The sequence below is a fragment of the Streptomyces sp. NPDC007157 genome (assembly GCF_040634235.1).
Lineage (GTDB): Bacteria > Actinomycetota > Actinomycetes > Streptomycetales > Streptomycetaceae > Streptomyces.
In genome coordinates, this window is sequence record NZ_JBEYFE010000027.1 from 1 (window position 1) to 115,343 (window position 115,343).

A 115,343-nucleotide genomic window follows, 5' to 3' on the forward strand; every position below is an offset into this window, starting at 1 on the left:
CCGGCCCGTCTTCCAGCCGCGGCCGGCGGCCGCGCGGCGGCGCGCCCCCGCCCCCCGGCCCCGGGGGGGGGGCGGGGCCGCCGCCCGCCCCCCCCCCCCCCACCGCTGTGTCCTCGTCCACCGCTGTGTCCTCGTCCGCTCGGAGACTCTTGGCCGAGCAGCGGGGCGGGGACAGCGTCTCACCGGTCGAAGTAGCTGAAATCACCCACGGTCCATGCGCTGACGTCCTTGATCGCGACTCGGTACATGCCGCCCGTCTCCGGGATACCGAGGGTGCCCTGCAGGATCCGCGCGAGATGGAAGTGCAGATGCGTGGGATCTCCGCCGCGGCCGGGCCGTTCCCCTCGCGGGCCGCCGGTGAAGACGTCGGAGAACGGGCCGAGACGGTCCGATTCCTTCAGGACCTCCGCCACCCGCTCCCTCCACACGGCCTCGGGAGCCAGCCGGCCGGTGATGACGGCGCCGCCGACGACCACGGTCAGCGACATCTGATTGCTTCGCTCGGACTCCACCGCGGCGGAGAGAGCGACAAGCAGTTCATCAGGGTTCGACATGAGAGCAGATCCTATTCAGCTGCCTGTCTCGGGGCCGCCCCGCGTACGGCGGAAGGCGGTTTTTGACCGAGCGGCGAGGGGCCCCGACCTTCGTGGCGCCGCGCGCGGCGACCTAGGGGGAGGGCATCGTCGCAGGTGGCAGGATTCCTCCTCTGCCATGGGGGTGAAATCTACTCTTGCCAGAGTAGACATTGCCTCTCGGCGTGGTTATGCTTCCTGACGTAGAACACGGTCGAACGAGACCCGGCAGAAACGAACTGGCGGGTAGCTGTACACGAAGTTTGCAGGTCAGTGCGGCTCTCGAGCCTCGAAGCCAAGGTTTCCCAGAACGGCGACGGCGCTGGGAGCCGCACTGGGCGGCTCGCATGTCGAGGAGCTGCCGCAGTACCGCAGTGCCGATTCATCCAGAGATTGGTTCAGAGAGGAACGGAGGAGCAGACGCCATCAGGATCGCCCGGCCCGAGAAGCACTCGGCCCGGGTACCCGCAAGACCCCGGAATGGATGGTGGTCCCCGGTCAAGCAGCTGCGATCCCCCGCTACCCCGCCCTCTGCCGGGCCGGGTAGCGGAAACAGAAGGTCGGCACAGCAGTAGGGCCGACAGATGGTGTTGAATTTCCTTCGGGGCCTTGGTGCCGTACGGCACCAAGGCCCCTCGACGCGTTGCTGCACAGCGAGGTGACATGACAGCGGACAACCCTCTTAGTGATTTTCTGGACGATGACGACTACCCCGCCTACACGATGGGCCGGGCAGCCGAGATGCTCGGCACCACCCCGGGCTTCCTCCGAGCCATCGGCGAGGCTCGTCTGATCACTCCGCTCCGCTCGGAGGGTGGACATCGCCGGTACTCCCGCTACCAACTGCGGATCGCCGCTCGCGCCCGTGAGCTCGTCGACAGGGGCACCCCGATCGAGGCCGCCTGCCGCATCGTCATCCTCGAGGACCAGCTCGAGGAAGCTCAGCGCATCAACGCCGAGTACCGTCGTGCCGCGGACGAGGCGGCCGGCAGCTCCGGTTCCAGCTGATCGCGTGGGCGCGGGCCACCCGGAGCGCCTTGTGGTGGCCGCACGAGAGTACGGGCCGGAAGCCCCGCGGTCGGGGTGACGACAGCGTCGGCTGTCGTCGCTCCCGATGCTCGACCCACTGCTCAAGCGGCCTGCTCGAAGCCGCGGATCAGTTCCGACGGCGTGCCCCAGCCGTGCCCATGAGAGCGGGCAACAGCGGTCAATCACGGTGCGATCCCGCACTCCGCCGTTCCATCTCATCGCCATGACACCGCGGGAAGCCGACGAGTCGACTTCATCAGGCGTATCGGGGCGGTGCGCCTGGTGTGAGCCCAGCGACCGGTCAGGCCGGTTCGCCGATCTGCGCAGTCGACCACTGACCTGTGCGGCCGCTCCTCGGCCCGGGATCACCCTGCTCCGGTGGCCCAACCCGTTGTGTATCGCCTGGAGCCGCTCCCGGTCCGCGTCCACCGATCGGTGGACGCGAAGTTCAACCGGGTGCCTCTGTCGGCCAACTACCCGGGGCAGCAAGGCTTTTAGGCATGAAATCACTCACTGTTCGCATGGCGCGTTGGAGCGCCCGGCACCCCTGGCGGGCCATCGTCGGCTGGCTCGTGTTCGTGGTGTTGTGCCTGGCGGTCGGCAGTGCCGTCGGCACGCACAGCGCTACTACGGCCGACTACCGGGTCGGCGAGGCCGGCCGGGCGGAGGCGATGGCCGCCCAGGGCCATCTGGAACGCAGGTCCACCGAGCAGGTGCTGATCTCCTCCAGGTCGGGCCCCCTCGACCAGGCCGCGGCCCAGGCTGCCGCGAAGGACCTGACCGCCCGGATGAAGCGGCTGCCCGAGGTGGCGGGCGTGGCCGACCCGCTGCTGTCCGGGGACCGCCGGATCCTCATGGTCGAGGTGGCCCTCAAGGGCGAGGAACGGGACGCGAAGGACAAGGTCGACGCGCTGCTCGCGCAGACCGAGGCCGTGGGGAAGGCGCGTCCCGGGCTGCTGCTGCAGGAAACCGGGAGTCCCTCCATCAGCAAGGGGGTCGACCAGCAGCGCGGCGACGACCTGGCGCTGTCGGAGGAGATCACGCTGCCCATCACCCTGGTCACCCTGTTGGTCGTCTTCGGGTCCGTGACCATGGCGGGGGTGCCGCTGCTGCTGGCCCTGTCGTCGATCGCGGCGGCCGTCGGGCTGTCGATGGTGGCCTCGCACCTGTCCCCGGACGCCGGGGTCGGCACGAACGTCATCCTGATGATCGGCCTCGCCGTCGGCGTCGACTACACGCTCTTCTACCTCAAGCGGGAACGTGAGGAGCGGGCCCGCGCGGGCGGCCGGCTGAGCGCCGAGGCACTGGTGGAGCTGGCCGCGGCGACCTCGGGGCGGGCGGTCGTGATCTCCGGGCTCGCGGTCGTGGCCTCCACCGCGACGCTGTATCTCGCCTCCGACGTCATCTTCTCCTCGCTGGCCACCGGCACCATCGTGGTCGTCCTGGTCGCGGTGGCCAGTTCCCTGACCGCGCTGCCGGCGCTGCTGGTCAAGCTCGGACAGCGGGCCGAGCGCCGGGCCCGGCGCCGGGCCGAACGCGGCAAGCCGGCGCGCCGGACCCGGAACGACGACGGCGGCCGGGTGTGGGCCGCGCTGCTGCGGCCGGCGAGCAGGCACCCCCTGGCCACCCTGTGTGTCTCGGTGTTCGCCCTGCTCGCGCTCGTGACCCCGTTGGCAGGCCTGAAGATCACGGAGATGAGCCGGGACACGCACTCCCGGGACATCCCCGCCATGCGGGTGTACGACCGGCTCAACGAGGCGTTCCCGGAGCAGCGGGTCACGCACCAGGTCGTCGTACGCGCCGACGCCGCGCGCGCCGCCGAGGTCACCGGCGCGCTGCGCGAGCTGGTCCGGCGCGCCGACGCGGACCCGCTGTTCACCGGCGCCTCGGGCATCCGGACGTCGACCGACCACCGGATCAGTGTGCTCGAACTGAAGGTGCCGTACCTGGGTAATTCCGAGCAGGCGTACGACTCCCTCGACCACCTGCGGAAGGACTATCTGCCCGCGACTGTCGGCCGGATCGACGGGGCGGAGTACGGAGTGAGCGGGGATGTCGCCCGGTACGCGGACTATCCCGCTCACCAGAACAGCAAACTCCCCCTGGTCCTCGGGGCGTTGCTGCTGGTCACCTTCGCGATGACCGCGTACGCGTTCCGCTCCGTGGTACTGGGTCTGATCGGTGTCGTACTGAATCTGCTGTCCGCGGCGGCGGCGCTCGGACTGCTGGTCCTGGTCTTCCAGGGGACCTGGGCCGAAGGGCTGCTGGACTTCCACTCCACCGGTTCCATCGGCTCGCGCGTACCGCTGTTCCTCTTCGTGATCCTCTTCGGGCTCTCGATGGACTACCAGGTGTTCGTGGTGAGCCGGATCAGGGAGGCCGTGCTCGCGGGCGTGTCCACCCGGCAGGCCGTGCTGGAGGGAATCCGCAGGTCGGCGAGTGTGGTGACCAGTGCCGCGGTGGTGATGACGACGGTGTTCTCGAGTTTCGTCTTCCTGCACATCATCGAGATGAAGCAGATCGGTTTCGTCCTCGCGGCGGCCGTGCTGCTCGACGCCTTCGTCGTCCGGATCATGGTTCTGCCGTCGGTGATGCTGCTGCTCGGCGAGGCGAGCTGGTGGCCCTCGCGGGCGGCAGGGCGTAAGGGGGCGGCGGCTCAAATCGCCGACGGGGAAGTGGTGGGCGACGTACGTTGATCGGTATGACTGCTCTCGCCGACCCCCTGGCCGACGCCTTCTGGGCCACGTCGCTGCGCCGGTGGAACACGGTGTGCTGGGCGCTCTTCGGCGCGATGGCCGTCGGGCTGGTGACGACGGCTCCGTCCGGCGGGAGCAAGTACAAGGCGCTCGCGCTGCTCGGCTGCGTGGTGCTGTGCTACGCGGTTCTCGACCGCTTCCCGGGGAACCCCGTCGTACGTCCGCAGGTCTATCTCTCGGTGCTGGTGCTCGCACTCGGCGGGCTGGCGTATCTGGGCAGTAGCTATGCGGCGCTGTTCATGGTGACGCTGCCGCACTACTGGATGTTCGGGCGTACTCCGAGGAATTCCATGGGGTTCCTCGGAGCGGCCACCGGTGTCACGCTGACCGGGGCCCTGGTCCGGCAGGGCTGGTCGGCGGAGTTCTTCGGCGAGACGCTGGTGTCCACCCTGATCGTGGTCGCGGTGGGTGTGCTGATCGGCCTGTGGGCGCACTCGGTCGTCGCGCAGAGCAGCGAACGGGCGCGGCTGATCGAGGAGTTGGAGCGGACGGAGGTGCAGCTGTCCGAGGCTCACCAGCGGCAGGGCGCGGCGGACGAACGGGAACGCATCGCACGGGACATTCACGACACGCTCGCGCAGGGCTTCGCTTCGATCGTCGTCCTCGCGGAGGCGGCACGGGCGGGCATCTCCGACGACCCGGCGCGCAGTGCCCGGCAACTGTGGTCGATCGAATCCACCGCTCGTGAAAACCTCGCCGAGGCCCGGGAGTTGGTGGGCTCGGCGAGGCAGCCGGGTCCGGGCCGGGCGGCGGCCGGTACGGTCGCGCAGACGCTGCGCCGTACCCTGGACCGCTTCGCGGAGGACACCGGACTCGCCGTGGCCGCCGACCTGGCGGACCTGGAGTGCGACCAGCAGACCCGGATCGCGCTGCTGCGCTGCACCCAGGAGTCCCTGGCCAACGTGCGCAAACACGCGCGCGCGTCCACGGTCGGCGTGGTCCTGGTCCGGCGTCCGTACGGAGTGGAGCTGGAGATCACCGACGACGGCAGCGGGTTCGTGGCGGGGGAGTCGACGGGCTTCGGGCTCGACGGCATGCGCAAGCGACTGGCGGAGCTGGGCGGGAGGCTCACGGTGACGAGTTCGGTGGGCGACGGTACCCGGATCCTGGCGATGATCCCGCCGGAGAGCGAGGTGGAGGCATGAGGGAACGAGGTCTGCGCATCGTCGTGGTGGACGATCACACCGTGATGCGGGCCGGAGTGGTCGCCCTGCTCGCGGCCGACGACAGCATAGAGATCGTCGGTGAGGCGGGCGACGGACGCGCGGCGCTCGAACTCGTCGAGCGGTACGACCCCGATGTCGCCCTGGTCGATCTGCGGATGCCCGTGCTCGACGGGGTGGCCACGACGACCGAGATCGTCGCCCGGTATCCACGTACCCGGGTGCTGATCCTGACGACGTACGACACCGATACGGAGATCGAGCGCGGTGTGGAGGCCGGGGCCATCGGTTATCTGCTCAAGGACACCACTCGGGAGCAGCTCGTCGACGCCATCCACGCGGCGGCACGTGGCGAGACGGTGCTCGCTCCCCGGGTCGCCGAGAAGCTCGTGGCGCGGATGCGGCGTCCCGTCCAGGACCCGCTGACCGACCGTGAGACCGACGTCCTCGACGCGGTGGCCGACGGCCTCACCAACGCCGAGATCGGCAGACGCCTCGTGATCGCCGAGGCCACGGTGAAGACGCATCTGCTGCGCCTGTTCGCCAAGCTCGACGTGAACGACCGGACGAGGGCGGTGGTGGTGGCCATGGAGAGGGGGCTCCTGCGACGGCCTTAGAGGCGCCTCGGCCCGCAGCGAAAGAAAAGGCCGGGGCGGGCGGTCGTCGGCGCCGGTCGGACAGCAGGTGACGGCCCGCCGGGCGGACCGGGGGCCGTCAGGGTGTTTCGGGTCATGAGCCGGAGTTCGGAGTCAGGAGTTCCTGCCTCCGTGGCCGTGCGAGTCGGTCTTGATACGGATGCTGAGGGACTTCGCGCTCTCATGGTTCTGGGCGTGGTCGACGGAGTGGAACAGCAGTAGGTGCTTGCCGTCGCCGCGCACCTTGATCCGTGAGGTGTACTGCTTCCAGCCCCTGCCGTCGAGGTTGTACTCGGTCCTGGCCACACCGGACACGTGGTCCGTGGCGGTGAGAGTGACGGTGACGTTCGAGTGGTGAACGCCGTGCCCGTCGGGGGGCGGGGCCGTCGTGGCCTTGGTGACCGGGGGCGTGGTGTCCAGTGGTTCGTTCATCGCCTCGTCGGCCGGGGTCATCTCGTTCTCCGCGGTCGGCGCCGGCATGCTGCCCGAGGCGCTGGTACCGCCGATGGTGCCGACGCGCAGCAGGAGGTTGCCCCAGTCGTCCCAGCCGGTGAGCTGAGTGCGCTGTCCGTCGCCGTTGGCGTCGTAGCTGACCCGGCTCTCGCTGATCAGGCCGTCACAGTTCCAGTCGACCTGCTTGTCCGCCGCGGGAACGGTGACGAAGGCGCCGCCCCCTCCCGGGTTCGCGCAGTAGTGCTTGAGGTCGTAGTTGCCGCTGCTGGTCGGATAGGACCTCTCGTCGAGACTGTTCTCGTCGAGTGCGGTGTTCTGACCGGAGAGAGCCATGTTCCCGGTGGTGGACCCGGAGGTGAGGCCCACCTGGTACGCGTAGTTCAGCACGCTGAAGTACTGCGGCTTGTGGTTGACGTTGTTGCTTCCGCCATGCTCCAGGTTGAGATTGTGGCCCAACTCGTGCATGAACGTACCGGCCTGCTCGGAGACGGTGCCCACCTGATTGGTGAAGCTGCCCAGGCTGACGATGAGGTCGCTGCCCGGGGTGGGGGCGATGCCGCTGGAGTTGCTGCCGGGTTCCAGGTTGTGTGCCGAGATGGCGTAGTGGAAGATCGGTGCCCGGCCGGTGTCCTTGAAGCCCCCGGTCTCCGTCTTGATCGTGTTGAACGCGTTCCACTGGTAGAGACCGTTGACCGAGGTTCCCAGGTTCTTCGTCTCCGGGAGTTGTCGGGCCGTGCTCAGGTCTCCCCACTTCTTGTCGGCCGCGAAGTCGAGGATGCTGTCCGGTCCGGCGTCCACGTGCAGGTTGATGCCGGTACTGGGCGAGTGGCGGCGGTACGGCGAGTTCGCGAAGGCGGTGACCACCCGTTTGATCGCCTCGGCCGAGAGGGCGTGGCTGTGGGTCTGGTTCGCCATCCAGTCGACCTGGACGAAGATGTCCGGCTTGTTGACGCTCGCCCCCATTGCCGGCAGGTTGATGAACTTCAGGCCGGTCCCGGGCTGGGTGTGGGCGCTGCCGTCGGCCGGGTTGATGTAGATGCCGTTCCTCTTCCAGCTGTCCGGGATCCCGTCGCAGGTCGTGGAGTTGCAGTCGAAGGTGAAGTCGACGGTCGGGTCGAGGCCCTGACCGCCGCTGTGACTGATCACGTACCCGGACGGTGCCGAGGCGGTGTAGCCGGCCGAACCGAGCAAGGGGGCGTCCCAGCCGATGTTCACCCGCCCGGACTCCCGGTAGATGTTGAGAGCCACGGTCCCCACGTTGCCGCGAGGATCGTTGCACGCGTTGAGGGTCCAGCTGGCGGTGGTGCCCGCGTTGATGCGGTCCGGCAGGGTGGCGGGGCACCCGTTGTAACTGTACGGGCCCAGGGTCAGGTCGCGGTCGCTGTTGTTGGTGAACCGCACGGTCAACTGGGTACCCGAGCGCGACGCGGCGGCCGCCGGCGTGCCGGCCGCCGCCAGAGTGACCAGTACCAGGGTCAGCATGCCCAGGAGCGTGAGCCTGCCGGAAGACGGGCCGGTGCCTCCGGCTCGTCTCCCGGCAGTACCGCCATGACGCTGTGTGTTCATGACGGCACGGTAGGGTGACGCTCCGTGTCTGCCTCGTGTGACGCGACCTGGTGTCACTCCGCTGGCCGTCCGTGCGTCGCCGGTCCCGGCCCCCGACGGGGTGTGCCGGTGTCAATCCTGACGTTTCCTCCTCTCACTTGACCCGCTATTGCACGGCTGTGACGGCGAGCGCACAGCTCTGTCACTCCCTCTGGGAAGACTTCTCTCATCGCGAAGGGCGGCAAGCCGACGGACCGGTTCAGGTCCCGGGGACGGCAGGCGGTTCCCGTGAAACTCTCATCGCAGTGTCATTCACATCCCTGGGGGAACCTCGATGTCCGCTCGTAACCGTCGGAACACCGCAGCTGTCACCACCGCGGGCGCCGCCGCACTGCTCACCCTGTGCGGCGCGGCCGCCACCGCGACGGCCGTCCCGTCCTCCGGCGGCGACGCCAAGGGCAGCGCCGCGATGGTCGCCGCGGCCGCGTCCGCCCACACGGTCACCGTGCCCAGGGGACTCACCATCAGCGACGGCACCCGTCACGTCCTGGTCAACGGCAAGTCGATCGACTTCGGTACCACCGTCCGTGACCTGGCCTGGAACCCCAGCGGCAGCAAGGCCGCCTTCGTCGACGGGCACGGCGACCTCATCGTCTCCAACCCGGACGGCAGCCACCGCGTCACCGTCGCCGCCAACCCGGGCGGACAGACCTGGTCCCACCCCACCTGGCAGGTGACCGCCGCCGACCGGGCGAACCACATCCCCGCGAAGAACAACCTCATCTTCTCGGCCAAGATCCACGGCAGCACCGTCCTGGAGGGCGTCAAGGCCACCAGCAACCACGGCAAGCCGACCAAGATCAGCCTGAACGGTGACCCGGGAGACGGCAACGTCCCCCAGACCGAGAACACCTGGCCGAATGTCGGCGGCAACTACGGCTCGGCCGTCTACGAGAACACCCACACCGGCGAGGTCTACATCCGTGACGACTACCTGCGGCAGCAGGGCGGCGCGCTGACCAAGGGTTCCGAGCCCGCTCTCTCCCCCGACAACGAGGAGGTCGTCTTCGTCCGCTCCGTCCACGGGCACGATCACCTCTTCGTCGAGGACTTCGGCGGCTCCACCCACGTCGTCAAGGACGTCACCCCCAGCGCCACCGCCGACTACACCGAGCCCACCTGGTCGCCCAACGGCAAGACCATCGCTTTCCGCGCCCCGACCGGTACGTACACCATCACGAAGACCGCCCACGGCTTCGGCAAGCCCGTCAAGGTCTCCAGCCACACCGGCCTGCCCGCCTACCGCGGCTGACCGCCCCCCAACCGGCCGCCGGAGCGGGCGAGTTCGGCCTGGAGCTCGGGCAGGTGCTGGTCGGCGGTGTCGTGCGGCAGGTACTCGACCACGTCGAGAAAACGGAACAGAACCCGGGTCTCGGTGACGGCGAACTCGTAGTCGCCGTACCCCACCACGGCACCCATGTCCCCACGGACAGCGCCCCGGACGACATGCGCGGTCATGTCGTCCGGGCTCTGTGCCGTCAGCCCCCGCCGCGCGTTGGGCCGTGCCAGATAGGGGCAGACCATCGAGGCGTAGAGCATGCACGCGCGGTGCCCCGGCGCCTCCAGGGTCGCCGCCATGTTGCGGTACGGCCGCCCGGCGGCGAGCGCCTCGCGGATCGCGGCACTCTCCGCGGCGCCGACCACCCGCCACACCGGCCCCTTGGGGATCAGGGTGTTGCAGACGGAACACAGACGCTGTCGTGCGCACTCGGCGCTGCGTCCGTAGTCGGTGAGCGCGAACTGGGGCTCGTCGCCCTCCCACGGGGTGATGGCGGGTACGGGATACCCACGGCTGTCACGAGGTCTGGCCTCGACGGCCGCCGGCATGGGCACGGAATCGAATCGCACACCCCATGGTGAACCAGATGGCCCCGCCACCGCGACGGTCGGCAGGCAGGTACCGGCCCGGTGTCCACCTCGGAAGCGGGTGGGGCCGGCCGGACGAAGGGGCTGCCGACAGGGGCGTCAGTGCGACGAGCGGTTCGGTCAGTTGACTCCCGAGGCGGCGTGACCGGCCGGCTCATGGGCCCGGTGTCCGCCCTCGGAGTCCCAGACGGCCTCCACGGCTCGGTCGGCCTCGGACACCGTCCGCAGGCGCGCCGCCTCCTCCATCAACCGGCTCGCGGTCGACGTACCCAGTGGGTCGCTCGCGGCGGCCATCAGCCAGGCGGCCGACACCTGGTCCGTCCCCGGCGGTACCACCAGCAGGTTCCACCGGCCCACGCGGTAGGAGAGCAGCAGCAGTTCGTGCGGGTCCTGCTCGGCCAGGAACCAGCCGACGTTGACCACATGCCCGGCGACGGGCACCTTGCGTGGAACGACCGGCCAGTGGGTGGGATTCACCGTGACCCGGGTGATCCGCCCCCACAGCGGATCCAGCACGGCGGTCAGGGCGGGGAGTTCCGCCGCGAGATCACGGGAGCGGGGCCACCAGGCGCCGTCCAGGAGAGCCGGTTGGGGACCGACGGGAGCCAGCGACAGGCGGAGCGCGGACGAGGAGGAAGACGAAGAAGGGAACGAAGAAGAGGGAGACGGAGGTGGTGCGGACGGCGACAACCGGTCTTCGAGTGTCGGCGAGAAGGAAATGGCCGCAGTCATGACGCGAACCTTGCCCCGGGCCGACCGCGATCGGCCCGGCCTATTCGATCGCCGAAAACGACACGAGCGTGGTAGCCGGTGCGCGGAATATCCTCGGTGATTTCAGCCTACTCCTCGGACAAGCCGAGGGGACCGTCGCGCCGGCGGCCGGCGTATCGCCGGGGAAGGGAAGGACCTGGTCGCACGTCCCACTCCCAGCGCCGGGCGGAGCACGAAACCCCTGATGCCCGAAATGCGCACCAGGCATAGAGTGAAAGCAGGTCGGCACACTCTCACGTGCGACCGGCCTGGAAGGGCGACCCCGGTGTGTAGACGCCGGGGTCGTTGGGGGACGGCCCACGCGCCACCGGAAGCAGGGCGCGCAGCGCGGGGCGCGGGTTTCGGTTCGCTGGGAGCGATTCCGGACCCGGGAGACCGGTCCGGTCGAACCGGGCCGACCGTCCTCCAGCGTCTTGTGGTGACGGGCAGTTGGGGGCCGACATGCCGCCCATGGCGTAATCGGCTCGTCGGACCGGTGGGCGGTGCAAGCCTGGGCCGGTCGACAGCGTCGTGCCGCGCCGATCGCCGCTGACTGCCGGATGGATCCGAGAGGGGCGGGGTGTGCGTTGCGTCTGGGCACCGTGAGTCGGGACAGCTGGTCGGGTGCTGAAGCGCCGACGCCGTTCCGGCGGTCACCGACCCGCATCCACCGCGGTTCGAGGAGGCCGGGGCACCGGGCCGCCCGGCGAAGACCGCGTGGACGCGGCCGTCCCATGAGTTCCCCGGCCGGATCGCGCCCCGGGGTGAAGGGAAGCAAGCAGCGATGACGGACGGTGGGCACAAGCCCGGCGGGATCGGGGTGGACCGGTCGGAGGGGTTCGGCGAACGACTGCTGGGTGTGCTGCTGGACCGGGCCCATGAGATGCCGCCGGAGCTGATCGCCCCACTCGTCGCGGAAGAGGTGGCCAGGGTCGGGGGGCGCGATGTCTCCATCCTCCTCCAGGACTACGAACAGGTGCTGCTGGTGCCGCTGCCGGGCCGGAGGCTGAGGGTCGGCGGCCCCGAGTCGGTCGACGACTCGCCCGCCGGCGAGGCGTTCCTGAGCCGCAGAACCGTGGAGGTGCCACAGCACGGCAGTGTGCGGATGTACCTGCCGCTGCTGGACGGCAGCGACCAGATCGGGGCGATGGCCGTCACCCTGGACAGGGTCGACGACGACGACCGTCGACTGCTCCGCAGACTCGCGGGCCTGGTGGCGGACATGATCGTCACCAAGGACGCCTACACCGACCTGTTCTTCCAGGCCCGCCGCAGCGCCCCGATGAGCGTGGCCGCGGAGATCCAGTGGTCGTTGCTTCCCCCGCTGTCGATGACCGTTCCCCAGGTCGAGGTGGCCGGAATCCTGGAGCCCGCCTACGACGTGGCCGGAGACAGCTTCGACTACGCCCTCAACGGCGACACCCTTCACGTGGCCATGATCGACGCGATGGGCCACGGGCTGGATGCCGCGACGATGGCGACGGTGGCCATCGGCGCCTATCGCCACACGCGACGGGCCGACACGGAGCTGTCCCAGGTGTACGCGTTCATGGACAGGGCCATCAACGAGCAGTTCGGCCCCGACCACTTCGTCACCGCGCAGATGATGGTTCTCGACATCGCCACCGGCCGGCTGCGGTGGGTCAACGCCGGCCACCCCGCGCCGTTCCTGATCCGGGACCGCGCCGTGGTGGACCGGCTGGAGAGCCCGACCACGTTGCCGGTCGGCTTCGGCGGCGAGGAGCCGGTGGTCACCGAGCGGATGCTGTGTCCCGGGGATCGGCTGCTGTGCTTCACCGACGGCCTGATCGAGGAGCACCAGGCCGGCGGGGAACAGTTCGGTGAGGAGCAGCTCGTCGAGTGGACCAACCGGATCCTCCGCGACCGCACCGAGGTACGGGCGGTGGTGCGGGCCCTCTCCCACGCCCTGAAAGAGGAACGTGGCGGCACCACGACCGACGACGCGACCATCTTCCTCATCGAGTGGCGAGGCGGCGACGCCGACCATCTGGCCGCCCTCGACTGAGCCCGCGACGAAGGCGCGCCGTGTCCGAGCTCGGACGCCGTGTCCGCTTCCTTCGCCGCAACGCCGCAACACTGTGCGAGCCCGACGCCGGCACCGGAACTCTGCGGTCAGACGCTGAACGGTGACTCGATCGTTTCCCCTCCCATGCCCCTCCGATACCCCTCCGTTTCCCGTCCGATACCCCTCCGGGAAAATCACCGATACCTCCATCGGTGGCGGAATTTCGTGTATCTTCACGACCGTCACACAAATCGCATCATCGCGTATTCGTGCATTTGTGCGCCCTTTCGAATCCGGTAGGGCGTCATTCGTTCGATTTATGTGAGGGCAGGGCAATCCGCGTACCGCGGTCCGTCCTTCCCTGGGGGGCACGTGAGAGCGCAGCCAGACAACGGGGTGTTTGACCGTGACGACATCCTGACAGCCGCCGCCCGTGTGGTGCACGCACTGGGCGCACCGGGGGTGGCCACGGCCGAACCGGATTCCGAGCAGGTGTTTGAGCAGATCGAACAAGCGGTCAGGGATCGTCTGCCCGAGGTCGCCCGCCACTCGTCCGAGCGATGGCGGGCGGCGCTGCGGAAAATCCGCGAACAGGAGCGGCGGCACCTCTTTCCGGCGGGACGGGGGTGGCTCGCCACCGCACTCGCCGGCGGGGAAATGGCCGAGGCGACTTTCGTGGAATGCGGCTGCGAGAGAATCCGGATCAGCCGGGTCACGGGTGACACGGGTGACGCCTTTCCGGGCAGTGAAGTTCTTTTCGAAGCGGAATGGAACACCCTCCCCGCCGGCGAGGGAGATCGCTCCGCCGGCCGAATACGACGACTCTTCGAGCTGGCATCCGGAAAGCCCACGGCCGAGGAATTCGACCGGTCCCTGGGCCAGGCGCTGGAACGGGCCCTGCGCCGGCTGCCCGAGCGCCTCGCCGGGGACATACCGCTCGTCGTCGCCGTGCGCGCGGCCGGCTGGACCTGCCTGGAGCAGGCTGTCGAACGGCTCGCTCCGCCCACGGCCCTGCTGTGGCTGCGTCTCCCGGCCGGGTGGCCGGACGGCCCCGACGACCTGCTCGCCCCGACCCCACTGCGCCGGACCCTGTGGTTCGCCGCCGCGCGCGTCCAGCCGTCCACCGGAGCGGTGCAGGTGGTGCGGCAGCCGCTGTTCTGGGCTGGCAGCACGGCATCCGTGCCGGGACGGGGGCCCGCAGAGCAGCTCGCCGAGGTACAGGTGGAGGCCCACTCCGACGGCGAGGAGGAGCCGCATGCCGGTGCCGTCGTCGTCACGGGACCGGTCGAGGACGCCCCCGCCGACTGGCACGCTGTCCGGGCCGACCGGCTGGTGCTCCCGGCAACGGGACAGGCGACGCTGCGCTACCGGCTCGACGGGCCCGGGCGGGTCCGGCTCCTGTACGAGGGCGGTCACCGGCCCGAGTCCACCGCCTGGACCACGCTCGTCGACAGACTGCCGCGCAGACTCGCGCCCCCGCGCCCCCTCGACCTGGTGGTGGCCGTGGAAACCGCGGTCCGGCGTCGGCAGGGCGCGGCCCAGCTGGCCGCCCGCGTCCGCCGGGCGAAGGCTGTCGTCGAGGCCGTGCGGGACGGCACCCGCCACCCGGAGTCGCTGCGGGTCGCGCTCATCGGCTACCGGGACCACATGCCGCTGGCCGGCCCCGGCGACACCAGCCCCCTCCACTACCGGACCGGATTCTGCCCCGTCACCTCGGCGCTGCGGATCCTGGAGGAGTGGGAGCCCAGCCCGCTGCACCACGACTTCGCCACCGGCCTCGAACACGTCCCGCACGAACTGCACTCCTGGCAGGGCCGGTGGCGCCCCGGCAGCCTGCGCGGCCTGATCGTCGTCGGGTCGCGCCCGCCGCATCCGCACAGCCGGCAACCGCAGGCGGTGCGCCGACGGGCCCCCGTGCGGGTCTGCCCCGACCGGCTGGACTGGGTGACCGCGCTGGCCCGGCTGCGCCACGAGCAGCAGCTCAGTTGTCTTGCCCTGGTGGACGAGCCGGACTGGATGGACGACGACGGCGAACCGCTCGTGGCCCGCTGGGCCCGCCAGGCCTGGGCCCACATCGGTGCCCAGGGCTGTTTCGACGCGCACGAGGACCCGGAGCGGGTGGTGACGGGCCTGTTGCTCGACACCCGCGCCGGGACGGGTGACGGCGGGCTTCCGGGGCTCGCCCTGGCGGCGGGCCGACCGGAGCGCTGGCTGCCGTACGTGCCGCCCCAGGCGCCCTGACACGACGTCGGGCACCGCACATCGGCTTCCGCGCAGTGCGGAGGCCGCCGACACAGGGGGGAACATGAAAGACCGAGACGACACCACCGGATCCGAACCGCAGCAGGCGGGGCGCAGCCGCGCCGACAGCGGCCGCAAGAACCCCTACGCCGCCTTCGAACAGCACCTCGCGCTGCCCGGCCCCGCACCCTCGCCCACCCCGCCGATGACGTTCCCCGTGCAGGAGGACGCCCGGGTCGCGGAGGGCGTGGAACCACGGACACCACCGCTGCCCCGCACCCGGCCGGGGCCGGGCAAGGAGCCGCCGGCGAAGTGGCCCGAGACCACCGAGGAGTCCGTCGCCCCGGCCCCGCCCGCCGACGGGACCGACACGGTCGCGTCCACCATCACGCTCTGGGGCGGCATGGGCAGCGGCAAGTCGACCCTGCTGGCCGCGCTCACCCGGGCGCTGATGGATCCCGAGTACGGCTCGTGGAACGTGTTTCCCGAGGACCACGCCTCCAAGCAGTACCTCAGCGATCTCGCCCACACCTTCTACCGCGAACGCGTCTTTCCCAGCGCCACACAGGACGAGCAACTGCCCGTCCGGCTGACGCTGGTCGGGGACGTCGGCGGAACTCCCTACTCCAGCAGGTCCGCCGGCAGGCGGCGGTGGCGCCGCGGCGGGCAGCCCGCGTCGGACGTGCTCGAATTCCGGGTCTCCTTGCGGGACATGCCCGGGGAGGCCTTCGACCTGCGCTCGGAGATGGGTGCGCTGATGGGGCCGCGGCTGGTCACCGACCTGGCCGACTCGCGGGCCATGGTGTACGTCCTGGACGCGGCCCGCGAGTGGCGGGTCAACGGCGAGAACGGGCCCGTGGACGAGGACGAGCGGCAGAGCGCCGACTTCTTCACCGAGGTCCTGGACGGGGTGGCGACCGAGATCGCCATCCGCGGGCACCGCGACGGGCACCGGCTGCCGCACAGCATCGCCGTCTGCCTGGCGAAGTTCGACGACGACGACGTGTTCCGGTTCGCCTGCGAGCACGGCAACGTACGGCTCAACCCGCGCACCGGCCAGCCCGAGGCCGTCGACGCCAAACGGCTCTTCGACGACCTGTGCGACCGCTTCCCGCACGGCAGCCTCGGCGAGATCAGGAACCAGATCGGCCGCTACTTCGTGCCCGAGCGCGTCGGCTACTTCGTGTGCAGCGCCGTCGGCTTCTGGGTCGATCCGGACCGGGGCTTCGACTTCGACAACCCCTCGCTGGTCAACGCCGTCGACGACAAGGTCCGGTTCGTGGCCCCGCCCCGGCCGGTCAACGTCATGGAGCCCTTCCTGTTCCTGCGCGGCCTGTCCCGGCAGCGATGACGTCCCGGGCCGGAGAGGGAGGTGCGCCCATGTCGTCCGACGGCGCCGGGCTGAGCGCGGGCTGGGCGGTCTGGGGCAAGCGCCCGCACAGCCCGCAGGGTTTCCATGTGATGGCGGCCTGGCCGCCGCAGTGGAGCAGCTACTACACCAAGGTGATCCAGCACTGGTCTCCGGGCACACCCTCGCCCGCCGACCGGCTGCCGTGGGTGACGGTCGGCCCGGGCACCGACCCGGACAACCGGATGTCCCTCGGGGTCTTCGTCCTCGACCGGACCGAGACGGCCGACGTCCACAGCCGGCCGATCAACCACGTCACCCACTTCTGGGTCCCCTACGAGGAGGCGGCCGACCGCGGTCTCGGCTGGAGCTCCCTGGCCCGCGCCGCCCTGGCCGGCCGGACCGGGCTCTCCAGGATCGCCGCGGGGGGTGAGTCCGGTGCGCTCCACGGCCCCGTACGCCTGCCGCTGTCCACCGACGAACACCTGATGAACGGCTTCGACGAGGAGTTCGTCTCGGCCAGCGACTCGCTGCTGCGCTGGCACGCGGCGGTCGCCGCCCTGCTGCTGGACGGGCCGGTGGTGGTGACCGGAGCACCGGAGGACGACCCGCTGGAAAGGCTGCGACTGCTGGACAACATCGCCGCCATGCTGCCGTACGGCCTGCGCGCGTATCTGTCGGCCGCCACCGCCACCTCCTCCGGCGCCAACCACCGCATCGGCCTGTCCTGGGGGCGCTCCGCCCCCGGACGGGCCTGTGTGCCCTGGGGCGGCGCGGTGGGCATCGAGCGGCTTTCCTCCGTGGCGCGCCACTACCACGACCTGCTGATCCACGCCTGGGAGTCCCGGGGCGGCCACACGGTCCTGGACCATCTGGCCCGCTGCACGGCCCTGTCCGACAGCGCGCACGCCGGCCTGCCGACGGCACAGCAGGCGCATCGGTCGCTGTGCGCCATGGACCACGAACTCCAGGTCGAGGCGGAGGTGTTGCGCGGCGGGCCGGTGGCCGACGACGTGGTCGACGGCTTCCTGCGCGATCCGCGGACCAACCGCAGGACCGCCAGCATGATGGCCCGGGCGAAGCTCTCCGGGACCTCCACCGACCTGTCGTTGCTGCCTCCGTACCTGAACGATCCCCAGGTGGCGGCCTCGCTCCTGAAGCGGCTGCGCGAGGACCTGCACGCCCGACGCCTCGCGTCCGTGCAGGAGAAGGTCAGCAGCCTTCTGCGGGCCACCCGCGTGGAGGGCACCAACCTCGAAGTCGTCGACCAGGCCCTCGCCTACCTCGTGGACCCGGCCGACGGACCCGACGAGGACATCGACATCACGGCCACCCTGAACCTGCTGCCGTCGCTGGAGCCGTTCGCTCCCGGCACCATGCCCCTCGCGCGTGGCGCGGTGGCCGCCCGGCCCGAGCTGACCTGGATCCTGCTGGACGGCGCGGCCGGCACCCCGGAGCCCGCCGGGTCGGTCCGCCGCTGGCTGGAGTGGCTCGACAGCGGCGCCCGTGACGAACTGGCTCTGCTGTACGACCTGTTGCGGCCGGAGACCGTCGTCTGGCAGCCGCAGTCCGCATGGCGGGCCGCCAAGCATCCCGACGAGGCCGCGCGGCTGCTGAGCCTGGCCGTCGCCTGCGGACGCGGCGACACCCTGCTGGCCTCGTCCTTCTTCGACGATCTGAGCGACGCGCTGGGGTCGAGCGGGCCGGCCCGCGTCCTGCGCCTGCGCGGTGCGCGCACCGAACAGGAGGGGTTGCGGGCCATCCTGGCCGCCGGACCGCGCGCCGCCCTCGGCCTGGCCTCGCGAGCCCGCTGGGACCTGCTGTGCGCGCTGGCCGGTGAGGCCCCGAACGCGCTGCCGCGCGACGCCGAGGCGCCGTCCAGACAGGAGATGAACCCCTATGCCGACACGCTGAAACGCCACCTGGACGCACTGTCCCAGCATCGGCGCAAGACCGCCGCGAAGACCCTGCTGCGCTGTCTGCTGCGCTTCGACCCCGCCACCGGGCGGCGCCCGGGAGTGGCGGCCCGGGCCGTGACCGAACGCCTGGTGCAGGAGCCGACGGACCCCGCACTGCGCCGTATCACCGCCGAGTCCGTCTCCGACCTGCTGACGGCGCCCGGCTGGCACGCGCAGGGCGAGGAGGCCGCATGGCTGGAGCGGCTGGCGCAGTCCGTACCGCAGATCGGCGGCACGCTGCGCCTGTACGCACTGGGTGAAGTGGCCCGCGACGGCGCTTTGAGCGCCGAGGAGTTCGGCAGGAGGCTGCGCTCGGCGCAGCGTGCCGGCGCGACCCGGGCCCAGCTCTGCGGTCCTCTGGCCGCCTGGGCGGAAGGCAGGGCGCGCCCCGGGACCGCGGTGCTGGAGCTGCTGGACGCCTACCGGGAGGCCTACCGGGAACAGGGCGACCCGGCCGGACCGGAGCAACGGGCCTTGTTGGAACAGGAGTTGTGGGAGCGGCTCGGCGAGCGGCTGTGGAGCGCGTACTTCGAGGCGGCCGAGGCCCACCTGCTGGACCAGGAGGAGCGGGCCACGGACACCATCCACCGCAACGAGCAGCTGCGCGAGGAGGTCCGGCGGCGCCGGCAGGCGCTCAGAACGCTGCACTTCACCCGCCGCTGAGCGACCCGACCACCGACCCCATCCGTACCCGAACCACCCTCCGCGCCGGGGGCGTTCACCACCCGCGCGTCTCGACCGGGCCATGCCCAGGAAGAGTTGGCACGTCATGATCACATCCGCTCCGTCCGCGCTGCGCGTACGCGCGAGTGCCACGGCCCTGCTCCTCACCGCCGCGATGTTCCTCGGCGCCTCGGCGCCCCGGGCCGACGACCTGCCCGCGGCGCCGTCACCCGCCGACATCTGCCGTTCCCTGCACATCGACGACGTGCCCGCCTCGTACGTCGTCCTGGTCGACACCTCCTCCTCGATGGAGGACCGCGGCCCCGACGGCGCCACCCAGTACGACACCGTGCGCAAACGGCTGCGGACGTTCCTCGCGGGACTCGCGCCCTCGGACCAGGTGGCGCTGGTTTCCTTCGGGCGCTCCGTCGGCGTCGTCCACCCGCTGGGCCCGGCGGCCGGCGCGCGGGACGCGGTCGACGACCTGCCCGCGCGGGCCACGGAGACCGCGAGCGACCCCGGCAGCGCCCTGGAGACCGCCGCCGACCAATTGCGCGACAGCCGTACGCCGGTGGCGGCGGTGCTGCTGCTCACCGACGGCGCGATCAACGCCCCCGACAGCGCATACGCCAAGCTGGGCTCGCCGAGCTGGCGCAAGCTCGGCGAGCGCTACCGCGCGCTGGGCGAGGACCGCACGGTGGTCGGCTACGGACTGCCGCTCGCCGACGACACGCACGTCTCCGACATCCTGGGCGCGGTCGTCGCGACGCCGCGCATCCTCCCTGTCGGGGCCACCGCCCTGGGAACACAGCTGAACAGCGCCAAGGACCGGGTGCGGACCGACAAGGCGGTCCGCACCCTGCGCGACGACGCCGGCGCGGGGGTGCGGCTGTCCCTGACCGACGGCGCCTCCGGCACCGGCACCGGCACCGGCTCCGACGCGCTCGACCTCGGCACCGGCGACCGCGAAGGCGCACGGCGGCAGACGGTACGGCTCACCGTCACCTCCACCGCCCACCACGTGCCGCTCCGGGTCCGGCTGCACGCCCGAACCGACGGGGACGGCCCGTCCGTGACCTCCGTCGGACTGCCGGAGGAGGCCGTCACCCTCGAACCGGGCGCGCGGCGGACCTACCACCTCACCCTGCTCTGGCGTCAGGACCCCCGGCCCGCCCTCGCCCCTTCCACCAAGCCCTTCGAGACGGGACTGGCCGTCTCCGCCGAGGTGACGTCGTCGTGGACGCCCACGGTCCACGGGGCACTGGGCTACCCCGGGTTCCGGCTCGCCGCCCCCGCCACGGCGCGGGTGCGGCTGCACGGCGAGGTGCCCGGCGAACCGCCCGTGTGGCTGTACCCGGTGCTGCTCGTGCTGGTGCTCGGCGGGGTGCTGGCGGGGTGGACGGCGTACCGACGGCGCAACCACCCGCTGTCCGGGACGCTCGTCATCACGGACCTGCGCTCGGGCGACCGGGTCCACCATCCGCTGGACGGGCGGCTGTTCGCGAAGGACGTCGAGGTCGCACAGGTACGCGCCCGGGTCAGGGTCCGCGGCCGGGGCCCGGCCGGGCGCACGGTGCTGGCCGTGGAGTGTGTGCGGGAACCCGTACGCGCCAACGCCCCCCGCCTCGTCGACAGCGGGGAGTGCGAACTCGGCAAGTCGACCGTCCTGTGCGGGATCGGCTTCTCCCACACGTCCGACCGGTGACGGGAGCGCAGGTGAACCCCTCCGCGCCCGCGGTCCCGTATCCGGGCCCCGCTCCGATCGTCGCCCTGGAGCGGTCCGACCCCGCCGAGGCCGCGGGGTTCCGGCTGCTGGGCCGGCTGGCCACCGGCGGCTTCGGCCACATCTACCTGGGCAGACGGGCGGTCGACCATGCCGTGGACCCGGGCGGCGACCCGTACACGCTGGCGGCCGTGAAACTGCTCAAGCACGAGTACTCCGGCAACGCCCTGCACGTGCAGCGCTTCCGTCAGGAGAGCAAGGCGCTCCTGCTGGGGGCCGGCGCCCGTATCCCCGAACTGCTGTCCTTCGAGTTCGACGCGGGCAGGCCGCCCGCCATCGCCACGCGGTTCATCCCCGGGCCCTCCCTGTACCGGGTGATGGCGGTGCACGGCGGGGCGCTGCCGGCCGAGACCGGTCACGCGGTGGGTGCCGACCTGGTCGACACCTTGATCGCGGCGCACGACCAGGGGGCGTGGCATCGCGACCTGCACCCGGGGAACGTCCTGCTGACGGCGGACGGGCCGTGGATCATCGACTTCGGTCTGACCCGGATCCGCGGCCAGCAGCTGACCCGGCCCCTCGACCAGGCCTTCGGCAATCCTCATTACTGCGCGCCGGAGCAACTGGAGGGCCTGGCCGAGACGGACGCGGCCACCGACGTCTTCGGGATCGCGGCGGTCCTGCTGTACGTGCTGACCGGACACGCGCCCTACCCGGGACCGCGCACCGCCGCCGGGCGGGCGGCGGATCTGTCCGGGCTTGGGCGGGACCAGGCGGCGCTGACGGTCGCCGCCTGTCTCGCCGAACGCGCCGGCGACCGGCCCTCGCTCGGCGAACTGCGCTCGGCGCTCGGCGAGCCCGGCGCTTTCACGCTGCCGGCCGGTGTTCGGCAGGCCCTGGACACCCACCGCGCCCTGCTGACGGAGTTCCTGCGTGGCGCGGACAACGAGGCCGACCTCACCGTGCCGTTCCGGCCGGGCCGCCGCAGCTGGAGCAGACGGGTGGGGGAGTGGGCGCACGCCCTCGCGGCCGTCGGGGACGACACCGTGGCCACCGCCGACGGAGCGGGCCGGCTGCACTGGCTGCACCCGGGGACGGGCGCGGTGGAGCGCACCGACGTCGGATTCCGACCGCCGTTGCGGCTGTGCGCGGGAGAGCGGGCGATCCTCGTCCAGGACGCCGCCGGACGGCTGGAGGCCTGGGACACCGTGTCCCGGACGCGTCGCTGGTCGGTGCCCGAGCCGGGTGGCCGGGGCCCGGCTCAGGCGCTGCTGCACGGACGCAGTGTTCTGCTCGGCGACGCCGCGGGAAGGGTTCACCACTTCGACGCCGACACCCGCCTCGTGTGGTGGCAGGGCGAGCCGCTGCCGGGCGCCACCGCGCTGGCCGTCGGCCGGCAACGGGTGTACGCGCTCATCGATCACGGACGGCAGTTGCACGCCCTCGACGACGAGGACGGCAGGGTGGCCTGGGCGGCGCCGGTCGCTCTGCGGGCGCCGGTGCGGGCGATGCCGCTGCCGGAGAAGGACGCGGTGTACCTCGCCGACACGCGGGGCGCGCTGTACTGCGTTGCGGCGACCGACGGCGCGCTGCGCTGGCGGGTACGGCTGGGGGCGCCGGTCGTCGCCGCGCCGGTGCGGGTGGGTGACGCGGTCGTCGTCGGCGACACGGCCGGAGTGGTGCATGCCCGTGACCTCGCCACGGGAGCGGAGAGGTGGCGGAGCGCCGGCCCGGGAGGAGACGAGGTCTTCGCGTTGTGTGCCACCGGAACCGTCGTGGTGTGGGGTGGGTGGCAGGGGCGTCTGCATGTCGTCGACGGGCTCGAAGGCACCTCGCTGCAGAGCTTCGACATGCACGGCCAGGTGCTCGCCGTGGTCGGTGCCCCCTCGCGGGAGACCGTGTACGCGGCGACCGCCAGCGGCGAGGTGCACGGCGTACCGCTGTGACCGAGGGCGGACGCGCCCCGCGACCGCCGCACAGAGCCATGACCGGGCCGGCTCCTCGACGAACCGGCGGACCGCACGGGGCTCCCGCCCCAAAAGCGTGGTCAGGACGAGGGCGTCGCCGCCGTGGAAGCCGTGCCGGCCGCAGTGCTCGTTCAGATCGCCGCACAGCCCGTCGCATAGGCGGGTGGGCCGGGGGTAATCGCATCGCGTGTCGCAGGCTCACGTGAATGGAGACCTCTGGTGCTGATGGCTCACCCCGCGGTGTTGAAGGACCTGGTCGTGCAGTACGAGACGCTGCGCGTGCTGCACGCCGAGAACGGCAGCCCGGCCGCACAGCGGCGGATGGACGACATCGCCTACACACTGTGCGTCTCGACCGGCACCCGGGACGTCGACATCGCCCTCGTCGCCGCCCGCCACCAGCTCCCCGGCGCCCGTCCCCAGGACGACTCCGTACTCAGCGCCGGCTGACCTCGCGCCTTCGCTGCCTCCGGTCACTCCTGGTCGGCGAAGACGCCGGTGTCGAGGTGTCCGAGGAGGTCGGCGGGATCTCGGTACACGGCGTGGGCGCCGGCCGCCTCCAGGTCCGCGCGCGGGATCCCGCCGGACAGCACCGCCACCGGGACCACTCCGTCCCGCAGGGCGGCCTTCATGTCCCAGACGGTGTCGCCGACGAACACGGCTCGTTCGCCCGGTACGCCGGCGAGTTCCCTGGCCTGCCGGACGGGGTCGGCGGCGGGTTTGCCGTCGGCGACGTCGTCCGCGCTGGTCGCCCCGAGGATGACGTCGTCCGCGTCGATGGCACGTCGTAGCGCGGCCAGTTCCGCGCCGGTCGCCGAGGTCGCCAGGACGATCTTCCAGCCCCGCCCGGCCAGTGCGCGCAGCAGGTCGCCCGCCGCGTCCAGCGCCGGGAGCCGCTCGAAGTACGTGGCGTAGAGGGCGTGGTGGGCCGCGGTGAGCTGCTCGTCCTCGTCGGGGTCGCGCTCGTCGCCATCGCCGAGCAGGCGGTCCAGCAGGTCGCCGCCGCTGAGGCCCACGGCCCGGTGGATCTCCCGCATGGGGACATGGCGTCCCGCCTGCCGGAACGCCTCCCACCAGGTGACGACGTGCAGGTGATTGGTGTCGACGAGGGTTCCGTCGACATCGAAGATCGCGGCGCGTTTCGTGGTCATCCCGAGTGCCTTCGCTTTCTCACAGTTCGCGGAGGGCGGGCAACAGCTTCTGTTCGGCCCATTCCAGGTACGGCTCCTGGTGGTCGCCGCCGATCTGGACGAGCGCGACCTCGGTGAACCCCGCGTCGACGTAGGGGCGTACGGCCTCGACGACCGCCTGCACGTGGTCGCCGCAGGGAATGCTCTCGGCCACGTCCTCGGGCCGGACGAACCGGGTGGCGGTTTCGAAGGCGGCGGGTCCGGGGAGTTCGGAGTTGACCGGCCAGCCGCCGCCGAACCAGCGGAACTGGTCGTGGGCGCGGGCGATCGCCGCGTCGCGATCGGTGTCGTAGCAGATCGGCAGCTGGCCGACCTTGGGCTTGCCCGTGCCGCCGTGCCGGTCGAACGCGGAGATCAGTTCCGGCCTGGGCTCGGTGGCGATCACCAAGTCCGCCAGATGGCCCGCGAGTTCGCACGAACGGTCGCCGGAAACGGCGACCCCGATCGGCGGGGGCGCGTCGGGCAGATCCCACAACCTGGCGTTCTCCACGTCGAAGTGGGCGCCGTGGTGGTTGACGTTCTCGCCCGCGAGGAGTGCGCGGATGATCTCGACGGCCTCTTCCAGCCTCTCCAGCCGGACGTGGGCGGCGGGCCAGCCGCCACCCACCACATGCTCGTTGAGGTTCTCCCCGGAGCCGAGTCCGAGGCGGAAGCGTCCCTGGGAGAGGAGTTGGGTGGTGGCGGCCTTCTGGGCGACGACGGCCGGGTGGTAGCGGGTTGTCGGGCACGTCACGTACGTCATCAGGGGGATGCGTTCGGTGGCCTGCGCGGCGGCACCGAGCACGCTCCACGCGTAGGAGGCGTGGCCCTGGGACTCCAGCCAGGGGGAGTAGTGGTCGGATATGACAGAGAAGTCGAAGCCGGCTCGCTCGGCGCCCACCACATGGCCGACCAACTCTCGCGGGCCCGCCTGCTCGGTCATCATCGTGTACCCGATCTGCACCATGGCGCTCGTCTCCTCGTGGGTCGGGGGCGTACGAGGACGGTCTTCCGCCCCGTCACTGCTTCGTCGTGAGCCGCAGGCCGACCTCCTGCTGCTGGTCGCCCGACCCGCTGCCCCGCTCGTCCACGGCGAACGCGACACCCAGGGCTGCACGGAGCTGATCGACAGCGACGTGGCCGCGGCTGTTCCTTGGGCAGGTCGTCACTCCCTTCCGTGGCCGACGCCATACCTCGGGGCGCTCCTGCGGGGAGGTGGTCCGCCGCATGCCTGGCGGGGAGGGGAAAGGCCATCCGGGGCGGGCCGTGATCATGGCTGGTCGGGCGGCACGAGGCGCGGGGGTCAGCGGCGCAGCATCATGACGACAACGACGATGACAATGATGATGACGATGGTACCCAGACCTATGTACACGAGGTTCTCCTTCCTTCGCGGGGCGGCACTCCTCGGTGCCGCAGAAAACCGAGTGCCCCCGTCAACGCTTTTCAGCCTTCGGTCTTCTTCGGCATGTCCGGCGGTACGGCCCGGGCCGGCGGAAGAACGCGACACACGTTGCGCCACCGCCCCATCCGTGTCCGCCACGAAACACCGAACCCAGGGGGAGCACGCGTCGACGCTCTGCCATCACGCGCAGTGGGTGGGCGAAGCCTCTGGGGATGACGGTCAGAGCGACGGATATCAAGCGCGAGATATCCGACCCATGGTGCTCTCTGGAAAACGCACGGGATCACACCCCCGGTACGTAAATTCCGTTGATCGATGGGACGGTGGCTCGATCTGTACCGTCAGCGCCGCCCTACGTCGTCGGGCGAGAAGTGGTCACCGTGATGCCGGCAGCACGCCTCCGCGGGCCGAAGAGGGGGAGGTCGGCAGGTGCGGCGGAGGCTGACGCACTGCGCCCGCACAGGAGGTGACTTCGGCTGACGCGACCCCCGGGGGGCATATTTCCGCCATCCCGGCCCTCTTTTGGATTTCCTGCCGTGCCGGTGTGTGGGATTTCGGATCATGGGCACCCGCTGTTTCGACAGAGCGTATCCGAATATCAAAGACTCGCTGATCTGCTGCGCGGTTCCGGCTGTTCAGTATGAAATCTCTGTCGTGAAATGTCTGTCGTGAAATCTCTATGAGGGAGTAGTTTTATGAGTGACAACATCTGGGGCTACCAGCCGACTTCCGGCCACACCACCGGAATCGACCTGATCGGGTACAAGGTCGAAGCCACGGACGGTGCCATCGGCAAGGTCGACAAGCACTCGGACGACGTCAACTCCTCGTATCTGGTGGTCGACACCGGCGTCTGGATCTTCGGCAAGCACGTTCTGCTGCCGGCCGGCACCGTGCGCACCGTCGACCAGGCCGAACGGAAGATCTTCGTCGACCTCACCAAGGACGAGATCAAGAACTCGCCGGAGTTCGACAAGGACAAGCACGTGGGCGACGCGGGCTACCACGAGCAGGTGGGCAGCTACTACACGGACCAGCGCCGCATCTGACTCCTCAGCCCGAACCCCGCCCAGCGGGGGTCGGCCGCGGAACACCGCGGTCGGCCCCCGCATTTGCGTGCCGCCGCCGTGTCGCCGCCGTGTCGTCGACGTCGCCGGCGAGGCGGACCGGCGGCGGGCGCCAGGGCGGCTACCAGGCGAGGGCGTCGCTCGCGTTGTCCTGCCAGTAGGTGACGGTGGCGGCGCTGTTGAAGAAGACACCGGCCTTCGGCAGCTTCAGGGTCTTCTCCTTGCTGGTCGCGTTGCCCTGCCGGTCGGCGAAGAACACGCCCAGGGTCTTCTCCTTGGCTCCGCCTTCGCCCTCGGGGGAGGACGTCGTGATGCCCGCGTACGCGGACCGGCCGGGCTCGAGCGTCACCACGGCCTGCGGCGTGGTCTCCTCGGCCCACGACAGCGGGGCCTGGGCGTCGGCGCCGGCCCTCAGGTAGGGGGCGATGTAGGCGTAGCAGGGCTTGGTGCCGGTGTTGGTGGCCTTGAGCAGCAGGTGGTTGATCGGGCGGGACACCTCGGTGACGGTCAGCTCGGTGTTCGCCGTGGTGCAGGTGACGACCGACGCGGCCTTCTTGGTGGCGGCGGAGGCGGTCTGCTCGGCGGCCTGGAAGCCGACGAGGGCGAGGGCGGCGGCGACGACCATGGAGGAGGCGGCGGCGCGGGAGACGAAACGAGTGGCGATACGCATGAGTGAGCTGCTTTCTCCGAATATCCGGAAGGCGATCTTCCGTTGTGGGCTGTGCCGGACGGTCCTGTCTGGGTGTGCTGCGTGTGATGTGCGTGGGCGCGCCGGAAGTGCGGGCCGTGAACGCGGGGTCGAGCGAGGACGATCGCCCTGTCCGGTGTGGCGTCGTTCTCGATGACCGAAGCCTGTGCCATGCGGCGTTCCGTCCGCCATTCCCCTCGGGAGTTTCGGGATGCTGGAATGCTCGTACCGGCCCTGAGCTGCAGAAACGTGGTCTTCCTGGGATGCCTGATGGAATGGAGGACCGTGCGGGCGGCTGACGAGACCGCCGGCTTCGACGCCGGCCCGGGCGCGGCTCCGCTTCCGGGACGGCAGGCCCTACTCTGATCCCCGTGAGGCAGGCAGGCGCTGGGAAGGATGATCGGCGATGACGCCCCTGAGCACCGGGGACCCGGAGTCCATAGGCGGGTACACCCTCCTCGGACGGCTCGGGACGGGCGGCATGGGAGTCGTCTATCTGGGAGTCTCCGCCTCGGGACGGCAGGTCGCGGTCAAGCTCGTACACGGGCCGTACGCCCAGGAGGAGGAGTTCCGGACGCGCTTCCGGCAGGAGATCGCGGCCGCGCGCAGAGTGAGCGGCGCCTTCACCGCGCCGGTCGTGGACGCCGACCCGGACGCCGACCGGCCGTGGATGGCGACGCTCTACGTGCCGGGGCTCAACCTCGCCGAAGTCGTGGAGAAGGACGGCCCGCTGAGCGGGCGGGAACTGCGCGCGCTGGGGCTGGGGCTCACCGAGGCGCTGCGCGACATCCACCGGGCGGGCCTGGTGCACCGGGACCTCAAACCGCGCAACGTCCTGATGACCGAGGACGGACCGCGCGTCATCGACTTCGGCATATCGCGCGCCTCTGACAACCAGAACCTCACCACGACCGGGCGGATGATCGGCACCCCGCCCTTCATGTCGCCGGAACAACTGGCCTCGCCCCGGGACGTCACCCCGGCCTCGGACGTGTTCTCGCTGGGGTCGCTGCTGGTGTTCGCGGCCGTCGGCACGGGACCGTTCGACGCCGACAGCCCGTACATCACCGGCTATCAGGTGGTGCACGGGACCCCGGACCTCGCCGGGGTGCCCGAAGTGTTCCTGGGCATCGTCGAGCGCTGCCTGGACAAGGACCCGGCCGCACGGCCCGAACTGACGGACATCCACCGCATGCTCCAGGCGCTGCCGGAATCCGACACCACCGGGTCCCCGGGGACCAGGTCCGCGGAACTCTGGGTCCGCCCCACTTCCCAGAGCGCCGCCACCGCCTCCACGGGCGCCACGACCGGCACCGGCACCGGAAAGCGACGTCGAGCCCGGATCCTGCTCACCGGCCTCGGCGCGGCGCTGGCCGTCGCGGGGCTGGCTGTCGGGGTGGGCGTCTTCGTCTCCGGTCCGGACACCACCACCTCCCGGACCTCCGCCCCGGACGCCACCGCCCGTCCCGCGTCACTGCCCGCCGGCTGGCGGCCGTGGCAGAAGGAACTGCGGTACGACGTGAAGGGTGTTCCCCTCGACTACGACAGCCCCGGATGCGTGGCGGAGGCAAGCGCCCTGTTCTGCGGCGGTACGGGCTTCACGGCCGCCAGGATCGACGCGGCCTCCGGCCGCACCCTGTGGCGGACCGGTACCCGCCCTCAGGGGGCGCAGCCGATCGGCGTCCGCGACGGGCTGGTCTACGTGTACGAGGATCCGGACGACAGGACCAGGCGCGTGGTGGCGCTCGACGCCACTACCGGGCACCGGCGGTGGCAACGCGACATCAACAAGTCCGAGGCCGCGGTCCTGTACGACGGCGGGTTGCTGACCCTGTCCCCCGACTACTCGTCGTTCGTGGCCTACGGGCCTTCCGGCAAGGAGCTGTGGCAGGCGCCCTCGCTGGACGAGTACTGCACCCCGTCGGCGCTGGGAGGCGTCCCCTACGCCCTGTGCTCGGCGGGCACCGAGCCCGGCAAGGCCCCGGTCGAGCTGATGAAGCTCGGACCCGGCAGTCTGACCGAGACCGCCACACTGCCCAAGAAGGCGGAAGCGCTCGGCGCTGTCGGCGGGCAGCCCCTCTTCCTCGCCCCCCAGACCGCGAAGGACGTGTACGAAGCCGGGTACGAACGGCCGTACAACGCACTGCTGCGGGTGGCTCGGGAGACCGGTCAGGTCAGACGGATACCGCTGGCGCGTCCGCTGACCGGCGCGGCCACCCTGGTGGACGGCGTCGTCTACTTCGTCCGGTCCGACGGGTCGGTCACCGCGGTGTCGGCGGACAGCGGCAGACAACTCTGGCACAGGGTGACGGACGTGGAGAGCCTGTCCGCGCCCGCGGTGTCGGCGACGTACCGGCGGGTCTACTTCGCCAACCGCTTCGGCCGGCTGCTGGCACTGGACAGCCGTACCGGAGCGGAGGTCTGGCGCACCTCCGCGCTGGACGACCCCGGGGACAAGGCGCAGGGCTACCCGCCGCGCGTCATGTTCGTCAAGGACGCGATCGTGGCGATGGCCGGCGACACGGCCTTCTCCCGGAGCCCGGACGGACCCAGCTGACGGACGTCCCTCCCGGCCGGTGTCCGCGACCGCGTACATCCCCGGAGGACGGGTACTCGGTGGGCCGCGAAGATTACCCACTGGAGGAGTCATGATCGCTCTCGGTGTCATTCTGCTCATCGTCGGATTCCTCACGGGAATCGGCATCCTCTGGACGATAGGGATCATCCTGCTGGTCATCGGTCTCATCCTGTGGGTGCTGGGGTCCGTGGGCCACGCGGTGGGCGGTCGCCGCCACTATTGGTGACGCGCACCGCACCTCCGGTGCGCTTCTCGGGTGTGGCGCCCTCGTGCTGCTTCGCGGGGGCGCCTCATGAACAGGGCGACCGCGGGTAAACGAACCGGAACGACGGCGAGAGCCTGTGACGAAAGAAGAGGACGACCCACAGGAAGAGTTCCATGGTCACTCCGCTGAGGAACCGGGCATCGGATCAACGGGAACCCGCGGCGCCGCTGCGCTACAGCGCCGCCTGGGACACGACGGACACATCGATCGCCGACGCGAGAGCGGCCGTACGCGCGCTGCTGGCCCGGGTCGGACACCACCCCCACCACCGGCCGAGCCAGGACGCCCAACTCGTCGTCAGTGAACTGGTCACCAATGCGCTGCGCCACGCACCCGGCCCGGTCGGCCTCGCGTTGGAGGTGTCACCCGACGCGGCCCTGTTGCGCATCACCGTGAGCGACAGTTCCCCCCGCCCGCCCGAACCGCGCGCACCCGACGCCGGCCGCGTCGGCGGACATGGCCTGCACCTGGTCACCCGCCTCTGCGGCCGGCTGCACACCGTCGCACGGGGCACCGGCAAACAGGTCGTCGCTCATCTCCGCCTGCGCAAGCCCGCCATCCCCTAGGTACTACCCGCCTCACGTACTAGGTGAGCATGCCTTCGCGCAGGCGGGCGAGGGTGCGGGACAGGAGCCGGGAGACGTGCATCTGGGAGACGCCGAGGCGTTCGCCGATCTGGGCCTGGGTGAGCTCCTCCACGAACCGCATGTGGATGATCTGCCGGTCGCGCTCGCCGAGTTCGGCGATCAGCGGGGCCAGGGTGTGGAAGTCCTCCACCAGTTCCAGCGTGGAGTCCTCGGCGCCGATGAAGTCCTGCAGGGCGCTTTCGCCGTCCTCGCCGGCGTTGATCGTGGCGTCCAGGGAGGAGGAGTTGTAGCCGTTGGCGGCCAGGCGGGCTTCGCGCACCTCGTCCTCGGGCAGGCTCATCAGGTCCGAGAGTTCCCTGACCGTGGGGGTACGGCCGAGGCGGCTGCGGAGTTCCTCGGTGGCGCGGGCGAGTTGGACACGGGCTTCCTGGAGCCGGCGCGGGACGTGCACGGCCCAGGAGGTGTCGCGGAAGAAGCGCTTGATCTCGCCGACGATGTAGGGGATCGCGAAGGAGGTGAACTCGGCCTCCCGGGAGAGGTCGAAGCGGTCGATCGCCTTGATCAGGCCGATCATGCCGACCTGGACGATGTCCTCCATCTCCTCCGGCCCGCGGCTGCGGAACCGGCCGGCCGCGAAGCGGACCAGGGACATGTTCATCTCGATCAGCGTGTTGCGGGCGTACTGGTGCTCGGGAGTGCCCTCCTCCACCACCGCCAGCTGGTCGAAGAACAGCTTCGACAACTCCCGCGCGTCCTTCGGCGCGACCTTGGAAGGGTCCGCTATCTCCGGAACTTCCACCGTCCGCCCGGCGGTCTGCAAGGTCGTCGTCGGCATGATGCGTCCTCCCGGTCGGTCGCCCTCGTCCTCGCCGGTCCGTCGCCCGGCAAGCACGCGCCTACCCCGGTCGCCGACCGGCATTCCTCGATCCGCCGTCAGTTTCCGGGCACACGGCGAAAACAGGCCCCACGGCGGAACAGGTCGGGATGGTCTCGTCCCTCGGGGGCACCCGGTAGGACATGGCTACTGGATCGGCAACGGCAGGCGGGCGCGGGCAGGTTCGGCGTGCGGCGAACAGCAAAGCGGTCGAGGTGGCGGCGCGGGCGGGCTTCGTCGCCCGTGGGGTCATCTACGCACTGATCGGTCTCCTCTCCCTGCGGATCGCCTTCTCCGGCGGGGGCCGGCAGGCCGACCGGGGCGGCGCGATCGCCGAGATCGCCCAGAAGCCCTTCGGTGCCGTACTGCTGTGGCTGCTCGGCATCGCCCTGGCCGGGATGGCCCTGTGGCGGCTGTCCGAGGCCGCCTTCGGGCAGGCGGGTCCCGACGGCGGCAAGCCGAGCAGGCGGGCGGCGGCCGCGGGCCGTTTCGTCTTCTACGGATTCGTCGCCTACTCCGTGCTCTCCTACGCCGCCGGGGACAAGGGCAGCGGCAGCGGCAGTTCCGACAAGAACTCCCAGGACGTCACGGCGAAGGCGCTGGACTGGCCAGGCGGGCAGTGGATCGTCGCCGTCGCGGGCGCCGCGGTGACCGCCGCCGGCCTCTGGATCGCCGTCCGGGCCGTGCTGCGCAAGTTCGAGAAGCACCTCAAGATGTCGGAGATGTCGCAGAAGACGCGTAAAGTCGTCTCGTTCTTCGGCGTGTTCGGCGGTACGGCCCGGGGCGTCGTCTTCGCCACCGCGGGCGGGTTCGCCATCGCCGCGGCCGTCCAGCACGAGCCCGGCAAGGCCAAGGGCATGGACGACACCCTGCGGACGTTCGCCGACACCCCCGTGGGCCCCTGGCTGCTGGCGCTGATAGCGGTCGGCCTCATGGCCTTCGGGGTCTTCTCCTGGGCCGGCGCGCGCTGGCGCAAGGTCTGACGGGCGGTCGTAATCGGCGCCCCGCCCCCTCGCCTCGCCTCGCCGGAGGGTGGTGTCGCGGGTCAGAACGGGGGCTCGGGCTCCCGACGCGGTCACGATGAACGTCCTGCAACTCCGAGGCGCGCGGGCTGTACCGGTAGTCCAGCGTGCCGGCGAACCGGTGCGTCGCCTCGTGGATGATGTACCAGGCGTTCTGGCCCTCGTCGGGGCCCCGGGAGCCATGCCCGGCACGCACGTCGGCCGTCGTGGGGCCGGGCTCTCACTCGGTGGTGTGAACTTCGTCCCGTATACCCGCGGCGGTTGCCGAAGCCGAGGTTTTTGGGGTGTTGTGTCCGGCCTAGACTCCGCGCACATGTCGCTCTGGCTGCTCAACCACTTCAGCACCCTCACGCTGGCCGTCGTCACCGTCGGCGGGACCGTTCTGCTGGCCGTTTCCGGCAGTGTGCTGATGCGCCGCAGGTACCCGTCGCTGACCCGCGGAGAGCACAACGACATGGTCGGTGTGACGCTGGGGATGTTCGGCGCGATCTACGGCATCATCCTCGCGTTCGTGATCGTCACCCTGTGGACGCAGCTGGAGGACACCCAGACCATCGTCGCCTCCGAGGCCACCGACGCGGCGCTCATCACGCGCGACGCCGCTTCGTTCCCGACCGCGGTGCGGGCCCGTCTCGACGCCGCCCTGAGCGGTTACGTCCACGCGGTCGTCGAGGACCAGTGGCCCCGGATGCGCGCGGGGCACCCCAGCTACGGGGCCACGGAAAGCCATCTCCAGGACGCCTTCGGGGTGCTCCAGACCTACGACCCGAAGAGCGAGCGGGAGCAGGTCTTCTACGAGCAGGCCGTCGGCCATCTCGACGACGTGGCCTCCCAGCGCCGCGCCCGCATCACCATGGCCCGCCAGGAACTCCCGCCGCTGCTCCAGGCCCTGGCCGTCGGCGGCGCGCTGGTCCTGGTCCCGCTCACGTTCCTCTACGGCATGCGCAAACTGAGGGTCCAGATGCTGTTCGTCGCCTCGGTCGCCGGGCTCGTCGGCTTCAGCCTGCTCCTGGTCTTCGTCCTGGACCGCCCCTTCGCCGGCGACCTCAGCGTCAGCCCCGCCCCGTATCGGGAAGGGGCTCTCGCCCGGTACTGGACCCGGTGAGCCGAGGCCAGGGCGGACGCCGGCCCTCAGCCGGTGAAGGTGAAGTACTTCCAGGCGCCGTACGTCGTCGTGTTCACGCTGTCGCCCGAGCCGCTGACGTACGAGTCGCGGACCCGGAACCGGTAGCCCTTGGGCGGGGTGCCGGTGAGCTTGACGGCGGACCTGCCCGCGGAGTCGAGCTTGAAGTACTCCTTGGCCGTGGTCTGCCAGACGCCCTCGGCGTAGATCTGGATCTGCAGCAGCTGCTTGCGGCCCGGGTACGGCGTCATCGTGGTCGTGACGAGCGGGTCCTTGGACTGGTGGAAGTAGTAGTACGTGTGCTTCCACGTGTACTTGGTCCTGTAGTGGCCGCTGAGTGCCGTGGAGACCTTGACCCGCGCGCCGGCCGTGCTCGTCGCCGTCTTCGGCGCGTAGCGGGCGTCGCCCGTGAACTTCGCCGTGAGCTTGGTCTTCCGCTTCAGGGTGAGGGTCATCGAGAGGTTGCCGCTGGAGTTGACCTTGCCGGACTTCACCAGGGTGTCGGGCTTGTCGGAGCCGTAGGGGTTGGCCCAGATCTCGACCGTGCGGTTCTTGTAGGTCGTGCCGAGGTGCGCCGTGAACGTGACGGACTTGGCGTAGTCGTACACCTTGCCGTTGTTGTCCAGCGTCAGCGTGGGCGTGGCGCGCGAGACGTCGACGGTGTCCGAGGCGGTCGCGGCGGTGTGCGTGGTGTCACCGGCGTACGTCACCTTGTACGTCACCTTGCCACCGGCCGGCGGGGTGTCCGTGAAGGAGTACGAGCCGCCCGTGCCGAGGTACTTGGTGCCGAGGGACTTGCCGTTCGGCGAGTCGAGGTCGGTGCGGGTGACCTGGAGCGGGGTGCCCGCGGGCAGCGCCAGGTTCGAGGTGAGCCTGCCCTTGACGGTGAGCGGCTTGGCGCGGGTGGCCTTCGCCGGGGCGGCCGCCGTCAGGGTGGGGGCGTACATCCGGGGCGCGTCGACGGTCTGGAACCGCATGGTCTTGTCGGACCCGGTCATCACGAACAGCCGCGAGCCGTCGGCCGACCAGACGGCGGAGTGGCCGCCCGGCATCCAGTCGCGCGACAGGTTGCGGACGCTGGCCGGCTGGGCCGGGTCGGTGCCGAAGACATACGTGTCGCCGACGTCGTCGGTGTCGAGGACGGTGGCCGCGACCGTGCCGTCCGGGGCGATGCTGACCGTCTCCGGTACCGAGACGGTCGGGAAGGTGCGCACCTCGGACAGGTCGGAGAGACGGTACTCGGTGAGCGCCCGTGTCCCGGGTCCTGCGACGACCACGTTCTGGCCGTCCGGGGTGAGGGCCGCGTCGTTGAAGAAACCATTCTTCTCGGCGGAGACGCGGATCACCGGGGTGCCGGAGGAGATGTCGTAGACGATCATCGGGCCGGAGCTGATGCCCGCGTCCAGCGCGAGCAGCGTGCCCGGGTTGTCGGGGTCGGCGCAGAGCACGGGCGGGCTGGCGAAGTCGTGACCGGCCGCCAGGTCCAGGGTCACCGTGGGCGTCTCGGCGCTCAGGTCGACCTCGCCGAGCCCGGAGTCCCACTGGTCGCCGTAGCCGAACCACAGCCGGCCGTCGGCGTAGGCGAGCTGGGAGGGGACCGTCTTGTCGCCCGTCGGGTACTCGGCGGTCTGCGTGAGCTGCGCGGTGTCGATGGCGACGATCTCGTCGGCGCCGTAGACCGCGGCCCACAGCGTGCCGGAGTCCGGGCTCAGCTCCAGGTCGAGGACCTGGGACAGGCCGGTGAGCTTGGTGACGACCCGGCCGGTGAAGTCGGTGACGACGATCTGGTTGTCGTAGGCGTCGCTGAGGAACACCCGCTGGTGCACGCCGTCCACGACGGTGTCGTTCACGCCCCAGACCGGCAGGGACGTGCTGGAGTCGGCGGCCGCCGGTGCGGCGAGCACCACCGAGCTGAACAGGGACGCCAGAGCCACGGTGGCCGCAGCGGCCGGAAGAGTGCGCAGACGCACGGTGTCGAACCCCCCGGAACGAAAGTGGGCAGGTGCCACCCCTGCGTCCGACGTGTACGAACCGTGGACCGCGCGTGGCAAGTAAGCGAAGGGTAAGTGATGGTGCGGGGTGGCCCGGTACAGGGGTCGCGGAACCCCGAGGAGCGGGGACCCGCTGTCGTACGGCCGATGCGACCGGTGTCCGTCCGGGCCTTGCCTGCGACGGGGTGGGGGCCCTTGGATGATCTGTTCCGGGCGACGCTGCCGCACCCGGACGACGGAACGGATGAGGAGTTGCCGGTGACCAGCGACCAGCGCACAGGACCGCCCGCCTTCGGAAGCGAACGCGACATGCTGCGGGCCTTTCTCGACTACCACCGGGCCACCCTCGCCATGAAGTGCGATGGACTCACCGACGAGGAGCTGCGGCGGCAGTCGATGCCGCCGTCCACGCTCTCGCTGCTCGGTCTGGTGCGCCACCTGGCCGAGGTGGAACGGGCCTGGTTCCGGCGGGTGTTCGAGGACCACGACGCGCCCATGGTCTGGTCCGACGAGATCGACTTCCAGGCGGCCTACGACGCGAGCGGGTCGACCCGGGACGAGGCGTTCACGGCCTGGGAGGCGGAGGTGGAGACCTCGCGCCGCATCGAGCGCGAGGCCGGCTCCCTGGACCAGGCCGGTTACCAGCCGAGGTGGGAGGAGGAGGTGTCGCTCCGGATGGTGATGACCCACGTCCTCCTGGAGTACGGCCGTCACAACGGACACGCCGACTTCCTGCGGGAGGGCATCGACGGGAGCGTGGGCGCCTGACCGTCCGGGCGCTCCGCGCCCGGCGGGACGGGTGCCGCCGTCGGACCGGCGGCCCGACCCGTCCGGGCGGTGTCACTCCTCGATGACCAGGCCCTTCGCTTCGAGGACCGCGGAGAGGTCGCTGACCTCGATGACGCTCTTTCCGGATCGGTAGGCGGCGATGTACGCGGCCTCGGCGTCGACGCGTTCCTGGGAGCGGCGGACCGCCTCGGCGAGGTCCTCGCGGCGGACGACCACGACACCGTCGGCGTCACCGCGCACCACGTCGCCCGGGCGGATCACCTCGCCGCCGACCAGGACGGGCTCCGCCATGGGGCCGACGGTCTCCTTGACCGTGCCCTTGATGGAGACGCCGAGGGAGAACACCGGGAAGCCGAGGTCGCGCAGTTCCCTGGTGTCGCGGACACCGGTGTCGGTGATCAGGCCGCCGAGGCCCTTGGCCACACAGGCGTTGGCCAGTACGTCGCCGAAGGAGCCCGCCTCCGCGTACTCGCCGGCGGACACGACGACGACGTCGCCGGGCCGGGCATGGGCGATGGCCACCTGGAGCATGATGTTGTCCCGGGGCGCGCAGCGCACGGTGAAGGCGGGGCCGCACAGGGACATGGTGTCCGACACCGGCTTGATCTTCGAGCTCAGGGCGCCGAGCCGGCCCTGCGCCTCGTGGATGGTGGCCGAGGAGTAGGCGCCGAGTCGCCCGACCAGGTCGGGGTCGGGGCGGTCGAACTTCGTGTTCACACGCAGCATGGGTCTCCCTCCGAGGAGCGGAACAAGGGGTGCAGTAAGGGGCGGAACAAGGGACAGGGGTCAGGTCAGGGCGGCGCAGGCGGTGGCGAGGCGTTCGCAGGCCTGTGTGAGGACCGCGCTCGACGTCGCGAAGGAGATCCGGAAGTACCCGGGGGCTCCGTAGGCCGCTCCGTGGATCACCGCCACCTGCTGCGACTCCAGGAGGTAGGCGGCGAACTCCTCGTCCGTGGAGATGCGTTCGCCGCCGGGGGTGTGCCGGCCGAGCACTTCCGTGCAGTTCACCAGGACGTAGAAGCCGCCGCTGGGTGGTGTGCAGGTCAGGCCCGGAACGCCGGTCAGCAACTTCACCGTCTCGTCCCGGCGGGCCCGGTAGACGGCGACACAGTCGTCGATGAAGCTCTGGTCGCCGGTGAGCGCGGCCGTGGCGGCCGCCTGGCTGATCGACGAGGGGCAGGAGGAGATCTGGGACTGGAGCTTGTTGACCGCTCCGACCAGGTCGGCCGGGCCGGCGCCGTAGCCGATCCGCCAGCCCGTCATGGCGTACGTCTTGGAGACACCGTTGGTGAGGAACACGCGGTCGGCGAGGCGGGGTTCGACCGCGGCGAGCGTGGTGGGGAGTTCGTCGGGGCCCCCGTCGCCGTACCAGATCTCGTCGTAGATCTCGTCGGTGAGCACCAGGACGTGCGGGTGGGCGAGCAGCACGTCGGCCAGGGCGCGGAGTTCGGCCGTCGTGTACGCGGCGCCCGTCGGGTTGTTCGGGGCGTTGAGGATCAGCCAGCGGGTGGCGTCCGTGATCGCGGACTCCAGGCGCGCCGGCGTCAGCTTGAAGCCGTCGGTCTCCGGGCAGGGCACGACGACCGGGGTGCCGTCGTTGGCGAGGACCATGTCGGGGTACGACACCCAGTACGGGGCGGGGACGACGACCTCGTCGCCCGTGTTCAGGGTGGCCATCAGGGTCAGGAAGATGATCTGCTTCGCGCCGCCGCCGACGGTGATCCGGTCCGGGGCGTATGCCAGTCGGTGGCGGTGCGTGAGCTTGTCGGCTATGGCGGCCCTGAGCTGAGGGGTGCCGTTGACCGGGGTGTACTTCGTCTCGCCGCGGCCGATGGCGTCGACCGCCGCCGCCTTGACGTGGTCGGGGGTGTCGAAGTCCGGTTCACCGACCGTGAGGTCGAGGATCCGGTGGCCCTGCGCCTTGAGCTCGCGGACGCGTTGGGCGGCGGCCGTGCTGGGGGAGGGCTTGATGCGGTCGACCCGCTGGGCCAGGGCCGTGACTGCGGTGTCGGCCATGTCAGTCGGCCCGCCGCTCGAAGTTGAGGCCGCCCGGGACCTGGAAGGTCGGCAGGATCTCCAGGTGGCCGATGTTCACATGGCGTGGTGAGCCGACGGCGAAGTCGATCGCGTCGGCGATGTCCTCCGGCTTCAGGGACTCGTAGCCGTCGTAGTAGAGGCGCTGGGCCTCCTCCATGTCGCCGAGCAGCCGGCCGAAGATCTCCGTCTCCACCCGGCCGGGGCAGATCTCGGTGACGCGGACGCGGTGGCCGTAGCCGTCGACGCGGAGCTGCCGGGAGAGGGTGTGCACGGCCGCCTTGGTCGCGTGGTAGATCGTGTTGCCGCCGAAGTTGTAGACGGCCGCGATCGAGCTGATGTTGACGATGTGCCCGAGGTCGCGTTCGACCATCCCCGGCATCATCAGACGGACGAGGTGCAGCACCGCCCGGATGTTGACCGCCACCTGCTCGTCGACGGCGAACTCGTCGGCGGTGAGGATGTTCCCGGAGCGGGAGACGCCCGCGTTGTTGACGAGGACGTCGACCTCGAGGCCGCGCAGGGTCTCGGTCAGCGCGGCGGTGTCGGTGATGTCGACGGCGTGCGGTACGCAGCCGGTGCGCCGGGCCAGGTCGGCCAGGCGGTCGGCGTTGCGGGCCACGGCGTGGACTTCGAGCCCCTGCTTCACCAGGCGCTCGACGACCACGGCACCGATCCCGGTGGAGGCACCGGTCACGAGAGCGGTCTTGTAGTCGGAGAAGGGCATGTGAACTGCTCCCAGCTGTACGGGTGTCGGGGGTGGGGGTGGGGGGTTGGGGGGGGGCGTCCCGGTGGTGCGACCCGGTGGCGCGTCCTACGCGTCGCGCAGTGGCTGGTGGGCCCGGTCCTGGACCCTCGACACGGCGACGAGCGTGCCCAGCGCCGTGACGACGGCGTAGAAGGCGGGCATGTTGACGTTCCCGGTCTCGGCGATGAGCCACGTCATCAGCAGGGGCGCGGTGCCGCCGAAGAGAGCGGAGGAGATGTTGTAGCCGAGGCCGTAGGCGGAGTAGCGCACCCGGGTCGGGAAGAGCTCGACGAGCAGGATGTGGATGACGCCGGTGTGGCCCGCGAAGACGACGGCCATGACACACGCGCCGAGGACGGCGAGCGGGACGCTGCCGGTGCCTATGAGCAGGTAACAGGGGATCGCGACGACCGCCATCGCGATCGCGGCGCCCGCGAGGACCTTCTTGCGGCCGAGCCGGTCGGAGAGCCGGCCCATGTAGGGGATGGCGATCGAGATGGCCACCAGGCTGCTCGCGGTGACGAGCAGGCCCTGCACCTTGCCGAAGTGGAGTTCGCTGCTCATGAAGGTCGGCATGTAGCTGAACAGCACGTAGTAGCCGGAGCCGTTCATCAGCGGGATGAACAGGGCGAGCAGCATCGCGCGGCGGTGCTCGGCGGAGGAGAACGCCTCCTTCAGCGGGTTCCTCGCCAGGCCGCCGCTCTCCTGGAGGCGGGTGAAGTTCGGGGTGTCGCTGATCCGCCTGCGGATGTGGATGCCGGTGACGCCGAGCGGGACGGCCAGCAGGAACGGGATCCGCCAGCCCCAGGACTCCATCCGGTCCGCGCCGAGGCCGCTGGTCAGCGCGGCGGCGATGAGCGTGCCGGTGAGCAGGGAGAGGAAGGAGGCGATCTGGGCGTAGCTGGTGTACAGGCCGCGCCTGCCCTCGGGTGCGTGCTCGGCGAGGAAGCTCATCGCGCCGGACGCCTCGCCGCCGACCGAGAAGCCCTGCGCGACCCGGAGCAGGATGAGCAGGGCCGGTGCCGCGATGCCGATGGCCGCGTAGGTCGGCAGCAGACCGATGGCCGCCGTCGCCGCGCTGATCAGCATGATCACGAAGACGAGCATCCGCTGCCGGCCGATGCGGTCGCCGAGGTGGCCGCAGATGACGCCGCCGAGCGGGCGGAAGAAGAAGGAGACGGCGTAGCCGAGGAAGACCAGCTGGACGGCGTCGGCCGAGTCGGGGAAGAAGACGGCGCCGAGGGTGCCCGCCATGAAGCCGAAGATGCCGTTGTCGTAGAGCTCGGCGAAGATGCCGACGCAGCCGGCGAGGGTGACTTTGCGGGCGGTTCTCGGGTCGACCGTGTTGGGAGTCGGTTGTGCGGCCACGGTGGCCATGGCGGTCTCCTTCAATGACGTTCGTGCGCTTTCGGGGACGGGGTGTCACTGACGTGCGGGGACTGGGGAACTACCGGACGCGGTGGGCGTCGAACACCGTGCGGACGCGGGTCTTCAGGGCCTCGATGCCGGCGCGCTGTAAGCGGTACGCGGCGACGGCCTCGGCGACCGTCCGGCGCCGGAAGCGGATAGGGCGCCCCGGGCGGGCCTGGCCGAGCGTGTCCAGGCCGGTCGAGGTGACGACCGCGAGGACGGGATAGCCGGCGGTGACGCCGCGGCCCCGGTGCAGGACGAGCAGTTCGTCGCCGGCGGGCACCTCGATCGCGCCGACCGGGACGCCACGGGAGAGCACCTCGCCGGTCGCGGTCCTGCGGGGCACGTCACCGGACATCCGCAGGCCGATGTGGTTGCTCCGCGGGGTGACGGTGAACTCCGAGCGGAACAGCCGCTCCGCCGAGTCGCCGAACTCGGCCAGGTCGGGGCCGTCGGTGACGTCGATGGTCCATGCCGTCGTCTCGGCGAGAGGCGGTACGGACGTGCGCATACGGAAGAGCGGGATGCCGTAGACGGGATGGGCGACCGGCGCGCGAAGGGGCGTACGGACGGCGACCCGGTCGCCGTCGCGCAGGGTGCGGGCGAAGCCGAGGATGGTGTCGGGGGCGCAACTGCCCAGCAGGTACGGCGACTCCACCGAACCGTGCACGGCGAGGTAGACGCGGACGCCGACCCTGATGCCGGTGACGCGGATCGTCTCGCCGGCCCGGACGACGACGGGTTCCCAGCGGGGGCGGGGGGTGTCGTCGACGGTGAGGTCGGCGGGGGCGCCGGTCACGGCGACCAGTACGTCGGCGGAGGGGGTGCAGCTGAAGTCCAGGGCGGTGATCTCCAGCAGCGGCGCGTTCTCGGCGTTGCCGGCCAGGACGTTGGCGACGCGGGCGGCGTACTGGTCGGGGGCGCCGTTGACGGGGAGTCCGTAGCGGGAGCGGCCGGGGCGGCCGAGGTCCTGGACGGTCGTGAGTCCGGCGCGGTGGACGGTGAGGGTGTCAGCCATGGTCCACCGCCAGCGGAACGCCCGCGTGGGCGTCCCATTCGTCCGCGGTGATCGGTACGAACCGGAAGGTGTCGCCCGGCCGGTACGGCGTCAGTGGCTCGGCGTCGAGGTCGAGGACGCGCAGCGGGGTACGGCCGAGGAGGGGCCAGCCGCCGGGGGACCGCATCGGGCAGATCACGGCCTGCCGGCCGGCCACCGCGACCGAGCCGGGCGGCACGCTGGTCCGCGGCGAGGCCAGCCTCGGCACCGGTGCCGGGAACGCGGGACCGTCCGTCATGGGCGCCCCCACCGGTGCGCCCAGACAGCGCACCGTCAGGTCGCGGGCGGTGTGCAGCTCCACCACCTCCCGCTCGGTCAGGCCGAGTTGGGCGGCGACGACGGGGAGGTCGGGGCCGTGCTCACCGCCGTAGACCACCGGGACGGTGAAGCGCCGGGGCGACGGTGGCGGCGCTTCACCGTGGGTGAGGCGGGCTGTCGCCCGGTGCAGGGCCCGGCGCACCGTGGCGTGGTCCGTGGTGGCGCAGTCGAACTCGACGAGGAGGGAGTCGTAGGCCGGGACGATGCCGTACACGCCGGCCGGCCTCGCCGCCTCGACCGCGTCGGCGAGGGCGTGCACGAACCGCCAGGCGCCCGCGCCCGCGGCCTTCACGACGACGGCCGAGTCGCCGCAGTCCGCGACGAGCAGGTCGCCGCTCATCGGGCGGCCTTGCCGTCGAGTACGGCGGTCAGCGGGGCGATCGCGACACCCGCCGCCTGGAGCTCCCCGCGTATGAGGCGGGCCAGCGAGATGGCTCCGGGTGTGTCGCCGTGGAGCAGGACGGTGTCGCAGTCGACGGGGATGTCACGGCCGCCGGCGCCGCGGACGACCCCCTCGGTCACCATGCGGACCGTCCGTTCGGCGATCTCCCGTTCGTCGTGGATGACCGCGCCGGGTTCGCCCCTCGGTACGAGGGTGCCGTCGTCCCGGTAGGCGCGGTCGGCGATACCGACGACGGCGACGCGCAGGTCTCGGGCGCGGGCGGCGTCGGCGAGTGCGCCGTCCTGCGCCAGGACGATCAGCGTGGGGTCGAGGGAGGCGATCGCGTCGGTCACGGCGAGCGCGTAGTCCTGCCGGACGGCGACGAGGTTGCCGAGCCGGCCGTGCGGGGCCACGTGCCGTACCCGGGTGCCGTGCGCGGCGGCGAACGCCTGGAGCGCGCCGACCTGGTACAGCACGTCGGTGCGGACCTCGTCCGGGGTCAGGTCCATCGCGCGGCGGCCGAAGCCGACGCGGTCGGGGAAGCTGGGGTGCGCGCCGACGGCGACCCCGCGGTCGACGCAGTGGCGGACGGTGGCGTCCATGATCCGCGGGTCGCCGGCGTGGAAGCCGCAGGCGATGTTCGCCGAGGTGAGGACGGAGAGGAGGGCCTCGTCGTCCCCCATGGTCCAGGGGCCGAACCCCTCGCCGAGGTCGGCCACGAGATCGACCGTGTGCGTCATGTCGTCCTCCGCCAGGAATGGAAAAACGGGAGAAAGGGGAGCCGGGGAAATGAATCCGAAACGCGATTAACGTGTCCGTTGCAATTTCTTCGGCGGGCCGCCGGCGGCCGGGAATTTCGCGTTTCGGTGACCGTAGTACCGCGGGATCGGCGCATCAAATACCCGTTGCGTGTGACGTGATAAGGGCGGGATATGACACCGCCCACGCTCCGGCCGCCCGGACCGCCCGTACGATGAGCCCTCCTGTCAGGCTGGAGGTCGCCGATGGACACCAGGCGTCTGTACTCGTTCGTGAAGATCGTCGACGCCGGGAGCATCACGCGCGCCGCCGACATCCTGCACATCGCGCAGCCCGCGCTGAGCCAGCAGGTCTCGATGCTGGAGACCCAGTTCAAGCAGCAGTTGCTGATCCGGAGCAAGCGCGGGGTGGCCCCGACCGAGGCCGGACGCGCCCTGTACCGGCACGCCCAGCTGATCCTGCGCCAGCTCGAACACGCCCAGGCGGCGGTCGACGTGTCCGGGCGGGCGCCCGCCGGGAGCGTCTCGGTGGGCCTGGCCCCCTACAGCACCGGCGCCGCGCTGGCCCTGCCGCTGCTGCGGGCCGTGCGCGAGCGCTACCCGGACATCCTGCTGCACATCAACGAGAACTTCGGCGGTGTCATCAGCGAGGCGATCATGACCGGCCGGATGGACATGGCGTTCATCTACGACGCCGGGCCCGTACGCGGTGTCCAGTTCGAGCCGATGCGGACCGAGGACCTGTACCTGGTCGCCGCGCCGGGCACCGGTCCGGCGACCGACCGGGGCGAGGTCTCCATCGCGGAGCTGGCCGATGTCGGCCTGCTGCTGCCCAGCCGTATCCACACCATCCGCCAGGTCGTGGACGCCGCCTTCCGCCATGTCTCGCTCGAACCGCGGGTCGTCGGCGAGATCGAGTCGGTGCTGACCCTGAGCAGTGCCGTCGGCGCCGGTCTCGGCGCCACCGTGCTGCCCCGGTCGGCGGCCCAGGCCATCCTCGACGTACCGAGTCCGGTGGTACGGCGGATCGTCGACCCCACGATCGAGGTCAAGCTCTCCCTCTGTACCTCCGATCACCAGCCGCTCTCGGAACCCGCCCTCGCCGTGCACGATCTCTTTCACGAGCTGATCAACGAATTCGGCGGGAATCCCGACGTCCGATGACGTCACACGAATCCGGTATTGGTCGCGGCGGCTGAGCGCTGACTAATGTTTTCACCGTCGTAACGCAAAAGCAGCGTGGGAGTGGTGGATGAAAAAGCGCGTGCTCAGTACTCGTGGCGCCCTGCCCGGCGAGGGGCTGTCCCGGCTGGCGTCCCGTCCGGACACGGACGTCGTGCACTGGACGGGCACGGGCAGGCCGGAACCGGCCGAACTGGCCTCGCTCGCCGCGGGCGCGGGCGGCGTGAGCGCCGTCCTGGCCCTGGGCAACGACCGCGTCGACGCCGAACTGCTGGACGCGGCCGGCCCCTCCCTGAAGGTGGTCGGCCTGGCCAGCATGGGGTTCGACGGCGTGGACCGGCGGGCCGCGGCCGAGCGCGGGGTCGTGGTGACCCACACCCCGGGGGTGCTGGCGGAGACGACCGCCGACCTCACGTTCGCGCTGATCCTGGCCGCCCGCCGGCGGCTCGGGGCCGCCCGTGACGCGCTGCACTCCGGGGCGTGGGACCTGTTCCGGATGGCGGACCACCTCGGCCTGGACGTGCACGGTGCCACCCTGGGCCTGGTCGGCTACGGGCAGATCGGCCGGGCGGTGGCCCGGCGCGCCGCCGGCTTCGGCATGCGCGTGCTGCACCACGACCCGTTCGGCCCGGCCGCCGACGGCCTCTCCACCCCGGTCTCGCTGCCGCGGCTCCTCGCCGAGTCCGACGTGGTCTCGCTGCACGTCCCGCTCACCGACGCCACCCGCCATCTGATCGGCGCCGCGGAACTACGGGTCATGAAGCCGACCGCCACGCTGGTCAACACCTCCCGGGGCGGGGTGGTGGACGAGGCCGCGCTGCTGCACGCCCTCGACGAGGGCCGCCTGCACTCGGCCGGGCTCGACGTGTACGAACGCGAGCCGCGCGGCGCGGACGTGGCCGACCTGACCGCCCGGCCGAACCTGTTCGCCCTGCCGCACATCGGCTCCGCCACCGAGCCGACCCGCGCCGCGATGGTGGACCTCGCCGTGGACAACGTCCTGGACGTCCTCGACGGGCGCCCGGCCCGCACACCGCTGCCGGGTACCAGGGCGGAACCCGGCGCGACATCGGACCCGGTGCCCGGCACGACGGCCGGTCCCCGGCCCGGCACGAAGGCGGAACCGGCATGACGGGCAGCCCGCTGTTCGACGTCGCCGGGCGCATCGCCCTGGTCACCGGTTCCAGCCGGGGCATCGGGCGGGCGCTGGCCGAGGGACTGCTGGAGGCCGGCTGCACGGTCGTCCTCAACGGCCGGGACGAGACGGCCCTCGCCCGCACCCGCGACGAACTCGCCGGAAACTCCCCGGTGTTCGCCTACGCCTTCGACGTGACCGACTCCGCCGCCGTGGCCGCGAACGTCGCCGCGATCGAGGACCAGGTAGGCCCGATCGACATCCTGGTCAACAACACCGGCGCCCAACACCGCGCGCCGCTGGTCGACTTCACCGACGACGACTGGCAGCGCCTGCTCGGCACCAACCTCACCAGCGCCTTCCTCATGGGCCGGGAGGTCGCCCGCCGGATGGTCCCGCGCGGGCACGGGAAGATCGTCAACATCCTGTCGGTGCAGAGCGAGACGGTACGGCCCGGCATCGCCCCCTACTCCGCCACCAAGGGCGGGCTGAAGCTGCTGACCAAGGGCATGTGCGCGGACCTCGGCCCCTCGGGCATCCAGGTCAACGGCCTGGGGCCGGGCTACTTCGAGACCGAACTCACCGCGGCACTGGTCGCGGACGAGGAGTTCAGCGCGTGGGTACGGGGACGCACCCCGGCCGGACGCTGGGGCAGGGTCTCCGACCTGATCGGTGCCCTGATCTTCCTGGCGTCACCCGCGTCCGACTTCGTCAACGGCCAGGTGCTGTACGTCGACGGCGGCATGCTGTCGGTCCTGTGACCCGAGGGAAGGAGCATCACATGCACGCGTGCGTGGTCCACAAGGCGGGCGATCTCCGGGTCGAGGAGTGGGACCCCGGCCTGCCCGGCCCCGGGCAGGTGCTGGTGGCCGCGTCCCTGGGCGGCATCTGCGGTTCGGACCTGCACTACTACCACCGCGGCTCGGTCGGCGACTTCCACGTCCGCGAACCTCTGGTGCTGGGCCACGAGGTCGTCGGCCGGATCGCCGCGCTCGGCCCCGGTACCGAGGACGGCCCCGCGGTCGGCACCCCGGTGGCGATCCACCCGGCCACCCCGTGCGGGACCTGCCCGGAGTGCGTGCGCGACCGGCGCAACGTGTGCGGTCATGCCCGCTATCTCGGCAGCGCCGCCCGGATGCCGCACGTCCAGGGCGGTTTCGCCGAGCGGTTCGTCGTGCCGGCCGACCAGGTACGGGCGCTGCCGGCCGGGCTCGACCCGCGTCGTGCCGTACTCGCCGAGCCGCTGTCGGTCGCCCTGCACGCGGTGCGCCGCGCCGGGGAAGTGGCCGGCAAGCGGGTGCTGGTCACCGGCGCCGGCCCGATCGGTGCCCTGGTGGTCGCCGCACTGCGGCACGCGGGAGCCGCCGAAGTGATCGTCAGTGACCTGCTGGACGCTCCGTTGGCCGTCGCCGCGAGCGTCGGCGCCACGGCCACCGTCCGGGCGGACCGCCCCGACGACCCGGCCTGGCCGGACGACGTCGACGTCGCGGTGGAGGCGTCCGGCTCCGGGGCGGGCCTGGGTACCTGTGTCCGGCGGGTCCGCCGGGGCGGCACGGTCGTCCTCCTCGGACTGCTGCCGCCCGGCGAGACCGGCTTCCTCGGCAACGTCGTCGTCACCCGCGAGATCACCCTCCGGGGCGCCTTCCGTTTCGACCACGAATTCGACGACGCGCTCGCGCTCCTGGCCTCGGGCCTGGACGTCGGCCCGGTCGTCAGCCACACCCTGCCCCTGGCTCGTGCGGTCGAGGCGTTCGACCTGGCCGGCGACCGTACGAGGGCGTCCAAGGTCCTCCTGGACCTGGGCGGCGAATGAGGAACTCAGAAGTGCGATCCCCCTGCCACCCGACTGCGGGTGGAGGGGTCTCCGTTTGACCGTCGTCGATACCGGACTAGGCTGATTTGTCTCCCTGCTGCCGACCCTCCGGCCCTCCCGTTCCGCTGTGCACGTCGAGCTTTTCGCGTCGAGGAAGTGGAAGCACATGACCGCCTCTGGGATGTTGAAATCAGGCAAGGGCAGGCTGGCGCTCGGAGTGACGGTGCTCGCCGCCCTGACCGTGGTGCCGGCGCACGCGGCGGACGGCGTCGGCGCGGCTCCGGGGGGCCAGAAGCCGACCGTGGTGCTCGTGCACGGAGCGTTCGCCGACGGGTCCAGCTGGAACGCGGTGGTGCGGCGCCTGCAGGCGGACGGCTACCAGGTCATCGCGCCGCCCAACACGCTACGCGGGATACCCCAGGACTCCACGTACCTGAACAGCCTCCTGAAGACCATCAAGGGACCGATCGTCCTCGTCGGACACTCCTACGGCGGCGAGGTGATCTCGCAGGCGGCCGACGGGCTGGACAACGTCAAGGCGCTGGTCTACATCAACGCGATCATGCCGGACAAGGGCGAGTCGTTCTCCAGTCTCTCCAGCAAGTTCCCGGCCGTCCCGCTCACCGAGGCGTTCCAGCAGGTTCCGTTCCGTAACGGCGACGGCACCACCGGCACGGACGTGTACATCCAGCCCGGCAAGCTGCACGCGACCTTCGCCCAGGACCTCCCGCAGCAGCAGGCGTCCGTCCTGGCGGCGACACAACGCCCGATCGCGCAGTCCGCGTTCACCGACAAGCTCACCGCGGCGGCCTGGCGGGACAAGCCGGTCTACGTACTCGTCGGCAACCAGGACCGGGCGATCAACCCGAGCCTCGAGAAGTACGAGGCCAAGCGCGCCCACGCACGCAAGACCGTGGCGATCGACTCCTCGCACGTGTCCCTGATCTCGCACCCCCAGGAGGTCACCGACCTCATCGTGAGTGCGGCCCGGAACTCCGGACAGCATTGACTCCGGTCGGCGGAGCGAGCATTGCGGCAGCCCGGGCGGCAGTCCCCGCGCGGGATCCAGGTAATTCAGGTCCGTGGGCCGAGCAGGCGGATCGCGTCGGCGGCCACCGTCGCGTCCGCGTCGTTGGTCAGCTCGACCGACGTGCCGAGACCGGCCGGCAGGTGGTACTCGCCGAGGGAGACCCAGGTGCCGCCGCGCGGGTCGGCGGCTCCCGCCGTCCGCTGGTCGATTCGGACCGTGGCGGTCGTGCCGTCCGCCTGCACGACGGTGTACGGGGCGTTGCTCGCGCGGGTGGCCGCCGGGGGATACGACGCCTGGATCTCGTACTCGCCGTCCTGCGGTACGACCGGCCGCCAGCGCACCTTCCTCGTGCCCGAACCGGCGGGAGCCGTACGGTAGTTGCCCGACCAGAAGCCGGGGTCCGCGGTCGCCGTCGGCCAGCTGCCTGAGACCACCTCGAAGCCCAGCCGGTCGTTGTCCACGACCACCTCCGCACGGACGTCGGCCGAGCCCGGCGCCTCGATCAGGCTGAGCGAGTCGAGGCCGAGCAGGGTTCCGCCGCCCCTGCCGGGCCCCGTCACCGCGCACCGCACGGTGTGCCGTCCGGCGCGCAGCCGGGCGGTGCCGAGGTGAGCCAGGTCGAAGCCGGCCGCCGTCTGCGCCGTGGTGTCGATCGCGTGAGCGGGCAGCCCGCTGCCGTCGTCCACCGTGACGGTGACGAGGCCGCCGTCCGCCGAGCGGTAGTGGCGCAGCAGCAGCTCGTACTCGCCGGTGCGCGGCACCCGGATCGTGAACCGGACCGTGTCGCCGACCTGTGCGGGCGTGAGGACCAGTCGTTCGCCCCCGCCGCGCGCCAGCGGGTCGCCGACGGTCGTCACGACGCCGCCGCCCGTGACCTCGCGGTCCGTGGCGGCCAGGGCGACGACGGTCTCCCGGTAGCGGGGGCCGTGGCGCAGGCTGTCGCGGCCGCGGGTCAGCCAGTCGAGCGAGAAACGGCAGACGTTGACCCGGAGCGGGACGCTCGCCGAGTCGCCGTCGCAGCCGTAGAGCAGGATCACGGTGCCGTCGGAGAGGTGGGCGAGGTCGGAGTAGAAGGCACGGTTCTCGTTGACGACCCGCGAGTAGCGGTACGAGTAGCCCTCGTCGTAGCTGACCGACACCGTCATGTTGCGTCTGACGGGGGAGTCGGGGCGGCTGAACAGGAGCCGGTCGGTGCCGTGGCCGCCGGGGCCGCCGGTGTGGCGCAACAGGCTGGCGTCCACCGCGTTGAGCGAGCCGGTGCCCCCGTCGAGCGCCGGCTGCGACCAGGTCAGACCGTCGTCCTCGCTGACGGAGACGATCCGCTGCCCCTCACCGCCCGCCGCGGCCCGGCCGTTCACCAGCACGCTGCCGTCGGCGCGCTGCACCATCCGCGCCTCGTTGATGGGGTAGGCGACCTGGACGGGCACTTCGCCGGTCGCCTGCCAGGTGGCGCCGTGGTCGTCGCTGTGGATCGGCGCCACACCGTAGTACCGCTCGGCCACCGTGTTGCCGACGATCACCCTGCGGTGCAGGCAGTTGAGCAGCAGCCGGCCGGATCTCAGCTGGAGTCCGTGGCCCGGTCCGGGGCCGTGCAGCGCCCAGTCGTAGGGAAACCCGTCGAACAGGCCCGCCAGGTGCCGTGCTTCGCCCCAGGTCCGGCCGCCGTCCCGGCTGGAGATCAGGTAGAGGTCGCCCGAGTCGCCCGAGCAGGAGGTGTTCTCCGGCAGCCGGAGCGAGAGCATGTAGAAGAGGAAGACCTCCCGGGTCCGCCGGTCCACGACCAGCGCCGGGTTGCCCCAGGACTCGCCGTCGACGGAGGCGACCAGGGTGCGGCTCTCCTCCCAGGTCCGGCCGCCATCGGTACTGCGGCGCAGCAGCAGATCGCGCGGCCCGGCGTCGCACACCTCGTGCCGGCCCTCGGTGACGGCGAGGACGGTGTCGTCGGGCAGCACGGCCAGCGCGTGCACGTGGTAGCTCACGAGCGGGCCCTCGACGGAGTCCCAGAGGGTCTGCTCCTCGAAGAAGGCGCCGGGCCGGTCGGACCCGGAGGACCGGTCGGCGGCGTGCGCCGGGGAGCCGAGGGCCGCGGGGCCGAACGCGGCGGCCGCGGAGACGCCGGCCACGCCCAGGGCGAAGGATCTGCGGTTCATGGCGGTGCGCTGCGGTCCGTTGTCGGACATGGTGGGCCACCCCTTTCGGGCGGTACGGAGGGAGCGGTACGGCGGAACGGGAGCCGGCGGGTACCGGTAGCGAGCGGGGGGCGTGCGGGATCAGGCGCGTATGAGATGTGCGTCGACCGGCGCGAGCAGGTCGAGCAGGGCGTGTCGTTCCTCGTCGGAGCACGGCGCGAAGGGGGCCGCGACATGCGGCGGGCACAGCCCTCGTGCGGCCAGGACGGCCTTCACCGCCGGCACACCGGGTCGTACGGTGTGCAGCGCCAGCACCCGGTCGAGCAGCTGCTGCGCGCGGCGCGCGTCATCGTCCCGGCCGTCGCGGTGGGCCCGGAACAGTTCCACGGCCGCGCCCGGCGCCAGGTTGGCCACCCCGGGGACCACCCCGTCGGCCCCGAGGCGCAACGCGTCCAGCGCCTGCCGTTCCGCGCCCTGGCTGACCCCGAAGTCGTCGCGCCGGCGGGCCGCGGTGAGGGCGTGGCCGAACAGCGCGAGGTCGCCCGAGCTGTCCTTGATGCCCACGAGGTGGGCGAGTCCGGTCAGTTCGTCGAGCAGGGCGGGGGTCAGCGGATTGCTGTAGCGGGGGGCGTTGTAGGCGACGACGGGAACGCCGAGGCCGGCCAGGGCCGCGTAGTGGGCGACGATCTCGTCGTGCCGGTGGTGGAAGTAGACCGGCGGACTGAGCACCAGCGCGTCCGGCGCGGCGGGCAGCACGGCCTCCGCCCGGGCCAGCGCACCGGCGGTGCCGGGAGCGGTGACATTCACCAACACGGGTCCGCCGTCGACCAGTTGGCGCCAGCGTTCGGCCACCCCCGTGGCGAACTCGGCCAGTTCCGCCGTGGGCAGCAGCGGGCCCTCGCCGTTGCTGCCGAAGAGCATGAGGCCGCGGGCGCCTGCCGCCGCCAGCGCGCCGAGCAGGGCGTCGGCGGCCGGGACCGACGGTCGTCCCGGGCGGTCCATCGGCGTGACCAACGGGACCGTCACACCGGCCAGCAGGGCTCGTCCGCCGGTCTTCCTGTTCTCGTCGCCGCCCAGCCGCTCCGCCGCGAGCGCGGTGACGGGCCGGCGTCCGGCTGCTGCGCCGTCGTGCCTGTTCCGGCCGCTCATCAGTACCCCCTGACCTCGGGCCAGGCCAGTTCGACTCCGGCGCGGGTGAGTTCGGTCTGGAAGCGGCTCAGCAACTCGGCGTCCTCGTAGACCTGGTCGGCCTCCAGGCGGTTGTCGAGGCAGTGCGCCGCCAGTGATCCGGCCGCCTCGCCGATGTTCCACTCGACGGGGTGCAGCCGGTAACAGCCGTTGGTGATGTGGGTGGTGCCGATGTTCTTGCACACCGGCAGGAGATTGCGAAGCCGTACCGGGAGCAGGGCGCCCAGCGGGATCTGGAAGGGGCTGCTGGCGACGTCGATGTAGGTGTCGCCGCCGGTGGAGGGGTGCAGGTCGATCCGGTACATCCCGATGCCGACGGAGTCCGGACAGCGCACCGCGCCGTGCTCGCCCCGGACGGCCAGGGACAGGTCCTGTTCGACGATCCGGCGCCGGGCCACGATCCGCCGCGACTCCCGGATGTACGGTGCCTTCGCCAGTCCGTCGGCCGTGCCGAACACGTCGCCGCGCAGCCGTAGCCCCGGCCAGCCGGTGCCGCCGTCGGGGCGGGGCGCCTCGGTCTGGAGCCAGTAGAGCATGCTCATGCTCAGCTCACGGGCCCCCGCCAGATGCCGGACGCGCTCCTTGTCGTCCACCCCGATCAGCGGTCCGGGCAGATAGTCGATCATGGGCCAGTTGACGATGGTCACATCGCTCGCGGCGAAGCCCGGCCGGTACAGCTTCCGGGAGACCACCCGGCGGAACTCCCACAGCTCCTTGTCCCCCGCGTCCTTGCCCTGGTCGGCGACCACCGGCCCCGCCGCATCGGCGTTCGGGGTGAAGCCGCGCTCCACGGTCTCCAGCGTCCTCGGGTCGGGCGCGCTCAGGCTCAGCAGCCGGTTCGGCCACTGCGGGGGGTGGTAGGCGGCCCAGGCGTCGTAACCGGCCGGGCGGTCGACGGTGTGGTCCTCGCCGGCCAGATGGTCGACGGCGAACACCCAGGAGAACGCCTGCATGTTGGCCGGCTGCGCCTCCGCCGGCGCGCTCGGCTCCCCGGTGTCCCGACGCGACTCGAACCCCGTCACGTGCTCGGCGCCGGTCAGCGGCAGCAGGTCGCCGAGTTCCGTCGCGTCCAGGACGTACGGCGCCGACACCTCGACCTGGCTGCCGTCCCGGCTCTCCACCAGCACGGACCGCACCCGGTCGCCGGCCACGGACGCGGCCACCGGCCGGTGCCCGTACAGGATCCGCAGCCGGCCGGCCGCCACGTACGGCGCGACCATGGCCTCCAGCACGGCGACGGCCACCCTCGGCTCGTGACAGAGCGCGCTGACCCGCCCCTCGCCCGGGTTGAGATACCGGCGCCGCCTGGCCTCCTCGGTGAGCGGGTACCACCTCCGGTAGTGGTCGCGGATCGCCTCGCGCAGCGCCCGGTAGGTGCGGGTGGCGCCGAACTGCTCGATCCAGGTGTGCTCGTCGGGCGGTACGCCCTGACTGGTGAGCTGACCGCCGATCCACTCGGTCTCCTCGGTGAGCAGGACCGTCCGCCCCCGGTCGAGGGCGGCCAGCGCGGCGGCCACGCCCCCGAGGCCCCCGCCCACCACGAGGATGTCCGTGGCCGCCGACGTCTCCGCGCTCATGTCCCGCTCCCGTCCTGTGCGGCACGCCCGCGATCCGGGCCGAACACGAAGCTCCGGGGTGCGCCCTTCACGTCCACCGGCACGGGCGGGCCACCGCCCGGCGGGGTGACCAGGACGTCACCGACGCCCTCCGCGGTCCCGCTCACCCGGTCGCCGGTCAGCCGGTAGCCGCGTACGACGACTCCGGGCGCCATGTCCAGCAGCACCCGTCCGTCGAGGCCGACGGTGAGCCGGTCGGCCGCCCGGACGTCCAGGCGCCCTTCGCCGAGCGGCAGGTTGCACAACTCGGCGGGCTCGCCCGGGTGCGCGAACCGCCAGCCTTCGGTCCGCGCGTCGGCCAGCTCCCCGAAGGCGAGATACGCCAGCAGCCCGCCCCAGGCCATCAGCCCGTCCGACCGCTTCTGGAGACCCGTCAGGTTCTCGCCCGCCACGGCCGGATAGTTCTCCCTGACATGGCCGTGCTCCCGCCACTCGTCGAGGAACAGCCGCAGCAGGGCCCCGACCACCGGCCGGCTCAACTCGGTGAGTTCGTAACGCCGTAGCCCGCGTACGGCGAGATAGGCCATCGGCGCCCAGATCCGGCCGCGCCAGTAGGTGGCGGCGAAACCGGGGTCGTTGCGCGCCACGCTGGGCAACGGACGGGTGCCGCCCAGTACTTCGGGCCGGAGCAGGTCGGTGGCCATCGCCGCCGCACGGCCGGCGTCCGGCAACCCGCCGAGCAGCGCGTACAGCATCGTCGGCGAGACATGCGGATCGTGCGCGCCCGCCGAGGTGAGATTGCGGTAGCCGCGGTGCTCCTCGTCCCACAGCAGCCGGTCGGCGGCCGCCCTGGCCGTGGCCGCCTCGGCGCGCAGCCGGTCGGCCGTCGCACCCTGTCCCAGGACTTCGGCGATCTCCGCCAGGGCCTCGGCGTCGGCGATGTGCAGGGCGTTCAGGCCGACGTCGGCGAGGTCCATGGTGTGGGTCGCCGGGTCGTAGCGGGCCTCGTCGTACATCGGCGAGTCGTCCAGTCCCGACTCCCGTCTGGCCCGGTCCAGGGTCGCCGAGGCGGGGTCGTCCGGAACCGGGTCGGAACCCCAGGCGAGCAGCCCGTGCGGTCCGCGCCGGGCCCGGGGCCACCAGTCGTGCCAGGCCAGCAGTGCCGGGAAGGTGTCGGCGAGGAGTGTCGTGTCGCGGGTCTCGGGCGACAGGCCGCCCGCCAGATACGCCTGGTGGACCGTGAGTGCGCCCACCGGCGGCTGCGAACGGTCGTCGGTGCGGCCCCGCTCGTCCGAGATCCGGTTCGGGATCATCCCGGCCGCGTCCGCGTACGGGAGGATCTGCCCGAAGATGCCGCGCGCGTAGTCCCGGTCGACCGCGGAGGCGGCGAGGCCGGTGAAGAAGGTGTCCCAGGCGTGCAGGGCCCAGGTGCCGTAGAAGCCCTTGCGCTCGGCGCAGACGAAGTCCCGCGAGGTGGGGGTGAGGACGCGGCCGAGGTCCGGGGCGTAGACGGTGTTCCAGGTGACGGCCCTGGTCAGGGCGGATGCGGCTGCGCCCAGCCAGCCGGTGGAGCGGAGTTGGGTGTGCGCCGCTGCGAGGGCCGCTTCGTGTCGTCTTTCGGGTGCGGCGCCACGGGGGCTGGTCGCGCGGTTCCCCGCGCCCCTTCGGGGCGCTGATGTGGCCGACGTGATCCGTAGGTCTACGGCGTTGTCGCTCGGCTCGGCGTCGAAGGCCAGCAGCAGTGCGTCTGCCGGGCCCTCGATCCTACGGGCCGGTGTCGAGGTGGTGACCGTCCAGCGGAGCCCACCGGCACGGACGACGGCCGTCCGGCCCGTCGGCTCCTCGATGGCGTGCAGGCCCTCCACCGATGCCACGATCACGCCCGTACTCTCGGCGCGCACGTCCAGCACATCGCCCGGGCCGCCCGCGAAGACCAGCCGCAGCCGGTGGCCGGCCGCGCGTACCGTCACCTCGGCGTAGCTGCCGTCCACGGTGTGCGGGCCCAGGCGGTCGAGACCGTCGCGCCAGGTGAAGCCGTCGAGGACGGGGTCGTCGGGGCCCAGTACGCCGAACCGCACCCGTGGGCCGGACGGCAGCCTGCTCATACCCGTGTGGGTGCGGACGTCCCAGGTGTTCCAGCCGGTCGGCGCCGGAGTCACCGCGGCGCGCCTCTCGCTCATACGCCCGCCTTGTCGTCGGCGGTGCCGTCACCGGGCACCGAGTCGTCCAGGTCCAGGGCCGCGTCCAGCAGGGCCCGGGTGTACGCGTGCTGCGGGGCGGTCAGCACCTCGGCGGTCCGGCCCTCCTCCACGAGCACGCCCCGGCGCATCACCGCCACCCGGTCGGCGATCTGGTGCACCACCCCCAGGTCGTGGGAGATGAACAGCATCGCGAGCCGGTGCCTGCCCCGCAGGTCCACCAGCAGCCGCAGGATCTGGGCCTGCACCGACACGTCGAGCGCCGACACCGCCTCGTCGCAGACCAGCAGCCGGGGCCGTACCGCCAGCGCTCTGGCGATGCTGACCCGCTGGCACTGGCCGCCCGACAGCTCCCCCGCGCGCCGTGACGCCACCTCGGGGTCGAGCCCCATGTCGGCGAGGAGTCGGTGCAGGGCTTCGGTGCGGTCGCCCTCGGGCGCGGTGACCGGGTGGGTGTTCCACACCTCGGCGATGATCGAGGCGACCGTCATCCGCGGGTTCAGCGAGGAACGCGGGTCCTGGAAGACCATCTGGACCGCGCGCCGCAACTCGGGGGGCCTGCGTCCCGCGCGGGCGAGCGGCCGGCCGTCGAAGGTGAGCGTTCCGGCGCCGGGCCGCAGCAGTCCGGCCACGCACCGGGCCACGGTCGTCTTGCCGGAGCCGGACTCGCCGACCAGGCCGAGTGTCTCCTCGGGTGCGACCGACAGGCTCACCCCGTCGACGGCGACCAGACCGCCCCGGCGGCCCGGTCCCCGCCCGCCGTAACTGACGCGCAGATCCCGCACATCGAGGAGTGGGTCCTCGCTCGTGCTCACGAACCCAGCACCTCCTCCGCGAAGTGGCAGGCGCTCCGGCGGCCCGGCGCCACCTCCCGCACCTCCGGTACTTCGGCGCGGCAGCGGGCGCGGGCGAGCGGGCAGCGTGGATGGAAGGCGCAGCCGGCCGGCCGGTTCGCCGGGGTCGCGGGGGCGCCCGGCAGCGGGTCGGCGAGTGCGGTGCGGGTTCTGACGGCGGGCACGCTGCGTACCAGGGCGGCGGTGTAGGGGTGGGCGGGGCGGCGCAGTGCGGCGCGGGCGGGGCCGTGCTCGCAGACCCGCCCCGCGTACATGACCACGACCTGCTCGGCCACCTGCGACACGACCCGCAGGTCATGGCTGACCAGCAGCATCGACAGGCCGTCCGCCGTCTGGATGTCGGCGAGCAGCCGCAGGATCCGGGACTGCACGGTGACGTCGAGCGCGGTGGTGGGCTCGTCGGCGAGCAGCAGGGTGGGCCGGCCGGCCAACGCCATGGCGATCATGGCGCGTTGACGCAGGCCGCCGGAGAGTTCGTGCGGGTAGGCGCGCATCCGCCGCTCCGGCTCCGGCACGCCGGCCCGGTCCAGGAGCTCGACGACCCGCCGGGTCACCTCGGCGCGCGGCAGCCGGTCACGGCGGGGGATCTCGCCGACCTGGCGGCCGATCCGCTGGGTCGGGTTGAGCGCGGCGAGCGGGTCCTGGAAGATCATCGCGATCTCCCGGCCGCGTACCGCACGGCGCCGGGCCGGGTCGGCGGCGATCAGGTCCTCGCCGTGCCACAGCAGCCGGCCCGCCAGGGTGGCGCCCTCGGGCGGCAGGCCCAGGACCGCGAGGGCGGTCATGGTCTTTCCGCTGCCCGACTCGCCGATCAGCCCGACGGTGGTGGCGCGTGGCACGTCGAAGGAGACGCCGTCCACCGCGCGTACCCGGGTGCCGTGCGGGCCGGGCAGTTCCACCACCAGGCCGTCGACGCGCAGCGGCGGCCCGTCGGTCGCGGGCGGGGCCGGTGCGGCGGCCCCGCGTTCGGGTGCGGTTCCGGCGGGGGTCACGAGCCGTCGGTCCGTACGCCGGCGAAGTCCGGCAGGCCGCTGGCGTCGGGGACGAAGCCCTTCAGGTCGCTGTTCCAGGCGTAGGCGATGCTCACCGACATCGGGTACATCCCGACGGCGTCCCGCCAGATGATCCGGCTCGCCCGGCCGTATAGGTCGGTGCGCTGCTGTTTGTCGGCCGTCGCGCCCGCCGACGCCAGCAGTCCGTCCAGCTGCTTGTCGCAGTAGCCCATCCGGTTGGCGGCGCAGGTGTAGAGGCGGCCGAGGTTGCTGGCCGCGTCGTAGCTGGGGGTGGCCAGCTGCTGGAAGTTGATGTCCCACTTGAGGGCGATCAGGTCCGCGGTGAAGGTGGCCTGCTCCTTCTCCAGCGGGTCCGCCCGCACGCCGACCTTCTGCAGGTCGGAGACGACGGCCTGGATGAAGGGCCGGAACTCGTCGTTGGCGAACTGGAGCCGCAGTTTCTTGGAGAAGTCGAAGCCGGCGGCGGTGAGCGCGGCCTTGGCGGCGGCCGGGTCGTAGGCCACCGGCGGCTGCGGTACGTGGCCGAGGACGACGCCGGTCACGGGCGCGTCGGCCGGCTTGCCGGTCTCGGGGTAGAGCTTGGCGATGATGGTCCTGAAGTCGACCGCCTGCCAGATCGCCCTGCGTACCTTCGCGTCCTTGAGGGCGGGGGTCGAGGAGTTGAACCACATGGTGAACTCGGCGCTGCTCGGCACCGTCCGCACGGTCAGGTCCTTGTCGCCCTTCAGCGAGGCCAGTTGGTCGTCGGGGATGCCCCAGACGACGTCCACCTCGCCGGTGCGCAGCGCGGTCAGGCGCGCCGACAGGTCGGGGACGTTGCGCACGGTGACCTGGTGGAGCGCGGGCTTCGTGCCGCCGTACTTCTTGTTGGGCACCAGGACCAGCGACTGGCCCGGGGTGAACCCGTCGACGGTGAACGGGCCGGAGCCCACGGGGTGGTTGAAGAAGGCGGTGTCCTCCTTGCCGACGCCGGAGGGGAGGACGTAGAAGGTGCCGAGCTTGCCCGGGACGGACGCGTCGGGCGCGGGGCTCTTGAGCACCACCTCGGTGGGGGAGACCTTGGTCATGGTGTAGCCGGGGAAGTTGCCGGCGTTGGGGCCGTTCAGGGTGATCATCCGCTGGAAGGACGCCACCACGTCGTCGGCGTCGAGCGGGGAGCCGTCGGAGAAGGTCACGCCGGAGCGCAGCGTGAACGTCCACCGCGTGACGTCCTTGTCGGGCTTCCAGGAGGTGGCGAGGTCGCCCTTGAGGGTGCCGTCCGCGGTGGGTTTCACCAGCCTGCTGAAGATCTCCTGGGCGGCCAACTGTGTTCCGGTGGAGGCTCCTTGGGCGCCGTGCGGGTCCAGGCTCTCGATCGGGTAGGTGCCCGCGACCGTCACGTCGCCCGAGGCGCCGCCCCCGCCGCCGTCGCCGCCGGAGGTCGTCGAGCAGGCGGCGAGGAGGGCCGCGCCCGCCGTGCAGGTGGTGGCGAGCCGGATCAGCCGGCTCCGCCCGTACGCACGCGTCTTGGTCATGGAGGTGCTCCTGTCTGTGAACGAGAGCGGTGCGCGAAGTCCGGGAGGTTCAGTCGGAGCGGCCCCGCCCGTAGCGGGCGGTGAGCTGGTCTCCGAGGATGCCGACGTTGATGATCAGGAAGGACAGGGCGATGCCGGGCAGGGTGGAGATCCACCACTGCGTCTCCAGGTACTCCTTGCCGTTGGCGATGGTCTGCCCCCAGGACACGGTCGACAGGGGCAGCCCGATGCCGAGGAAGCTGAGCCCGGCCTCCGCCAGCACCACCAGCGCGAACTCGAGGGTGGCGAGGGCCACGATCGGCCCCGCCGTGAACGGGAGGACGTGCCGGGCGAGGATCTTGCGGCCCGGCACCCCCAGCACCCGGGCCGCGTCGACCCAGGGCCGCTCCCTGAGGGAGAGCGCGACACCGCGGGTGACCCGGGCGAAGGTGATCCAGCCGGTCGCCGAGAGCGCGAGGACGACCAGCAGGACACTGCGCTCGAAGGCGCCCGCGATCACGATCGCCAGCAGGATCGCGGGAAACGCCAGCAGGATGTCGAAGACCCGGGCGAGTACGGCGTCCACGGCACCGCGGAAGTAACCGGCGACGGCACCGAGGAGGACCCCTACGAGACCGGAGAGGGCGACCGTGGACACGCCGATGAGCACCGACGTCCTGGCCCCGTAGACGATCTGGGCCAGCAGGTCACGGCCGAGCCCGTCGGTGCCCAGCCAGGCCGTGCCCCCGGTGGAGGTCCGGGAGCCGGGGGAGAGCAGCCGGTCGTCCAGGGACGTGTGCACCGGGTCGTAGTGGATCAGCGGCGGCCCCACGACGGCGACCAGCAGGTAGCAGCCCACGACCACGGCGGGGACCCGGGAGAGCGGCCCGCGGCGCCGCGCCCGCGACGGGGCCGCCATCAGCGTCTCGGGGGCGGTGGCGAGGTCGGCCATCAGACGGCTCCCGTCCGGATCCGCGGGTCCAGCTGGGCGATGAGCAGGTCGGCGACCAGGTTGAGGACGACGACGATGCCGGCGACCAGGAGGGTGGCGCCCTGGACGACGGCGTAGTCGCGGTTGGCCACCGCGTCCACCACCAGCGAGCCGAGGCCGGGCCAGGCGAAGACGTTCTCGACGATCACGGCGCCGCCGACCAGCGCCCCGACCTGGACGCCCACCACGGTCACCACCGGGATCAGCGAGTTGCGCAGGGCGTGCCCGAGCAGCACCTGACGCCCGGTCAGTCCCTTGGCGAGCGCGGTCTGGATGTAGCCCTCGCGCATCGTCTCCGCGAGGCTGGTCCGGGTCAGCCGGGCGATGATCGCGACGAACGGGAACGAGAGGGTGACGGCCGGCAGCACCAGATGCTGGGGCGTGCCGGACCCGGAACTGGGCAGCAGGCGCAGGCCCAGGGCGAAGACCAGCACCAGCATGATGCCGATCCAGAACGTGGGGAAGGACTGGAGGGCGATCGTGCAGGCCGACACCACCCGGTCCACCACCCCGCCCGGCCGTCCGCCGGCCAGCATGCCGAGCGTCAGTCCCACGAGCACCGCGATCACGGTGGCGGTGAGCGTGAGGTCGATGGTGGCGGGCAGCCGGTCGAGGACCGCGTCCATGGCGGGCCTGCCGAGCCGGTGCGACTCGCCGAAGTCAAGGCGGGAGACGTCACCGAGATAACTCAGGTACTGCGCGCCCAGCGGCCGGTCCAGTCCGAGCGAGGCGCGCAGGCTGTCGATCTGGCTCCGGTCGGCGTCCGGTCCGAGCAGCACGGTCGCGGGGTCGCCGGGCGCGGCCCGGACGATGAGGAAGATCAGCGAGGCGGCGCCCCACATCACGAAGACGCCGACGAGCAGCCGGTGCGCGATCATCCGGATCATGCGCCGGGCCTCCCGCCCGTGCGGGCCGGTCCGATCGAGTCGCCGGGTATGAACGCGCAGGGCACCGTCAGCTGTCGTGGCTCGCAGGTCTCCTGGTCGAGGAGTTCGATCAGCAGCCGTACGGCCTCACCCGCCATCCGGGCGCGGGGCAGGGAGAACCGGGTCCAGTTCCGCAACTCCGGTGTCCAGGACGGCGGATCGCCCAGCAGGGCCAGTGAGCAGTCCGCCGGGAACCGGACGCGCTCCGTGCCAGCCATGGTCGCCAGCGCCTCGGTGAGCCGGTTGTCCTCGGTCGGTTCGACCAGCAGCGCGGTGATCCCGAGGTCGCGGATCCAGTCCTCGAGATGGTCGACCGTCAGGTCCGCCGGGTCGGTCAGGCTCCGGATCAGCGCCTCGTCCAGGGCGATGCCTGCCTCGGCGAGCCCGCGCCGGTATCCCTCCTCGCGGTCCCGGGTGGGTTCGCTGTCCTCCAGGGCCCGCAGATACAGGATCCGCCGGTGGCCGAGGAGCGCCAGCTCGGCGACGAGTGCCGCGGTCGCGGAGACGTAGTCGGCGGCCACGTAGGAGAGTTCACCGTCGTCCACCTCGCGGCGGCCGACGAAGACGAAGGGGAAGTCCTCCCGGACCAGGGCGGAGAGTTCCTCGCGGCGGACGTTCCGGCCGAGCAGCACACAACCGTCTGCGATCTTCAGCCGGTTGGCCCCGCCGACGTAGATCGACCGCTCGGCCGCCGAAGGACCGGATCCGCCGCCGGAACAGAACAGCAGCAGGTCGTATCCCTGCCGTGCCGTCTCCGCCTCCACGCCGAGCAGAAAGGGGTAGTAGAAATCGCGCTGGTCGGTCGGGAAAACCGACTCGAACGTGTACAGCCCGAGCAGTCGATTCCGGCCGCCTTTCAGACTGCGTGCGGCGACATTGGCCGTATAGCCCAGTTCCTCGGCCGCCGCCAGCACGGCCCGGCGGGTCGGTTCCGCGATCTGCGCACTGGCCGCACCGCCGCTGATCACCAGTGACACCGTTGCCTGGGAGACGCCGGCGTGCCGGGCGATGTCCCGCTGGGTGGAGCGTCTACGCCGTTCGGGAGGGACCATGAGCACCCCCGGTTAATACGTATTAGCAAGTGCCGAATGACGCTACTCGGACGCCGCGAAACGCGTCAAGACACGTGAACTCCCTTTGTCGGGACCGTTTCCCGAGTATTTCGATCTTGCCGGGTGACAGGAATCGCCATCCCCGTGCGCGGGCGAGCCATGGCAGGCGGGCGGACCGTTCAGGAACATCGGAATCACGGCCGATCTCCGTCGTGCCGCGCATGCTCCGGCAGGAAAGGGAATGCGATGACCGTCCGGGCCATGGTGGAAAACAGTCTCGCCGCCCGCTTCGACCGGGACGGTTACGCCGTGCTGCCGGGCGCCCTGACACCGGACGAGGTGGCGGAGCTGCGCGCGGAGACCGTGCGCATCTGCCGTGGCGAACGGGGCGTCGTCGAGGGGGCACCGGTGCCGGTGGCGGGCGAGAGCGACGACGACACCGTGCGCCGGTTCCTGTGCGTGCACTATCCGCACAAGCTGTCGGCGCTCATGCTCGACACCATGCGCCATCCCGCCGTCGTCGGGCCGCTGACCGAGGTGATCGGACCCGACGTCAAGTCGATGCAGTCGATGCTGTTCGTCAAGTCCGAGGGCAGGCCGGGCCAGGCGTGGCACCAGGACGAGATGTTCATCCCCACCCGGGACCGGTCCCTGACCGCCGCCTGGCTCGCCCTGGACGACGCCACCGTCGACAACGGCTGCCTGTGGGTCCTGCCGGGCTCGCACCGGCCCGGCGTCATCTACCCCAACCGCGAGCACGACGACGCCCGTTACGACTGCACGGTCCAGTCCTACGGCTTCCCGTACGACGAGACGGACGCCGTACCCGTCGAGATCGCCGCCGGTTCGGTGCTGCTCTTCAACGGCTACCTGCTGCACAAGTCGCTGCCCAACACCGGCCGGCGGGGCTTCCGGCGGGCCCTGGTCAACCACTACATGAGCGCCTCGTCGCTGCTCCCCTGGGCACCGCCGGACGCCGAAGTGCCCATGGCGCAGGCCGACTTCCGGGACGTCGTGCTGGTCGCCGGGAGCGATCCGTACGCCTACAAGGGCACCACCGACATCCGCACACCCCGGGTACGTCGCGACCGGTCCGGGGGCTGCGACCGGTGAGGCCATGACGCGGGACGCCGGGTCCGTCCCGCTCCCGGCCCCCGCACTACTCGCCCGGCTGGGCCCCGCCGTCGCCGACTACCCGCCCGGGTCGGTCTTCGGCCCCCGGGACGCGGGGTCGTACGAGTTCGTCTGGCTGCTGCACGGCAGCGCCCGCTGGGTCTGCGGTGATCTGACCGTGCCGCTGACGCCGAGCGCGCTGCTGCTCGTACGCCCCGGTATGCGCGACACCTTCCACTGGGACCCCAACCGGCCCACCCGGCACGGCTACACGCACTTCCGGCTGCCCCCGGCCGTGCCGGGCGCACACTCCCCCGACGACACCGGCTGGCCCGTCGTCCGCGACCTCACGGGGCGGGGCGATCCGATGGCCGCGCTCTGCCAGTACCTCCTGACGCTCGGCGCGGCCCGCCCGCCGGCCTGGGAGCGGCACGCCGAGGAGACCCTGCGGCTGCTGCTCCTCACCTTCGTGCACGGCCCCGGACCCGAGACCGGCGCGGGCACGCTCCCTCCGCCGCTGGTCGCCATGATGGCCGCGGTCCGCGCCCACTGGTCGGACGGTGTCGCCCGGCCGCTCGCCCTGGAGCGGCTGGCGTGGGCGGCCGGGGTCTCGGAGAGCACGCTGTGCCGGATCTGCCGGCGGCGTCTCGGCGCCGGCCCCGTGGAAGCGTTGGAACGGCTGCGCCTGGCGCGGGCCGAGCCGCTGCTGTGGCTGAGCAACCTCTCGCTGCGCGCCATAGCGCTCCAGTGCGGCTTCGCCGACGCGTACCACTTCTCGCGCCGCTTCCGCGCGGTCTACGGCCTGCCCCCGAGCGCCTTCCGCGCCGTCCCGCCCGAGTCGGCGCCACCCTCCCCGATCACGAACGGCGCGCTGTCCGCGCTCCAGGCCCTGGCACCGCCCGCGCACACCGCTTCCGGGCAGCCGCCGCCGGGCTCCGGGCCGGCCGCCGGGGCCGCCGAACGGGCTGATTACCGGCGATAGCGGCCGCGAAGCGGCCGGGACGTCACACGGCCTTCACCGATCCCCGGCTTGGGCCCACCGAAATCCGCACATGCGGCGACCTGCCTCTCGCCTTCCTGTCCGCACCTCCCTGACCAGCAACAACCCTCGCCCTGCCACCCGTTGCCGCCCCGCCGTACCCGGTACCGTCCAACAGGCCCGCTGCCCTCACGGCTTGACGCGTCCGGCCGCTCCGCGTTTGCTTCCCTCACATCGTCGGTTGCGCATGATGTTCCCCCCACTCGGAAGGCGCCTGATGTGAGCGCTCCTGTCCTCTGCGGCACCCCCGTGCCCCGTATCGTCCTGGCCCTGGCCGCCGCCACGTCCGCACTCACGCTCACCGCGTGCGGTGTCGTCGACAGCATCGACGGCGGCGGTGACTCGGCGACCGCCGCGAAGGGCGACGACATCACGGTGGGTCTGCTCCTGCCCGACAAGGACACGGCCCGGTTCGAGACCTTCGACCACCCCATCTTCACGAAGGAGGTCGCCTCCCTCACCCACGGCAAGGGCAAGGTCGTCTACGCCAACGCCGAGGCGAGCCCGGCCACCCAGAACCGGCAGTTCCAGCGGATGGTGGACCGGAAGGTCGACGTCATCCTGGTGGACGCGGTCGACGCCAAGGCCGTCGCACCGGAGGTCCGGAAGGCGAAGGACGCCGGCATCCCCGTCATCGCCTACGACCGCCTCGCCCAGGGCCCGGTCGACGCGTACGTCTCCCACGACAACGAGCTCGTCGGCGAGGTGCAGGGCCGCGCCGTCCTGGAGGCGCTCGGCAGCAAGGCGGGGACCAGCGAGATCGTCATGATGAACGGCGACCCCGCGGACCCGAACACGGCGAGCTTCAAGGACGGCGCCCTCGACGAGCTCCGGAACAAGGTCCGGATAGCCAAGGCGTACGACACCGACAAGTGGTCGCCGGCGGTCGCCGAGGCGAACATGAAGAAGGCGATCGGGACCGTCGGCCTCAAGAACATCGCCGCCGTCTACTCGGCCAACGACGGCATGGCGGGCGCCGTCATCGACGCGATGAAGGAAGCGGGGGCCACCCGGATCCCGCCGGTCACCGGGCAGGACGCCAACCTGGACGCGGTGCAGCGGGTGGTCTCCGGCGAGCAGTACATGACCGTCTACAAGTCGTTCCTGGACGAGGCCACCCAGGCCGCCCAGATGGCGGTGTACAAGGTGCAGGGCAAGGACATCCAGTACGACGCGCTGACCCGTGACACGGTCGTCAGCGCGAGCGGGCGGAAGATCCCCGCGACCCTCGTGCCGGTGGTCTCCCTCACCAGGGACAACATCAAGGACACGGTGGTCGCGGACGGCGTCTACTCCGTCGACGAGATCTGCACCCCGAAGTACGCGGCGGACTGCGCGGCGATCGGTCTGAAGTAGCGGCGCCCGGTCCCGTGCGACGGCGATCGGTCCGGTGCGACGGCGACCGGTCCCGTGCGACGGTGCCTGGTCCCATGCGACGGCGATCGGTTCGGTGCGACGGCGACCGGTCCTGTACGACGGTGCCTGGTCCCATGCGACGGCGATCGGTCCGGTGCGACGGCGACCGGTCCTGTACGACGGCGCCTGGTCACGTGCGACAGCGAGCGGTCCGGTGCAGCGGACCGCTCAGGCCGTGATCCGCTCCCCGGTCCGGGACCGGAACCGCCCCGGCGTGGCCCCGAACTCCCGCTTGAAGGCGTGCGAGAGAGCGTAGGGGGTGCCGTAGCCGACGCGGTGGGCGATGGTGGCCAGCGACTCCTCGGTGTCGCGGAGCAGGGTGGCGGCGAGGGTCAGCCGCCACCAGGTCAGGTACGCCATCGGGGGCCGGCCCACCAGACCGGTGAACCGGCGGGTCAGGGTGGGCCGGGAGACCCCCGCCTCGGTGGCGAGGCGGTCGTTGGTCCAGGGCGCGGCCGGGTCCGCGTGCAGCGCGCGCAGGGCGGCGGCCGTCACCGGGTCGGTCAGTACGCCCGGCCAGGCACCGGTCGCGTCCTCGGCCATCCAGGACCGGATCATGTAGACGAGCAGCAGGTCGAGCAGGCTGGGCACCGAGATGAACGAGCCGGGCCGCCGTGTGTCCAGTTCGCGTCCCAAGAGGTCGATCGCGGACCGGAGTTCGGGGTGGCTGCCGACCCGGTTGGGCAGGTGGACGACCTCGGGCAGCTCCGCCATGAGCGGGTGCGCCCGGCTGCGGTCGAGCCGGTACTTGCCGCACAGCATCTCCACGTCGTCGAACCCCGCCCGCCCGTACGGCTGTTGCATCCCGGGCCGGTCCTCGAAGGGCACCGCGCGCGCCACGGTCTCCGCGTCGGCGGGGGAGTCGGCCAGCACATGCCCGGTGCCGTGCGGGAGCAGCACCGCGTCCCCGGTGCCGAGCGAGACCGGGGCGCCGCCGTCGGGAAGCAGCCAGCAGCTCCCCTTCAGGACGACATGGAAGCCCGCCCCCTCGTACGGAGCCAGCCGGGTGCACCAGTCGCCGCTCACCCGCAACCGGTTCGAGGAGGGCTGCCCGACCCGTACGGCGGCGATCGCGTCACTCAGCACGTCCATGACGGCATGCTATCCGGCACCGCACATCTGTGAGCGGAATGCGTATCGGTATGAGCCGGAAAAGCATTGAGACGCTCTGCAGATGCCTCTTAGGGTCGATCTCATGAACACGGACACGGACACGGACACGGACGTGAACGGGAACGGGAACGCGGCAGGCGAGGGCGGCGGGAGCGGCGGCCTCACCCAGAGCGTCGTACTGGGGGACGTCGAGGTCACCCGGGTCGTCGAGTTCCGGGCGGCCTACACACCGACCCGAACCCTGGTGCCGGAGTCGACCGCCGAGGTCTGGACGGACAACGCGCACTGGCTGGCGCCGGACCACTGGGACCCGGACACCGACAGGGCGGTGGTCGCACTGCAGACGTGGGTGCTGCGCAGCGGCGGGCGGACCGTCCTGGTCGACACCTCGGTGGGCAACGGGCGCGAGCGGCCCGGCGCACCCGGATTCCACCAGTGGCAGGGCGACTTCCTCGGTCTGCTGGCCCGCGCCGGGGTGCGGCCGCAGGACGTCGACGTCGTCGTCAACACCCACATCCACGCCGATCACGTCGGCTGGAACACCATGGCCGTCGACGGCGGCTGGGCGCCCACGTTCCCCAACGCCCGGTACCTCGTCCCGGCCGCCGACGACTTCTACTTCGGGCCCCGGGGCGGCTACGCGAAAGGCGCGCGGGAGGACGACCGGCTGATCTACGAGGACAGCATCGCGCCCGTCCACCGGGCCGGGCAGGCCCTCCTGTGGGACGGCGGCTACCGCATCGACGAACACCTCACCCTGGAGTCGGTCCCCGGCCACACCCCCGGATCCTCGGTGCTCCGGCTCGCGTCGGGGGACGACCGGGCGGTCTTCGTCGGCGATCTGCTGCACAGCCCGGTCCAGATCCTCCAGCCGCGCTGGAACAGCTGCTTCTGCCTCGACCCCGGGCAGGCGGTGGCCGGCCGCCGCCGCATCCTCGAACGGGCCGCCGCCACCCGCGAACTGGTCGTCCCCGCACACTTCGGCGGAGCCGGCGCGGTGGAGGTCCGCAAGCAGGGCGACGCCTTCACCCTCGGCCCGTGGGGAGCATTCGCCCCCTGACCCGGCCCTGACCCGGTTCCACGAACCCGACCGACGAACCCGACCGACCGGCCGCGCTACGTCGTGACGACGGCGACCCCGGTCCTGCCCCCGTCGACATCCACCACGGTGCCGTGCACGAAGGACGCCTCGTCGCCGGCCAGCCAGACCACGGCATGGGCGATGGCGTCCGGGGTGCCGACCTGACCGGCCGGGGTGCCCTTCATCATGACCTCGCCCGGGTGGGGCTCCGCGCCCGGCGGGGTCGGGGGCAGGATCACGCCCGGTGAGACGGCGTTGACCCGCACCCCCTGGGGACCGAACTCCGCCGCCCAGGCCCGGGTGAGGGTCTCCATCGCCCCCTTGGTGGAGCTGTAGAGCGCGCCGACGGGGACGGCGAGCCGGGCGATCCACGAGCCGAGGTTGATGATCGCCCCGCCGCCGGCCTCCACCATCGCCGGGGCGACGGCGGCGGTCAGGAAGAACGGCGCCTTGACGTTGACCGCGTAGACCTGGTCGAACGTCTTCTCGTCGGTGGCGGTGGTGCCCGGGGAGGGATAGATGCCGGCGTTGTTCACGAGGATGTCGATCCGCCCGCCCAGGGTCTCGCGGGCCCGGGCGGCCAGGTCCCGGGAAGCCTCCGGGCTGCCGTCGAGGTCCGCCGCCAGGAAGTCGGCCCGGCCACCGGCGGCGCGGATCCCCGCCACCACCTGTGCGCCCCGTTCCGCATTGCGCCCGGACACGACGACATGGGCCCCCTCGGCGGCCATCGCCTCGGCGATCGCCTGCCCGATGTTGCTGGTCGACCCCGTGACCAGGGCCGTCTTGTTCCGCAGCCGTTCACTCATGACGCCGTCCTCCTGAGTCCGTATCCCGCGGCGGTCCGTATCCCGCGCCGAGCGGGGTGCGGTCCACTGTGCGTCGCATAAAATGGACCAGCAAGTCCAGAAAGTCGACCGCCGGCGCGATCCACGCCACCGGAGTTCGGAGGGAGGAGCCGGATGCCTGAGACGCAGACGCTGCCTGAGACGCTGACCGCGAAGGGTCGGGCCACCCGGGCCCGGATCGTCGAGGGGGCCGCCGAGGTGCTGCGCGCGCAGGGGGTCGCGGCCACCACGCTCGACGACATCCGCGGCCGTACCGGCACCAGCAAGAGCCAGCTCTTCCACTACTTCCCCGACGGCAAGGACGCCCTGCTGCTCGCGGTGGCCCGGTACGAGGCGGACCGGGTCCTGGCGGACCAGCAGCCGCACCTGGGGCGGCTGGACTCCTGGGAGTCCTGGCGGCAGTGGCGGGACGTGGTGGTGGAACGCTACGAACTCCAGGGCGACCAGTGCCCCCTGGGCTCGCTGTTCCTCCAGGTCGGTCGAGCCGGTCCCGGCGCCCGGGCGATCGTCACGGAGCTGATGCGGCAGTGGCGGCAGCAGCTGGCCCGCGGCATGCGCGCCCTCCAGGCGAACGGGCTGGTGTCACCGGACCTCGACGTCGACCGCACGTCCGCCGCACTGCTCGCGGGCATCCAGGGCGGTGTCTCGATCATGATGTCCACCGGTGACTCGACCCACCTCAAGGCGGCCCTCGACACCGGCATCGAGCACCTGCGCCTCAGCGGGCCGCCGCAGGCGCCGTCTTCTTGCGAGCCCGGTACGCGGCTGCCTTGATCCTGTTTCCGCAGGACTCCATCCCGCACCACTGCCGCCGCATCCCCCGGGAGCGGTCGATGTAGGTGCGGGTGCACTCCGGGTTCTCGCACTCCTTCAGCAGCGGCACGTCCGGCCCACTCAGCAGCTCGACGGCGTGCCGTGCCACCAGGGAGAGGGCCTCCTCCGGCGTGGCCTGTGTCCAGCGCCCCGACGGCGTGAGCTGTGGCACCGCGGGCGGCTTGCGTGCCGCGTTGTTGACGACGGTCAGCGCCGCCCCGTCGTACTCCTCGCCCAGCCGGCGGGCGGTCACCAGCCGGTAGACGGCCTCGCGCACGGCCCTGGCCTGCTCGACGTCGGCCTCCTCGCCGGGCGAGACCGCGTCGACGATGCCCGACTCCACGTACCAGGCGTTCAGCCGGTCCGGCGTCACGAACATCTCGAAGCGCACCGACCGGCGCGCCCGGAGCGTGGCGGCGAAGTCCAGGGCCGGGTTTCCGCAGACGAACACATGGGAGGCGCTGTCGAGGTTCACATCACCATTCTGACGGGTGACTCCGCTGCCATCAAGGCCGGCCCTCAGAGGCCGAGATCGGCGGCGAGGCAGGAGAAGGACGCCCATGACCCCTCGGGGTCGTAGGCGTAGCGGGCCGGGTCGGCCGGGGTGGCCGTGTGTTCCTCGACCATGTCCTCAAGGCGGATGCGCGCGGGCAGTGCCCCGAACCGCGCCCGCCGCAGCGCCGCCGCCGCGTCGTCCGTGGCGGCCGTAGCGGCCGTGAAGTCCTTGGTGTTCCGGCTCTCCATCGCTGAACTCCCTTCGTGCGACTCGATGCTCAGCGACTGTCGCATGAGGGTCGTCACCAGTCAAGAGGGTGATGAATTTCGCTGGATGGCTTTATATGCAGTTCACTCTCCTCATGCATCACCGGCTTGACTGGTGACGACGAGGCCTGCAAGTATCTGATCACCGCTTCGACAGGTGACGAACAAGGGAGAACTGTCATGGCCGTCAGCTACACCGCCGTCGTGAACGTCGACGGAGAGGGCCGCAACGGCGGCCGGGTCCACTCCGCCGACGGGCTTCTTCGGACCACGCTGGCCATCCCGAAGGAGCTGGGCGGCGCCGGCGACGCCACCAACCCCGAGCAGCTGTTCGCGGCGGGCTGGGCGGCGTGTTTCCTGGGCGCCGTGCGCCGCGCCGCGGCCGAGCGCAAGGTCCGGCTGACGAGCACCGCCATCACCGCCGAGGTCACCCTCCATCACGGTGACGACGGGGAGTTCGGCCTGGCCGCCGTACTCGATCTCGAACTCGGCGGCGTCGACCAGGCCACCGCCGCCGAGCTGGGTGCGGCCGCCCACCGGATCTGTCCCTACTCCAAGGCCACGCGCGGCAACATCCCGGTCACCGTCAACGCCACCGCCGCCGCGGCCTGACGCGACCGGCGCCGCCCAATTCCGGTCCCGCGGTGTGCGGCGGTGCCCCGGGGTGATTGTCTGGCCCCGGCAACCCGTCCCGACCCGGCCCCGGCCGGCAGGAGGATCCCTCAGTCATGAGCAGTGCCTACGCGTACGAGTACAAGGTCGTCACCTTCCGGGAGTCGCTGATCGGCGACGCGCTGGACAGCGACAAGCTGGAGAAGGTCCTCAACAAGCACGCCGAGGACGGCTGGGGCCTCAAGGCCATCACCTCCGCCGACGTCAAGGGCCGGATAGGTCCCGGCGCCGTCGAGGGCCTGCTGCTGACCTTCGAGCGCCCGCGCGGCTGACCGAGCCGGAGCACACGAGAAGCGCCCCCCGACCCGCAGTGGGTCGGGGGGCGCTTCTCGTGCGAACGGGTTACTTCACCGGCTCCGGCTCCGGCGCGCTCTCCTGCTCCGCCTCGCCCGCCGGGTCGACCGGCGTCTTCACGGAGTCCAGGAGCAGCTGGGCCACGTCGACCACCGTGATGGACTCCTTGGCCTTGCCCTCGTTCTTCTTGCCGTTGACCGAGTCGGTGAGCATCACCAGGCAGAACGGGCAGGCCGTCGAGACGATGTCGGGGTTCACCGACAGTGCCTCGTCCACGCGCTCGTTGTTGATGCGCTTGCCGATGCGCTCTTCCATCCACATCCGGGCACCGCCGGCGCCACAGCAGAAGCCGCGCTCCTTGTGGCGGTGCATCTCCTCGTTGCGCAGGCCCGGGACGCTGGCGATGATCTCGCGCGGCGGCGTGTAGATCTTGTTGTGGCGGCCCAGGTAGCAGGGGTCGTGGTAGGTGATGATGCCCTCGACCGGGGTGACCGGGACCAGCTTGCCCTCGTCCACCAGGTGCTGGAGCAGCTGGGTGTGGTGGATGACCTCGTAGTCGCCGCCGAGCTGCGGGTACTCGTTGCCGATGGTGTTGAGGCAGTGCGGGCAGGTGGCGACGATCTTCTTGGCCGACTTCGGCTTGCGGGACTCCTCGGTCACCTTGCCGTCGTCGTCCGTCTCCTCGCCGAACGCCATGTTCAGCGCCATGACGTTCTCCATGCCGAGCTCCTGGAACAGGGGCTCGTTGCCGAGGCGGCGGGCGGAGTCGCCGGTGCACTTCTCGTCGCCGCCCATGATCGCGAACTTGACGCCCGCGATGTGGAGGAGTTCGGCGAAGGCCTTCGTCGTCTTCTTGGCGCGGTCTTCGAGGGAGCCCGCGCAGCCGACCCAGTACAGGTACTCGACCTCGGTGAGGTCCTCGATGTCCTTGCCGACGACCGGGATCTCGAAGTCGACCTCCTTGAGCCACTCCAGGCGCTGCTTCTTCGCCAGGCCCCAGGGGTTGCCCTTCTTCTCCAGGTTCTTGAGCATCGTGCCCGCCTCGGAGGGGAAGGCGCTCTCGATCATCACCTGGTAGCGGCGCATGTCGACGATGTGGTCGACGTGCTCGATGTCCACCGGGCACTGCTCGACACAGGCGCCGCAGGTGGTGCAGGACCACAGGACGTCCGGGTCGATGACGCCGTTCTCCTCGGCGGTGCCGATGAGGGGCCGCTCGGCCTCGGCGAGGGCGGCGGCGGGCACGCCTGCCAGCTGCTCCTCGCTCGCCTTCTCTTCGCCCTCGGCGGTCTTGCCGCCGCCCGCGAGCAGGTAGGGCGCCTTGGCGTGGGCGTGGTCGCGCAGCGACATGATCAGCAGCTTGGGGGAGAGCGGCTTGCCGGTGTTCCAGGCCGGGCACTGCGACTGGCAGCGGCCGCACTCGGTGCAGGTGGAGAAGTCCAGCAGGCCCTTCCAGGAGAACTGCTCGACCTGGGAGACACCGAAGACGTCGTCGTCACCGGGGTCGGTGAAGTCGATCGGCTTGCCGCCGGAGGTCATCGGCAGCAGGGCGCCCAGGGAGGTCTCACCGGTGGCGTTGCGCTTGAACCAGATGTTCGGGAAGGCCAGGAAGCGGTGCCAGGCGACGCCCATGTCGGTCTTGAGGGCGACCACGATCATCCAGATGAACGAGGTCGCGATCTTCAGGCCGGCGAAGAAGTAGGTGAGGTTCTGGAGCGTGGAGACGTCCATGCCCCGCAGCCAGGAGACCACCGGGTAGGAGATGAAGAAGGAGGCCTCGTAGGAGTCCACGTGGTGCTGGGCGCCCTCCAGGGCGTGCAGCATGAAGATGCAGACACCGACGATCAGGATGACCGTCTCGACGAAGTACGCCTGGCCGAAGTTGGAACCGGCGAAGCGGGACTTGCGGCCGGGCCGGTTCGGCTTGCTCAGCTGGCGGATGACGATCAGCACCAGGATGCCGAGGACCGTCATGGTGCCGATGAACTCGACGAAGACGTTGTACGGCGCCCACTCGCCGATGATCGGCAGCAGCCAGTCGGCCTGGAACAGCTGGCCGACGGCGTTGACGATCGTCAGCAGCAGCGAGAAGAAGCCGACCGCGACGAACCAGTGCGCCACGCCGACGATGCCCCACCGGTTCATCCGGGTGTGGCCGAGGAACTCCCTGACCACCGTGACGGTCCGCTGCACGGGCTCGTCGGTACGGGTGCCGGCGGGCACGTTCTGGCCGAGCCGCATGAAGTTGTAGATCTGCAGGACGGCGCGGGCGAACAACGCCACGCCGACCACGATCAGAACCAGCGACACGATGATCGCGGCGAGTTGCATGGGGGGCTCCTCGGGCCTGCGAGGGGTCTCTTCGGGTCTCTTCGCGAGGGTGCCCGAAATTACTAAGCGGTAACTTATGCAGTCGGTCTGAGACTACCCGCATCTTTACTCGCACTGTAGTCAGGTGCGGGGTGATCTGAATCGCTGAGGTGTGCCTGACCTGCCGCTGCCTTGCGGCGGCAAAGTGATCGTGTTATTCGTGTTATTCGTACGGAATTGTTACATTTAGGTCTAATTTAGACCCGTGCTCTACGGGATCGTCGCCGCCACCACCGCCCTGCTGCTCGCCGCCGTCCTCGCCGCGCTGATCCGGCCGCTCGCGCTGCGGCTGGGGCTCGTCGACCGCCGGCGGGCGCGCCCCGTCCCGGTGCTCGGCGGGTTCGCCGTCGTGGGCGCCACCTGTCTGGTCGCCGGCGCCGGTGACTGGAGCGGGGTCGCCCCGCTCGGTACCGGGGTCGGGGAGCTGCTGGCCGCCGGGGGAGCCGTGGCGCTCCTCGGGCTGGTCGCCGACGTGTGGCGGCTGAAGACCCGGTTCCTGCTCCTCGGTACGGCGGTGGCGGCCGCCTGCGTGGTGCCGTACGGGGAGTTCGGGGTGGTCGAAGGGGTGCTCGGGGTCGGATGGATCGCCTTCGTCGCCGTCGCCTTCAAGGGGCTCGACCACGCGGACGGGCTGGCCGGGACCGTGGGGGTGATCACCGCCTTCGGGGTCGGGGCCTGTGCCGCCGCCGAGGTCATGGACGGGCTGGCCGTGCTGCTGAGCGTGCTCGCGGCCGCGCTCACCGGGTTCCTGATGCACAACTGGCACCCCGCGCGGATCGCGCTGGGCGCCACCGGCTCGCTGTTCGCCGGGTTCGTGCTGGCCGCGGCCGCGCTGATCACCCGGACCGGGTACGACCCCGGCGCCAGCGCGGGGGTGCTGTTCGCGCTCACCGCCGTCGCGAGCGCCGACGTCCTGCTCGTGGTGCTGTCGCGGCTGCTCGCCGGGCGGCCGGTGCTGCGGCGCGGGCCCGACCACCTCGCCCACCGGCTGCGGCGGCTCGGGCTCACCCCGCCGGGCACGACCGTCTTCCTCGGCGCCGGATCCTTCGCGGGGGTACTCGTCGGGGTGCTCGTGCATGGTGGCTGGGTCGGGCGGACAGGCGCCACCTGCGTCGCCTGCGTCACCGTCAGCGTCGTGCTGCTACTCCTTCGGGTGCCCGTGTATGGACCCCGACGCCTGGAATCCACGCAGGTCAGCGGCCACTTGCGTGTAAGGAACGGATAAGAGTTGAGTCTTCACGACTCAGGTCTGTTGACCCATGGCCAGGCTTGATGCACACTTGAGTCCGTTCCACTCAAGTCAGCTGGAGGAAATCACCATGGCACGTGCGGTCGGCATCGACCTGGGCACGACTAACTCTGTCGTCAGCGTTCTTGAAGGCGGCGAGCCCACCGTCATCACCAACGCCGAGGGTGCCCGGACCACGCCGTCCGTCGTCGCCTTCGCCAAGAACGGCGAGGTTCTGGTCGGCGAGGTCGCCAAGCGTCAGGCGGTCACCAACGTGGACCGCACCATCCGGTCCGTGAAGCGTCACATGGGCACCGACTGGAAGATCCAGCTGGACGGGAAGGACTTCAACCCGCAGCAGATCTCCGCGTTCATCCTGCAGAAGCTGAAGCGGGACGCGGAGGCCTACCTGGGTGAGAAGGTGACCGACGCGGTCATCACCGTCCCGGCCTACTTCAACGACTCCGAGCGCCAAGCGACGAAGGAGGCCGGCGAGATCGCGGGCCTGAACGTCCTGCGCATCGTGAACGAGCCGACCGCCGCGGCGCTGGCGTACGGCCTCGACAAGGACGACCAGACGATCCTCGTCTTCGACCTCGGTGGCGGCACCTTCGACGTGTCCCTCCTGGAGATCGGCGACGGCGTCGTCGAGGTGAAGGCCACGAACGGCGACAACCACCTCGGTGGTGACGACTGGGACCAGCGGGTCGTCGACTACCTGGTGAAGCAGTTCGCGTCCGGCCACGGCGTGGACCTGGGCAAGGACAAGATGGCCCTGCAGCGTCTGCGTGAGGCTGCCGAGAAGGCCAAGATCGAGCTGTCCAGCTCCACCGAGACCTCGATCAACCTGCCCTACATCACCGCCTCCGCCGAGGGCCCCCTGCACCTCGACGAGAAGCTCACCCGCGCCCAGTTCCAGCAGCTGACCGCGGACCTCCTGGAGCGCTGCAAGACGCCGTTCCACAACGTCATCAAGGACGCCGGCATCCAGCTCGGCGAGATCGACCACGTCGTCCTCGTCGGCGGCTCCACCCGTATGCCCGCCGTCGCGGAGCTCGTAAAGGAGCTGACCGGCGGCAAGGACGCCAACAAGGGCGTCAACCCGGACGAGGTCGTCGCCATCGGCGCCGCCCTCCAGGCCGGTGTCCTCAAGGGTGAGGTCAAGGACGTCCTGCTCCTCGACGTGACCCCGCTGTCCCTCGGTATCGAGACCAAGGGCGGCATCATGACCAAGCTCATCGAGCGGAACACGACGATCCCGACCAAGCGGTCCGAGATCTTCACCACCGCCGAGGACAACCAGCCCTCCGTCCAGATCCAGGTCTACCAGGGCGAGCGCGAGATCGCGGCGTACAACAAGAAGCTCGGCATGTTCGAGCTGACCGGTCTGCCGCCGGCCCCGCGCGGTGTCCCGCAGATCGAGGTCGCCTTCGACATCGACGCCAACGGCATCATGCACGTGACCGCGAAGGACCTGGGCACGGGCAAGGAGCAGAAGATGACCGTCACCGGCGGCTCCTCGCTGCCGAAGGACGAGGTCGACCGGATGCGCCAGGAGGCCGAGCAGTACGCGGAGGAGGACCACCGCCGCCGCGAGGCCGCCGAGACCCGCAACCAGGGCGAGCAGCTGGTCTACCAGACCGAGAAGTTCCTCAAGGACAACGAGGACAAGGTCCCGGGCGAGATCAAGACCGAGGTCGAGGAGTCCATCGCCGAGCTGAAGGAGACGCTCAAGGGCGAGGACACCGCCGAGATCCGCACCGCCACGGAGAAGGTCGCGGCCGTCTCCCAGAAGCTCGGCCAGGCCATGTACGCCGACGCCCAGGCCTCGCAGGCCGCCGCCGGCGGTCCCGCCGGTCCGGCTGCCGGTGACGCCGACGACGTGGTGGACGCCGAGATCGTCGACGACGAGCGCAAGGACGGTGCCGCGTGACGGAGGAGACCCCGGGCTTCGAGGAGAAGCCCGACGTCCCCTCCGGCGCCACCTCCGACGACGCCGAGCCGAAGGCCGCTCCCGCACAGGGGGCGGCCCCGGCCGGGGACTCAAGCGCACAGCTGGCCGGTCTGACGGCGCAGCTGGACCAGGTGCGCACCGCGCTCACCGAGCGCACCGCGGACCTCCAGCGCCTCCAGGCCGAGTACCAGAACTACCGCCGCCGGGTGGAGCGCGACCGGATCACGGTCCGGGAGATCGCCATCGCGAACCTCCTGACCGAACTCCTGCCGGTGCTCGACGACATCGGCCGCGCGCGGGAACACGGCGAACTGGTCGGCGGTTTCAAGTCGGTGGCCGAGTCGCTCGAAACGGTCGCGGCGAAGATGGGACTCCAGCAGTTCGGCAAGGAGGGCGAGCCCTTCGACCCGACGATCCACGAGGCCCTGATGCACTCGTACGCGCCCGACGTCACCGAGACGATGTGCGTGGCGATTCTGCAGCCCGGGTATCGCATCGGCGAGCGCACCATCCGCCCCGCGCGGGTGGCGGTCGCCGAACCGCAGCCGGGAGCGACCCCGGTGAAGGCCGAGGGGACCGAAGAGGCCCCCGCGGCAGGCGACGAGAAGGACAACGGCCCTGAGGAGGGCTGACGTAATAAGTACCGAGCGGAAGGAGGGGCGTCGGGGATGAGCACCAAGGACTTCATCGAGAAGGACTACTACAAGGTCCTCGGCGTCCCCAAGGACGCCACCGAGGCCGAGATCAAGAAGGCGTACCGGAAGCTCGCCCGCGAGTTCCACCCGGACGCCAACAAGGGCAACGCCAAGGCCGAGGAGCGCTTCAAGGAGATCTCCGAGGCGAACGACGTGCTCGGTGACCCCAAGAAGCGCAAGGAGTACGACGAGGCACGCGCCCTCTTCGGCAACGGCGGCTTCCGCCCGGGGCCGGGCGCGGGCGGCGGCAACTTCAACTTCGACCTGGGCGACCTCTTCGGGGGCAACGCGCAACAACAGGGCGGGGGCGGCTTCGGCGGGGGTTTCGGCGACGTCCTGGGGGGCTTGTTCAACCGGGGCGGCGGCGCGGGCACGCGCACCCAGCCCCGGCGCGGCCAGGACATCGAGTCCGAGGTCACGCTCAGCTTCACGGAGGCCATCGAGGGCGCCACGGTCCCGCTGCGGATGTCCTCGCAGGCCCCCTGCAAGGCCTGTTCGGGCACCGGTGACAAGAACGGCACACCGCGGGTGTGCCCGACCTGTGTCGGCACCGGCCAGGTGGCGCGGGGATCCGGAGGCGGCTTCTCGCTCACCGACCCCTGCCCGGACTGCAAGGGCCGCGGCCTGATCGCGGAGCACCCCTGCCTCGACTGCAAGGGCAGCGGCCGTGCCAAGTCGTCCCGGACCATGCAGGTCCGCATCCCCGCCGGGGTGACCGACGGCCAGCGGATCCGGCTGCGCGGCAAGGGCGCGCCGGGCGAGCGCGGCGGTCCGGCGGGCGACCTGTACGTCATGGTCCACGTCGACACCCACCCGGTGTTCGGCCGCAAGGAGGACAACCTCACGGTGACCGTCCCGGTGACCTTCACCGAGGCGGCACTCGGCGGCGAGGTCAGGGTGCCCACCCTGGGCGGACCGCCGGTCACCCTGAAGCTGCCCCCGGGCACGCCCAACGGCCGCACCATGCGCGCCCGTGGCAAGGGCGCGGTCCGCAAGGACGGCACCCGCGGCGACCTCCTGGTCACCGTCGAGGTGAGTGTCCCGAAGGACCTGTCGGGGAATGCTCGTGACGCGCTGGAGGCGTATCGCGAGGCGACCGCGGGTGAGGACCCGCGTGCCGAGCTGTTCGAGGCCGCGAAGGGAGCATGACAGAGATGGACGGCCGTCGACGCAACCCGTACGAGCTGACCGAGGAGACCCCGGTCTACGTCATCTCGGTGGCGGCCCAGCTCTCCGGACTGCACCCGCAGACGCTGCGCCAGTACGACCGCCTGGGCCTGGTCTCCCCGGACCGCACGGCCGGGCGGGGCCGGCGCTACTCGGCCCGCGACATCGAACTGCTCCGCCAGGTGCAGGCGTTGTCACAGGACGAGGGCATCAACCTGGCCGGCATCAAGCGCATCATCGAACTGGAGAACCAGGTCGCCGCGCTCCAGGCCCGCGTGGCCGAGATGGAAGCGGCCCTGGACGGCGCGGCGGCCGCGATGCGGCAGCGCGAAGCGGCGGTACACGCCTCGTACCGCCGTGACCTGGTCCCGTACCAGGAGGTCCAGCAGACCAGCGCGCTGGTGGTGTGGCGGCCGAAGAAGGCCAAGGACTAGCGGCTTTGTGCGGAAGGGGCCCGGAGGAGATCCTCCGGGCCCCTTCTCGTGGTCACGGCTCCAGGATGGCCCAGTCCGCTCCGGGCGCCGACTCCGTGCCGTCGGCGTACAGCGCGGTCACCCAGTAGTAGTGGGTGGTGCCGGCGGCGGCCGTGGTGTCGTCGTAGGAGCGGTCCGTGGTGGCCGCCAGCTTCTCGTACGTCCGCGTGGCCGGGTTCCAGCGGTAGACCTGGTAGCCCGTCGCCGAGTCGACGGCGTTCCACGACAGGCCGACACCCGAGCCGGTCGGGTCCGTCGTCAGGGTGAGCGGGGAGCCCTCTGGGGTCGCCACCGACGGGGTCAGGTCCAGTTCGTCCACGGCGACCGCGGACACGGGCCCCAGCCATCTGCTGGAGTTGCCCGCGTTGTCGATCGCGTCCACCCAGTAGCAGGCGTGGTCGCCGTCCGGCAGCCGTACGTCCCGGTAGTGGGAGGTGCCCGCTGGCAGCCACGCCCACTCCGAGCCGGAGCAGACCTGCTCGTCGCCCTCCTCGCCGAGCACCACGCCCCGGTAGACCGCGTACCGCTTCAGGTCGGGCTCGGTGTTGTCGTCCCAGTCCAGCTCGATGCCGTACTCCGTGGCCGTCGCCGTCAGCCCGGTCACCTGGGCGGGCGGCTTGTCCGAGACCAGCGTGGTGACGGTCGCGGCGTTGGAGAGCGGGGAGACGTTGGGCCACTGCACGTTCTGCACCGCGTAGTGGTACGTCGTGCCCTCCTCGGCCGAGAAGTCGCCGCAGCTGTACCGGCGGGACCCGTCGGAGAGGGTGGTGAAGCTGGTCGTGCAGGTCACCCACCGCGCTGTCGAGGTGTCCACGGGCAGTGTGGTCGAGCGGTAGACGCGGAACTCGTCGTACGGGGCGTCCTCCGGCTTCACCGTCCACTGGAGGGTCGCGCTGCCGATGCCCGCGGTCGCCGTGAGCTCGCGGGGTGCGGCCAGCGGGCGGGTCACCCCCTGGAGATCGGTGAACGGCGACGCGTGGCCCGAGCCGTCCACGGCCGCGATCCGGTACCTGGCGGTCTCGCCCCGGGCGAGCGTGTCGTCGGTGAGGCTCACGGTGTACTTGAGCTCCCAGGACTTGGTGACGACGCCGTAGAAGTCGGTCCGCTCCACCCGGTACTTCACCGCGGCGTGCACCCCCGACCAGTTCAGTTCGGCGCCCGTGTCGGTGGCGGACGCGGTAAACCGGGCAGGTGGCTGCAGCACGGTGCTGGTGACCAGGGCGTCGGCGGTGCCGGTCGACTCGTTGCCCGCCCTGTCGTAGGCGCGGACCTCGTAGTAGTAGAGGGCGCCGGTCGCGGGCGGGGCGTCGGTCAGGGACGTCGCCGTGGTCGTTCCCACCTTCGTCCAGCTGGTGCTGCCCCGCAGGCGCCGGTAGACCCGGTAGCCGGCGAGGTCCATCTCCTGGTTCTTCGTCCAGTTCAGCTTCGTCGCGTTGGCGTCGCCGTCGTAGGACACCAGCGGATCCAGCGGGGTGAGGGGCTTGACCTTGTCGACGGTGGCCGAGGTGCGGGGTGTGTACGTGAACTTGACCTTGGCGGCGCCGGTCCAGTTGACGTAGTCGATCCGCAGGGTGTGCCGGCCCTTGGGGATCGTCACGTTGACGGTCTTGGTCACCGTCTTGGTCGTGTTCTTCCACAGGTCGACCTTGCGGCCGCCGTCGACGTACACCCGGATGCCGTCGAGTCCGGAGGCGGCGAGGGCGAAGGGGCCGCCGGAGCCGAAGTCGCGGGTGACGCTCCAGCGCACCCCGAAGTTGTCCTTCGGCAGGCCGGACGCCGGGGCGCCGCTCCAGCTCTCGCTGATCGCGGAGTCGCAGTCCGTCTTCTTCGGTGTGCCCTTGAACGTGGTGTTCGCGAACAACTGCCGCTTGAAGACGGGGGAGGCGCAGGTCGTCGCGGCCGAGGCGGTGGGGGCGGCGACGGTGGCGAGGACACCGGCCGTGGTGGCGAGCACCACGGCCGTCGCCGTCAGGGTGGTCTTCATCGTGAGATCAGGCTCCGCTCGGCAGGGACACGCTGGAGTCCACGTTGCTGAAGGTCTCCGAGCCGTCGTGGGCGACCACCGAGAGCAGGTAGTACACGGTGGTCCCGTGCGGCACGGTGGGGTCGGTGTAGCTGGTGGCGGTGGGTGTCAGCGGGGTGTCCGTCACCCGGACGTAGGTCCGCGTCGTGCGGTCCCAGCGGTACACGTTGATGCCGGCGGCCTCCGTGGCCACCGAGTCGGCGCAGTCGATGTACATGCCGCCCTCGTCGCCGAGGGTCGTGTAGGCGTTCAGGGAGCAGGGCGCGGTGTCCTCGGGGACGGTCGTCGGCCGCAGGTCGAGTTCGGTGGCGGTGACCCGGGAGACGGGCTCGTCCCAGTAGGCGCCCGTGAAGCGGGGGTAGTTGCCGTAGATGTCCTCGGGGATGACGACGTACATGTGCGACCCGCCGTCGGCCGCCTCCGGGCCGGCCACGAACTCGGAGGTGCCGGCGGGCACCGTGCCCAGGTAGTCGGGCGTGCAGCAGGAGTGGTACTCCCAGACCTGGTACTCCTTCAGGTCCGCCGCCGTGCTGTCGTCCCAGTCCAGCTTGAAGCCGTACTCCAGGGGCTCCGCGGTCAGGTTGGTCACCGGAGGCGGTGCGATCTCGTCCCCGGGGCGGGTGACGGTCATCTCGGCGGACCCGGTGGACCAGCGGCCCGCGGTGTTCCTCCGGATCATCACGTAGTGGTAGGTGGTGCCCTGGTCGCCGTCGTAGTCGACACAGCTGCGGACCGTGTTGCCCGCCGCGTCCTTCCCGGTCTTGCGGCTGCGGCAGTCCGTGAGGTTCTCGTAGCCGGTCTCCACCGGCGAGGTGGTGGAGCGGTAGACGTCGTAGTCGACGGTGTCGCCGCCCGCCGCCTCGGTCCAGGTGAACACCACGCCGTAGCTCGGCACGGTCGGCGTCACGTTCTGCGGCGGGACGATGGACCGGGTGCTGCGTACGACGTTGGAGGAGCGGGCGTTCCGTGCCGCGTCGAGCGCGCTCACCTTGTAGTCGTAGGCGTGGCCGTAGGCCGCCGAGGTGTCCGGGTAGCCCGTGGCGGTGGTGTCGGCGAGCTTGGTGTACTCGGTGTCCGAGGCGTCCTTGCGGTAGATCCGGTAGCTCACCGCGTCCGCGGGGGCCGTCCAGGAGAGGTTGTTGGAGGCCTCCACGGCGGTGGCGGTGAGGACCGGGGCGGCGGGGACGGTCATGTCCTGCGACACGATGAGCTGGTCGGCGGAGCCCGCTGACTCGTTGTCCGCCTTGTCGTAGGCGCGTACCTCGTAGTAGTACGACTGCCCGGTCGGCGGTGTCTCGTCCCAGGTCCGGCGGGTGCCGGCCGCCGTGGTGGCCACCCTGGTCCAGCTGCCGGAGCCCTGGAGCCGCCGGTAGAGCCGGTAGCCGGCGAGGTCCAGCTCCTTGTTGGCGGCCCAGGCGACCAGGGTGTTCGTGCCCTCCCCGTCCGGTTGGTAGACGGCGGACACACCGCTCGGCGCGAGCGGCTTGATCTTGTCGACGGTGGCCGAGGTGCGGGGTGTGTACGTGAACTTGACCTTGGCGGCGCCGGTCCAGTTGACGTAGTCGATCCGCAGGGTGTGCCGGCCCTTGGGGATCGTCACGTTGACGGTCTTGGTCACCGTCTTGGACGTGTTCTTCCACAGGTCGACCTTGCGGCCGCCGTCGACGTACACCCGGATGCCGTCGAATCCGGAGACGGCGAGGGCGAAGGGGCCGCCGGAGCCGAAGTCGCGGGTGACGCTCCAGCGCACCCCGAAGTTGTCCTTCGGCAGGCCGGACGCCGGGGCGCCGCTCCAGCTCTCGCTGATCGCGGAGTCGCAGTCCGTCTTCTTCGGTGTGCCCTTGAACGTGGTGTTCGCGAACAGCTGCCGCTTGTACACCGGTGCGGTGCAGGTCGTCGTGGCCGCCGAGGCGGACACGGTGGCACCGCCGAGCAGGGTGCCGGCGGTGGCGAGCACCACGGCGCCGGCCGCGGTGCGTCTGGCTGGCTTCATTCGATCCTCTGGTCGTTTCCGTTACGACGGAGATGGCCGTTGCCGATGTCGACTCATGAGGAAAGGAGTTGGTTGTACTGATCTTTGCCTGCCCGTGAACTCCCTTTGGATGGAGGGTCCGTAAAGAGAGTTTGGAGACGATTCCGCTTCGCCTTCACAGGTGCAGCAGAGGGTAGTGTTGCGCACTCGTTAAGTAGTTCCGCTTGACGCCGGGTGTGGCGTACGCGTTGGCTTTTCAGACATCTGGGTCGCAAGCAGCCCCATGTCCGGAACGCACCTGAAGTGAGCCCCCGAATGCGTCGTATAGCCATGTTTGTGGCCGCGTCCACGATGACCCTCTCGCTCGCCGGCTGCGGCGTGTTCAACGCGACGGGATCGTCGACCACCGCGAGCCCCACCAAGGGCAACGACATCACCGTGGGGGTGCTGATGCCGGACATCATCAACACCCGGTACCGGAACTTCGACTACCCGATCATGAAGGCCAAGATCGCGGAGCTCACCAACAAGCAGGGGCGGATCGCGTACGCGAACGCCGGGTCCATCGCCTCCAAGCAGGCCGAGCAGATGCAGAAGATGATCGACGACAAGGTCGACGTCATCGTCCTGGACGCGGTCGACTCGCACGCCATCGCGGCCACGGTGAAGAAGGCCAAGGACGCGGGCATCCCGGTCATCGCCTACGACCGCCTCGCCGAGGGCCCGATCGACGCCTACGTCTCCTTCGACAACGAGCTGGTGGGCGAGGTGCAGGCCCGTACGCTCCTGGAGGGCCTCGGGTCGAACGTCGACACCTCCGACAAGGTCATCATGATCAACGGCTCGCCGACCGACCCGAACGCCAAGCAGTTCAAGACGGGTGCGCTGTCCGAGCTGACCGGCAAGGTGACGATTCCGAACGGCGCCATGTTCGACACCAAGGACTGGGACCCGCCGACCGCCGGGAAGGAGACCACCAAGGCGATCAACGCGATCGGCAAGGACAACGTCGCCGGCGTCTACTCCGCGAACGACGCGATGGCGGGCGAGATCATCAAGTCCCTCAAGGCGGCCGGCATCACCAACCTGCCGCCGGTCACCGGCCAGGACGCGGACCTCGACGCCATCCAGCGGATCCTCATCGGCGAGCAGTACATGACCGTCTACAAGCCCTACCCGGCCGAGGCCGAGGCCGCCGCCCAGATGGCCGTCTACAAGGTGCAGGGCAAGGACATCCAGTTCGACGCGCTCACCCAGGACCAGGTCGACAGCCCGACCAACAAGGACATCCCGGCCCAGCTGGTGCAGGTCAGCGCCGTGACGAAGAGCAAGATCAAGGACACCGTCGTCGCGGACGGCATCTACAAGATCTCGCAGATCTGCACGGCCGACTACAAGACGGCGTGTGCGGCTGCGGGCCTCAAGTAGGCCCCGCCACCGCGGGGGCCCGGCCCACACCGGCCCACACCGGCCCCCGCCCGGCCCGCGGACCGCTACGCGACCCTGGTGAACTCCACCGTCACCTCAGGAGTTCCGCCGGGGACCCCTCGGTAGATCCCCTTGTGGGGCGTGACGTCGTCGTAGTCCCGCCCCCGGGCCACCACCACGTGCGACTCGTCGACCCGCACCCGGTTCGTCGGGTCGTAGCCGCACCAGTCACCCGCCCAGTACTCGATCCAGGCATGGCTCTGCCCGGCGACGGGACGGTGCAGCTCCGCCTCCCGCTCCGGGTGCAGATACCCCGAGACGTACCGGGCGGGCAGCCCCAGCCCCCGCAGCAGGGCGATCGTCAGATGCGTGATGTCCTGGCACACCCCCGCCCGCTGGGCCCACGCCTCGGCCGGTGACGTGTTCACACTGGTCGCCCCCGGCAGGTAGGTCACCCGGTCGGCCACCATCCCGGAGACGGCCACCGTGGCCTCGTGCGGCCCCAGCCCGGCGGCGGCCTCCCGCGCCTTCTTCACCAGCTTCCTCGGCACCGTCGTCCGGGACGTCCCGGTCACGAACTCCGACAGGCGTGACCCGCCCGCCCGTTCGGCCACCTCCGCCCAGGCCGGCGGCTCCGGCAACGGCCCCGGCGCCGAGGTCTCCACCAGGCTCGACGCGGTGATGGTCAGATCCTCGTGCGGCTCCAGCAGATCGAACCCGGTGACCTGGGTCCCCCAGTAGTCCCAGTACGACCAGACGGTGGTCGCCGGAGTGACGGTGACCCGCGCGTCCAGCGTGGTCTGGCCCGGCAGGGTCAGCGGGGTCATCCGGACCTCGTTGTGCGAGGAGGCCGCGGGCTGGGCGTACGCGACGCGGGTGACGTGCCGGATCCGGAGGCGACGAGCCATGTCAGGCTCCTTCCTGGGCCCACTCGACGGGCCCCTGGTACGGGAAGAACCGTTCCGCCACCGCATCGGCGGACGCCATGCAGGCCTGCTGCAGATCCCGCAGCAGCACCGGCAGCTGGTCCTCCAGGGTGTGCGTGTCCAGGTACTCCAGCCGGGTCCGCAGCCGCCCGACCGGCGACCGCGCCGGATCCTGGCGCGGCCGGCCGAGCGCGGCCAGACACTCCTCCGCCGTGGTCAGGGCGTGCAGCACCGAGCGCGGGAAGTCCCGGTCCAGGAGCAGGAACCCGGCCACTCTCGGGGTGTCCCCGAACCCGCTGTGCACCCGCGCGTAGGCCTCGTCGGCTCCGCTCGCGCTGAGCAGCGTCGGCCAGTCCGGGGCGTGCGCAGCGTCCAGCACACGCACCGACAGCAGCCGTACGGTCATGTCCACCCGCTCCACGCTGCGGCCGAGGACGACGAACCGCCAGCTGTCGTCGCGGCTCATGGTGGAGTCGGCGAGCCCGAAGAAGAGGGCGGCCCGGCGCCGTACCAGCTCCAGGTAGGAGTACGGACCGGTGCGGCGGGCCGCCAGGCGCTGCCCGGCCAGGGCGTGCCAGGTGGAGTTGAGGCACTCCCACATCTCGGAGGAGACGGCCTCACGGGCGCTGCGCGCGTTCCGGCGGGCGGCGCCCAGCGCCCCCTCGATCGCCCCCGTCGAGCGGGCGTCGAAGGCGAGCTGTTCCAGGACCTGCTGCATGTCCACGGGCTCCGGGCCGGCGTCGACACCGAGGATCGCGTACAGCGACCGGCAGGCGGTGTCCTCGTCGCGCCAGGGGTCCTCCAGCATCCGGTGCAGGTAGGCGTCGAGGATGCGGCCGGTGGCGTCGGCGCGCTCGACGTACCGTCCGGTCCACGTCAGTGCCTCGGCGATACGGGAGAGGATCACGTCGCTCACTGCTGGTGCGCTCCTTCCGGTACGTCGGGACGGATGCCGTCGGGGCCCAGGAGGCGCGGGGCGATCTCCGGGACGGCGCCGGCCGGGGCGGCCGCGGGCCGCTCGGCGGGGCCCTCGGCGAGCACCCAGGTGTCCTTGGAGCCGCCGCCCTGGCTGGAGTTGACGATCAGGTTGCCCTCCTGGAGGGCGACCCGGGTCAGGCCGCCGGGCAGCACCCAGATGTCGTCGCCGTCGTTCACGGCGAACGGGCGCAGGTCAATGTGGCGGGGTGCCATGCGTTCACCCGCGAGGGTGGGGGAGGTGGAGAGGGCGACCGGACGCTGCGCGATGAAGCCGCGCGGATCGGCGACCACGGCTTTGCGAGTGCGTTCCAGGGTCTCGGCGTCGGCCTTCGGCCCGATCACGATGCCCTGTCCGCCGGCGCCGTCGACGGGCTTCACGACCAGCTGGTCGAGCTGGTCCAGGACCGCCGCCAACTGGCCCGGTTCATCGGGTCGGTAGGACTCCACATTGGGGAGAATCGGTTCCTCGCCGAGGTAGTAGCGGATGAGATCCGGGACGTAGGTGTAGAGGAGCTTGTCGTCCGCGATACCGTTGCCCACGGCGTTCGCGAGTGTGACGTGACCGGCGATCGCGGCGTTCAGGATGCCGGGGCAGCCGATCACCGAGTCGGGGCGGAAGTGGAGCGGGTCGAGGAAGTCGTCGTCGAGGCGCCGGTATACGACGTGCACGGGCACCTCGCCGCGGGTCGTCCGCATCCACACCCGGTTGTTGCGGCACACCAGGTCGTGTCCCTCGACCAGCTGCACGCCCATCAGCCGGGCCAGCAGGGCGTGTTCGAAGTAGGCCGCGTTGCCGGGCCCCGGGGTGAGCACCACGACCCGGGGATCGCTCGCCGCGCCGCCGGGTGCGGCGGCGCGCAGCGCGGCGAGCAGTCGCCCGGCGTACCCGTCCACCGGCAGCACGTGCTGTTCGGCGAAGAGCGAGGGGAAGATCCGGGTCATCGCCCGCCGGTTCTCGATGACGTACGACACCCCGCTCGGCACCCGTACGTTGTCCTCCAGGACCCGGAAGTCGCCGGCCTCGTCCCGCACCAGGTCGATTCCGGCCACGTGGATGCGCACCCCGCCGGGCGGTTCCACCGCGTGCGCCGCCCGGTGGAAGTGGGGCGAGGACAGCAGCAGCCGCCAGGGCACCACCCCGTCCTCGAAGGCCCGGGCGTGCCCGTAGGCGTCCGCGAGATAGGCCTCCAGGGCTCTGACCCGCTGGGCGACGCCTCTTCGTACGAGATCCCATTCCAGGGCGTCGAGGATCCTGGGCACCAGGTCCAGCGGCCAGGGCCGCTCCTCGCCCGCGAAGGCGTAGGTCACGCCGCGGTCGGTGAAGGCACGGGCCATCTGGTCGGCCCGGAAGCGCAGTTCACTCGGTTCGATCGGCTGGAGTGCCGCCAGTACCGGCTCGTAGGCGGTCCTGACCTCACCCGGCCGCACAAACATCTCGTCCCACGCGTCGGCCAACGCGTACGCGTCAAATATGTCCGCCATGAAGGGACGTTAGAGCGGGCACGTAACGCGGTGATCACCGGCGGATTTCGGGGATTCGCCAGGTCCCCGCGTGACGTGCCCGCGAGCGGCCCTCCACGCAACGCGCCTCCCCCGTGGGCGCGTTGCGGGGCCCCGGAACCGATCGGGGGCGGCCGGACCGGGGCCCCTGCGGGTGTCCGGCGAACACCCGTGGGAAGCGCTGTCCACGATGCCCCGCCGGCCTCTCCGGTAACACCGTCATCTTGTTGCAGCGCGGGCTGCGGAGGCCGGGAGATAGCGGGGCGTATGCCTGGATTACGACGCCCGGTGCGAGGGGAGCCGTGTTGCGGACCCGGTCCGGACCGCTCATAGTTGCGCTGCGGAAGAGGCAGCAAACCGGGGGTGGAATGGGCGATGGCCGGGCACGGGACGGACAAGCATCCACACGGTGCCGACCGGCTGTGCGCCGCCGGGGATCGCGTGTATTCCCGTGCCGTGCGCCGGGGCCGGGTACCGCGCACGGACGCCGACGCGGTGCACTGTCTGCTGGAGCTGGCGCTGCTGCACCCGGACCCCGACGACATGGACTGGCTGGTGCCGACCTCCCCGCAGGAGGTCATGACCCGGCTGCTGCGCGGCGTCTACGACGAGGTCACCGAGAGCCAGCGGCGGGTGGGCTCGGCGGTCGCGGCCTTCGAGTGGTACGCCGGTCTGGGACGGCAGTTGCAGGTCGCGTCGGCCTCCGCCGAGGGCACGGCGGCGATCCGGGTCCTGGACGGGCTGTCACGGATCCAGGCGGCGATGGACGAGGCGACGGAGGCGTGTACCAGCGAGGTGCTGACCGTGCAGCCGGGCGGTATCCGCCGTGAGTCGGAGCTGACCGAGGGACTGCACCGGGCGGTCGCCCTGCGCGGCCGGGGCGTGCGCATGCGGGACCTGTACACCCATGTCGCCCGGCACGGCCAGGGCCTGCTCAACTACCTGGAGCTGATGGGCGACGCGGTGGAGGCCCGGACGCTCGACGAGGTCATCGACCGCCTCATCCTCTTCGACCGCACGGTCGCCTTCATCCCCGCCAACGCCGACCGCACGATGGCCCTGGAGCTGCGCCACCCCGCCCTGGTCGAGTACTTCGTCACCGTCTTCGAGCGCCTGTGGCGCCTCGCGATCCCCCTCACTGCCCCGCTCCCCGACACCGGTATCGAGGGCATCTCGCACCGGGAGCAATCCATCGCCGCGCTCCTTGCGGAGGGCCACCAGGACGCGGTGATCGCCGAACGCCTGGGCATCAGCGTCCGTACCTGCCGTGCCCACATCGCCCGCCTCTCGGAGACGCTGGGCGCGGCCAGCCGTACCCAACTGGGCGTGCGGATAGCGCAGGTGGGGCTGGACCGGCCGCCGGGCGAGGCGAGCGGGTCGCCGGCCGTGGTCAGCCTTCCTGATCAAGGATCCCCGAGCGTCCGATGAGGTAGCCGAGCTGGGCGCGGCTTTCGCTGCCGAGGGTGGTGGCGAGCTTGGCGATGTGGACGCGGGCGGTGCGGATGTTCATGCCGAGGCGGTCGGCGATGACGGCGTCGGTGTGGCCTTCGACGAGCAGGGCGGCGATGGCCTGCTGGCGGGGGGTGATGCCGTTGACGGTGGGGCGTTGCTCGGCCTGCGGGAACATCGGGGTGGCCAGGCGCCAGAGGCGGTCGAAGATGGTCGCGAGGTACTTCAGCAGGGCCGGCTGACGGACTTCCAGGGCCAGGGTGCCCTCGCTGTCGGCGGGGAGGAAGGCAACCGTCTGGTCGATGACGATGAGCCGGTCGGGCACCTCGTCGAGACCGCGGGCCATGGTGTCGCCCTCCAGGTGCTCGGCGAGGTTGTAGACGTTCGGCACATGGCGCAGGGTGTGCGGGTAGAGCGTGCGAATACGGCCGCCCCGGTCGAGGAACGCCTGGTCGCGTTCGTAGGTGACGGGATAGACCGCGGTGCCCCGCTCGCCGGCCAGACCGGTGTGCGGCTGGACGCACAGGACTTCCTGCCGGGCCTCGGCCATGGCGTCGGTGATGGCCTCGTTGATCCGCCGGGTGCCGCTGAGCAGCCGCAGTGCCGGGGAGTCCGTCAGCGCGTCGGTCCGGTGCTCGACGCGCGTCAGCCGTGCGAACTGCGCCGTCAGCCGTTCCTCGCGGCGGCGTTCGGCGGCGATCCGGGCGGCGGAGGAGCGCAGCAGCCGGTGCAGGGCCGCGGTCGGGGCGACCGGCTCCAGCCGGTCGAGGTCGTCGAGGGCGGGGTGCAGGAGACCGAAGTCGGTGAGGCAGCCGGCCTCGGCGGCGTCCTGAGCGGACACGTGCCCCACGGTCAGGGCACGCTCGTACAACTTCGCCCCGGCCGCGCACAGCTCCTCGACGCCGTGATCACAGCGGCTCATAAAACCGTCTCCGGTTGATCGAGGATCCCGGAACGTCCGATGAGGTAGCCGAGTTGGGCGCGGCTTTCGCTGCCGAGGGTGGTGGCGAGTTTGGCGATGTGGACGCGGGCGGTGCGGATGTTCATGCCGAGGCGGTCGGCGATGACGGCGTCGGTGTGGCCTTCGACGAGCAGGGCGGCGATGGCCTGCTGGCGGGGGGTGATGCCGTTGACGGTGGGGCGTTGCTCGGCCTGCGGGAACATCGGGGTGGCCAGGCGCCAGAGGCGGTCGAAGGAGGTCGCGATGAACCGGACCAGGGCCGGCTGACGCACCTCCAGGGCCAGCGAGCCGTCGTTGTTGGCGGGGAGGAAGGCCACCTCGCGGTCCAGGACGACGAGCCGGTCGGGCACCTCGTCGAGACCGCGGGCCATGGTGTCGCCCCTCAGCTGCTCGACGTAGACGTACACGTTCGCCACGTGGCGCAGGGTGTGCTGGTACAGGGTGCGGATACGGCCGCCGCGGTCCAGGAACGCCAGGTCGCGTTCGTTGGCGATGGGGTAGGCGACGGCGCCGCGCTCACCGACGAGGCCGGCGTGCGGCTGGACGCACAGGACTTCCTCGTGGGCCTCGGCCATGGCCTCGGTGATGGCCTGGTTGATCCGCTCGGTCCCGCTGAGCAGCCGTAGCGCCGGGGAATCCGTTGCCGTGTCGAATGTGCCCTCGATGCGCGTCAGCGGTGTGAAGAGGTCCACCAGCCGCTCCTCGAACCGCCACTCGTCGGCGACCCGGGCGCGGACGCCGCGCAGGAGCTGGTTCAGGGCGACGGCCGGGTCCACCGGTTCCAGGCGGCCGGGGTCGTCCGGCGTCGGGTGGAGCAGGCCGAGGCCGGTGAGGCAGGGTGCGTCGGCGGCGTCCTGGGCGGATATGTGCTCCTCACGCAGGGCGCGCTCGTAGAGTCTGGTGCCCGCGGCGCACAGGTCGTCGATGCCGTGCTCGTGGTGCGGGACTGCCTCGGTCAAGGGTTGCCGCCCTTCTCGGGGAGCTTCTGGTCCAGAATCCCGGACTGGGCGATCAGGTAGCCGAGCTGTGCGCGGCTGCCGCTTCCGAGAGCCAGCGCCAGCTTGGCGATGTGGGCGCGGCAGGTGCGGACGTTCATGCCCAGCCGACGCGCGATCGCCTCGTCGACGTGGCCCTCGACCAGGAGCTTGGCAATGGAGTACTGGATCTCGGTGATGCCTCCGGACGCCGTGTCGTAAGGGCCACCGGCGGTCATGGGGACAGCACGGTCCCAGAGGTATTCGAAGACCTTGATCAGATAGCGCACGAGACCCGGATGGCGGAGTTCCAGGGCGACCTGCTGGTCTTCCCGCGCGGGGATGAAGGCAACCGTCTCGTCGCAGATGATCAGTCGCTCCACCAGTTCGTCGATGGTGCGGTACTCGACCTTCCCGTTGGAGAGTTGCGCGACGTATGCCAGCTTCTCCGGGCTGTAGCGTGCCGTGTGCTGGTACAGGCTCCGCACTTTGACGCCGCGTTCTATGAGCGGCCGGTCGCGCTCCAGCCCTTGCATGATGTTCCGGTCGGAGATGCGGTCGGTCGGCTGGACCGTGAGCAGTTCGGCCTGGCACTGTGCCGTCGCCAGGTTCAGGGCCGCGTTGATCCGTTCACCGCCCTCCAGTACCGCGATCGAGTCACTGGTCGTCGTCGTCTCGGCGCTGAGGGCCATGAACGGCTCGAACAGCTCGGCGAGTTCGATCGACAACCGTCTGCGCTTGGTGATCTCGCGCTCGATGGGGTTCAGTCGCTGGGCCAGGGCCACGGCCGGAGGGACTGGGCGCAGCCAGCTCGGGTCGTCCGGATCCGGGTGGAGCAGCGCGAATTCCATCAGGCAGGGGGCGGCGTCGGCGTCTTCGCGAGCGACGCGTCCCGCGCGAAGAGCCACGGCGTAAAGGCGGTTACCCTCGTCGCACAAGTCGGCCATCGCGTGGGGATGTGTCTGCTTAGCCCGATTCATTACTAAATCTCCACCCCCCAGGGTCCTGAACATGCAGGAACATGATGCACTGTTTGTGTGGCCACCACGTGCCCGAATGAGCCATCGTCGTACCTGGCGGGGGAAGAGGGGACCTTCAAGTGAGGACGAAGCCGAGTATGCGCACGAGACTGCTTCGCTCGACGCTTGTCGCCGCCTTTTCTGCTGTTGCGGCCCTCGGGGTGTTGAGTGGCTTCGCTGAAGTCAGGAGCGATGTTCGAGCCAACACTCAGTGGCCGGCGGTGGCGGTGAACGCTGACGTGGCGGACAGCGCTAGTGGAGCTGAATCTGCGACCGATGGAGCTGGGAGCTGACGTGACCACCCCACCCGACGACCGATCCTTCCGGCGTGAAATGGCCACCGCCTATCGCTCCGGCTGGCACTTCATCGACCTGGTCACCGCCATCCCCCACAGCGGTGACTCGCTGATGGTGACCGTCTTCGGTGAGCCGGTCGTCGTCACGCGGGACGACGACGAGGACGTACGGGCCTACCGGTGCCTGCGCAAGCCCCGGGGTGCGCCGCAGCCCGTGCGGTGCGCCGTCCGGTACGGAATGATTTTTGTGAATCTGGACCAACGGGACCACCGGCTGGCTGAGCCGGACGTCCCGGACGTGAGGACCATCTCGGCCACCCCCCGCAGTGCCTGACGCGATTCCCCCGTCGTAAAAGATCGCTCAGGTACTTCCCCCCGCAGCGGCGTCACCGTGACCTGAACACGGTGACGCCGCTGCAGTTTTCGGGCGACATTTCGGCGTATCAGCCCGTTTCGGCCAAGGTCCACCGTGGCTGAAACATGTCGCTGGAACGCCGACAGAACGGGGCGGCCGCCCCGGGCCACCGGCTCGATACCGCTCCCAGGCCCCCGCAGCCGCGTCACCGTGCCCCCGGCGGCCGTCGCGGAGGGCGTTCCCCGTCCCCGGCCGCTCTCCCGTGCCGCTCCGTGGGCCTCCGCGGGCCTTCTGGTGCTTTCGCCGCCCGCTCCCGGCCGCCTCGGTCCGCCTTCTTCCGGCCCTCGGTCCGCCCCGGTCCGTCTTCTTCCGGCCACCTGCCCCTCCGCGCCCACCCTCTCGGCCGGCCGGGTCCGCGTGCCCGGAAGCTGGTCCCCGGAAGGGGTCCCGTCTCCACCTTGAGTGGAATAGACTCAACTTTGTGTACGTTGGCTGAGTCAGCCGAACGACGCCGAGGAGGAGAACGCGAACGTGGACGCCGAGCTGACCAACAGGAGCCGGGACGCGATCAACGCGGCCAGCAGCCGGGCCGTGACCGAGGGGCACGCGGACCTCACGCCTGCCCACCTGCTGCTGGCTCTGCTGGCGGGGCAGGAGAACGAGAACATCACCGACCTGCTCGCGGCCGCGGACGCCGACCAGGCCGTCGTACGGCAGGGTGCCGAGCGGGTGCTGGCCGCCCTGCCCAGCGTGACCGGCTCCACGGTCGCGCCCCCGCAGCCCAACCGCGAACTGCTCGCGGTCCTCGCCGACGCGGACGAGCGCGCCCGCGACCTCGGTGACGACTTCCTCTCCACCGAACACCTGCTCATCGGCATCGCCGCGAAGGGCGGCGCGGCCGGCGAGGTGCTCGAACGGCAGGGGGCCACCGCGAAGAAGCTGGTGGAGGCCTTCCAGAAGGCGCGCGGCGGCCGCCGGGTGACCACCGCCGACCCCGAGGGCCAGTACAAGGCGCTGGAGAAGTTCGGCACCGACTTCACGGCCGCCGCACGGGACGGCAAGCTCGACCCCGTCATCGGACGTGACCAGGAGATCCGGCGGGTCGTGCAGGTGCTGTCCCGCCGCACCAAGAACAACCCCGTGCTCATCGGTGAGCCGGGCGTCGGCAAGACCGCCGTGGTCGAGGGGCTGGCCCAGCGGATCGTCAAGGGCGATGTGCCCGAGTCGCTGAAGAACAAGCGGCTGGTGGCGCTGGACCTCGGGGCCATGGTCGCGGGTGCGAAGTACCGGGGTGAGTTCGAGGAGCGGCTGAAGACCGTCCTCGCCGAGATCAAGGACTCCGACGGGCAGGTCATCACCTTCATCGACGAGCTGCACACGGTCGTCGGCGCCGGAGCCGGCGGTGACTCCGCCATGGACGCCGGCAACATGCTGAAGCCGATGCTGGCCCGCGGCGAGCTGCGCATGGTCGGTGCGACCACCCTCGACGAGTACCGGGAGCGGATCGAGAAGGACCCGGCGCTGGAGCGCCGCTTCCAGCAGGTGTTGGTGGCGGAGCCGACCGTCGAGGACACCATCGCCATCCTCCGTGGCCTGAAGGGCCGTTACGAGGCCCACCACAAGGTGCAGATCGCGGACAGCGCCCTGGTGGCCGCCGCGACCCTCTCCGACCGTTACATCACCTCCCGCTTCCTCCCCGACAAGGCCATCGACCTGGTCGACGAGGCGGCCTCGCGGCTCCGCATGGAGATCGACTCCTCGCCCGTGGAGATCGACGAACTCCAGCGCGTCGTGGACCGGTTGAAGATGGAGGAGCTGGCGCTGGAGAAGGAGACCGACCCGGCCTCCCGGGAGCGCCTGGAGAAGCTGCGCCGCGACCTCGCCGACAAGGAGGAGGACCTGCGCGGCCTCAACGCCCGCTGGGAGCGCGAGAAGCAGTCCCTGAACCGGGTCGGCGAGCTGAAGGAGAAGCTCGACGAACTCCGCGGCACCGCCGAACGCGCCCAGCGCGACGGCGACTTCGACACCGCCTCCAAGTTGCTGTACGGCGAGATCCCGCAGCTGGAGAAGGAGTTGGAGGCCGCGTCCGAGGCCGAGGTGGAGACCTCCCGGGACACCATGGTCAAGGACGAGGTCGGCTCCGACGACATCGCGGACGTGGTGGCCGCCTGGACCGGCATCCCCGCCGGGCGTCTCATGGAGGGCGAGACCCAGAAGCTGCTCCGCATGGAGGACGAGCTGGGCCGCCGGCTCATCGGCCAGACCGAGGCCGTACGCGCGGTCTCGGACGCCGTACGACGGTCCCGCGCCGGTATCGCCGACCCGGACCGCCCGACCGGCTCCTTCCTCTTCCTCGGCCCGACCGGTGTCGGCAAGACGGAACTGGCCAAAGCGCTCGCCGACTTCCTCTTCGACGACGAGCGGGCGATGGTCCGGATCGACATGTCGGAGTACAGCGAGAAGCACAGCGTGGCCCGGCTGGTCGGCGCCCCGCCCGGATACGTCGGCTACGAGGAGGGCGGCCAGCTGACCGAGGCGGTCCGTCGCCGCCCCTACACCGTGGTCCTCCTGGACGAGGTGGAGAAGGCCCACCCCGAGGTCTTCGACATCCTGCTCCAGGTGCTGGACGACGGCCGGCTCACCGACGGCCAGGGCCGCACGGTCGACTTCCGCAACACCATCCTGGTGCTGACGTCCAACCTGGGCAGCCAGTACCTGGTCGACCCGATGCTCGGCGAGGAGGAGAAGAAGCGGCAGGTTCTGGAGACGGTCCGGCAGTCCTTCAAGCCGGAGTTCCTCAACCGCCTGGACGACCTGGTCGTCTTCTCCGCCCTGGCCAAGGACGAGCTGGCCCGGATCGCCCGGCTCCAGATCGACCGGCTGGCCAAGCGCCTGGCCGACCGCCGGCTCGCCCTGGAGATCACCCCGGAGGCCCTGGCCTGGCTCGCCGAGGAGGGCAACGACCCGGCGTACGGCGCCCGTCCGCTGCGTCGCCTGGTCCAGACCGCCATCGGCGACCGCCTCGCCAAGGAGATCCTGTCCGGCGAGGTCAAGGACGGCGACACGATCCGGGTGGACGCCTTCGGCGAGGGCCTGATCGTGGGCCCGGTGACGGCGGAGGAGGCGGCCGGTGGATCGGTCGGTGAAACCGCCGGTGAAACGGCCGGTGAAGCCGTCGAAAGCACCGGTCAGGAGACCGGAAAGACGCTCTGAGCGGAATTCCGCCAACGGGAGATGAACCCGCCGGGGCGGGGGTTGCCACCCCCCTCCCCGGATGGGGGAGGATGGCGGGATCCGTATGAAGGGAAAATCACGGTGACCATCGACCCGTCCTCGATTCCGAACTTCGGGGGCCAGCCCGAGCCGCAGCCCCAAGGACCGGCGGGCCCCGTCGTCCCGGATCAGGATCTTGTCAAGCAGCTCCTCGACCAGATGGAGCTGAAGTACGTCGTCGACGACGAGGGTGACCTCGCGGCGCCGTGGGAACAGTTCCGTACGTACTTCATGTTCCGCGGCGAGGACGAACAGTCGGTCTTCTCGGTGCGGACGTTCTACGACCGCCCCCACAAGATCGACGAGAAGCCCCAGCTCCTGGAGTCCATCGACGACTGGAACCGTCGGACGCTGTGGCCCAAGGTCTACACCCACACCCATGACGACGGCACCGTCCGTCTCATCGGTGAGGCGCAGATGCTCATCGGCATGGGCGTGGACATCAACCACTTCGTGTCGTCCACGGTCAGCTGGGTGCGGGCCGCGATCGAGTTCGACAAGTGGCTCGTCGAACAGCTCGGCCTGGAGGACGCCGTCAACGAGGCCGACCAGCCCGAGGGCGACGACGAGGAGTAGGCAGCGCTACAGGGGTGTGCCGGCGAAGACGACCAGGTACGCGCCGTAGCCGAACGAGAGCCCGGCCAGGGCCGCGACCACCACGGACGCGTGCCAGGGCCGGGCTCTCGCCGTGCGGACCAGCGCCCGGGCCAGGGGGAGGAGCAGGGGGAAGGCCGGCAGGAGGAAGCGCGGCTTGGACTCGAAGAAGCCCGAGCCGCCGAGCGCGATCAGCAGGAGTACGGCGGTGTAGGCGAGGAGCGGGAGCGGCGCCCGGTCCAGCAGCAGGAGCGCGAAGAGGACCACCGCCGCCGCCACGATCACCAGGGCCGTCGGGAAGACGAAGCGGTCGCCGCGCACCAGCAGGTCGCGGACGAAGCGGAGCGAGCCCCGGCCGAAGTCGAAGCGCGACCCCCACAGGCGCTGTACGCCGAAGTAGCCGCCCAGCGGATCGCCGGCCCGGCGCCCCACCCACAGGACATACGCGAGCCAGCCGAGCGGGGCGAGCGCCGCGCCCGTCCACAGCCTGTGGGCAACCCGGCCCCGGGAGCGGTGTATCTCGCGGACGGCGGCGAGCAGCACGGCCACCGCGACCGCGAAGCCGTTCGGCCGGGACAGGCCCGCCAGGGCGGCCAGGGTGCCCGCCCACAGCCAGTTCCCGGCCAGGACCGCGTACAGGGACCAGGCGGCGAAAGCGGTCAGGACCGGTTCCGTGTACGCCATGGACAGCACCACGGAGTGCGGGAGCAGGCCCCAGAGCAGGACGAGGGCCGTGCCCACCGCGCGGCCGTGCAGCCGGGCGCCCAGCGCGTAGATGCCGGCCGCGGCGACGCCCGCTGCCGTCCAGGACACCAGCAGGCCGGCGCCCGCCCCGCTCAGCGGGGTGACGGCCGTCAGGATCCGGATCAGGGCCGGGTAGAGCGGGAAGAACGCCAGGTCGCTGTGGATGACGTCGGGGCGGAAGTACAGGGTGCGGCCGTAGCCGTGCGCCGCGATGCCCAGGTACCAGACCGAGTCCCAGGACCGGCCGAGCAGGGTCAGCGGATGTCTGCCGGCCGCCCAGGCGGCCAGCGCGACCACGGCCATGCCGGTGAGCCGGGCCGCCGCGAACAGCCCCACCGCGACACCGCCCGCGGTCACGAGGGACGGGGCGAGAGCGGCGGTTTCGGTGGTCGTGCCGGTGGTGGTGCTGGCGGTGGTGCTGGCGTGGCTCACATTCGCACCCTGCGGGGGACCGGGGCGAAGTGCGAGAAATATGCGCCCGATGGGGTAGCGGAGGGCCTCGCGTCCTGGCGTGGCGCGGGCCGCCGACGAGCCCGGGGGTGGTATCGGGCGCGGGCGGCGACCTCCGGCGCCGGGACGTCGGAGTCGAGCCACCGGGACCCGCCTGCATGACACAGGTCGTACGGCCGGAAGGCAAGGACCGAGGCGACCTGATCGGGGACGAGCGCCAGTTTTTCCCCGCGACTGTTCTCGGGAGCCGCGAAAAGACTGTGCCCCGCCGGGATCGACCTGGCGGGGCACAGTCGTGTACCAGAGGTCAGTCGGCCTCGTCCTCGCCGGCCTCGAAGCGCGGCAGGACGTTGGTGTCCATGCCGTATGTGCTGAAGAGGTCGACCAGGGCCCTGGTCATGGCGTCCAGGCCGCCTTCGCGGACGATCACGAGGTCGGGGATCCGCAGGTACAGGCCGTCGGCGCACTCGCCGGTGGCGGACCGGCGGTCCATCACCTCGGCGATCTTCCGAGGAGTCATGAAGCTGGCGGTCCACCCCTTGCCGTCACGGGCGCGGATGACCGCGTCGACATCCTCGACGGTGTCGGCGTCGTCCTCCAGGCCGAGTACGTATGTGACGGAGAAGTCGGCCGTCTCCACGGTCACGAGCGGCTCATGAGCCATAGATCTTCAGCAACTCCTCGATGACGTTCGGCTCGTTCGGCTTGTCGGACTTGCCGATGATCTCGAAGCCGCCTTCGACCTCGCGGAAGAAGAGCCGCGCGCCCTTGTCGCCCCGAAGGTACCGGATGCCGTGCGAGAGCGCCTTGGAGCCCCTGCCCGGCTGGTCGTTGCCCTCCAGCAGCTTGTTGATGAGCTGGTTCATCTCGCGCTGCACGTCCTCGTTCTTCGTGGACTTCGCGGCGAGCTTGGCGAGCTTGCTGTTCTTGCCGAGCGCCGAGGTCACGCAGATCTTCGGCTTGCCGGCGGCGGCCAGTGCCCCGGTCTTCGCGGAGGCCCCGTGGAACGCGGCCGGTCGGGCGGCGGTGCCTGCCGCAAGGAGGCACGATACGGCGCTCTGGCCCTTCTTGACCCGGTCAAGGACCGTACGCAGCCGGTCCAGGGTGTCCTTGGCCTTGTCCAGTTTCTCCCAGAAGGAGTAGATGCCGTTGCTGACCCGGTAGATCGCCTTGCCCACGGCCGGAACCTTGGTGACGGCCGCGCCCACGAGGATGACGTTGACCAGCGTCCACAGGCAGCCCTCGACGTCGCCCTGGGTGAAGCACTTCTTGGCGTCGGTGTAGCCCAGCTCGTCGAGGAGGATCTGGCCGCCGTTGTCGACCACCCAGTCCATGACGTCCATGGCCAGCAGCTGCCTGGCCGCGCGGAAGTCGTCCACGCAGGACTGGCCGCACTGGGCGAGGAGCAGCGCCTCCTCGCTCTGGGTGAGGTCCGGTCCCGTGTCGGGCTTGGGGCCCTCCAGCGCGGCCTTGCGGGCTTCCTCCTGCTCCTTGAGGAACTCCTGCTCGGCACGGTCGGCCGCCCCGTCGGCCGCCTTCGCGTCCTCGCCGGCGTTGGCCGCGGACTTCTCCGCGGCGTCGGCGTCCTTCTCCGCCTGGGTGGCCGCCGAGTCCGCGGCGCCGGAGTCGCGGGTGGCGGCGTCGGCGGAGGCGCGGGCGTTCGTGGCGCTCTTCTCGGCCTCGGTGGCCTCGTTGTTCGCCGCGGCGGCCTCGCTCGAGGCGTCGCGGGCGGCGCTGTCGGCGTAGAACCAGTCGGTGCCCGCCTGTGCGACGTACTCGCTGGTCCTGGCGTCGGCCTTCTTCGCCGCCTCGGCGGCCTTGGCCGCCTCCGCTGCCGAGGCCCGGGCCTCGGCCACGGACTTGAGCGCAGCCGCCGCGTCGGCTGCCGCTGCCGCTGCCGCCTGCGCGGCGAGCTTGGCGTCGCCGGCGGCCTTGTCGGCCAGCGCCTTGGCGTCGGCGGCGGCCTTGGCCGCTTCCTTGGCCTTGGCGGCAGCCGCGGCTGCCTGCTGCTCGGACAGCGACATGGAGGTCTGGCCGATCAGCACGGCGAAGGCGGCCGCGGTGTCCGTCTCCCGGTACGGGGTGCCCGCCGCGATGGCGGTGTTGGCGGGCTTGATCACCTCGGTCGCCGAGTCGCGGGCCGCGGTGGCCGCCTGGCCGGCCGCGTACGCGTGTCCGGCGGCCTCCGCCGCCCAGGCCCTGGTCTTGGCGGCCTCGTCGCGGGCCGCCTGGGCCTCCTGGCTCGCCTTGAGAGAGGCGGCCTGGGCCTTCTTGGCCTCCTTCTCGGCCTCGGCGGCGTTCGTCGACGCGGCCTCGGAGGCGTCGATGGCCTCGGCTGCCGCGGCGTGCGCGACCGCGCCCGCGGCGACGGCCGTCTGGTAGGCCGACCACGCCTTGTCGGCGGCCGCGCGGGAGCGCTGCGCGGCGGCATCGGACCGGGTGGCGGCGGCGCGGGCGTTCTGCGCCGCGGTGCTCGCCTCGCCGGCGGCGGCGTGCGCCCGGGTGGCCGCGCCGGCCGCCTCGTCGGCCGCGGTACGGGCGGCGGTGGCCGCCTCCCGGGTCTCGCCGGCGGCGCTGGTGCCGACGGCCGCGGCGGCGGCCGACTCCAGGGCGGCGGCCCGGGCGGCCGTGGCCTTCTTGTTGCGCTCCGCCTCCTCGGCCTTCCCGCGCGCGGCGGAGGCCCGGCCCTCGGCCAGGAGTGCCGTGGTGAGCTGCTCGTCGGCCGTCCTCGCGGCGTCCTCCGCCTGGGTACGGGCGTGGCCGGCCGTCTCGCGCTCGTCGGCCGCGCGCTGCTCGGCCGCATTGGCCTTGGCCCGTTCGTCGGCCGCGTTCTGGCGCTCCTTCGAGGCGACGCCCTTTTCCTGCTCGGCCTTGGCCCGCTGCGCCTTGGCGGTCTCTGCGGCGACGCGGGCCGTCTCCTGTGCCCGCTCGGCGGTGGCCTGCGCGTTCTTCGCCTTGGTGGCGTTGGCGGCGGCCTCCTTGGCCAGCGCGTCCGCGGACACGGCTGCCGCCTTCGCCTGCGCTGCCGCCTCCTGCGCGGCGATCCGCCGGAACTCCGTGTTGATGGCGTGGGCCTGGCTCTGGGAGAGCGCGAACAGCGCCTTGCTGTCGGCCACCGTCGCCTTGGCGGCGTTCACCGCGGTCTGCGTGGCCTGCGCCGCCGCCTGGGTCGCGGCGTACGAGGCCTTGGCGACCTGCACCGACTGCTGCGCGTACAACAGCCCGCGCCCGCGCGGCGTCTTGGCCGCGTCGGCGATGACGTACGCGTCGTTCTGCGCGGTGGCCGCCTGCTCCGCGCCCGTCTTGGCGGCAGCCACCGCCTTGTTGGCCAGAGTCAGTTGGTCGGCGGCCTTCTTCTGGGCGGTGGCCAGGTCCGACTTGGCCTGGGTGAAGACCGCGGGCTTGGGCCGGTGGATGTTGTCCTTGGGCTGGGCGGCCCAGTACTTCTGCCAGAGGAGGATCTGGTCGGCCAGCCATGCCTGCCCGATGGACTCGATCATCGCCTCGGTGGCCTTGCGGGCCTCCGCGGACGCGTTCGCCTCTGCGGTCATGATGGTGGCGCGGGGCTTGGCCTGAGCGGCGTACTCCTGCTCCCACTCCTGACCGGCCGTCGCGACCACGGGGGTGAGGATCCGCCGGGCGTCGACGGGATTGAAGCTGTCGCAGTCGCTCCAGGCGACCTTGAGCGCCTCCACCTCCATGCGGTACTCGGCGGAGCCCTCCTCCAGCGGCTTGGTGACGAAGCCGCCGTGGCGCAGGAAGGAGGCGACGTCGCTCGTGGTGGTCGAGTTGTAGGGCCCCTTGACGTCGCTGTCCCGGAACATGGAGTCGGCCGCGAAATCGTTCCAGCTGTCCTGGCCCTTGATCGCGGCGGCGATCTTCTTCGCCTGCTCGACCGAAGCCGGCGTGGGTACGCTCCGGCCGTCCTGCCCCAGCCGGCCGTACAGGTCCTGCTGCGGGCCGAGGGTGAACGCCACGACGTCGGCGTCGAACTCGGGGGCGTCGTAGCTGGTGCCCGAGTCCCACCCGGTCTGGGCGTAGATCTTGTTCGCGTCTTCCCAGCCCTCCTTGCGGGCGCGGGACTGGCTCAGGTACTTGCTGACCCCCTCCTTGTCCTTGGACAGGGCGTCACCGAGGGGGCCCAGCTTCCAGAGAACGCCGTCGAGTGCGGTGGCGAGATCGGCATCGGTGCCGTTCAACGCCTTCGCGGCCGCCGACTTCAGGGCGGGGCCGCCGATGTGCAGGGCCACCCCGGCGATGCATCGGTTGACACGGGGCTGTTCGCCGAGGCTGATCCGCGACTGGCCGGTGTCCGGATCCTGAGGCGGCGGCTCGTCGGCCCGGGCGGGCGCCGCGTACACCAGTCCCGTCAGTACGGCGGAAGCCGCCACCAGTGCGGTGCCCGCCATCCCCCTTGAGCGCAAGGCTCTTCGCATGTTGTCGCCTGTCTTCTGGACGATTGGGTCGGCCCAGGAAGAGAGCAGGCGGGCATGGCTGTGCGACAGGCTTGGTCGGATTGTGGACGCGCCCTCGTCTGGAGAAGCGGTCAGCCGGTCGAGCATTGCGTGCGCTGGTCAGGCACACGTCCCCCGCGCCCTCTCCCCCAGGGCCTCACAAAAGTTACACAGGAAACAGGAGTTCGGTAAAGAGTTTCCCATCTCGGGCTCCACTGAGGTGGAACTGGTTCGCCGAGCGCACCGCCGTGACCGGCTCCGGCGTCGAGGTCACCCGGGCCACGCCTCCTTCGTGCACCCATTCACGCGTGGCGCACCGGGCCCACCAGGGTCAGCCGTCGCCGACCGAGGCGCGGGCTGAGAAGTCCGCCGCTCTCCGCCGTACGACTGAACGGTGCGGATGGGACGGGACCGGTGGATCGCCGCGGTTCACCGGTCAGCTCTCGTAGTGGTAGCGGCACTGTGCGATCAGGACGGCGTCCTCGGTGGCCTTGTAGATCAGTCTGTGCTCGTCGTTGATGCGGCGCGACCAGTAGCCCTGGAATCCGTGCTTGAGCGGTTCCGGTTTGCCGATCCCCTCGTTGCCGTTCCGGGCGATGTCCGCGATGAGCGTGTTGATGCGCTTCAGGATCTTCCGATCCTGAAGCTGCCACCACAGGTAGTCCTCCCAGGCACGGGAGGAGAAGGTGATCTTCAACTCGGGGCCCTCATTCGTCGGCCGCCAGCTCGCGTACGGTGCCGCCGCCGTTCTCCAGCTCGTCGATGGAGGCGAGCAGGCGCCGGGCGTTCGCCGGGCTTCGCAGCAGGTACGCGGTCTCCTTCAGGGACTCGTAGTCCTCAAGGGAGACGATGACGACCGGCTCGTGTCCGGCCCGGGTGATGACGACCTCCTCGCGGTCGTCGGTGACGGAGTTGAGCACCTCGGCGTACCGCGCGCGGGACTCGGAATACGTCATGGTCTTCACGATCAACCCTCCTTCGACGTACAAGAAATTGTACGTCTCGCTCTGTGGGGCGGCAAGCGCCGGTACCACGGCCGGGAGCATGCGGCCTCCGGTGCGGACGTTCCGGGCGGGTGGGGCGGGGCGGGCGACGGGGAATGCGAGGACCGACCTGCGGCGGCGGTCGGTGCGCGAGCGCTTTGCGGAGCCTTTCCGCCGCATTCAGCAGCACCTCGGTGCGTTTGCAGAATGCGAGCCGCTCTGTGGCCTGCGTCATCTACGCGCTGCGGCGTGAGTCAGGCCGGGACCCTTGCTGGTACGGCTGTCGGCTGTTACCCGGCCAGCGTCTTGAGCCGGGTGGCGGCCTCCTTCAGGACCTCCGCGCGCTTGCAGAACGCGAACCGCACGAACGGCGCCCCCGCGTCCCGGTGGTCGTAGAAGACCGCGTTCGGGATGGCGACGACCCCGGCCCGTTCCGGGAGCGAACGGCAGAACGCGAAGCCGTCGGTCTCTCCGAGCGGGCGGATGTCGGTGGTGATGAAGTACGTGCCGGCGGTGTCGTAGACCTTGAACCCCGCCTCCTTCAGGCCAGCCGCCAGGATGTCGCGCTTGGTCCGCATGTCCTCGCGGAAGGCCTCGAAGTAGGCGTCGGGGAGGGCGAGGGCCTCCGCGACCGCGTACTGGAAGGGGCCCGAGGCCACGTACGTCAGGAACTGCTTCGCCGAGCGCACCGCCGTGACCAGCTCCGGCGTCGATGTCACCCAGCCGACCTTCCAGCCGGTGAAGGAGAAGGTCTTGCCGGCCGACCCGATGGTGACCGTGCGCTCGCGCATGCCCGGGAAGGTCGCGAGGGGGAGGTGCCCGGCCTTGTCGAAGACCAGGTGCTCGTAGACCTCGTCGGTGACGACCAGCAGGTCCCGCTCGACCGCCAGCTCGGCGATCGCGGTCAGTTCGGCGCGGGTGAGGACCGTGCCGGTCGGGTTGTGCGGGGTGTTGATCAGCAGCAGCCGGGTGCGCGGGGTGACGGCGGCGCGCAGTTCGTCGAGGTCCAGGCGGAACGCGCCGCCGTCCGGGCGGAGGGTGACCGGGACCCGGGTGCCGCCGGCCATCGCGATGCAGGCCGCGTAGGAGTCGTAGTACGGCTCCAGGGCGACGACTTCGTCACCCGGCTCCACCAGGGCGAGCAGGGCGGCCGCGATCGCCTCGGTCGCGCCCGCCGTGACCAGCACCTCCGCGTCCGGGTCGTACGACAGCCCGTACCGGCGCTCCTGGTGCGCGGCGATCGCGGTGCGCAGCTCGGGGACGCCAGGCCCCGGCGGGTACTGGTTGCCGCGCCCCTCGCGCAGCGCCCGTACGGCCGCCTCCCTGATCTCCTCGGGACCGTCGGTGTCCGGGAAGCCCTGCCCCAGGTTGATGGACCCGGTGCGCAGCGCCAGGGCGGACATCTCGGCGAAGATCGTGGTCCCGAACTCCGCAAGCCGGCGGTTGAGGAGGGGACGTTCGATGGAGGTCATGCCGGTCATCCTGCGCCCAAGCTCTGGAGTTCCTCAACTCTGCTTTGGCCGTCGGCGGGGCCGGGCATCACCGGCTCACGCCGCGGTCACGCGGCGGCCGGGGCGCCCACGGGGGGTCGCTCCGCGCGAACCGAAAGAAGGTGACGCCATGGGCATCGTCTTCATCGTGGCGGCGGCCGCGATCGTCTGCCTGGTGATCGTCGGGAGCGTGGCCCGCAAGGGCGGGGTGGGCAGGGGGGCGTCCGGTCGGGGCGGATCCTCCTCTTCCTACGACAGCTCGGGCAGTTGGTGGGCCTGGGACTCGGGGTCGTCGTCCTCGCACGGAGGCCACGGAGGCCACGGAGGCCACGGAGGCCACGGGGGGCATGGCGGGCACGGAGGCCACGGGGGGCACTCGTGCGGCGGAGGGCACTCCTCCTGCGGCGGCGGCTCGTCGTGTGGCGGCGGCTCGTCCTGCGGTGGCGGGGGTGGCTGCGGCGGGGGCAGCTGACCGAGAGCCTCGGTGACGCGAGGGACATGAGGGACACGGGGGACGCGGGGGAATGGGGCAGTGGGGGAGCGGGGCGTTCGGACGGAGAGCCGGGGGGCTCTCCCCGGGCGCCCCGGCGCGTGCCAGAGGGAGCAGGGCGCACAACGTGGTTGAACAGTTGAGCTGTGGAGCCCTCTGAGGGATGGAAACCCCACGAAGTTGGGTAAAAACGCTGTGGCAGCGCCACAGTTCATGATTCCCTCTAAATCACCAAAGCAGCGCCTCGGACGTCCTGACGACACCCCTTCCCCGGCTGGGCCGACCGGGCCGATCTCCCGGTGTCCACCGAGGTGCGCCGGACCCCCCTCCTCCCCATTTGCGTGTTAGCGGAGCCGATCCATGCTCACGACCCTGAACACCACCTACACCGATACGCGCGCGGCCGACCTCGCCTGGGCCCTGGGTCGCGAGCCGCTGCCTGCCCTGGCCACCCTCGACCTGGAACTGTCCGGGGCGAAACTGCAGCTCAGACTGTTGGGCGCGTCCCACCAGGTACTCCTGGAGGAGGAGTGCGGCGGCTGTTCGGAGACGGTGGCGTGCATCCCGGGGTCCAGCACCCCCCTGCCGCTCGGGGTCGCCAAGCGCATCGGCGACTGGGAGTACGAGTTCGCGGCCCGCGTCGAGGTGCTGTCACCGGGCTCCTTCGCCGGCCGCGCCCAGGAACTGCTCGCCCTCGTCTCCGAGCACCCGCACGGCCTCGCAGGAGTCTTCCCGGGCAGCCCGCACGCGTTCACCGCGCTGCTCGCCCAGCGTCACGAGGGCCAGGTGCACTGGCGGACCTGGCACGCGTACCCGCAGGACGGCCAGTTGGTGGCGACCCGGACGAGGGTCGGCGTACGGGTTCCGGTGGCCCGACCCGTCCCCGGATGACATAAACCAACGGGCCGTCAAGACGGCCGATTTCCACACGTGTGGGTGACGAAGCGTACCGAGCGAGTGACGTAACGTCGCAGAGTGATCGATCCGCACGCACCCGCCCCTCCCGGCGCACCGCCGCCCTGGGGTGCCCCCGCGCCGCTGCCCGTGCGGCCGGGGACGGGCCGGTTCCTGGTCCTCGCGTGCGTCTTCGTCTGCGCGGCCTGCGGGCTGGTGTACGAACTCGAACTCGTCGCCCTCGCCTCGTACCTGATCGGCGACTCGGTCACCCAGGCCTCCGTGGTGCTGTCCGTGATGGTCTTCGCCATGGGCGTCGGCTCACTGGCCGCGAAGCGGCTGCGCTGGCACGCGGCGGCCGGATTCGGCGCGGTGGAGGCCGCGCTGGCCCTGGTCGGCGGCTGCAGCGCCATGGCCCTCTACGCCGTCTTCGCCTGGACAGGCGGCTGGGGCGGCCTGTGGTCGGCCGGCCCGCGCTGCCTTCTGGTCGCCTTCTCCCTCGCCATCGGCCTGCTGATCGGCGCCGAGGTGCCGCTGCTGATGGAACTCATCCAGCGCATCCGCCGCCAGGACGCGGGCGGCGCGGTGGCCGACCTCTTCGCGGCGGACTACGTCGGCGCGCTGGTCGGCGGCCTGGCCTTCCCCTTCCTCCTGCTGCCCTTCCTCGGCCAGTTGACCGGCACCCTGCTCACCGGCACGGTCAACGTCGTGGCCGGCGGCGCCCTGGTCCTCGGCCTGTTCCGCCGCGACCTGTCCCGCCGGGCCCGCTGGACCCTCCTCGCCGTCAACGTGACCGTCCTCGGCGCCCTCGCCTGCGCCGCCGCTCACGTCGACGACTTCGAACGGGCCGCCCGGCACGCGGTCTACGGCGACGACGTCCGGGTCGCCCTCCAGACGGATGTCCAGGAGATAGTCCTCACCGGCGGCACCCACGGCCGTCCCCTGGATCTCTTCCTCGACGGCCGGCTGCGCGTCGGCGGCCGTGACGAACGCCGGTACCACGAAGCCCTCGTCCACCCGGCGATGAGCGGCCCGCACGCGCGCGTGCTGATCCTCGGCGGCGGCGACGGCATGGCCGCGCGCGAGGTGCTCCGGCACACCGGCATCGACCGCGTCGACGTCGTCGAACTCGACGCGGGCCTGGTCCGCCTCGCCCGCCACGACCCCGCCCTCTCCGCGCTCAACGGCCATGTCTACGACGACCCGCACGTCCACGTGATCACCGCCGACGCCTTCTGCTGGCTGCGCCGGACCGCGCCGCCCGCCGCGTACGACGTCGTGATCGCCGACCTGCCCGACCCCGGCATCACGGCCAGCGCCAAGCTGTACTCCGAGGAGTTCTACGGCCTGGCCCGCCGGGCCCTCGCCCCCGGCGGCCGCCTGGTGGTGCACGCCGGCCCGGTCCGGGCCCGCCCCCGCGACTTCTGGACGGTGGCGGCGACCATGCGCGCCGCCGGCCTGGCCACGAGCCCCTACCGGGTCCTCGGCCGCGACCCCGGCTTCACCGCCGGCCCCGACCGCTCCGCGGGCGAGTCCAGGGCCCCGCACGACTGGGGCTTCATCCTGGCGACGGAGGGTTCACGCGGGCCCCGGCTGCGGCTGTCGGCCGACGGTCCGCGGCTGCACACGCTGACCCGACGGGATCTGCGCGAAGACGCACTGGAGACGCCGCCGACGGAACCACCGGCCTCCACGTTGGTGGATCCGCGGTACTGAGCCCGGGCCCGTCCACGGAGAGCACGGGCCCGTCCGCGGGCAGGCCGGGGCCCGTCCACGGGGAGCCCGGGCCCCGGCAGCGTGCCGTGCGTCGCGGAGGGTACGTCGCCTTGACTCCTGGGTAGGCTCAGTCGGCATGGAGCACCAGGTGTACGTCCCGGCCCCGGCCTCGCGGCTCAGGGAGGCGCTGGCCGACCCCGCGCGGGTCGCGCGGGCGCTCCCCGGCCTCCAGCAGGACACGGGCGCCGCCCCCGGCACCGGCCGCGTCAAGGTCCGCATCGGCAGCCACTCGATCACCTACCGGGGCACCCTGCGCGTCAGCGCCCGTGCCGACGGTTCCTACGCGCTCGACGGTGACGCCACCGAGGCGCGCGGCGCCGGCACGGTGAAGCTGGCGCTCACGCTCCGCCTCACCGACACGGACGAGGGCTGCCAGGTCACGGTGACGGGCACGGCCTCCGCCGGCGGGCGGGTCGCGGAACTGGCGCCGGAGGCGGTGGAGTCGGCGGCGACACGGCTGCTCAACCGCTTTGTGGAGGGCCTGGGGGAGGCGCGGCCCGAGCCCTCGGACCAACCGGTGTCGATCTTCGAGACGGAGGTCCCGCCGCCGTCGCCGGCCGAACCGGTCGAGGAGCCGCTGCCCGAGATCTTCGCCGAGGCGGCCCATGCCCGCCGCACGATGATCGGCCGCAGCGCGGAGGAGGTCGACCACGCCCCGCCCCGCGGCCGCTACGCGCCGGTGCCGGCACCCCAGACGGTGGCGGCGGCTTCGGCACTGCGCTGGGCCGCACCGGCGGCGGCACTGGCCCTGGCGTCGGCGATCGTGGTGACGAGAGCGTTGCGCAGACGCCGCTGACGTCTGCGGGCGGGGGTGTGTCGCTTACCGGCGCCGGCAGGGTGCCGCCGCGCCCACCCGTGCCGCCCCAGCGGCACGACGGCCCGCGGCTACGACGTGCCCCGAGGGGCGCGGGGCTGTATCGATGTGCGGCTCCGCCGCATGGGCGCGAGCAACCCCCACCCACCCGCACCCGAGACCAAACCGCCCTCCCCAGTACTGTCATCCCGTGAGTAACGAAGACATCACGCTGACCGCGGGCGACGCCACCCTCCACCTGCACCCCGGCAACGGCGGCCGTATCGCCGGACTGGAAGTCGGCTCCCTCGAACTCCTCCGCCAGGGCGACCGTTTCGGCTGTTTCCCGATGGTGCCCTGGTGCGGCCGTATCCGGGACGGCCGTTTCCGCGACGGCGCCGACATCGTCCAGATGCCCCTCAACTCCCCGCCGCACGCCATCCACGGCACCGCCCGCGACGGTGCCTGGCGCACCGCCCGCCGCTCGGCGGACGAGGCCGTGATCACGTGCGAACTCGGCGACCCCTGGCCGCATCCCGCCCGCGTCACGCACGCGGTCCAGCTCACCGAGGACTCGTTGACGCTGACGATGGCCGTGGAGACGTACGACAACTCCTTCCCGGCGCAGATCGGCTGGCATCCCTGGTTCAACCGCAACCTCGGCGGCCAGGACGCCCAGGTCGACTTCACCCCCGCCTGGCAGGAGGAGCGCGGCGCGGACCACCTGCCCACCGGCAACCGCGTCGACCCCCGACCCGGCCCCTGGGACGACTGCTTCGGGATGCCCGACGGCGTCGACGTCACCCTCACCTGGCCGGGGCAGCTGGAGTTGAAGGTCGCCAGCCGCGAGCAGTGGGTCGTGGTCTACGACGAGCAGGAGGCGGCGGTGTGCGTGGAGCCGCAGACCGGTCCGCCGAACGGCCTCAACACGCTCCCCCGTCTCGTCACCCCGCTGGAGCCGCTGGAAGCCACCACCACCTGGACCTGGCGCCGCCTCTGAGCCCGCCGCCTCTAAGCTGGTCGGCATGACGGACGTACGCGCTGAGCTGCTGCAACAGATCAAGGACAAGGCCGTGGTGCACGGCAGGGTGACCCTGTCGTCGGGGCTGGAGGCGGACTACTACGTCGACCTCCGCCGCGTCACCCTCGACGGTGCCGCCGCCCCGCTGGTCGGCCAGGTGCTGCTCGACCTGACCGACGGCCTGGAGTACGACGCCGTCGGCGGCCTCACCATGGGCGCCGACCCGGTCGCCGGCGCGATGCTGCACGCGGCCGCCGCGCGCGGCCGCCGCCTCGACGCCTTCGTCGTCCGCAAGGCGGCGAAGGCGCACGGGCTGCAGCGCCGGGTGGAGGGGCCCGAGATCAAGGGCCGGCGGGTCCTCGTCGTGGAGGACACCTCCACCACCGGCGGCTCCCCGCTCGCCGCCGTGGAGGCCGTGCGCGAGGCCGGTGCCGAGGTCGTCGCCGTCGCCACCATCGTCGACCGGGCCACCGGCGCCGACGAGAAGATCCGCGAAGGCGCGGGCGTGCCGTACCTGTTCGCCTTCTCGAAGGATGAACTGGGGCTGGACTGACACCCCGGTCGACGAGTGGGATTGACCCGGATGCGACCGGCGCCCGGCGCCCGGAGCATCGGTTCATGTCTGGAAAGATGGGGACGACGATGACGTCGTACCTCAAGGTCTAGGTCAGGGCCGTAGAGAACCAGCAGTACGCCGACCCGCACACTCAAGGAGCGACAGATGCCCATCGCAACCCCCGAGGTCTACAACGAGATGCTCGACCGGGCGAAGGCAGGCAAGTTCGCCTACCCGGCCATCAACGTCACCTCGAGCCAGACCCTGAACGCTGCGCTGCGCGGCTTCGCGGAGGCGGAGAGCGACGGCATCGTCCAGATCTCTACCGGTGGTGCCGAGTTCCTCGGCGGCCAGTACAGCAAGGACATGGTGACCGGCGCGGTCGCGCTCGCCGAGTTCGCGCACGTCATCGCCGAGAAGTACCCGGTCAACATCGCGCTGCACACCGACCACTGCCCGAAGGACAAGCTCGACGGGTACGTACGTCCGCTGATCGCGATCTCCAAGAAGCGCGTCGAGGCCGGTCTGACCCCGCTGTTCCAGTCGCACATGTGGGACGGTTCGGCCGAGACCCTCGCGGACAACCTGGCCATCGCGCAGGAGCTCCTGGAGCAGGCCCGCGCGGCCAACATCATCCTCGAGGTCGAGATCACCCCGACCGGTGGCGAGGAGGACGGCGTCTCGCACGAGATCAACGACTCCCTCTACACCACCGTCGAGGACGCGATCCGCACCGCCGAGGCGCTGGGCCTGGGCGAGAAGGGCCGCTACCTGCTCGCCGCCTCCTTCGGCAACGTGCACGGCGTGTACAAGCCGGGCAACGTCGTGCTCCGTCCCGAGCTGCTCAAGGAGCTGGCCGACGGCGTGGCCGCGAAGTTCGGCAAGGCGTCCCCGTTCGACTTCGTCTTCCACGGCGGCTCCGGCTCCACCGAGCAGGAGATCGCCACCGCGCTGGAGAACGGCGTCGTGAAGATGAACCTGGACACGGACACCCAGTACGCCTTCACCCGTCCGGTCGCCGACCACATGTTCAAGAACTACGACGGTGTCCTGAAGGTCGACGGCGAGGTCGGCTCCAAGAAGACCTACGACCCGCGCACCTGGGGCAAGCTGGCCGAGGCGGGCATGGCCGCGCGTGTCGTCGAGGCCACCCAGCACCTGCGCTCCGCGGGCAACAAGATCAAGTAGTCGGGCATTTCCACGGACCCGGTGCTACGGCACCGGGTCCGCTGTATACCTGGAACCATGCCCGACGTCCGGCTGGCCTCCTCGCAGGGCAAGTGGATCCTGTTCACCACCGTCCTCGGTTCCAGCATGGCGCTGCTGGACTCGACCGTCGTCAACGTCGCCCTGCCCCGCATCGGCCGTGACCTGGGCACGGGCCTCGCGGCCCTGCAGTGGACGGTCAACGCGTACATGCTGACGCTGGCCGGGCTGATCCTGCTCGGCGGCGCGCTCGGCGACCAGTACGGCCGCCGGAAGATCTTCGTGCTCGGGGTCGTCTGGTTCGCCGCCGCCTCGCTGCTGTGCGGCCTGGCCCCCAACGACATCGTCCTGATCGCGGCCCGTGCCCTCCAGGGCATCGGCGGCGCCCTCCTCACACCGGGCTCCCTCGCCCTCATCCAGGCCTCCTTCCATCCGGACGACCGGGCGAAGGCCGTCGGCCTGTGGTCCGGCTTCGGTGGCATCGGGGCGGCCATCGGCCCGTTCCTGGGCGGCTGGCTGGTGGACGGCCCCGGCTGGCGCTGGGTGTTCCTGCTGAACGTCCCGCTGGCCCTGCTCTGCGTCCCGGTCGCCCTGCGCCATGTCCCGGAGTCCGCCGACGGGCGGGCCCACGGCCGCTTCGACATCCTCGGCGCGGTGCTGGCCGCCCTGACCCTCGGATTCGTGACCTACGCGCTGATCGAGGCCGGGACCACGTCCCTGCTCGCCCTCGCGGGCCTCGCGACCGGCGTGGCCTTCGTGTACGTCGAGAAGCGCCGCCGGGACCCGATGCTCCCGCTGGACATCTTCGGCTCCCGCCAGTTCACCGCGCTGAACGTGGTCACCCTGTGCGTGTACGGCGCGTTCGGCGGCTACTTCTTCCTCACCGCGCTCCAACTCCAGGTGGTGGCGGGCTACTCGGCGCTGGGCGCCGGCACGGCCCTGCTGCCCTCCACCGCGCTGATGCTGCTCTTCTCGGCCCGCTCGGGCGCCCTGGCCGACAAGATCGGGCCCCGGCTGCCGCTCACCGTCGGACCCCTGCTCTGCGCCACGGCGCTGATGCTGATGCTGCGCGTGGGCGAGCACGCGAACTACCTGACGGACGTCTTCCCGGCGGTCCTGGTCATGGGCGCCGGCATGGTCACCCTGGTGGCCCCGCTCACCGCCTCGGTCCTCGCCTCCGTGGACACCGCCAGGGCGGGTATCGCCAGCGGCATCAACAACGCGGCGGCCCGCGCGGCGAGCCTGATCGCGGTGGCGGCGCTGCCGCTGCTCGCGGGGATGGGCCCGGAGGCCTACCGGTCGCCCGCGGCCTTCGACGCGGCGTTCGACCGGGCCATGCCGATCTGCGCGGGGGTGCTGGTGGTGGGGTCGGCCCTGGCGTTCGCGCTGGTCCGCAGGCCGGCCCCGGGCTGTGTCCGCCCGGAGTGCCGCACCCACGGAAACGTGACCTCACCACCGCTGGAGGCGAAGAGCCGGTAGCCGGAGGGCCGGCCCCGGAGGTCCGGCCCCGGAGGTCCGTAACCGGAGGGCCGGTGGCCGGGGCCCTTCGCCTGTCGGCGCGCTATCCCTTCAGCTCGGCGTACGCCTCCGCGCTGCTGTCCTTCAGGAACTGCCAGCACCGCTCGTACTCGTCCTTCTCGCCGATCTCGCCCGCGGCCCGGCCGAGCGCGGCCAGGCAGCGCAGGAAGCCGCGGTTGGCCCGGTGGTCCCAGGGGACGGGGCCGTGTCCCTTCCACCCGGCGCGGCGCAGGGCGTCCAGCCCGCGGTGGTAGCCGGTACGCGCGTAGGCGTACGACTCGACGACCGAGCCGCGCTCGAACGCGTCGTCGGCGAGCAGCGCCCAGGCCAGCGAGAAGGTCGGGAACTTCGCCGCCACCTCGACCGGAGCCAGCTTCTCGTCGCCCAGCAGGCGGTACGCCTCTTCGTTCTCGGGCAGGTAGGTCGGCTCCGGGCCGCCGAGCAGGTTCGTGTGCGTCGTCATGGCGCCAGTCTGCCACCGTCGGCAACCTCGTCCCGTACGGGACGGCAAGGGGGGAGCACACGTGCGTGATCCGATGTCCGGCGGGCAGCCGCCGGAGGCCCATGTCCCGGCCCGGTCCCTCACCGCGGACCCGGAGCAGTGGCCGCGGCTCGCCCCGCGGGTGACGGAGGCGGTCGGATGGCGACGCTGGAGCGGATCGTGCACGCCACGGCCGCCCGGACCGGCGGGTTCGGCACCGTCACGGACAGCCCGGACGGGCTGATCGTGTCCGGGGCAGCACGGGCCGGGTGCGGGCCTGGGCCCAGGCGGGCCCGGACGGTGAACTCACCGCGCTGCGCATCGAAGGCGCATTCACGCCGAACGCGACGGGGTCGGCCTGGACCTGGAGTTCACCGGCGTACCCGGCCGGCTGTACCGGGGGCGGACGGTCCGCGCGCGGTCGTAGCCCGGCCGGTTCCCGCGGCCCGGGGCGCTCGGCCGACCGGGTGATCCGGTGCCGGGGGTGACGGGTGTGGCCGGTCTGGCAACGGGCGGGCCTTGCCGTGTGCGGGGTACGTTGCGGAAGATGCGGGTGGGGACCGGGGCCCCCGTGTCGAGAACGGCAGGGGCGGACCGCTACCCGGAGTACACAACAGGAGACAGCGATGTCCCTTCAGGCTCAGCCCGACGAGGCTTCGGAGCCCGAGACCCCGCATCTCGACTTCGCCGGCACCACGCCGTACGAGGACTACGTCCGGGCGGACGTGCTCACCCATCTCCAGCACACCCTCTCCGACGATCCCGGAGAGATGGTCTTCCTGGTCACCACCCAGGTCATGGAGTTGTGGTTCACCGTCATCGTCCACGAGTGGGAGACGGCGGCGAGCGCCCTGCGCGGCGACGACATCCCCACCGCGATCAACGCGCTGAAGCGTTCCACCCGGGAACTGGAGGCGCTGAACGCCTCCTGGAGACCGCTCGGCCAGCTCACCCCCGCCCAGTTCAACTCCTACCGCTCGGCCCTCGGCGAGGGCTCCGGCTTCCAGTCGGCGATGTACCGGCGGATGGAGTTCCTGCTCGGCGAGAAGTCCGCGTCCATGCTCGTCCCGCACCGCGGCGCCCCCCGCGTCCACGCGGAACTGGAGAAGGCCCTGTACGAGCCGAGCCTCTACGACGAGGTGGTACGGCTCCTCGCACGCCGCGGACACCCGGTCCCGGACGCGGTGCTCCAGCGTGACGTGTCCCGGCGGTATGACGCCTCGGACGCCGTCGAGGCCGCCTGGACGGCCGTCTACTCGGGCGACGGGGACGCCGAACTCGCCCGGCTCGGCGAGGCGTTGACCGACGTCGCCGAACTGGTCTGGCGCTGGCGCAACGACCACCTGGTCGCCACCCGCCGTGCCATGGGCGCCAAGGCCGGCACCGGCGGCTCGGCCGGGGTCGCCTGGCTGGAGAAGCGTGCCCGCAAGAATGTGTTCCCGGAGCTGTGGACGGCGAGGTCCCATGTCTGAACTGGCCCTGCGGGCGGAGAAACTGGACGCGGCGGACGAGCTCGCCGGGGTGCGCTCCCGCTTCGTCCTCGACGAGGTCACGTACCTGGACGGCAATTCGCTGGGTGCCCTGCCCGCGCACGTCCCCGGCCGGGTCGAGGACGTCGTCCGGCGGCAGTGGGGCGAGCTGCGCATCCGGTCCTGGGACGAGAGCGGCTGGTGGACGGCGCCGGAGCGGATCGGCGACCGGATCGCCCCGCTGGTCGGCGCGGCGGCCGGCCAGATCGTGGTCGGCGACTCCACAAGCGTCAACGTCTTCAAGGCCCTTGTCGGCGCGGTACGGCTCGCGGGGGAGGGGCGTACGGAGATCCTGGTCGACGCGACCACCTTCCCCACCGACGGCTACATCGCCGAGTCGGCGGCCCGGCTCACCGGCCGTACGCTGCGGCCGGTGGCGCCGTCGGACGTGCGCACCGCGCTGAGCGACCGTACGGCCGCCGTCCTGCTCAACCACGTCGACTACCGCACGGGCCGGCTGTACGACCTGCCGTCCCTGACCGCCGCGATCCACGCGGCCGGGGCCGTGGCCGTCTGGGACCTGTGCCACACCGCGGGCGCGCTGCCGGTCGGCCTCGACGAGCACGGGGTCGACCTGGCGGTCGGCTGCACCTAC

95 protein-coding genes and 1 pseudogene (1 of these 96 running past the window's edge) are annotated in these 115,343 nt (G+C 71.2%); 50 read left to right on the forward strand and 46 right to left on the reverse strand.

The window, feature by feature from the left end:
- Nucleotides 1-179: 179 nt before the first annotated feature.
- On the reverse strand, nt 180-554 hold the full coding sequence (locus ABZ642_RS36375; protein ID WP_351709476.1) for a hypothetical protein: 375 nt from the start codon (nt 552-554) through the stop codon (nt 180-182).
- 681 nt (nt 555-1,235) lie between these two features.
- Between ABZ642_RS36375 and ABZ642_RS36380 the strand changes: the two genes are divergently transcribed.
- From ABZ642_RS36380 to ABZ642_RS36395, 4 genes are all read left to right on the forward strand, one after another.
- Complete coding sequence (locus tag ABZ642_RS36380; RefSeq protein ID WP_059130428.1) at nt 1,236-1,580, forward strand: MerR family transcriptional regulator; 345 nt, start codon at nt 1,236-1,238, stop codon at nt 1,578-1,580.
- Between the two features lie 521 nt (nt 1,581-2,101).
- A complete protein-coding gene (locus ABZ642_RS36385; protein WP_360492434.1) occupies nt 2,102-4,297 on the forward strand; it encodes an MMPL family transporter in 2,196 nt (731 codons plus the stop codon).
- Between the two features lie 5 nt (nt 4,298-4,302).
- Entirely contained in the window at nt 4,303-5,502 is a 1,200-nt protein-coding gene (locus ABZ642_RS36390) for a sensor histidine kinase (protein WP_360492437.1), read from the forward strand.
- Complete coding sequence (locus ABZ642_RS36395; protein ID WP_360492440.1) at nt 5,499-6,137, forward strand: response regulator transcription factor; 639 nt, start codon at nt 5,499-5,501, stop codon at nt 6,135-6,137. The genes ABZ642_RS36390 and ABZ642_RS36395 overlap by 4 nt, the downstream gene beginning before the upstream one ends.
- 132 nt (nt 6,138-6,269) lie before the next feature.
- On the opposite strand, the gene ABZ642_RS36400 is transcribed toward ABZ642_RS36395, so the two are convergent.
- Nucleotides 6,270-8,090, reverse strand: a complete 1,821-nt coding sequence (locus ABZ642_RS36400; RefSeq protein WP_360492443.1) for a hypothetical protein — start codon at nt 8,088-8,090, stop codon at nt 6,270-6,272.
- Between the two features lie 397 nt (nt 8,091-8,487).
- Here ABZ642_RS36400 and ABZ642_RS36405 point away from each other — a divergent pair, with 397 nt between their 5' ends.
- Nucleotides 8,488-9,465 carry a hypothetical protein gene (locus ABZ642_RS36405; RefSeq protein WP_360492446.1) on the forward strand — a complete coding sequence of 326 codons (978 nt, stop codon included), beginning with the start codon at nt 8,488-8,490 and terminating at the stop codon, nt 9,463-9,465.
- On the opposite strand, the gene ABZ642_RS36410 is transcribed toward ABZ642_RS36405, so the two are convergent.
- Entirely contained in the window at nt 9,453-10,061 is a 609-nt protein-coding gene (locus ABZ642_RS36410; protein WP_360492449.1) for a hypothetical protein, read from the reverse strand. The genes ABZ642_RS36405 and ABZ642_RS36410 overlap by 13 nt on opposite strands.
- Before the next feature lie 138 nt (nt 10,062-10,199).
- Nucleotides 10,200-10,811, reverse strand: a complete 612-nt coding sequence (locus ABZ642_RS36415) for a DUF5994 family protein (protein WP_360492452.1) — start codon at nt 10,809-10,811, stop codon at nt 10,200-10,202.
- An 802-nt stretch (nt 10,812-11,613) separates the two neighbouring features.
- On the opposite strand from ABZ642_RS36415, the gene ABZ642_RS36420 reads away from it, so the two are divergent.
- From ABZ642_RS36420 to ABZ642_RS36450, 7 genes are all read left to right on the forward strand, one after another.
- On the forward strand, nt 11,614-12,855 hold the full coding sequence (locus tag ABZ642_RS36420) for a PP2C family protein-serine/threonine phosphatase (RefSeq protein ID WP_360492455.1): 1,242 nt from the start codon (nt 11,614-11,616) through the stop codon (nt 12,853-12,855).
- Between the two features lie 372 nt (nt 12,856-13,227).
- Nucleotides 13,228-15,096, forward strand: coding sequence for a hypothetical protein (locus ABZ642_RS36425; protein ID WP_360492458.1), 1,869 nt, complete (start codon nt 13,228-13,230; stop codon nt 15,094-15,096).
- 64 nt (nt 15,097-15,160) lie between these two features.
- A complete protein-coding gene (locus ABZ642_RS36430; protein WP_360492461.1) occupies nt 15,161-16,447 on the forward strand; it encodes a hypothetical protein in 1,287 nt (428 codons plus the stop codon).
- Between the two features lie 29 nt (nt 16,448-16,476).
- Nucleotides 16,477-19,065, forward strand: a complete 2,589-nt coding sequence (locus ABZ642_RS36435) for a hypothetical protein (RefSeq protein ID WP_360492463.1) — start codon at nt 16,477-16,479, stop codon at nt 19,063-19,065.
- A gap of 106 nt (nt 19,066-19,171) precedes the next feature.
- The gene (locus tag ABZ642_RS36440; RefSeq protein WP_360492465.1) at nt 19,172-20,770 is read left to right on the forward strand and encodes a vWA domain-containing protein; all 1,599 of its coding nucleotides are present in this window, start codon (nt 19,172-19,174) and stop codon (nt 20,768-20,770) included.
- Nucleotides 20,771-20,781: 11 nt separating this feature from the next.
- Nucleotides 20,782-22,734, forward strand: a complete 1,953-nt coding sequence (locus ABZ642_RS36445; protein WP_360492468.1) for a PQQ-binding-like beta-propeller repeat protein — start codon at nt 20,782-20,784, stop codon at nt 22,732-22,734.
- A gap of 240 nt (nt 22,735-22,974) precedes the next feature.
- Entirely contained in the window at nt 22,975-23,205 is a 231-nt protein-coding gene (locus ABZ642_RS36450; protein ID WP_360492471.1) for a DUF5133 domain-containing protein, read from the forward strand.
- Nucleotides 23,206-23,228: 23 nt separating this feature from the next.
- Here the strand turns inward: ABZ642_RS36450 and ABZ642_RS36455 are convergent, their stop codons facing one another.
- Together ABZ642_RS36455 and ABZ642_RS36460 are read right to left on the reverse strand one after the other, a co-directional pair.
- Nucleotides 23,229-23,906: an HAD family hydrolase gene (locus ABZ642_RS36455; RefSeq protein WP_360492474.1), complete on the reverse strand. Its 678-nt coding sequence runs from the start codon at nt 23,904-23,906 to the stop codon at nt 23,229-23,231.
- A 19-nt stretch (nt 23,907-23,925) separates the two neighbouring features.
- The gene (locus ABZ642_RS36460) at nt 23,926-24,891 is read right to left on the reverse strand and encodes an LLM class F420-dependent oxidoreductase (RefSeq protein ID WP_360492478.1); all 966 of its coding nucleotides are present in this window, start codon (nt 24,889-24,891) and stop codon (nt 23,926-23,928) included.
- A 1,133-nt stretch (nt 24,892-26,024) separates the two neighbouring features.
- On the opposite strand from ABZ642_RS36460, the gene ABZ642_RS36465 reads away from it, so the two are divergent.
- Nucleotides 26,025-26,378: a PRC-barrel domain-containing protein gene (locus tag ABZ642_RS36465; RefSeq protein WP_360492481.1), complete on the forward strand. Its 354-nt coding sequence runs from the start codon at nt 26,025-26,027 to the stop codon at nt 26,376-26,378.
- Nucleotides 26,379-26,517: 139 nt separating this feature from the next.
- On the opposite strand, the gene ABZ642_RS36470 is transcribed toward ABZ642_RS36465, so the two are convergent.
- The gene (locus tag ABZ642_RS36470) at nt 26,518-27,066 is read right to left on the reverse strand and encodes a DUF4232 domain-containing protein (protein ID WP_360492484.1); all 549 of its coding nucleotides are present in this window, start codon (nt 27,064-27,066) and stop codon (nt 26,518-26,520) included.
- A gap of 424 nt (nt 27,067-27,490) precedes the next feature.
- Here ABZ642_RS36470 and ABZ642_RS36475 point away from each other — a divergent pair, with 424 nt between their 5' ends.
- The 3 genes from ABZ642_RS36475 (at nt 27,491) to ABZ642_RS36485 (ending at nt 30,493) form a co-directional block, all read left to right on the forward strand.
- Nucleotides 27,491-29,641, forward strand: coding sequence for a PQQ-binding-like beta-propeller repeat protein (locus ABZ642_RS36475; protein WP_360492487.1), 2,151 nt, complete (start codon nt 27,491-27,493; stop codon nt 29,639-29,641).
- A gap of 91 nt (nt 29,642-29,732) precedes the next feature.
- Nucleotides 29,733-29,888 carry a DUF6131 family protein gene (locus ABZ642_RS36480; protein ID WP_351324556.1) on the forward strand — a complete coding sequence of 52 codons (156 nt, stop codon included), beginning with the start codon at nt 29,733-29,735 and terminating at the stop codon, nt 29,886-29,888.
- Between the two features lie 152 nt (nt 29,889-30,040).
- Nucleotides 30,041-30,493, forward strand: a complete 453-nt coding sequence (locus ABZ642_RS36485; protein ID WP_360492490.1) for an ATP-binding protein — start codon at nt 30,041-30,043, stop codon at nt 30,491-30,493.
- 19 nt (nt 30,494-30,512) lie between these two features.
- Here ABZ642_RS36485 and ABZ642_RS36490 read toward each other — a convergent pair whose 3' ends face one another.
- Entirely contained in the window at nt 30,513-31,349 is an 837-nt protein-coding gene (locus tag ABZ642_RS36490) for an RNA polymerase sigma factor SigF (protein ID WP_360492493.1), read from the reverse strand.
- A 182-nt stretch (nt 31,350-31,531) separates the two neighbouring features.
- Between ABZ642_RS36490 and ABZ642_RS36495 the strand changes: the two genes are divergently transcribed.
- Both ABZ642_RS36495 and ABZ642_RS36500 read left to right on the forward strand, forming a co-directional pair.
- Complete coding sequence (locus ABZ642_RS36495; RefSeq protein WP_360492496.1) at nt 31,532-32,371, forward strand: DUF1206 domain-containing protein; 840 nt, start codon at nt 31,532-31,534, stop codon at nt 32,369-32,371.
- 352 nt (nt 32,372-32,723) lie between these two features.
- Nucleotides 32,724-33,515, forward strand: a complete 792-nt coding sequence (locus ABZ642_RS36500) for a DUF4239 domain-containing protein (RefSeq protein ID WP_360492499.1) — start codon at nt 32,724-32,726, stop codon at nt 33,513-33,515.
- A gap of 26 nt (nt 33,516-33,541) precedes the next feature.
- Here the strand turns inward: ABZ642_RS36500 and ABZ642_RS36505 are convergent, their stop codons facing one another.
- Nucleotides 33,542-35,503, reverse strand: a complete 1,962-nt coding sequence (locus ABZ642_RS36505; protein WP_360492502.1) for a WD40 repeat domain-containing protein — start codon at nt 35,501-35,503, stop codon at nt 33,542-33,544.
- A gap of 279 nt (nt 35,504-35,782) precedes the next feature.
- On the opposite strand from ABZ642_RS36505, the gene ABZ642_RS36510 reads away from it, so the two are divergent.
- Complete coding sequence (locus ABZ642_RS36510) at nt 35,783-36,292, forward strand: DinB family protein (RefSeq protein WP_360492742.1); 510 nt, start codon at nt 35,783-35,785, stop codon at nt 36,290-36,292.
- A 72-nt stretch (nt 36,293-36,364) separates the two neighbouring features.
- Here ABZ642_RS36510 and ABZ642_RS36515 read toward each other — a convergent pair whose 3' ends face one another.
- The 7 genes from ABZ642_RS36515 to ABZ642_RS36545 form a co-directional block, all read right to left on the reverse strand.
- Entirely contained in the window at nt 36,365-37,039 is a 675-nt protein-coding gene (locus ABZ642_RS36515) for a 4-carboxy-4-hydroxy-2-oxoadipate aldolase/oxaloacetate decarboxylase (protein WP_360492505.1), read from the reverse strand.
- Nucleotides 37,040-37,099: 60 nt separating this feature from the next.
- The gene (locus ABZ642_RS36520) at nt 37,100-38,329 is read right to left on the reverse strand and encodes an aspartate transaminase (RefSeq protein WP_360492507.1); all 1,230 of its coding nucleotides are present in this window, start codon (nt 38,327-38,329) and stop codon (nt 37,100-37,102) included.
- Between the two features lies 1 nt (nt 38,330).
- Nucleotides 38,331-39,074, reverse strand: a complete 744-nt coding sequence (locus ABZ642_RS36525) for an SDR family oxidoreductase (RefSeq protein ID WP_360492510.1) — start codon at nt 39,072-39,074, stop codon at nt 38,331-38,333.
- 87 nt (nt 39,075-39,161) lie between these two features.
- The gene (locus ABZ642_RS36530) at nt 39,162-40,472 is read right to left on the reverse strand and encodes an MFS transporter (protein ID WP_360492513.1); all 1,311 of its coding nucleotides are present in this window, start codon (nt 40,470-40,472) and stop codon (nt 39,162-39,164) included.
- A gap of 70 nt (nt 40,473-40,542) precedes the next feature.
- Nucleotides 40,543-41,523 carry a biotin-dependent carboxyltransferase family protein gene (locus ABZ642_RS36535; protein WP_360492516.1) on the reverse strand — a complete coding sequence of 327 codons (981 nt, stop codon included), beginning with the start codon at nt 41,521-41,523 and terminating at the stop codon, nt 40,543-40,545.
- Nucleotides 41,516-42,220 (reverse strand): carboxyltransferase domain-containing protein, encoded by a 705-nt coding sequence (locus ABZ642_RS36540; protein ID WP_360492518.1) that lies wholly within the window; start codon nt 42,218-42,220, stop codon nt 41,516-41,518. Before ABZ642_RS36540 ends, ABZ642_RS36535 begins: the two co-directional genes overlap by 8 nt.
- On the reverse strand, nt 42,217-43,002 hold the full coding sequence (locus ABZ642_RS36545; RefSeq protein WP_360492521.1) for a 5-oxoprolinase subunit PxpA: 786 nt from the start codon (nt 43,000-43,002) through the stop codon (nt 42,217-42,219). The genes ABZ642_RS36540 and ABZ642_RS36545 overlap by 4 nt, the downstream gene beginning before the upstream one ends.
- 264 nt (nt 43,003-43,266) lie before the next feature.
- On the opposite strand from ABZ642_RS36545, the gene nac reads away from it, so the two are divergent.
- From nac to ABZ642_RS36570, 5 genes are all read left to right on the forward strand, one after another.
- Nucleotides 43,267-44,184 (forward strand): nitrogen assimilation transcriptional regulator NAC, encoded by a 918-nt coding sequence (gene nac / locus ABZ642_RS36550; protein WP_360492524.1) that lies wholly within the window; start codon nt 43,267-43,269, stop codon nt 44,182-44,184.
- An 88-nt stretch (nt 44,185-44,272) separates the two neighbouring features.
- Entirely contained in the window at nt 44,273-45,334 is a 1,062-nt protein-coding gene (locus tag ABZ642_RS36555) for a D-glycerate dehydrogenase (RefSeq protein ID WP_360492527.1), read from the forward strand.
- On the forward strand, nt 45,331-46,098 hold the full coding sequence (locus ABZ642_RS36560) for an SDR family oxidoreductase (RefSeq protein WP_360492530.1): 768 nt from the start codon (nt 45,331-45,333) through the stop codon (nt 46,096-46,098). Before ABZ642_RS36555 ends, ABZ642_RS36560 begins: the two co-directional genes overlap by 4 nt.
- Nucleotides 46,099-46,118: 20 nt before the next feature.
- Nucleotides 46,119-47,150, forward strand: a complete 1,032-nt coding sequence (locus ABZ642_RS36565; RefSeq protein WP_360492533.1) for an L-idonate 5-dehydrogenase — start codon at nt 46,119-46,121, stop codon at nt 47,148-47,150.
- Nucleotides 47,151-47,316: 166 nt separating this feature from the next.
- Nucleotides 47,317-48,159: an alpha/beta hydrolase gene (locus tag ABZ642_RS36570; RefSeq protein WP_360492536.1), complete on the forward strand. Its 843-nt coding sequence runs from the start codon at nt 47,317-47,319 to the stop codon at nt 48,157-48,159.
- 65 nt (nt 48,160-48,224) lie between these two features.
- Here the strand turns inward: ABZ642_RS36570 and ABZ642_RS36575 are convergent, their stop codons facing one another.
- The 10 genes from ABZ642_RS36575 to ABZ642_RS36620 all read right to left on the reverse strand — a co-directional run bounded on the left by ABZ642_RS36575 (nt 48,225) and on the right by ABZ642_RS36620 (nt 61,580).
- Nucleotides 48,225-50,360: an exo-alpha-sialidase gene (locus ABZ642_RS36575; RefSeq protein ID WP_360492539.1), complete on the reverse strand. Its 2,136-nt coding sequence runs from the start codon at nt 50,358-50,360 to the stop codon at nt 48,225-48,227.
- A gap of 90 nt (nt 50,361-50,450) precedes the next feature.
- Entirely contained in the window at nt 50,451-51,458 is a 1,008-nt protein-coding gene (locus ABZ642_RS36580; RefSeq protein WP_360492542.1) for a dihydrodipicolinate synthase family protein, read from the reverse strand.
- Nucleotides 51,458-53,074 (reverse strand): FAD-dependent oxidoreductase, encoded by a 1,617-nt coding sequence (locus tag ABZ642_RS36585; RefSeq protein WP_360492545.1) that lies wholly within the window; start codon nt 53,072-53,074, stop codon nt 51,458-51,460. The genes ABZ642_RS36580 and ABZ642_RS36585 overlap by 1 nt, the downstream gene beginning before the upstream one ends.
- On the reverse strand, nt 53,071-55,233 hold the full coding sequence (locus ABZ642_RS36590; protein ID WP_360492548.1) for a trehalase family glycosidase: 2,163 nt from the start codon (nt 55,231-55,233) through the stop codon (nt 53,071-53,073). The genes ABZ642_RS36585 and ABZ642_RS36590 overlap by 4 nt, the downstream gene beginning before the upstream one ends.
- Nucleotides 55,230-56,066: an ATP-binding cassette domain-containing protein gene (locus ABZ642_RS36595; RefSeq protein WP_360492551.1), complete on the reverse strand. Its 837-nt coding sequence runs from the start codon at nt 56,064-56,066 to the stop codon at nt 55,230-55,232. Before ABZ642_RS36595 ends, ABZ642_RS36590 begins: the two co-directional genes overlap by 4 nt.
- Complete coding sequence (locus tag ABZ642_RS36600; RefSeq protein ID WP_360492554.1) at nt 56,063-57,097, reverse strand: ABC transporter ATP-binding protein; 1,035 nt, start codon at nt 57,095-57,097, stop codon at nt 56,063-56,065. The genes ABZ642_RS36595 and ABZ642_RS36600 overlap by 4 nt, the downstream gene beginning before the upstream one ends.
- A complete protein-coding gene (locus ABZ642_RS36605; RefSeq protein WP_360492557.1) occupies nt 57,094-58,632 on the reverse strand; it encodes an ABC transporter substrate-binding protein in 1,539 nt (512 codons plus the stop codon). The genes ABZ642_RS36600 and ABZ642_RS36605 overlap by 4 nt, the downstream gene beginning before the upstream one ends.
- A 49-nt stretch (nt 58,633-58,681) precedes the next feature.
- A complete protein-coding gene (locus ABZ642_RS36610; protein WP_360492560.1) occupies nt 58,682-59,563 on the reverse strand; it encodes an ABC transporter permease in 882 nt (293 codons plus the stop codon).
- Nucleotides 59,563-60,489 carry an ABC transporter permease gene (locus ABZ642_RS36615; protein ID WP_360492563.1) on the reverse strand — a complete coding sequence of 309 codons (927 nt, stop codon included), beginning with the start codon at nt 60,487-60,489 and terminating at the stop codon, nt 59,563-59,565. The genes ABZ642_RS36610 and ABZ642_RS36615 overlap by 1 nt, the downstream gene beginning before the upstream one ends.
- Nucleotides 60,486-61,580 (reverse strand): LacI family DNA-binding transcriptional regulator, encoded by a 1,095-nt coding sequence (locus tag ABZ642_RS36620; RefSeq protein ID WP_360492745.1) that lies wholly within the window; start codon nt 61,578-61,580, stop codon nt 60,486-60,488. The genes ABZ642_RS36615 and ABZ642_RS36620 overlap by 4 nt, the downstream gene beginning before the upstream one ends.
- Before the next feature lie 261 nt (nt 61,581-61,841).
- On the opposite strand from ABZ642_RS36620, the gene ABZ642_RS36625 reads away from it, so the two are divergent.
- From ABZ642_RS36625 to ABZ642_RS36635, 3 genes are all read left to right on the forward strand, one after another.
- Entirely contained in the window at nt 61,842-62,693 is an 852-nt protein-coding gene (locus tag ABZ642_RS36625; RefSeq protein WP_360492566.1) for a phytanoyl-CoA dioxygenase family protein, read from the forward strand.
- 4 nt (nt 62,694-62,697) lie between these two features.
- On the forward strand, nt 62,698-63,675 hold the full coding sequence (locus ABZ642_RS36630) for an AraC family transcriptional regulator (RefSeq protein WP_360492569.1): 978 nt from the start codon (nt 62,698-62,700) through the stop codon (nt 63,673-63,675).
- Between the two features lie 276 nt (nt 63,676-63,951).
- Complete coding sequence (locus ABZ642_RS36635; protein ID WP_360492572.1) at nt 63,952-65,088, forward strand: substrate-binding domain-containing protein; 1,137 nt, start codon at nt 63,952-63,954, stop codon at nt 65,086-65,088.
- Nucleotides 65,089-65,316: 228 nt separating this feature from the next.
- Here the strand turns inward: ABZ642_RS36635 and ABZ642_RS36640 are convergent, their stop codons facing one another.
- On the reverse strand, nt 65,317-66,240 hold the full coding sequence (locus ABZ642_RS36640; protein WP_360492575.1) for an AraC family transcriptional regulator: 924 nt from the start codon (nt 66,238-66,240) through the stop codon (nt 65,317-65,319).
- A 103-nt stretch (nt 66,241-66,343) separates the two neighbouring features.
- Here ABZ642_RS36640 and ABZ642_RS36645 point away from each other — a divergent pair, with 103 nt between their 5' ends.
- Nucleotides 66,344-67,321 carry an MBL fold metallo-hydrolase gene (locus tag ABZ642_RS36645; protein WP_360492577.1) on the forward strand — a complete coding sequence of 326 codons (978 nt, stop codon included), beginning with the start codon at nt 66,344-66,346 and terminating at the stop codon, nt 67,319-67,321.
- Nucleotides 67,322-67,377: 56 nt separating this feature from the next.
- Here the strand turns inward: ABZ642_RS36645 and ABZ642_RS36650 are convergent, their stop codons facing one another.
- Nucleotides 67,378-68,148: an SDR family oxidoreductase gene (locus ABZ642_RS36650; protein WP_360492580.1), complete on the reverse strand. Its 771-nt coding sequence runs from the start codon at nt 68,146-68,148 to the stop codon at nt 67,378-67,380.
- Between the two features lie 171 nt (nt 68,149-68,319).
- Between ABZ642_RS36650 and ABZ642_RS36655 the strand changes: the two genes are divergently transcribed.
- On the forward strand, nt 68,320-68,961 hold the full coding sequence (locus tag ABZ642_RS36655; RefSeq protein WP_360492748.1) for a TetR/AcrR family transcriptional regulator: 642 nt from the start codon (nt 68,320-68,322) through the stop codon (nt 68,959-68,961).
- On the opposite strand, the gene ABZ642_RS36660 is transcribed toward ABZ642_RS36655, so the two are convergent.
- Entirely contained in the window at nt 68,906-69,475 is a 570-nt protein-coding gene (locus tag ABZ642_RS36660; protein WP_360492583.1) for a CGNR zinc finger domain-containing protein, read from the reverse strand. The genes ABZ642_RS36655 and ABZ642_RS36660 overlap by 56 nt on opposite strands.
- A gap of 44 nt (nt 69,476-69,519) precedes the next feature.
- The gene (locus ABZ642_RS36665; RefSeq protein WP_360492586.1) at nt 69,520-69,744 is read right to left on the reverse strand and encodes a hypothetical protein; all 225 of its coding nucleotides are present in this window, start codon (nt 69,742-69,744) and stop codon (nt 69,520-69,522) included.
- Nucleotides 69,745-69,942: 198 nt separating this feature from the next.
- On the opposite strand from ABZ642_RS36665, the gene ABZ642_RS36670 reads away from it, so the two are divergent.
- Nucleotides 69,943-70,374, forward strand: coding sequence for an Ohr family peroxiredoxin (locus ABZ642_RS36670; RefSeq protein ID WP_360492589.1), 432 nt, complete (start codon nt 69,943-69,945; stop codon nt 70,372-70,374).
- A gap of 116 nt (nt 70,375-70,490) precedes the next feature.
- The gene (locus tag ABZ642_RS36675) at nt 70,491-70,706 is read left to right on the forward strand and encodes a DUF4177 domain-containing protein (RefSeq protein WP_352222334.1); all 216 of its coding nucleotides are present in this window, start codon (nt 70,491-70,493) and stop codon (nt 70,704-70,706) included.
- 70 nt (nt 70,707-70,776) lie between these two features.
- Here the strand turns inward: ABZ642_RS36675 and ABZ642_RS36680 are convergent, their stop codons facing one another.
- The gene (locus tag ABZ642_RS36680; RefSeq protein WP_360492592.1) at nt 70,777-73,059 is read right to left on the reverse strand and encodes a (Fe-S)-binding protein; all 2,283 of its coding nucleotides are present in this window, start codon (nt 73,057-73,059) and stop codon (nt 70,777-70,779) included.
- A 244-nt stretch (nt 73,060-73,303) separates the two neighbouring features.
- Between ABZ642_RS36680 and ABZ642_RS36685 the strand changes: the two genes are divergently transcribed.
- The 5 genes from ABZ642_RS36685 (at nt 73,304) to ABZ642_RS36705 (ending at nt 78,576) form a co-directional block, all read left to right on the forward strand.
- Nucleotides 73,304-74,323, forward strand: coding sequence for an MraY family glycosyltransferase (locus tag ABZ642_RS36685; RefSeq protein ID WP_360492595.1), 1,020 nt, complete (start codon nt 73,304-73,306; stop codon nt 74,321-74,323).
- A gap of 94 nt (nt 74,324-74,417) precedes the next feature.
- A complete protein-coding gene (gene dnaK / locus ABZ642_RS36690) occupies nt 74,418-76,259 on the forward strand; it encodes a molecular chaperone DnaK (RefSeq protein WP_360492598.1) in 1,842 nt (613 codons plus the stop codon).
- On the forward strand, nt 76,256-76,912 hold the full coding sequence (gene grpE, locus ABZ642_RS36695; protein ID WP_351708062.1) for a nucleotide exchange factor GrpE: 657 nt from the start codon (nt 76,256-76,258) through the stop codon (nt 76,910-76,912). The genes dnaK and grpE overlap by 4 nt, the downstream gene beginning before the upstream one ends.
- Before the next feature lie 36 nt (nt 76,913-76,948).
- Nucleotides 76,949-78,124: a molecular chaperone DnaJ gene (gene dnaJ / locus ABZ642_RS36700; RefSeq protein ID WP_360492601.1), complete on the forward strand. Its 1,176-nt coding sequence runs from the start codon at nt 76,949-76,951 to the stop codon at nt 78,122-78,124.
- Between the two features lie 5 nt (nt 78,125-78,129).
- A complete protein-coding gene (locus ABZ642_RS36705) occupies nt 78,130-78,576 on the forward strand; it encodes a helix-turn-helix domain-containing protein (protein ID WP_351708068.1) in 447 nt (148 codons plus the stop codon).
- A 52-nt stretch (nt 78,577-78,628) separates the two neighbouring features.
- Here ABZ642_RS36705 and ABZ642_RS36710 read toward each other — a convergent pair whose 3' ends face one another.
- Together ABZ642_RS36710 and ABZ642_RS36715 are read right to left on the reverse strand one after the other, a co-directional pair.
- Nucleotides 78,629-80,599 carry a PA14 domain-containing protein gene (locus ABZ642_RS36710; RefSeq protein WP_360492604.1) on the reverse strand — a complete coding sequence of 657 codons (1,971 nt, stop codon included), beginning with the start codon at nt 80,597-80,599 and terminating at the stop codon, nt 78,629-78,631.
- 7 nt (nt 80,600-80,606) lie between these two features.
- Nucleotides 80,607-82,631 (reverse strand): PA14 domain-containing protein, encoded by a 2,025-nt coding sequence (locus ABZ642_RS36715; RefSeq protein WP_360492607.1) that lies wholly within the window; start codon nt 82,629-82,631, stop codon nt 80,607-80,609.
- 294 nt (nt 82,632-82,925) lie between these two features.
- Between ABZ642_RS36715 and ABZ642_RS36720 the strand changes: the two genes are divergently transcribed.
- Nucleotides 82,926-84,038, forward strand: coding sequence for a substrate-binding domain-containing protein (locus ABZ642_RS36720; protein WP_360492611.1), 1,113 nt, complete (start codon nt 82,926-82,928; stop codon nt 84,036-84,038).
- Between the two features lie 65 nt (nt 84,039-84,103).
- Here ABZ642_RS36720 and ABZ642_RS36725 read toward each other — a convergent pair whose 3' ends face one another.
- Genes ABZ642_RS36725 through ABZ642_RS36735 form a run of 3 tightly spaced genes read right to left on the reverse strand, consistent with a single transcriptional unit; the run spans nt 84,104 to nt 87,424 of the window.
- Nucleotides 84,104-84,946 carry a transglutaminase family protein gene (locus tag ABZ642_RS36725; protein ID WP_360492614.1) on the reverse strand — a complete coding sequence of 281 codons (843 nt, stop codon included), beginning with the start codon at nt 84,944-84,946 and terminating at the stop codon, nt 84,104-84,106.
- A 1-nt stretch (nt 84,947) separates the two neighbouring features.
- Entirely contained in the window at nt 84,948-85,880 is a 933-nt protein-coding gene (locus ABZ642_RS36730; RefSeq protein ID WP_360492617.1) for an alpha-E domain-containing protein, read from the reverse strand.
- Nucleotides 85,877-87,424 (reverse strand): circularly permuted type 2 ATP-grasp protein, encoded by a 1,548-nt coding sequence (locus ABZ642_RS36735; protein ID WP_360492620.1) that lies wholly within the window; start codon nt 87,422-87,424, stop codon nt 85,877-85,879. Before ABZ642_RS36735 ends, ABZ642_RS36730 begins: the two co-directional genes overlap by 4 nt.
- Nucleotides 87,425-87,817: 393 nt before the next feature.
- Between ABZ642_RS36735 and ABZ642_RS36740 the strand changes: the two genes are divergently transcribed.
- Entirely contained in the window at nt 87,818-88,870 is a 1,053-nt protein-coding gene (locus ABZ642_RS36740) for a helix-turn-helix transcriptional regulator (RefSeq protein WP_360492622.1), read from the forward strand.
- On the opposite strand, the gene ABZ642_RS36745 is transcribed toward ABZ642_RS36740, so the two are convergent.
- Genes ABZ642_RS36745 through ABZ642_RS36755 form a run of 3 tightly spaced genes read right to left on the reverse strand, consistent with a single transcriptional unit; the run spans nt 88,833 to nt 91,839 of the window.
- A complete protein-coding gene (locus ABZ642_RS36745; protein WP_360492625.1) occupies nt 88,833-89,813 on the reverse strand; it encodes a helix-turn-helix transcriptional regulator in 981 nt (326 codons plus the stop codon). The genes ABZ642_RS36740 and ABZ642_RS36745 overlap by 38 nt on opposite strands.
- Nucleotides 89,810-90,811, reverse strand: coding sequence for a helix-turn-helix transcriptional regulator (locus ABZ642_RS36750; protein ID WP_360492627.1), 1,002 nt, complete (start codon nt 90,809-90,811; stop codon nt 89,810-89,812). The genes ABZ642_RS36745 and ABZ642_RS36750 overlap by 4 nt, the downstream gene beginning before the upstream one ends.
- Nucleotides 90,808-91,839, reverse strand: a complete 1,032-nt coding sequence (locus ABZ642_RS36755) for a helix-turn-helix transcriptional regulator (protein WP_360492630.1) — start codon at nt 91,837-91,839, stop codon at nt 90,808-90,810. Before ABZ642_RS36755 ends, ABZ642_RS36750 begins: the two co-directional genes overlap by 4 nt.
- 339 nt (nt 91,840-92,178) lie before the next feature.
- On the opposite strand from ABZ642_RS36755, the gene ABZ642_RS36760 reads away from it, so the two are divergent.
- The 3 genes and pseudogenes from ABZ642_RS36760 (at nt 92,179) to ABZ642_RS36770 (ending at nt 96,345) form a co-directional block, all read left to right on the forward strand.
- Complete coding sequence (locus ABZ642_RS36760; RefSeq protein WP_330461901.1) at nt 92,179-92,475, forward strand: (2Fe-2S)-binding protein; 297 nt, start codon at nt 92,179-92,181, stop codon at nt 92,473-92,475.
- 552 nt (nt 92,476-93,027) lie between these two features.
- Nucleotides 93,028-95,604 (forward strand): annotated as a pseudogene (gene clpB, locus ABZ642_RS36765) (ATP-dependent chaperone ClpB); the annotation flags it as partial.
- Nucleotides 95,605-95,811: 207 nt separating this feature from the next.
- Nucleotides 95,812-96,345, forward strand: a complete 534-nt coding sequence (locus ABZ642_RS36770; RefSeq protein WP_360492634.1) for a YbjN domain-containing protein — start codon at nt 95,812-95,814, stop codon at nt 96,343-96,345.
- Between the two features lie 6 nt (nt 96,346-96,351).
- Here the strand turns inward: ABZ642_RS36770 and ABZ642_RS36775 are convergent, their stop codons facing one another.
- The 6 genes from ABZ642_RS36775 to ABZ642_RS36800 form a co-directional block, all read right to left on the reverse strand.
- Nucleotides 96,352-97,410 (reverse strand): hypothetical protein, encoded by a 1,059-nt coding sequence (locus ABZ642_RS36775; RefSeq protein WP_360492752.1) that lies wholly within the window; start codon nt 97,408-97,410, stop codon nt 96,352-96,354.
- A 454-nt stretch (nt 97,411-97,864) separates the two neighbouring features.
- Nucleotides 97,865-98,221, reverse strand: coding sequence for a hypothetical protein (locus tag ABZ642_RS36780; protein WP_360492637.1), 357 nt, complete (start codon nt 98,219-98,221; stop codon nt 97,865-97,867).
- Entirely contained in the window at nt 98,211-101,966 is a 3,756-nt protein-coding gene (locus ABZ642_RS36785) for a hypothetical protein (protein ID WP_360492640.1), read from the reverse strand. The genes ABZ642_RS36780 and ABZ642_RS36785 overlap by 11 nt, the downstream gene beginning before the upstream one ends.
- A 481-nt stretch (nt 101,967-102,447) precedes the next feature.
- On the reverse strand, nt 102,448-102,708 hold the full coding sequence (locus ABZ642_RS36790; protein ID WP_046730454.1) for a Txe/YoeB family addiction module toxin: 261 nt from the start codon (nt 102,706-102,708) through the stop codon (nt 102,448-102,450).
- A gap of 10 nt (nt 102,709-102,718) precedes the next feature.
- A complete protein-coding gene (locus ABZ642_RS36795; protein ID WP_360492643.1) occupies nt 102,719-102,976 on the reverse strand; it encodes a type II toxin-antitoxin system prevent-host-death family antitoxin in 258 nt (85 codons plus the stop codon).
- 308 nt (nt 102,977-103,284) lie between these two features.
- On the reverse strand, nt 103,285-104,475 hold the full coding sequence (locus ABZ642_RS36800; RefSeq protein WP_360492646.1) for a pyridoxal phosphate-dependent aminotransferase: 1,191 nt from the start codon (nt 104,473-104,475) through the stop codon (nt 103,285-103,287).
- An 859-nt stretch (nt 104,476-105,334) separates the two neighbouring features.
- Here ABZ642_RS36800 and ABZ642_RS36805 point away from each other — a divergent pair.
- The 7 genes from ABZ642_RS36805 (at nt 105,335) to ABZ642_RS36835 (ending at nt 112,699) form a co-directional block, all read left to right on the forward strand.
- Nucleotides 105,335-105,865, forward strand: coding sequence for a DUF2617 family protein (locus ABZ642_RS36805; RefSeq protein ID WP_360492649.1), 531 nt, complete (start codon nt 105,335-105,337; stop codon nt 105,863-105,865).
- An 84-nt stretch (nt 105,866-105,949) separates the two neighbouring features.
- Nucleotides 105,950-107,584, forward strand: a complete 1,635-nt coding sequence (locus tag ABZ642_RS36810; RefSeq protein WP_360492652.1) for a polyamine aminopropyltransferase — start codon at nt 105,950-105,952, stop codon at nt 107,582-107,584.
- 136 nt (nt 107,585-107,720) lie between these two features.
- Entirely contained in the window at nt 107,721-108,440 is a 720-nt protein-coding gene (locus tag ABZ642_RS36815; protein ID WP_360492655.1) for an SRPBCC family protein, read from the forward strand.
- A 208-nt stretch (nt 108,441-108,648) separates the two neighbouring features.
- Nucleotides 108,649-109,437: an aldose 1-epimerase gene (locus ABZ642_RS36820; protein WP_360492658.1), complete on the forward strand. Its 789-nt coding sequence runs from the start codon at nt 108,649-108,651 to the stop codon at nt 109,435-109,437.
- Nucleotides 109,438-109,462: 25 nt separating this feature from the next.
- A complete protein-coding gene (gene pyrE / locus ABZ642_RS36825) occupies nt 109,463-110,011 on the forward strand; it encodes an orotate phosphoribosyltransferase (protein WP_360492661.1) in 549 nt (182 codons plus the stop codon).
- Between the two features lie 168 nt (nt 110,012-110,179).
- The gene (fbaA, locus tag ABZ642_RS36830) at nt 110,180-111,202 is read left to right on the forward strand and encodes a class II fructose-bisphosphate aldolase (protein WP_360492664.1); all 1,023 of its coding nucleotides are present in this window, start codon (nt 110,180-110,182) and stop codon (nt 111,200-111,202) included.
- Nucleotides 111,203-111,259: 57 nt separating this feature from the next.
- Nucleotides 111,260-112,699, forward strand: a complete 1,440-nt coding sequence (locus ABZ642_RS36835) for an MFS transporter (RefSeq protein ID WP_360492667.1) — start codon at nt 111,260-111,262, stop codon at nt 112,697-112,699.
- 82 nt (nt 112,700-112,781) lie between these two features.
- On the opposite strand, the gene ABZ642_RS36840 is transcribed toward ABZ642_RS36835, so the two are convergent.
- Entirely contained in the window at nt 112,782-113,201 is a 420-nt protein-coding gene (locus tag ABZ642_RS36840) for a DUF3151 domain-containing protein (RefSeq protein WP_360492670.1), read from the reverse strand.
- A 644-nt stretch (nt 113,202-113,845) separates the two neighbouring features.
- Between ABZ642_RS36840 and ABZ642_RS36845 the strand changes: the two genes are divergently transcribed.
- Both ABZ642_RS36845 and kynU read left to right on the forward strand, forming a co-directional pair.
- Nucleotides 113,846-114,691: a tryptophan 2,3-dioxygenase family protein gene (locus tag ABZ642_RS36845; RefSeq protein WP_360492673.1), complete on the forward strand. Its 846-nt coding sequence runs from the start codon at nt 113,846-113,848 to the stop codon at nt 114,689-114,691.
- Nucleotides 114,684-115,343, forward strand: the 5' portion of a protein-coding gene (kynU, locus tag ABZ642_RS36850) for a kynureninase (protein WP_360492676.1). It continues 537 nt past the right edge of the window; only the first 660 of its 1,197 coding nucleotides appear in the window; its start codon is at nt 114,684-114,686; its stop codon lies off the right edge, out of view. Before ABZ642_RS36845 ends, kynU begins: the two co-directional genes overlap by 8 nt.

Coding starts and splice junctions, on each gene's coding strand:
- ABZ642_RS36680 (WP_360492592.1), bottom strand. CDS start 73,059: ATGCAACTCGCCGCGATCATCGTGTCGCTGGTTCTGATCGTGGTCGGC.
- ABZ642_RS36845 (WP_360492673.1), top strand. CDS start 113,846: ATGTCCCTTCAGGCTCAGCCCGACGAGGCTTCGGAGCCCGAGACCCCG.
- ABZ642_RS36785 (WP_360492640.1), bottom strand. CDS start 101,966: ATGGCGGGCACCGCACTGGTGGCGGCTTCCGCCGTACTGACGGGACTG.
- ABZ642_RS36840 (WP_360492670.1), bottom strand. CDS start 113,201: ATGACGACGCACACGAACCTGCTCGGCGGCCCGGAGCCGACCTACCTG.
- ABZ642_RS36740 (WP_360492622.1), top strand. CDS start 87,818: ATGGCCGGGCACGGGACGGACAAGCATCCACACGGTGCCGACCGGCTG.
- ABZ642_RS36670 (WP_360492589.1), top strand. CDS start 69,943: ATGGCCGTCAGCTACACCGCCGTCGTGAACGTCGACGGAGAGGGCCGC.
- ABZ642_RS36725 (WP_360492614.1), bottom strand. CDS start 84,946: ATGGCTCGTCGCCTCCGGATCCGGCACGTCACCCGCGTCGCGTACGCC.
- ABZ642_RS36745 (WP_360492625.1), bottom strand. CDS start 89,813: ATGAGCCGCTGTGATCACGGCGTCGAGGAGCTGTGCGCGGCCGGGGCG.
- ABZ642_RS36815 (WP_360492655.1), top strand. CDS start 107,721: ATGGAGCACCAGGTGTACGTCCCGGCCCCGGCCTCGCGGCTCAGGGAG.
- ABZ642_RS36705 (WP_351708068.1), top strand. CDS start 78,130: ATGGACGGCCGTCGACGCAACCCGTACGAGCTGACCGAGGAGACCCCG.
- ABZ642_RS36475 (WP_360492487.1), top strand. CDS start 27,491: ATGACGCCCCTGAGCACCGGGGACCCGGAGTCCATAGGCGGGTACACC.
- ABZ642_RS36835 (WP_360492667.1), top strand. CDS start 111,260: ATGCCCGACGTCCGGCTGGCCTCCTCGCAGGGCAAGTGGATCCTGTTC.
- ABZ642_RS36380 (WP_059130428.1), top strand. CDS start 1,236: ATGACAGCGGACAACCCTCTTAGTGATTTTCTGGACGATGACGACTAC.
- ABZ642_RS36375 (WP_351709476.1), bottom strand. CDS start 554: ATGTCGAACCCTGATGAACTGCTTGTCGCTCTCTCCGCCGCGGTGGAG.
- dnaK (WP_360492598.1), top strand. CDS start 74,418: ATGGCACGTGCGGTCGGCATCGACCTGGGCACGACTAACTCTGTCGTC.
- ABZ642_RS36575 (WP_360492539.1), bottom strand. CDS start 50,360: ATGTCCGACAACGGACCGCAGCGCACCGCCATGAACCGCAGATCCTTC.
- ABZ642_RS36460 (WP_360492478.1), bottom strand. CDS start 24,891: ATGGTGCAGATCGGGTACACGATGATGACCGAGCAGGCGGGCCCGCGA.
- ABZ642_RS36675 (WP_352222334.1), top strand. CDS start 70,491: ATGAGCAGTGCCTACGCGTACGAGTACAAGGTCGTCACCTTCCGGGAG.
- ABZ642_RS36520 (WP_360492507.1), bottom strand. CDS start 38,329: ATGGCCGACACCGCAGTCACGGCCCTGGCCCAGCGGGTCGACCGCATC.
- ABZ642_RS36455 (WP_360492474.1), bottom strand. CDS start 23,906: ATGACCACGAAACGCGCCGCGATCTTCGATGTCGACGGAACCCTCGTC.
- ABZ642_RS36610 (WP_360492560.1), bottom strand. CDS start 59,563: ATGGCCGACCTCGCCACCGCCCCCGAGACGCTGATGGCGGCCCCGTCG.
- ABZ642_RS36570 (WP_360492536.1), top strand. CDS start 47,317: ATGACCGCCTCTGGGATGTTGAAATCAGGCAAGGGCAGGCTGGCGCTC.
- ABZ642_RS36560 (WP_360492530.1), top strand. CDS start 45,331: ATGACGGGCAGCCCGCTGTTCGACGTCGCCGGGCGCATCGCCCTGGTC.
- ABZ642_RS36585 (WP_360492545.1), bottom strand. CDS start 53,074: ATGAGCGCGGAGACGTCGGCGGCCACGGACATCCTCGTGGTGGGCGGG.
- ABZ642_RS36760 (WP_330461901.1), top strand. CDS start 92,179: ATGGCCACCGCCTATCGCTCCGGCTGGCACTTCATCGACCTGGTCACC.
- ABZ642_RS36465 (WP_360492481.1), top strand. CDS start 26,025: ATGAGTGACAACATCTGGGGCTACCAGCCGACTTCCGGCCACACCACC.
- ABZ642_RS36390 (WP_360492437.1), top strand. CDS start 4,303: ATGACTGCTCTCGCCGACCCCCTGGCCGACGCCTTCTGGGCCACGTCG.
- ABZ642_RS36735 (WP_360492620.1), bottom strand. CDS start 87,424: ATGGCGGACATATTTGACGCGTACGCGTTGGCCGACGCGTGGGACGAG.
- ABZ642_RS36630 (WP_360492569.1), top strand. CDS start 62,698: ATGACGCGGGACGCCGGGTCCGTCCCGCTCCCGGCCCCCGCACTACTC.
- ABZ642_RS36470 (WP_360492484.1), bottom strand. CDS start 27,066: ATGCGTATCGCCACTCGTTTCGTCTCCCGCGCCGCCGCCTCCTCCATG.
- ABZ642_RS36415 (WP_360492452.1), bottom strand. CDS start 10,811: ATGACTGCGGCCATTTCCTTCTCGCCGACACTCGAAGACCGGTTGTCG.
- ABZ642_RS36385 (WP_360492434.1), top strand. CDS start 2,102: ATGAAATCACTCACTGTTCGCATGGCGCGTTGGAGCGCCCGGCACCCC.
- ABZ642_RS36525 (WP_360492510.1), bottom strand. CDS start 39,074: ATGCCCTTCTCCGACTACAAGACCGCTCTCGTGACCGGTGCCTCCACC.
- ABZ642_RS36490 (WP_360492493.1), bottom strand. CDS start 31,349: ATGCCGACGACGACCTTGCAGACCGCCGGGCGGACGGTGGAAGTTCCG.
- ABZ642_RS36535 (WP_360492516.1), bottom strand. CDS start 41,523: ATGGCTGACACCCTCACCGTCCACCGCGCCGGACTCACGACCGTCCAG.
- ABZ642_RS36515 (WP_360492505.1), bottom strand. CDS start 37,039: ATGCTGCGTGTGAACACGAAGTTCGACCGCCCCGACCCCGACCTGGTC.
- ABZ642_RS36650 (WP_360492580.1), bottom strand. CDS start 68,148: ATGAGTGAACGGCTGCGGAACAAGACGGCCCTGGTCACGGGGTCGACC.
- ABZ642_RS36590 (WP_360492548.1), bottom strand. CDS start 55,233: ATGAGCGAGAGGCGCGCCGCGGTGACTCCGGCGCCGACCGGCTGGAAC.
- ABZ642_RS36780 (WP_360492637.1), bottom strand. CDS start 98,221: ATGGCTCATGAGCCGCTCGTGACCGTGGAGACGGCCGACTTCTCCGTC.
- pyrE (WP_360492661.1), top strand. CDS start 109,463: ATGACGGACGTACGCGCTGAGCTGCTGCAACAGATCAAGGACAAGGCC.
- dnaJ (WP_360492601.1), top strand. CDS start 76,949: ATGAGCACCAAGGACTTCATCGAGAAGGACTACTACAAGGTCCTCGGC.
- ABZ642_RS36430 (WP_360492461.1), top strand. CDS start 15,161: ATGAAAGACCGAGACGACACCACCGGATCCGAACCGCAGCAGGCGGGG.
- ABZ642_RS36665 (WP_360492586.1), bottom strand. CDS start 69,744: ATGGAGAGCCGGAACACCAAGGACTTCACGGCCGCTACGGCCGCCACG.
- ABZ642_RS36555 (WP_360492527.1), top strand. CDS start 44,273: ATGAAAAAGCGCGTGCTCAGTACTCGTGGCGCCCTGCCCGGCGAGGGG.
- ABZ642_RS36710 (WP_360492604.1), bottom strand. CDS start 80,599: ATGAAGACCACCCTGACGGCGACGGCCGTGGTGCTCGCCACCACGGCC.
- ABZ642_RS36500 (WP_360492499.1), top strand. CDS start 32,724: ATGTCGCTCTGGCTGCTCAACCACTTCAGCACCCTCACGCTGGCCGTC.
- ABZ642_RS36440 (WP_360492465.1), top strand. CDS start 19,172: ATGATCACATCCGCTCCGTCCGCGCTGCGCGTACGCGCGAGTGCCACG.
- ABZ642_RS36720 (WP_360492611.1), top strand. CDS start 82,926: ATGCGTCGTATAGCCATGTTTGTGGCCGCGTCCACGATGACCCTCTCG.
- ABZ642_RS36480 (WP_351324556.1), top strand. CDS start 29,733: ATGATCGCTCTCGGTGTCATTCTGCTCATCGTCGGATTCCTCACGGGA.
- ABZ642_RS36640 (WP_360492575.1), bottom strand. CDS start 66,240: ATGGACGTGCTGAGTGACGCGATCGCCGCCGTACGGGTCGGGCAGCCC.
- ABZ642_RS36545 (WP_360492521.1), bottom strand. CDS start 43,002: ATGACGCACACGGTCGATCTCGTGGCCGACCTCGGCGAGGGGTTCGGC.
- ABZ642_RS36395 (WP_360492440.1), top strand. CDS start 5,499: ATGAGGGAACGAGGTCTGCGCATCGTCGTGGTGGACGATCACACCGTG.
- ABZ642_RS36580 (WP_360492542.1), bottom strand. CDS start 51,458: ATGAGCGGCCGGAACAGGCACGACGGCGCAGCAGCCGGACGCCGGCCC.
- ABZ642_RS36435 (WP_360492463.1), top strand. CDS start 16,477: ATGTCGTCCGACGGCGCCGGGCTGAGCGCGGGCTGGGCGGTCTGGGGC.
- ABZ642_RS36755 (WP_360492630.1), bottom strand. CDS start 91,839: ATGTTCAGGACCCTGGGGGGTGGAGATTTAGTAATGAATCGGGCTAAG.
- ABZ642_RS36800 (WP_360492646.1), bottom strand. CDS start 104,475: ATGACCGGCATGACCTCCATCGAACGTCCCCTCCTCAACCGCCGGCTT.
- ABZ642_RS36605 (WP_360492557.1), bottom strand. CDS start 58,632: ATGACCAAGACGCGTGCGTACGGGCGGAGCCGGCTGATCCGGCTCGCC.
- ABZ642_RS36615 (WP_360492563.1), bottom strand. CDS start 60,489: ATGATCCGGATGATCGCGCACCGGCTGCTCGTCGGCGTCTTCGTGATG.
- ABZ642_RS36565 (WP_360492533.1), top strand. CDS start 46,119: ATGCACGCGTGCGTGGTCCACAAGGCGGGCGATCTCCGGGTCGAGGAG.
- ABZ642_RS36420 (WP_360492455.1), top strand. CDS start 11,614: ATGACGGACGGTGGGCACAAGCCCGGCGGGATCGGGGTGGACCGGTCG.
- ABZ642_RS36485 (WP_360492490.1), top strand. CDS start 30,041: ATGGTCACTCCGCTGAGGAACCGGGCATCGGATCAACGGGAACCCGCG.
- fbaA (WP_360492664.1), top strand. CDS start 110,180: ATGCCCATCGCAACCCCCGAGGTCTACAACGAGATGCTCGACCGGGCG.
- ABZ642_RS36715 (WP_360492607.1), bottom strand. CDS start 82,631: ATGAAGCCAGCCAGACGCACCGCGGCCGGCGCCGTGGTGCTCGCCACC.
- ABZ642_RS36645 (WP_360492577.1), top strand. CDS start 66,344: ATGAACACGGACACGGACACGGACACGGACGTGAACGGGAACGGGAAC.
- ABZ642_RS36495 (WP_360492496.1), top strand. CDS start 31,532: ATGGCTACTGGATCGGCAACGGCAGGCGGGCGCGGGCAGGTTCGGCGT.
- ABZ642_RS36540 (WP_360492518.1), bottom strand. CDS start 42,220: ATGAGCGGCGACCTGCTCGTCGCGGACTGCGGCGACTCGGCCGTCGTC.
- ABZ642_RS36405 (WP_360492446.1), top strand. CDS start 8,488: ATGTCCGCTCGTAACCGTCGGAACACCGCAGCTGTCACCACCGCGGGC.
- ABZ642_RS36805 (WP_360492649.1), top strand. CDS start 105,335: ATGCTCACGACCCTGAACACCACCTACACCGATACGCGCGCGGCCGAC.
- ABZ642_RS36400 (WP_360492443.1), bottom strand. CDS start 8,090: ATGCTGACCCTGGTACTGGTCACTCTGGCGGCGGCCGGCACGCCGGCG.
- ABZ642_RS36620 (WP_360492745.1), bottom strand. CDS start 61,580: ATGGTCCCTCCCGAACGGCGTAGACGCTCCACCCAGCGGGACATCGCC.
- ABZ642_RS36625 (WP_360492566.1), top strand. CDS start 61,842: ATGGTGGAAAACAGTCTCGCCGCCCGCTTCGACCGGGACGGTTACGCC.
- nac (WP_360492524.1), top strand. CDS start 43,267: ATGGACACCAGGCGTCTGTACTCGTTCGTGAAGATCGTCGACGCCGGG.
- ABZ642_RS36530 (WP_360492513.1), bottom strand. CDS start 40,472: ATGGCCACCGTGGCCGCACAACCGACTCCCAACACGGTCGACCCGAGA.
- ABZ642_RS36775 (WP_360492752.1), bottom strand. CDS start 97,410: ATGGCCGTGGTCGCGCTGGCCGCCTGGGCGGCCGGCAGACATCCGCTG.